The sequence below is a fragment of the Staphylococcus sp. IVB6181 genome, assembly GCF_025561445.1.
GTDB lineage: Bacteria > Bacillota > Bacilli > Staphylococcales > Staphylococcaceae > Staphylococcus > Staphylococcus simulans_B.
Genome location: NZ_CP095096.1, coordinates 1,038,088 through 1,153,430 on the forward strand (window position 1 = coordinate 1,038,088; position 115,343 = coordinate 1,153,430).

Here is a 115,343-nt window from a genome sequence, read left to right on the forward strand (position 1 = left end):
TCTGAAGTTTCTTTTGTACGTCCAAGATCAAGATTAGATTCAATACCATAATGATCTTTACGAACATATAAACCTAAAGCAACTTCTTCAAGTGCTGTGTTGCCGGCACGTTCGCCGATACCGTTAATACAGCCTTCAATACGTTTCGCACCGTTTTCAATGGCAGCCATACTGTTCGCTACAGCTAGACCTAAGTCATCATGACAGTGTGCACTGTAAATGATTTCTTTGTCAGATTTCACATTTTCAAGCAATACTTTAAAGATATTTCCAAATTCAGCAGGGTAGCTATAACCTACAGTATCAGGAATGTTAATTATTGTTGCACCTGCATCTACAGCTGTTTGGACACTTTTAATTAGGAAGTCTAAATCTGTTCGTGTCGCATCTTCGGGTGAGAATTGTACAACATCGAATAAAGATTTGCCGTAAGCAACGTTTTCAGTGATTTGCTCCAGCACTTCTTCTTGAGTCATTTTCAATTTATACTCTAAGTGGATAGGGCTAGTAGCGATAAATACGTGTAATTGCGGATATTTTGCATCTTTAGTAGCTTCGTATACAGCATCGATATCTGATTTTTTACATCTTGCTAAACCAACTACTGCTGTTTTTGTTAAGGCTCTTGAAATCGCCTGTACTGAATCAAAGCTGCCTTGACTAGATGCTGGGAATCCTGCCTCAATTACATCAACTCCCCATTTTTCTAGTTGCTTTGCGATGGTCAATCTTTCATCAAAAGAAAAACTGACGCCTGGAGTTTGTTCACCGTCTCTAAGTGTTGTATCGAAAATTTGAATATGACTCATTTTAATCAACCTCCTGATTGTGTATTATTCTTCAATAGTTTTATTTTCAACGAAAGGCATCATTTCGCGAAGTTTTTTACCAACGCCTTGGATTTGATGACCTTGAGCTTCTTTACGAAGTTTGTAGAATTCTTTGAATCCATTTTCATTGTCTTTGATGAAGTTATTAGCAAATGTACCGTTTTGGATGTCAGTTAATACAGCTTTCATGTTTTCTTTAACGTCTGGAGTGATAACACGTGGACCAGATACATAGTCACCATATTCTGCAGTGTTTGAAATTGAATAACGCATAGTTTCCATACCGCCTTCGTACATTAAGTCAGCGATCAATTTCATTTCATGTAATACTTCGAAGTATGCAAGTTCTGGTTGGTAGCCAGCTTCTACTAATGTTTCGAAACCGCTTTGGATTAAACGAGTTACACCACCGCAAAGTACTGCTTGTTCACCGAATAAGTCAGTTTCAGTTTCTTCTTTGAATGTAGTTTCGATTACACCAGCTTTAGTAGCGCCGATACCTTTTGCATAGCTTAATGCGATATCAAAAGCATTGCCAGTTGCATCTTGGCCTACACCGAATAATGCAGGAACTGAGCTGCCTTCTACGAAAGTACGTCTTACAAGGTGTCCTGGACCTTTAGGAGCTACTAAGAATACATCAACATCTTTAGGTGGTTTGATTACATCGAAGTGGATGTTGAAACCATGTGCAAATGCTAATGCGTTGCCTGCTTCTAAGTTAGGAGCGATTTCTTCTTCGTATACTTTACCTTGGATTTCGTCTGGTAATAATACCATTACTACGTCTGCTTGTTTTACAGCTTCTCCAACTGGATAAACATCGAAACCATCTTTTTTAGCTCTGTCGAAAGAATGTCCTGGGCGGATACCGATTACAACGTCATAGCCATTGTCTTTAAGGTTTTTAGCGTGTGCGTGACCTTGTGAACCATAGCCTAATACCGCGATTTTTTTACCTGCTAATGCGTCTTTTTTTACTGATTCGTCATAATAAACTGTTGTCATGATAAATTCCTCCAAATTTTTGTTTTATTTTAAATTCACAAATTTGCGAAAATTAAAATTATAATAATGCTGCTGTTCCTGTTCTTGAAACTTGATCAATCTGTTGTGATGATAGTTGTTCTAAAAATGCATCTAAAGCTTGTTGTGAACCAGAAGCTTGTAAATACGTATAACCATCTTCTTCATTCAAAACTGAAACTAGCGCATCACTGCGATTGATAATATTTTCTAACACTTTTTGGTCTACAGGTGTTGCTACTTTTACTAATAAAAGTTCTACATTGTAAAGACTTGTTGTAGTGATATCTTCTACAGATAATACATTGATTTGTTTTTCTAAATGGCGGATGAGTGATTGTGTTTCTGACTCATCATCGATTTCTGCCACAAAAGTCAAATCCGAAATGCCAGGCTTGATACTTGGTGTTACACAGAGGGTAACGATATTGAATTGACGACGTAAAAATGTGCTTGTCAATCTGTTCAATGTACCCGATTTATCGATTACTTGAGTTTTGAATGTATGTCTCATAGTACACCCTCCATTTCGTTATTGGCTTTACCGCTTGGAATCATTGGTAATACATGTTCTTTAGGTGAGATTCTTACTTCAATCAATGCAGGGCCTTTATGTGCAAATGCTGCATCTAATTGTGATTCCAATTGTTTCGGATCATCGATTAAGAATGCTTTCACGCCATAAGCTTCTGATAATTGCTGGAAGTCAGGTTGTCCATTGAATACTGAATGAGAGAAACGTTGGTTAAAGAACTTGTCTTGCCATTGTTTTACCATTCCAAGTGTTCCGTTATTGATAAGGACAATTTTAATATCTAACCCATATTCATTTAAGATAGCCATTTCTTGGTTGGTCATTTGGAAACCGCCGTCGCCTACAAAACAAACTACTGTTTTATCAGGTGCAGCAAGTTTTGCTCCGATAGCAGAAGGGATACCAAAGCCCATTGTTCCTAAACCGCCGCTTGTCACAAATTGATTATGATGTTTGAACGGATAGAATTGTGCTGCCCACATTTGATGCTGGCCAACATCTGTTGTAACAACTGCTTCGCCATTTGTGATTTTGCCGATATATTCGATAGCTTGTTGCGGTTTGATGAATAAATCAGCGTCTTCATCTGTATAAGCGAAAGGATGCTCTGTATTATTATTTACGCATTCATCCACCCAATCTTGATGGTCGTCGAAATGCTTTTTTTCTTGAAGCAATGCTTCTAATAATAATTTGCAATCTGCTACAACACCTAAGTCAGTTTTGATGATCTTATCGATTTCAGAAGCGTCGATATCTACATGAACAACTTTAGCGTTTTTGGCAAATTCTTTAGGGTTGCTTGCAAGACGGTCATCGAAGCGGCTGCCTAAGTTGATCAGCAAGTCGCAATCAGATAATGCCATGTTGCTCGCATAAGAACCGTGCATACCGCCCATGCCTAAGAATAGGGGATTGCTATATGGAATAGTGCCTAAACCGTGTAATGTTGTGACTACTGGGATTTGATGACGTTCTGCAAATTCAGTCATCAATGGACCTGATTGAGAATGTCTGACACCAGCACCTGCTAAGATAACGGGTTTCTTCGCTGATTTTAACCAATCAAGAATCGTCAATACATCTTTAGGATTCGGTGCATCTGCTAAACGATAACCTGGTAAATCAAGTTCCTCGCAAACATCTGCTTCTGTTTTCAAGATACCTACATCTTTAGGGAAGTCGATAACAACTGGACCTTTGCGTCCTGTATTTGCGATGTGGAAAGCTTGATGAACGACTTCAGGGATTTCATCCGGATGTTTAACTTGGAAGTTGTGTTTTGTGATTGGTGTTGTCATTGACAGCAAGTCAGCTTCTTGGAAAGCATCTTTACCGATACCTGGTGTTGCAACTTGTCCTGTAAACACAACTAACGGTAGTGAGTCACTGTAAGCATCCGCGATACCAGTGATAACATTTGTTGCGCCTGGACCGCTGGTAACAACGACTACGCCAGGTTTGCCAGAAATTCTGGCATAACCTTCCGCAGCGTGTACTGCACCTTGTTCATGTCGTGCTAAGATATGTCTGATTTTTCCATCATAGAAAGTATCATATAACGGTAAAACTGCACCGCCTGGATAACCGAAGATTTGTTCAGTACCTTCTTTTAATAGTGCTTCAGCGAGCAGTTCTGAACCGCTTCTCTCTGTCGACTTGGCTGTTTCATTTTTTCGTTCTGCTTGTGTGCCGGGTGCTTCATTTTGATTCTTAGTCATTTGTGGGTTAGACATAAAGCATCACTCCTCATCGATTAGATATTCTGGAACTCTCATTACGCCGCCTGTGTTTGCACTTGTAACGAGTGCTGTGTAACGTGCAAGATATCCAGATTTTACTTTTGCTTTGAATGGTTTAAGTTCTGATTTTCGTTTGTCTAATTCTTCGCTTGAAACTTCTACATCTAATGTTCTGTTTGTTAAATCGATTGTGATTTCATCGCCGTCGTTGATTAATCCGATCGGACCGCCTGATGCTGCTTCAGGTGAAATATGTCCGACAGCGATACCTCTTGTGGCACCTGAGAATCTTCCGTCAGTGATTAAGGCAACATCTTTGCCTAATCCGCGTCCTACGATAGAAGAAGTAGGGGCCAGCATCTCAGGCATTCCAGGTCCGCCTTTAGGACCTTCGTAACGGATAACAACCACATGTCCTTCGCGAACTGTATGGTTATCGATAGCTTCAACTGCTTCATCATGTGAATCGAAGCAAATCGCTTTTCCTTTGAAGACTTTGATTTCAGGGTCTACACCGCCGACTTTGATAACTGCACCGTTAGGAGCCAAGTTGCCGTATAAGATAGATAGACCGCCTTCTTTATCATAGGGTTCTTCCAATGTATGGATAACATCAGTATTTTTGATTTCTTTGCCTTCATTGTTTTCACGAAGTGTTTTGCCTGTAGCAGTGATTCTGTCCGGATGCAATGTTCCTTCTTTTTTCATTAATTCGTTGATAATCGCTGGAACACCGCCGGCTTCATGAACGTCATGCATAGAATATGAAGAACTTGGTGCAATCTTAGATAAATAAGGTGTACGTTTTGCGATTTCATTGATGCGGCTTAAATCATAGTCAATGCCAGCTTCATTCGCAATCGCAAGTGTATGAAGTACTGTATTTGTAGAACCGCCCATCGCCATATCTAATGCGAATGCATCATCTAATGCTTCTCTTGTAACGATGTCGCGCGGTTTTAAATCGTTTTTGATATTGTCTACTAATTTGAAGGCTGCTTCGCGAATCATTTCACGACGTTGGTCTGAAACAGCTAAAGCAGTACCGTTATATGGAAGGGCTAGTCCTAAAACTTCCATTAAACAGTTCATTGAGTTGGCAGTGAACATGCCTGCGCAAGAACCGCAAGTAGGGCATGCATTTTGTTCCATATCCAAGAAATCTTCCTTACTCATTGAACCGCCTTTAAATGCGCTGACAGCTTCGAACATTGAAGATAATGTTAAAGCTTTGCCTGTTGATGATAATCCGGCTTTCATCGGTCCGCCTGAACAGAAGATTGCAGGTACGTTGGTTCTGACTGCTGCCATCAACATTCCTGGTGTGATCTTGTCGCAGTTAGGAATGTAGAATACACCATCGAACCAATGGGCATTGATAACTGTTTCTGCCGCATCTGCAATGATTTCACGTGATGGTAATGAATAACGCATTCCTATATGTCCCATAGCGATACCATCATCGACGCCGATTGTATTGAATTCAAATGGAATAGCGCCAGCTTCTCTGATTGCTTCTTTAGCGATGTCTGCAAGTTCTCTAAGGTGTACATGTCCTGGAACGATATCAATGTAAGAGTTGCAAATTGCTACGAACGGTTTGTTCATATCTCTTGGGTCTTTGATTTGTCCTGTGGCATGAAGTAAACTTCTGGCTGGAGCTTGTTGGTCTCCTTTTTTGATAGTGTCGCTTCTCAATATAATTCCTCCCGTATATTCAAATAAAAAAAACGTCCCAATAATATTGGGACGTCAATGAAGTCCCATTCAATCGGAAATAGGACTTAAACATTTAGTAGTTTCAATTACTAAAGTTCGAGTCCTAGCAAATTAATAAAATGACTAAAATATTTGTTGTTGTCGGTTGTGTATTCGTATGTGTTCTGTTAGTCATTTCAATTTGCTCCTTTCGAATGGTTTTATGAATAAATTTGAATTGTCTAAAAATTTGATAAACTTAATTTACTACATGGGGAGGGCAATGTCAACAGATTTCAGAAAATTATCTAAATTAATTTTTGAAAAGGTTTTCTTTGATTACATATTTCAATTTTCATGCAATCAGTCATTTGATGCTGAAGGTATTGCTTAGCATGTTACAATATAGAAGACGAATTTTCTGCAGCATGCAGAAACATAAATAGGAGATTTGAAAATGATAAAAATCAACAACATTGATCAAATGAATCAATTTGCTGAAATTCTGACTAAGCATTTACAACCCAAAGATTTAATTCTATTAGATGGTAATTTAGGTGCAGGGAAGACAACATTAAGTCAATTTATAGGAAAGCACTTAGGTGTAAAACGTACGATTAATTCACCGACCTTCAATATTATTAAATCCTATAAAGGAACAAACATGAAGTTTCATCATATGGATTGCTATCGTTTAGAAGATTCAGAAGAAGATTTAGGATTCGATGAATATTTCGAAGACAATGCTGTCATTGTCATCGAATGGAGCGAATTTATTAAAGACTTGCTGCCGAACGCATTCTTGCGTATTCAAATCACTGCTCAAGATGCGCAGACAAGAACGCTTAATATAGAAGCAAGCGGACAACATTATGAAGCATTAAAGGAGGAAGTCGAACGTGAACTATCTGCTGCTGGATACATCCAATAAGCCTATGTCGCTTGCAATTATGCAAGATGAGACAGTTTTAGTTGAACATACTACGAATATTAAACGCAATCACTCTGTGCAGTTGATGCCTGCGATTCAAACAATTATTTCTGAAGCAGGTATGACAAAACAGGATATTGATGCCATTGTTGCCGCAAAAGGACCGGGTTCTTATACAAGCTTAAGAATCGGTGTAACGATTGCTAAAACATTAGCGTATGCACTGAACACGCAATTGTATGGTGTATCATCTCTTGCTGCTTTAGCTGCGACAATACCAAATATTCATGCAAATCAACTGATTGTTCCAGTGTTTGATGCGAGAAGAGAAGCGGTTTATACCGGCGTCTATCGTTATGAGCAAGGCAAACTTGTCACTATGCTGGAAGATCAATATATGACAATTTCTGAACTTAACAACTATCTTGAACAAAATGCATTGCCTTATGTATTTGTCGGATATGATTTAGAAAACATCCAAGACCTGCTCCACGGGAATATCTTGCATCAACTTCCAAAAGCCAGTGCTATGCATGCATTAATCGAAAATCCTGAAGACATTCATACATTCAAACCAGACTATCTGAAATTATCCGAGGCAGAACGCAATTGGTTAAAAACACAACAGGATTAGACAATTTAAATATACGATTAATGACTTTGGAAGATGTACCGCAAGTATTTGATTTAGAACGTATGTGCTTTAATGACAGCTCTTGGACGATTGATGCGTTTTATCATGAAGTAGAGAAAAATAAATTTGCACGCTACTTTGTGATGGAATACAACCAAGAAATCATCGGTTATATCGGGATGTGGGTTGTGATTGATCAAGCACAAATCACAACGGTAGCCATTACTGAAACGATGCGCGGTTACGGTTTAGGCAAATTGATTATCGAATATGCAATGAGTTATGCAAGACAAACATGCGATGTGATGAGTTTAGAAGTACGTATTGAAAATCGTCCGGCACGCCATGTCTATGAAGCCTTAGGTTTTAATTATGGCGGCAAACGCAAAAATTATTATGGAGAGGGTGAGGACGCACTCGTAATGTGGGTGGATTTATAATGGAAAAAGATACATTAATTTTAGCAATAGAATCAAGCTGTGACGAAACTAGTGCTAGTGTGATAAAAAATGGTAAAGAAATTTTAAGCAATGCAGTATTAAGCCAAATCGAAAGCCATAAACGTTTCGGCGGTGTAGTACCTGAAGTCGCAAGCAGACATCATGTCGAAGGCATCACAGGTACAATTGATGAAGCGTTAGAAACAGCACAAACAGATATGAAGGATATAGATGCTGTAGCTGTAACAGAAGGACCAGGACTTATCGGTGCATTATTAATCGGCATCAACGCCGCAAAGGCTTTAGCTTTTGCTTATGATAAGCCTTTAATCCCAGTGCATCACATTGCAGGGCATATCTATGCGAATAATTTAGAAGAACCTTTTGCGTTTCCTTTAATGGCTTTAATTGTATCAGGCGGTCATACGGAACTGGTATATATGAAAGATCATCTGAACTTTGAAGTTATCGGAGAAACTAGAGATGATGCAGTGGGTGAAGCTTATGATAAAGTTGCACGTACGATTGGTCTGCCTTATCCAGGCGGACCAAAGGTAGATCAATTAGCAGCAAAAGGCAAAGATGTTTATGACTTTCCGCGTGTATGGTTAGAACCAGACAGTTTTGATTTCAGTTTCAGCGGACTTAAAAGCGCAGTCATTAATAAGCTGCATAATCTAAAACAAAAGAATGAAACAATTGTCCCTGAAGATGTCGCAGCAAGTTTCCAAAACAGTGTCGTTGAAGTGTTGGTTGGAAAAGCAATCAAAGCGTGCGAAGCATACGAAGTTAATCAATTGATTGTCGCTGGCGGCGTCGCAAGCAACAAAGGTTTGCGACAAGCTTTAAAGACAGCATGTTCAGAACATGACATTAAGCTTTCAATTCCTAACCCTAAACTTTGTACAGATAATGCGGCTATGATCGGTGCAGCAGGCTACTATATGTATGAAGCAGGGATGAAAGCTGGTTTAGATTTAAATGGTAAAAGCAGTATAGATATTGAAGAATTTTCAGTAGAATAACAAAGAAGTGTCTTGAATCGTTTTTATTCAAGACACTTTTTTATACCATGACATAGTAATATTACAAGATAATGAACTTAAAAAACGCTTTACAAAGTTAATGGTTTGTCAATAGCGAACGTGCGTACTTATCAACAGAAAGTGAATAACTTGTGGATAATTGTGTGTAATTATGTGAATAACTGTGGATTTCGGTGTGAATTGTTGAGAAATCAGTGTCTTTTTACTTGTGGATAAAGTGGATAACTCTGTGGATAGTTGATGTAATAGGGTTTCGGGTGTGCATAATTTTGTTAAGGAATTGTAATAAAAGAGGCGCAAAAATGAGTATTCATTTGTGCACCTCTTAAACTATTATTGCTTATATCATTTTTTCTTGTAATTCTTCCCATTTTAACATCACTTGTTCGAGTTGCTGTTCGATTGTATCTTTTTCTTCAGCTAATTGTGCTGCTTTTTCTGGATCGTTAAAGACTTCAGGCTGTGTTAAAGCAGTATCGATTGCTTCTATTTGCTTTTCGAAGGATTCAATCTCTGATTCGCAGCTTTCAATTTGACGTTCCAATTGGCGCAATTCTCTTCTTTGCGCTTTTTGGTCTTCATATGAATGGTTAGTTTCGTCTTTGGCTGTTTCGACAGCTTGTTCAGCTTCTTGTTTGGCCAAAATTGCAGCTTGTTCTTCTGTTTTATCTAAGTAGTATTGATAGTCGCCGGCATAGACTGTACCGCCATCAGGCTGCATATCAAAGATTTTATTCGCAAGCTGGTTAATAAAGTAGCGATCGTGCGAAACGAAGATTAATGTTCCCTCAAAGTTTTGCAGCGCTTGTTCAAGCATTTCTTTAGAATCAATATCTAAGTGGTTGGTCGGTTCATCTAATATTAAAACGTTGTTACGTTCTAACATTAATAACGCCAACTGCAAACGTGCTTTTTCTCCGCCGGATAAGTCATTGATGATTTTTTTAACATCTTCTTGTACGAATAAGAAACGGCCTAATACCGCACGTACATCTTTTTCAGGCATCGTAGGATATTGATCCCATACATAATCTAGAATCGTTTTGTTAGATTTGAACTCTGCTTGCTTTTGATCGTAGTAACCGACGCGCAAGTTCGCACCATGGGTAATCTCTCCGCCGAGTTTTGGGAGTCTGTCCGCAACAGTTTTGATAAAGGTAGATTTGCCGATACCGTTCGGACCGATAACACCGATATGATTGCCTTTTGTGACTTCCATCGTAATAGGGGCAATGACTGGTTCTGTATAACCGATTTCTAAATTGCGGATATGGTAAACGTCATTGCCTGTATTGCGGTCGAAATCAAATTGGATGTTAGCACTGCGTGCATCGAGCATAGGTTTATCGATACGTTCGATTTTTTCTAATACTTTTCTGCGGCTTTTAGCCATACCGCTCGTTGAAGCACGCGTGATATTTTTTTCGACAATTGTTTCCAAGCGCTTGATTTCGGCTTGTTGACGTTCATATTCTTGCATACGTTTTTGATAGTACTGATCACGCTGTGTGATGAATTTACTGTAATTGCCTACATAGTGTTGAACAGCACCTAAAGCCACGTCATAAATCTGATTGACAGTTTTGTCTAAGAAGAAGCGGTCGTGACTGATAATCACAATAGCGCCTTTAAAGAAGTTCAAATAATCTTCAAGCCATTGTGTGGTTTCCATATCTAAATGGTTGGTAGGTTCGTCAAGCAGTAATAAGTCCGGTTCGCTGAGCAGCATTTGTGCAAGTGAAAGACGTGTTTTCTGTCCGCCGCTGAAGTCGTTTACAGGACGGTGAAAGTCTTCTTCATTAAAATTCAGACCATGCAGAACCGTTTTGATTTTACTTTCAAATTGATAACCCTCTAAGCGTTCAAATTGGTTGGATAACGATTCGTATTTGGCCATATGTTCTTTAAATGTGTCGGTTTCATATTCGTCCGCATGTTCAGCAAGCCATGTTGTTTCTGCTTGCATCGCTTTTTCCATTTGTTTCAAATGAGCGAAAGGTTTAGACATTTCTTCCCAAACTGAGTGGTGGGTATCGAGTGTCATTTGTTGTGTTAAATAACCGACTTTCAAATTTTTGATTTTTGATACATTGCCGCTGTCGTAGCCGTCGACACCTGCAATGATTTTCATTAATGTAGATTTGCCGGCACCGTTTCTGCCGACAATTCCGATTTTTTCATGACTCTTTACTTCAAAGTGGACATCGCTAAAGATTTCTTCACCATCGAAGGATTTTGAGACATTGTTAAGTTGCAGTAATATCATTCTTTTGTTTACGAGATGAATCTAATTAATATCTCGTAGTCCTCCTTCCTAAAAAGCGTCGCTTAGTTACTATTATAAGCGCTATAGGCATTATTTCCCAACATATCATGTCAGACATTGTTTTTGGACGTTTTGCATCGATTCGGTGTGGTTTTAAAGTAAATTTAGCAAGTAATTTTGATTTGTTTCGAAAATATGTATTCAAAACAATAATATAATCGTATAATAGTTACTATATTGCTGTAATTTGTATAGGCAAGTGTCATTAATTCTGAATACGGTAGGGAGATTTCACGAAACTGTTGATATTACAGTTATTCCTTTTTTTGATACCATGGGGTATACTTAGTTAATAAAAAACGTTTGCAGAATTTTTGTCAGATGCAATATAACAAAATAAAAACTATAAGAACACTATAATCTGCTTGATCTGCGTAAATGTTTCAACATTTGCGCAACTCCATCACTGTGCTATCAAAAATTGTACTATAAGAAGCAGTATTATTATGGTTAAATTGAAAAGTTCTAGGATAGTAGTTTGAAAGATTTGGAGGAAAACAGATTGGCAAATCAAAATAATAAAATTCCTCGCGCGACTTTGAAGCGATTACCATTATATTACCGATTCGTGAACACACTGCATATTAAGGGCATAGACCGCGTGAATTCTAAAACAATCAGCGAAGCATTAGACATTGATTCAGCTACAATCAGACGTGATTTTTCCTATTTCGGAGAACTTGGAAAAAAAGGCTATGGTTATAATGTTGAAAGCTTAATGGAATTCTTTAAAGGTGAAATCAGCGAAAGTGATGTTATAAGTATCGGCTTAGTCGGCGTGGGTAACTTAGGTAAAGCTTTGCTTTCTTATAACTTCTCAATCCATGATGATATGGTAATTACCGAAGCATTTGATATTAATCCCGATGTAATCGGCAAACAATTCGGTAAAGTAACAGTCAAAGATATGAAGGATATTAAAGGTATCTTAGATAAAGGGAATTTGGATGTAGTGATTTTAACAACTCCGGGAGAAGCCGCTCAAACTGCAGCGGATGAGCTTGTTAAAAGTAATGTGAAAGGTATTTTGAACTTTACACCTTCACGCATTGATGTTCCTGATGATGTGTCTGTTCATCATATTGATTTAGGGATTGAATTACAGTCATTGTTATTCTTTATGAATAATCTTAATCGTAAATAAAGAAAAGGAGTTTGCATGAATTATTAAATTCATCGCAAACTCCTTTTTATATTAGGCTTTTTGAACTGTGATAGTCCAAGAAGCATCGCCAAGTTGTTCGTAATTAGTTACGGGATAAGCTTTTTCAGCTGCCCAGTTTGGAATGGCTTCTGTTGCTTGAGTGCAGTCAAAGTCGATTTTTAATTCGTCTCCGACATTCAGTTCTTCCATTTTCTTTTGTGCTTCAATTAAAGGGAAAGGGCAAACCATTCCTACAGTACCTAATTCGTATACCATAATTGTATCCTCCTTGATTTATAATGCATTCGTGTGAATAGCTTATGATTGAGCAGCAGGTTGTGCTGATGATTGTGCAGAGGCTTTACGCGCCGCTTTCATCGGTTTGATGAAAATGAAGTAACTCATTAACCATGTACCTAAAATCATTGATGCTAATGCAATCCAACCTTGCCATGAAAGTGCTGCGGTTGCAACTAATCCGTTTCCGATTGAGCAGCCGCCGGCTACAGATGCACCGAAGCCCATAGCTGCACCGCCGATAACACTGTTGCGCAATGTCTTTTTATCCGGTAAACGCCAAGCAAATTCTCTTGAACCTTTTGCCGCAATATATGATCCGATAAAGATACCAAGTACTAAGAAAACGCCCCAGTCTAAGAATGATGTCTTACCAGATAAAATAAATTGTACCAAGTTAGATGAAGGTGTTGTGATACCGAGTCCGCCTTCACGTCCAGTAGAATAGCTCATAGGCCAAGCGATTAATGCAATCAGGCCTACAACAATCGCCGCAACGAAAGGATGGAATTTCTTTTCAAAGAAGAAGTGGCGTACACCTGTGAATTTTTGTTTTAATTTCGGTACTGCAATTTTAGGTTTAGGCTTGCGTAGTGTTTTCGTTACTAAATAACCTGTAATTGCGACAAGTGCAATCACCCAAATCCATGATGGAATACCTGTGCTTGTTGCCATATCTGCGTTAACATTCGTTTTAGAATTTAAACCTTCCATTACGGGTTTTAGTAAACCGACTTTAGTAATTGCTGAGAAAATCGCATAAGAAATTAATGCTAACCAGCTGCCGATTAAACCTTCGCCTGCACGGTAGTAAGTGCCTGTTGCACAACCTCCGGCAAGTACGATCCCAATACCGAAAATAAATGAACCTACAATTGTTCCGATAATAGGGAATGTGCCGTTTTCTAAAGGTTTGCCGATTATGGATGTAAATGCTAAAAGACCGATTGCTTGTACTGAAATCGCAATAAGCAAAGCATAAAACATTTTATTGTTCTTTTGAATATACATATCTCTGAATCCGCCAGCTAAGCAAAAGCGTGTACGTTGCATGACAAAACCGAGTAAAATACCCACGATTAAGCCGCTGATAATCATCCAAATCATGAATCTCCCTCTTTTCCGATAATGTTAATAAGTTTTATCCTAATACAGAATAGTATTAATTGCAAGGTGTAAATTTTCCGTAATGCTTTTTAATTTGATTTCGAACTGAAAACTGTTGTTATGTTCAATGGAATGAGATAGGTGAGGGGCTGAAAATATGCTAAAATAAAGGAAATGACGATTAACGATGTTTTAGGAGGATATGGTAGATGCAAGATTTTACAAATGAAGAAGAATTTCAACGAATTGAACAGCTCCCTGCTGAAAGAATTACTGAACTCAAAGAAAAGTTCGCACAATCACCTTATAAACAAACCTTTCATTTACAACCTCCATTTGGTTCAGCAGGCAAGCCTAATGGTCTAATCTATGACGGTAGCCAATATAACATGAGTCACGAATGGTATCCGTTTGCGATAAATAATGGTTTAAGTTACAGCTATGCTTACTTAAGTGCAGCGTTGAATCACTTTGAATCAGAACATATATTGCTGAAACCTGATAGCGCTTATGATAATGAAGGAATTAAAGGCGGCAGTGCGCTTAAATTGAATGAGCAGGTGCATTGGATTTATTCCGGCCAAAGTTCTGATGCTGCGAGAGAAGGGCAATATACACAATTGCTCGCACGAAAAAATCAAGAACAAGAGATTGTAAAGCAGACAACACCGATTGAACTAGAAGTTCCAAAAGGCTATCAAGATAGTCTGCATGATCCGAAGGTATTTGAAAAAGAAGGACATCGCTATGTATTTATCGGTGCACAGACTGATAAGCAGCAAGGAAGACTGTTAGCTTATGACGCAAATCAAATCGATAAGTGGCAATTACTTGCACCAATCTATACGAATTTATCCAATTTCGGCAAGTATTGGCATACACCCGATTATTTTGCGATAAATGGATATGATGTGCTGATGTTTACTGCTGAATCCGAAGGTCATGCTTTAAGAGCAGGTTATTTAATGGGACACTTTGATTTTAATCATTTAAAAATGAACCATGGCGACTTTAAATTATGGGATGACGGGTTTGGATTTGTATATCCTCAAACTTGTGTCGGCCAGCATGGTGAACGTATCCTTATCGGATTGCTTCAAACAGAAGGAGAGTATGAAAATATTTCAGAAATCGATCAAGTCCCATGTCTTGCTATGCCGCGACAATTGAATGTAATGAAAGGCAAAATGTATCAACAGCCGCATCCTAGCTTAAAAGCATTGAGATTCAATAAAGAATCAGCATTAGGTTATGCGAATAAATTTGCGAAACAGCTGCATCCTTACGAAGGTACAAACTTTGAATTGCATGTAGATATTTTAGAAAACGATGCGACTGAAATTTATTTTGAAGTGAAGGTTTCAAAATTCAATTCCACAAAGATTATTTATAATACGCATTCAAGATTAGTAACTTTAGATTGCAGCGAAAGCGGGGAAGTTCCGTTAAATGATGCTGAAACAAAATGTTCAGTGCAACTCAGCCAAGATTTAGAACACTTGCAGATTTTTGTAGATCAATCGAGCATTGAAGTCTTTTGCAACCATGGAGAACGTGTGATGTCATCACGTATCTTCCCGCCTGAAAATAGTACAGGTATCAGAGTAGGGACTGAATCAGGTCAAGCTTACTTGCAATTTACAAAATATGATTTGCATTCAGTATATGAAGCAAATGACAGTGAAGTTTAGAATAGAACTTTGAAGCGGGGAACATAATAAATAGTAATAACTAAAAAAGGGGCTGAAATCCATTGCGGTTTCAGCCCTTAACGTTATATTTTTTTAAGATTTCTTACAGATATATAGCAATGTTCGCCATTTTTAAAGTAGACTTCTCGATCTTTAGAAATGACTTCTTCAATGTTATTGCGATTGAGTACAAAACTGTTGTGGCAACGGAAGAACCGTTCATCTAATTGACTTAAGTCTTTCAGACTGCCGTAAAACTCAATTTGACGATTGTCTAAATGGGCAATCAGACGGTGTGATTTTGATGAGGATTCAAAGAACATCACATCATCATAATTCACATACACAGAATTGCTGCCGCGTTTAAGTTCAATAGTTTCGACACTCGATTCTTTTGAAAGCAGCTGCAAGCGTGTTAAAGCAGTTTCGATACAATCGATAATACGTGTTTTCATTTCTGAAGGGTCATCTTTAAATATGAAATCCATTGCTGCTACCTTATATACAAATGTGAGATAAGTTAATTCACTATGACTGGTAATGAATATGATACTGCCGACAGAATCATAGTTTCTCAGTTCGCTGCCCAATTTAATGCCGTTAATATCTGCATCTAATTGAATATCTAAGAAATAGCAGCAAATCTCATTAGTAGATTTCGCAAATTCTAATACTTCATAAGGATCTGCTGTAGAAAGTGCGATTTCTAAAGGTTTCTCTTCAATCATAATGTAATTTTCAATAATTTCTTCGATATGTGCACGTTGTTGCGCATCATCTTCACAGATTATAATTTTCACTTCTATTTCACATCCTCGCGACCTGTATTCATGATTTCAAGCTTTTGAATAAAGTAATGATTTTCAATCACTGTATCCAATAAAATATTGTCGGCATTATCCGCAATTTCTCGTAACGTTGATAACCCTAAACCTCTGTTCGAACCTTTTGTTGAAAAGTTCTCTTTAAAGAGTTCATGTACTTTAGGAATATCTTTTGCGCATTTATTCATTACAATAATCGTAACCGCTTCTTCATTTTTCATAAATCCTATTTGAATTAAAGGATCTTTAATTTCAGTAGAAGCCTCAATCGCATTATCTAAAATAATGCCCATGATTCTAGACAAATCAATCATATTCAATGATATTTTCGTAATTTCATCTGGTACTTCTACACTGACTCTAATATTATTTTCTTGTGCTTGAATAATCTTAGTCGTCAATAATCCTTTCAGCTCTCTGATCTGCAATCTTTCCAGACCATTGATTTTAAACGAATTCGTTTGAATATTATCCTTCAAAGGTACAATATTTTTATCAAAATATTCCTTCAAACCAGGCATATCATCATCTCTGATATATTCAGACATAGATAATAATATATTCACGTAATCATGTCTGAACTTACGCATATCGTTATTAATCTTTTCGATACGCAACGTATATTTATAGTAATTCTCTATTTCTTGTACTTGACGTTTATACTTCATTTCTCGTAATACAGTGAAGCTGATGACAATCACAAGAATGACGATAGCTAATATAAAAGCCGTATACACAAAGATGACAATTTTAAATGTACTTGTATTATCAATGCTATATGGCATAAACAAGAATAATAGAATAAATGACGCTGCTAAGAAAACAGTAACAAGTAATAAATACATCTTGTTAGTGGATAAGTACGAATGTTTTAGTTTTTTAATTAAGACTCTTACTAAAATAGAAAGCAAGATAGCCACAACTGTGAATAAAAAGATATAAATAATGTTAGTGACTAACTTATTATATTTATTAAGGAATAAAAATGAAGACATGGCAGAAAGGTTAGCTAAATAGAGAATCAGCACACTTCCTACCATTGTCAACAATGAATATAATTTTACTTTTCGATATAAATAAAGTGTTGTGAAGAGAATGACTACAAATAAGGCATATCTTCCAATTATCAAATAAAATAAACTACCACAAATATTGATAGCTAAAATTGTTAAAATTTCTTTTACGGTGTATTTAAGATTTAAGATTATTTTTGCAATCAGAAACAATAATAAACCTTGATAAACTGCTATCATGATACCATTTAATACTTCCATGTCTTTACACACTTCCTGGCATTATGTTCTATAGGTCCAATTACTCTTCTTCAAATAATTCTTGTGGAACTTCAGGTTCATCAAAATAACCTGCACATGGATACCACTTAGCCAAGTTTCCAATTTTTTCAAAGATAAAAGCAAATAATTTAAAAATAGTGTTTAAAATGTCCATTACAATACATCCTTTCTGTTTTTAGGGAAGAATATAGGCAATTGTGAACCACCTTGTAAAATGAGTCCTAACAAAATAAGTTGCTGATAGGGACTCGGTACAAAGAATGACATTGCGAACATTAACGTTGCAAGAGTGATTGCCATAATTTTCTTTTTCTTTATAAGTCGCGTGGGAATTGGTTGCTTAACTGTGGCAGCGGGTGCATATATAAATAGTGCAATTAATGCCATGACTGCCAAAATAATGATAATGCTGCTGGGAATGTTAAAGGTTACTAATCCTAACGGCAACATTACAAATAAAACAATACTTTCTATATAGCATGCAAAAGTTGATTTAGCATGCGCCCCGTGTGCGTAGTGTCGAATAATAAAATAGCTAAGATGAACAGTTAGTGTGTATAAGAAAACATGGAATAGAAGAGCAAGTCCATAAACGACAATAGTTTTGAACAGGTTATTGAAAAAGACTTCTAGACCGAGCTTTATTTTTAAATAAGCGATACGATCAAGATTATTTCTCTTTTGCAGCGCTTGCGCCCAACGATCAATTTGTCTATTAAAAGCCTTTTGCATAGCCCCACTCTCCTTATTTTCATTATACTACCAAAACGTATAATATAATGATTCATTGCCCAACTGTTCATTTTTCATTCCAAACTGTAGAAAATCTTCTAATATGGTCATTTTAACATATTTTTATAGACAGTTATGATTGAAAAAACATAAGTTAGGGATTATTCAACAATTTTTTTGGAATCGATGTTTTAATAAGGATGTATCACAGAGATGTGATAGGAAGTTGCGATAGCAAATTGCTTAGAAACAAATCGTTGTCTAAGGAATGTTGACTATCAGACTTTTACTTAAGATTGCAAAGTAATCAGTTTACGGCATCGTTAATATTCTTCGTAGAAATAACATGCTTTAAACTAACTGATCATCCAACATGAAAATGAAAGGGGGCAATCAACATGGCAGGCGATATCGTAGGTACTATCGGTGAATTCGTAAAATTAATCATCGAAACAGTTAAAAAATTCACTCAAAAATAATCCCTTATTTTTGTTGTCCTTTGAGTATAAGCACTAAATTGTTTAATCCTTTAGCAAGCATTAATGTTTGTCCTTGCATTAATGCTTGCTTCTCTCAAAATTTGTACATCGAAAATGAAGCGTTCGATGGGCGAATAATTGTAGTTAAAAAATTATCGTGAGTAGCATTTAATTTATCAAATATCGGTAAATTCACTAAAATTTTTTCATAATTAATAACATCCCCAAAAATAGATAGAAAAAATAACTGTAAACATTCCCTTAATAATAAGTTAAAACCCATGAGTTACTCCCAAACTCATGGGTTAATTTTTTTTGTCTTAATATAAGGATATTAATCATGTTGATATAAATGCGGACGACGATTATCAAAAACAGGAATATTTTTACGCTGTTGTTTGACTTCATCTAAATTAAGCTCAACAGTTAAGATTTCTTCTTGTGTTCCAGCTTCTGCTAATATTTCTCCATTAGGATTAATGACAATAGAATGACCCGCATATTCAGTACTGCCGTCTTTTTCATAGCCGCATGTGTTGCATGCTACGACAAAGATATCATTTTCGATAGCACGGCTTTGAAGCAATGTACGCCAGTGATTCAATCTTGCCATCGGCCATTCTGCGACATAGAAAAGAATATCTGCACCTTCAACAGCTGGGTGGCGTGCAATTTCAGGGAAACGCAAGTCATAGCAAATAATCTGAGATGCTTTTACTTGATCGCTTAGAGAGAAAAGATAAGGTACTTTTTCTCCGCCTGTTAAATACAGGTGCTCATCCAGCATAGGAACGAGATGGATTTTATCATATTGGTAAATCAATTCGCCTTCAGCATTAACAGTGAAAGCTGTGTTATACGTGTTGCCTTCTTTTTTATTTGAAACAGAACCTGCCACAATTGTGACTTGGTATTTTTTACATAACTGTTGAATGAAAGTAAGACTCTGCTTCAATTCATCATCTGCAAGCTGTGATAATTGTTCTAATGCGTAACTGTTGTTCCACATTTCTGGTAAGACAGCGACATCTGTATCATTTTCAAGATGCTCTGAGAATAGTGCTTCTATTTTATTTTGGTTTGCTTTTGCATTACCGTGTACTAAATTAAATTGAAATAATTGGACTTTCATAGTTCTTCCACTCCATTCTTCATAGTATTACTGTACTAGACTCTAAACAGGATTTCCAATTTTTATAATAATCTGATTATTTCGATGTGTTACAAGGATTGTTACAAAGTGTTAAATATATTAATACTTCTTTTCATTCGCACATACATATAGAATTTAAAGAAAACTTCTTATATACTTAAGTTGATTGCTATACTTCTAAAAAAGGGGGTGCTTTGAACATGAAAAAAAGATTATGGAAACATTTGACTGTCACGATTGCGACAACAGGTATACTCTTTCCCAATGCGGTCACAAAAGCTGCAGAAACGACAGCTGATACTGTGACTGAACAAACTGAACAGACAACAGACTCAACAAATACAGATCAACCAGTGCAAGATACTACACAAGCTTCACAAAATACACCGGATGAAAACACAACAGAATCTAATACACAGTCATCTGATCCAACAACTGATACAACACAACCAGAAGCTGAACAGAATACAAAGCCGACAACGGATAATACGAATACAGATGCTCAAGCACCTGACAATTCAACTTCTGGTGATACAACACAAAGTGAAACGGATGCAACACAAAATAGTCAGCCATCCGATAATACAACGCAGCCGGATTCAGAAACGAACACAGATACAAACACTGACACAAATACAGATATTCCAACGGACTCAGATACTGGCAGTTCAGACAGTAATCATACAAATGATGGCAGTACTGGCACAGATGACGGTACAAATACGGATAGCAGCGGAAATACAGATAATGGTACAACAGATAACGGTTCAACGGACGGTGTGAATACAGACAGTGGTTCTACAGATACCAGCAAGCCGTCTGGGGGCAGCTCATCTTCAGATTCAAATCAAGAAAAGCCTAAGCCTGATAAACCAGATCAAAATGTGCCGTCAGAGAATCAGCAAGGCTCAAGTTCTAACTCTGGCCAAAGCGGCGGTTCAACGATACCTCAAAAAGGGGAAGGACAACAAAAACCAGATTCTGATCATCAAGAAGAACCGACACCTGAAACACCAACCAATCCTGACGGACCTTCAGAACAGCCGGATGATTCATCTAATCATCAAGGTACACAATATCCGCAAGCACAGTATCCAACGCGCCCGAATCGACCTGACAGATCTTCGGTGAACGTTCCATCTCAAAGCAGACCAGAAGGAAATTATGATGCTGCTCAATATGCATCGATTCCGAATTACAGCAGTATGCTGAACCCGCTTCCTTGGACAAATCAAAGCGGACAAAATGAGGACAGCAGTTATTCAGATTACAACAGCATGCCGTTTGCGGCTTATGGACTGAATACCGACAGATTCGGTCATTTGATTACCGGGTCATTTAAATACAATCCGTTTATCGTGCATCAAGTAGGGACTTTAAGCGAAGATACTCGTGCTACAGTGAAAGATGTCAATGCAGTATTGAAACCGCAAAATTTCAGCAGCAACCGAAATTTAGATCACTTACAGCAAAGTACCGGTTACTTTAAATATCAATACTTCAGTCCTGCTCATGCTCAGCAATATTATGCAAATCTTGACTTGCAGATTTTAGGGCTTGTGACAAGTGACTTAGGTTCAATGCCTGACTTGAAAGAAATCAAAAAAGATAAAAAAGCACATGCGCAGCAAACGAAAAATGAAGACAAAACTGCAGACACTTCAAATCAGCAATCATCTAAAGAAAAACAAGGCAACGATGAAAAAACTGCTGATACGAAAAAGTATCCAAGAATGATGAATGCCTTACTAATTGCATTCGGAGCAGCATTTGTATGGTTTGTAATACTTATGATCATGAAGCGCAGAAAAAAAGATGATAAAGATGAAGTATAAGGATAGGACGTTATAGGTCTTATCCTTATTTCTATAGAAAAGAAAAATCACCTAACAAGCAAAGATAACTTGTTAAGTGAACAGGTTTAAAAGTGAATCAGATGAAAAATAAAAGAAACAGACTCTTGCATCTTCTTGATATCATCTGCAAAAAAGATTTGTATTGCGACGACAAAGCTGTTCATAAAAATATGAATCAATACAGGCACCGCAATTCGTTTGGTAAATACATAAAAACCAGCTAAAATGAAGCCCATACCAAAGTAAATAATAATGAAGTCAGGGTCATTATGCGCTGACGCAAACAATGCCGAACTGACTGTTCCGGCAATGATAAATCTGATGATTTTATTTCCTTTAAGGATATTAAAAATTTCACCGAATATAACTTTGCGGAAGACAAATTCTTCAAGCAATGGTCCGGCAATTGCGACCAATACTATAAATATAGGGGCTTCTTGAATAATTTTCATAATCCCTGTCGTATTCGGACTGGGTTGATCAATTTTAAATACAAATTGATTAATTAGAGAAGCAATGACTTGATAAATCAGTACAGCGACTAGTCCTAAAAGCGCCCATGGCACTACAAAACGTTTTTGGACTTTCTTTTGCAACTCTAGTTGTGTTTTGTTTTTAACTTTATAATTCATCCAAAGAATGATAAGTGCTGCGGCAATCATTAATATGACTTGTGTATATGATGTCGCAAGCATCAATTGTTTACCTTTAAAATTATCATAAACACCTGCACGGTATAATACTTGAGGACCGAACAGTGCAAGACCATATACAATTAAGGTAAGAATTGAAAACCAAAGTCGTGACATTGTCAAACGCCTCCATGTTATCTTGTTGTTATACCTATTCTAAACTAAAAGCAGGTGCGAGGAAAATAAATTCTAATTGCTTGATGTATTGACCAATTTTGATTAATATAGGAAGTGGGTTAGCACTCATGATATGAGAGTGCTAAACGAGATGAAATTGATCATAAAAATTAAATTAAAATATTTATTGCAACAATAATAGGAGGAACGACCATGCTTAAACCATTAGGAAATCGCGTAATAATTAAAAGAGTTGAAACTGAACAAACAACAAAGAGCGGTATTGTATTAACTGATAAAGCGAAAGAAAAATCTAATGAGGGTAAAGTTATCGCAGTCGGACCAGGCAGAACTTTAGATAACGGCAATGTAATTGCACCTGAAGTTAAAGAAGGCGACACTGTGGTATTTGAACAATATGCCGGCAGTGAAGTTCAAGTTGGCGATGAAAAATACCTTGTTATCAGTGAAGAAGAAATATTAGCTATCGTTCAATAATACATTAACAAACTACTCATCAATCATATAACAGGAGGCTATTATTTTATGGCTAAAGAAATCAAATTTTCTGAAGATGCACGTCAATCTATGCTTCGCGGTGTTGATCAACTTGCGAATGCAGTAAAAGTAACAATTGGACCTAAAGGCCGCAACGTGGTATTAGATAAAGAATACACTGCGCCTTTAATCACAAACGACGGGGTTACAATTGCGAAAGAAATCGAACTTGAAGACCCTTATGAAAATATGGGTGCAAAATTAGTTCAAGAAGTTGCAAATAAAACAAACGAAATCGCTGGTGACGGTACAACAACTGCAACAGTACTTGCACAAGCTATGATTCAAGAAGGCTTGAAAAACGTAACAAGCGGTGCAAATCCAGTAGGATTGCGTAAAGGTATTGATTTAGCAGTTGGAGAAGCGGTTAAAGCTTTACATGATCAATCACAAAAAGTTGAAAATAAAAATGAAATTGCGCAAGTCGGTGCCATTTCTGCAGCTGATGAAGAAATCGGCAGATATATCTCAGAAGCAATGGACAAAGTCGGCAACGACGGTGTAATCAGTATTGAAGAATCTAACGGTTTCAACACTGAATTAGAAGTCGTAGAAGGTATGCAATTTGACAGAGGTTACCAATCACCATATATGGTAACTGATTCTGAAAAAATGGAAGCGACTTTAGAACGTCCATACATTCTTGTGACTGACAAAAAAATCAGTTCATTCCAAGATATCCTTCCATTATTAGAACAAATTGTTCAATCTAATCGTCCTATTTTAATCATTGCGGATGAAGTAGAAGGCGATGCATTAACAAACATCGTATTAAACCGTATGCGCGGTACATTCACAGCAGTAGCTGTTAAAGCACCAGGTTTCGGTGACCGCCGCAAATCTATGTTAGAAGATATTTCAATCTTAACAGGTGCACAATTCATCACAGATGATTTAGGTTATGACCTTAAAGATGCGACAGTTGATATGTTAGGTACAGCGAATAAAGTAGAAGTTACTAAAGACAACACTACAATCGTTAACGGTGCCGGCGATAAAAACTCTATCGACGCACGTGTATCTCAATTGAAATCACAAATCGAAGAAACAAATTCAGACTTTGATCGTGAAAAACTTCAAGAACGTCTTGCTAAATTAACAGGCGGTGTTGCTGTAGTTAAAGTAGGCGCAGCAAGCGAAACTGAATTAAAAGAACGTAAATTACGTATCGAAGATGCTTTAAACTCTACACGTGCTGCAGTTGAAGAAGGTATTGTAGCAGGCGGAGGTACTGCTTTAGTAAACGTTTATAAACGTGTAAGCGAAATCGAAGCAGAAGGCGATGTTGAAACAGGTATCAACATTGTACTTAAAGCATTAGAAGCACCAGTTCGCCAAATCGCTGAAAACGCAGGTTTAGAAGGTTCAATTATCGTTGAAAAATTAAAACACGCTGAACCAGGTATCGGTTATAATGCAGCTACAGGCGAATGGGTCAACATGTTAGAAGCAGGTATTGTAGACCCTACGAAAGTAACACGTTCAGCATTGCAAAATGCTGCAAGTGTCGCAGCAATGTTCTTAACTACAGAAGCTGTTGTTGCTAAACTTCCAGAAGAAAATAATGATGCAGGCAATCCAGGAATGGGTATGCCGGGAATGATGTAATAGAGACTTTCTAGCATCAAATTAATTTTAATAATGATAAGGACGTTCTCTAAAGTATATTTAATACTTTGGAGAGCGTCCTTTTTTTAATGGAAATTTGTTCTAAATATGATTTTTCAAATAATCAACATCTTCTTCTCGAGTTGCCCAACTTGTCGCAAATCTTACAATTTTATGGGCATCATCATATTTTTCCCAACAAGTGAATTTTACAAATTGTGAGAGTTTATCAATAGTAGCGTTATCCATAATGAAGAATTGCTGATTGGTTGGTGAATCTAAATACAGCTGATAGCCTTTGTTCACAAATGCTTCTTTTAGTTTTAATGCCATTTTGATGGCGTGTTTACTGATATCAAGATAAAGGTGATCAGTAAACAATGCACTGAATTGAACACCGATTAAGCGGCTTTTTGCGACCAAAGCACCATGTTGTTTAATGATAGAAGTAAAGTGCCTAGGTTCATTATCACGCGTAAATACAATAGCTTCTCCGCACAATGCGCCGATTTTAGTACCGCCTATGTAAAAGACATCCGCATAGTTAGCAATATCCTCCATGGTCACATCAGATTCTTGACTGACCAAAGCATAACCTAAACGCGCACCATCGATATATAAAGGAATATTGTAAGATCTGCAGGTATTGGATAGACTTTCCAATTCTTCTTTAGAGTATAGCGTACCGTATTCAGTGGGGTAGGAGATGTAAACCATACCCGGATAAACCATGTGTTTATAATTTGAGTCTTCATAAAAATCATCGATATATGCTTTAACTTGCTGCGATGTGATTTTACCATTGTCAGAAGGTAATGTTAGTACCTTATGTCCGCTGAATTCAATCGCTCCTGATTCATGTACACTGATATGCCCTGTGTTCCCGGCTATCACCCCTTCATATTTATTCAGCATCGCATTAATGACTACTTGGTTTGTCTGCGTACCGCCGATTAAAAAATAAACTGAGGCGTTTGGAAGGCCGATTTCTTCTCTGATCTTAGCTATGGCTTCATGTGTATATTCATCATTGCCATATCCAGATTCTTGTACATAATTCGTTTCTACTAATTTTTCTAATACTTTTTCATGTGCACCTTCTAGATAGTCGTTTTCAAAAGATATCATTTTCTTTTCCTCCAATATAACTTGATGATAGGGAACTTTAAGGCTGTACTATTAAAGTAGTGCTAATATTCTGAATTTAATAGCACTGCTTCAATAGTGGGCGATTTAATGTTTTTATAATATAGCTGTTGGTTGAACGTGTCAACTATTCTCAGTATGTGACTGAATGTGTGTACTCTGTTGAAACAGCTTCAACCCCTTAACAACCAACGATTGTTGAATTTGTATCAGTTTTTCAACAATTATAAAAACAGCTTGAAAAATAACAAGAAATTATAATTGACACTACCAACTATGAAGGAATGATGTATAATAGATAATACCTATCAAAATAATAAGGATTAAAGGGGAGGAAGCTCGATGAAGAAGTATTTATTAGTTTTAACCATTATTTTAGCGGTGGTATTGAGCGGTTGCGGGAATAAACAAGAAAGCAAAGCCAAGCAAAAGAAATTTACCATTGCTTTTGGGGTTGGTACTTATGAGGAACAGTTCAGAAAAGGTATCTTGCCGATCTTGAAAAAAGAAGGCTATGATGTGACCATCAAAACATTTTCTCAAAATGACCAGGTTAATCCAGCAATGATTAAAGGGGATGTAGATGCTTCGGTATTCCAAAGCCGTGCCTATATGAACAGTATTAATGATAAGTTAGGCGGACATATGATTGTGAATAACGACGTCCCGACTGCACCACAGTCATTATGGTCTAAAAAGCATAACTCTTTGAAAGAAATAAAAGACGGACAAACGATTGCTATACCGAATGATCCGGTTAACCAAGAAAGAGCATTTCGTATTTTTGAAAAGGAAGGCTGGGTCAAAATCGATAAAGATGCTGGTACTGTCAACTTTAATCAAAAGAGTGTCAAGCCCGGCAAATATGATTTGAAATTTAAGGAACTGCATCCAGCACAAATTTTGCGTGCACTTGATGATGTGGATTGTGGTGTCGTCAACGGCAACTATATCGCGGATTCAGACCGTGTCATTGCGGATGGATTATTAGTTGAAAAGACACCTGAACAGCATAAAGTAGTATTAACAATCAATGAAGAAGATAAAGACACAGAATGGGCGAAGGCTTTGAAAAAAGCATACTATTCTAAAACATTCCAAGATTGGTATCAAAAACAGGAAAAATACAAAGGATTTATTGTTCCAAAAGAGTGGAAGTAAGCTATAAATTAATGAAAAGGAAACGAAACAATTGAAAAAAGGCATCACAATTATTTTAAGTTTAGTCTTTAAAATGATTGTGATTCATTTGCTTATAAACAAAAAATGCTAAGAAAATACCTAAAATTATTTGCAAAATAAATAAAAACGACTTCAAAATAACCATTCCTTTTTAATAAACTGTACCACAATGATAATTACTTTACAGATCTAACTTTTATTATTATAATCTAGATAAATCCTGTAAGGGTACACTCATACGAATTTTAGTTCGTGTGTGAAAACTGTAATCGACTTTCGTCGATTTTTATTCTAATTTCAAGGAATCGGCGTTGTGGCGCAGATATAAAAATTAATACTGCACGAATTAGAATCGGCGTTGTGGCGCAGATATAAAAATTAATACTGCATTTACAGAATCGACGTTGTAGCGTAGATACAAAAATTAATACTACATTCAAATCTAAATAATATTTAAGCCACTAGTTTTTTGCTAGTGGCTTGCTTTTTGGCTCTATGTCAAATTCGGTTGATGCATAAAATTTGAAATCAAATATTATAGTTACCATAAACTATGTCGCTCAGCTAGTATTGCTTTAATTCCTATGGAATTTAGTATTACTAACTGAGCATTTTTTATTTTAAGCTGCTTTAGGCAATGGAGTATGGAAGCGATGTTTTTTCTTAGCTAATAGCTTGAATTTGATTAGAATTCTATTTCTGAAGTTATAGAAATTTCTGTATCCATAAGCGATTCTTTTTAGTACTTTAATGTTGTTATTTATAGCTTCTATAGGGCCGTTTGAGCGACCAGGATGATTTAATGCATTCATAATTTCTGGTAAAAAATTTCTAAAGCTTTTAAGTACTCTTTTAAGTATGCCATCAGTATTTCTATCCTTAAGGTATTTAAGAATTTGATGAGTTAATTTATGATTTTCATTGGTCTTTATTGATGTACGAAGCGCATTTACTTTGTCATAGACATCCTTTAACTCTGGGCTTTCACCCAAAATAAAATTTATCATTGATTTTTCTGATTCTAATCCAGGGAAAAGCTTGTTATCTTTATAAAGCGTACTATTCAAGGATTCGGAAGGTTTAAGAATAAGCTTCCAATAATGTTTAAGTTTTCTATAGTATTTGCCATCCTTATGTCTTTTTTCATTCATTATCCTGATACGAACTCTATTGAGTTCTCTATTTAATGCTTGAACAAGGTGAAATCGATCTAAAATGATTTTCGCATTTGGAAATAACTGCTTAAATAAAGAAATATATGGGCTGTACATATCGGTTGTAACTGTTTCAACTCTTTTTCTTACTTCTCTATCAAACCGGATAAAATAAGCAAATAATGCACGCTTTCTACGATCAGGTAAAATATCTACGATTTGATGCGTATCACCATCACAAAATATAAAACTCATTTTACCTACTACATTTTTAACACTTTTGAATTCATCCACCATGATATGTTTGGGCAGTTCATTAAATGGACCTAACTTAACACTATTTGCAGTTTTATTAATATAACGTATTACAGAAGCAGAACTAACATTGTTATCGTAAGCAATGCCTTTGCAAGATCTATTCTCATGGCTTTGATACAGAATATGCAGTGCTAATTTATTACAGAAATTATGATGCTTTTTCACAAAATTCGTCTTTGCTACAAATGATGAATGGCATGAACGACAAAAGAACCTTTGTTTTTTAAGCTCTAAATAACTGGGACTACCTTGAATCTTCATAAGCTTTATCATCGTTTTTCTTTTACCATTCTTTACTATTCTATGGTTTTCATTTACTGCTCCGCAGTTTTCACAACAATCTGGTGTGTATGTCAAAGTGCCTTTAAATAGTAGAGTTCTTACCAAGTTAAAGTAAACTTCCTGAACATCATCAGAAAAAGTAATATTTTTCCCTTTATAATCAAGTGTTTTTGCTATACAATGTGTCATAAGCGCAATTCCTCTCTTTATTTGTGTTGGTAACTTAAATATTAGGGGGGTTGCGCCCTTTTTATGCAAAAAATTCGATTGAGAAATAACCGCTAGGTTATCTCATCAACCGAATTTATTATAGAGCCTGCTTTTTTATTAAGTTCCAATTCCCAGTTCTTTAAATTATTCACCCACCGCAAATGGTAGAGAACCTTCAATAAAGAGTAGGTGGGAAAATATTTAATCTGATGGACTTTAACCTCTTAAATCTTCAATACCTTTAGCAATAGATTCAAAGACATGAGGAGTATCTTGTTTTTCAATACAGCTGAATGCGACACGAATATCTGTTTTATTTAAAGCAATTGTGCCGATTGAGTATGCTTCAATTAAGTGTTTGCGCAATGCTTCTGCATCTACACCGCTTACTTGGATAGCCATGAAGTAACCTGAGTTGAAATCGTAAGGTCTCCAATAAGTTGCGAATTTTTCATCATAAACAACTTCTTTAGTGACTTCATAACGTTCACGCAATGTGTCGATATGGCGTTGAATATCTGCTTCAAACGCTTCTCGGTTTTCAGGCTGCAATACATATTGAACTGCACTTTGAGATGGCATAGGTCCGCTTGAAATGTTGCTGCGGATTAAGCCTTTGACTTTCGCTTCTAATACAGATTTTGTTGCTTTGTCTGTTACACCGAAAGTAATGAAACCGACACGCAAGCCCCATGCGAAGAATTCTTTTGTCGCACCGTCTAAGCGTACAGGCAAGATATTTTCAGACTCAAGTTGAGTAAGTGCTGAGAATAAAGATTGTGTGTACACATCTTCATAGAATAAACCGTAATAAGCATCATCTACGATTGTAATCACTTTTGTACCGCGATCTGCTAATTTTTTAATCGCGTCTGCAATCACTTTAACTTGATCTGCAGTAGGTGTATAACCTGTCGGGTTATTCGGGTAGTTCAATAATAAGATGACTTTATCATTTTCATAGTTTTCCAATGTTTCCACAAAGCCGTCTGTTGTATAGCGGTTATCTTTATCGAAGATGGAATAAGTTTGAATATCTGCACCATGGCGTGTATTAAAGATTAATTTATAGTTGCCCCAGTTTTGAACAGGTAATAATAATGTATCGCCAGGATTAACAAACAAATCAGCTAAGATAGATAAGCCATGTGTCAAAGCATTTGTGACAATAGGTTTTGAAATTTGTTCATCTGTTAAATCCGAGTTTTCTTTTAAAATCTTTGCTTGCCATAATTCACGCAATGTTTCTAAACCTTGCGGTGGTGCATAAGGGAAAATTTCATCTGGATCCAAATGTTGATATAGATCAAAGATAGTTTGTGAATACAGTTTTCCATTATCATCTGTAGCCATACCGATAGTTGCATTATACTTCGTTGCTTTTGCTTCTGCTGATTGAGATAAAATACCTTTAGGATAAAACATATGTTTACCTAAATCAGATAACATATCTAATATGACTGGATTGGATTGTGTAAGTTGCTCGTTTAAATCAAGCGCTAATGGATTCATAATAATTCCGCCTCACTTTTTTAAGTCTTCATACATTACTATATTATCTTGAATAGGCCTAAATAGAAAGTGGGAAAGGCAATTTTAATAAAATGATAGAAGTTTTCTAAAGTAGTGCGATAAGAAGAAGGGAAGATGAATCGATGAACAGTACACTATAATTTGTTATACTTGCTTTGTTTGGGGTGAAAACAGTGAAGCATTTAACAAAAATTTTTGTCATCATCGCAATAATTACCTTTTTAGCAGGTGTATATTTTCAAACGGCTAACGATGAAGGCGCAAGCATCAAGATGTTTTTAGCGGCGATTATGTTTATGATTTGTGCATTTATCAGTCGAAATAATGATCGCAAAAAAAGAGAACAAAATCGAAAGAAGTAACTGCACAAAATGGATGTGCAGTTCTTTTTTGACCTAAAGTATATATACTCGATATACAGTTGGAGGTATTTTTGAACTTTTTTATACGAATTTAGCAGAAATAGTGGACAAAATTGTTATATCTGTGTATAGTGTGTATATACAGTTAGGGAGGAAGTTAAATGAAAATACTGCTTAAAAATAATAGTGAATATCCGATATATGAACAAATTAAGCAGCAAATCAAAGAGAACATACTCAAAGGTTATATTTCTCCCGGTGATCACCTTCCATCTATGAGAGAACTTGCGAAAGATTTACGTGTGAGTCTTATTACTACAAAGCGTGCATATGAAGATTTAGAAAAAGATGGATTTGTGACTACTATCAGGGGAAAGGGCACTTACGTTAAAGAACAAGACAATGCGATTTTAAAAGAAAAACAATTCATAGTTATTGAGGATTTAACTAAGTCATTAGTAAAGGAAGCCAAAACAATCGGCATGCCTTTAGAAGAGCTAAATGAAATCTTAGCACTTATCTATGAGGAGGAAAATGAATGATAGAAAAAGCAATCGATGTTCAGTCACTAGATTACCGCAGAAAAAATTTCGAGCTTAACAATATTTCTTTTCATGTACCTCAAGGATTTGTGACAGGTTTCATCGGAGCGAACGGTGCAGGCAAAACCACAATTATCCGATTGATTATGAATCTGCTTCACCGTCAGTCCGGCAGTATTAAGGTGTTAGGCCAACCATTAACCCAAGAAGAAAGTGCGATTAAAGCACAGATTGGTTTTATCTACTCTGAGCTATACCTCAATCAAAAATGGAAAATTGCTAAAATCGAAAAATATATTGCGCCCATGTATGATAATTGGGATTCTGAGCTGTTTCATCATTACATAGCAAAGTTTAATCTTCCGCTCAAAAAGAAAATCAAAACATTTTCTACTGGAATGAAGATGAAACTTTCTTTTGCGATTGCATTCAGCCATCACGCTAAATTGTTTATTTTAGATGAACCCACTGCTGGTTTAGATCCTAATTCTCGTAATGAAGTATTAGAGATTATTCAAGACGAACTGATTAAAGAAGATGTTTCAGTGTTCTTTTCAACACATATTATTTCAGATATCGAAAAGATTGCAGATCATCTTGTCTATCTTAAAGACGGTGAAATCATCTTTAATGAACAAAAAGATGTATTGCTGACGGATTATCAAATCGTCAGAGGCAGCACAGAAGATTTGGATGAAGAGCTGAAAAGCTACTTTATTAATCTGAAAATCAAACAAACAGGTTTTGAAGGCTTAACTACAGAAGCGAACGCCTTCAAGGAGTTATTCGGCAACCGTGTTGAGATAACGCAGCCCTCAATAGAAGAGCTGATGGTCAATATTGAACAAGCAGGCGTCAGTTTTAATGAAGCAGGTGAGTTAAGATGAAGCGATTAGTACTTAGAAATTTAAAGCTTAGAAAATATTCAATACTGCTCTATATATTATTACTCTTGCTGTCGCCGATTTTTTACTTTTTCTATAATCCGCTGTTCGGGTCGGTACTCTATGTGATTTTAACAGCATTCATCAGTTACATCACTATTATAGAGTCAGGTCAACCTTTCTTGCTGCATGCGCAACTAGGTAAAAATGAGAGTTATTATTTTTATCACAGTCTGCCGTTTAATGCGATGCAGCAGTTGAATGCACACTATCTTACAACTTTAATAATGACACTTTTTGCTGGAGCGATTCTTTCACTGTATGAAAGAGTGCCGACAGGTGTAGTGTTAGGAGACAGTCACATTACGACCCCGATGTACTTCATAGGCGTGAACTTGTTTGGTCATGCGTTGGCATTTCCAAAGTGTTCAGAAGTGAAAAAAGATTATGTCCCATTTATTTTGTATGTCATCGGAATGAATATCATACTGCCTATCATTTATGTCATAGGTATCGGTCTATTTGTGAAATTCTGGGGTGTCGGATGGGATCATCTGCCAAGTGAAGACGATTTGGTCAATATGATATCAGTCGTAATTTTTATCATTGGAATATTGAGCTTTATATTCACATACTTATATCAATTCAAGAAAATCAAACAAACAAAGCAATTGGATTAAAGGAGGCAATGCAATGAAACTGGAACAAATAACTAAAAAGTACGGAACAAACAAAGTATTAGATGCGATCGATTTTAATTTCGGTCAAAGCCGTATTGTAGGTTTAATCGGTAAAAACGGTGTTGGTAAAACAACTTTGATGAAAGTAATGAACGGTAATATTATCAATTATCAAGGAAAGGTCAATTTAGGGCCTGAAGAACGCATAGGGTATTTAATTGAACATCCTAAACTCTATGATAATAAGTCAGGACTCTATAATCTGAAAATCTTTGCGCAAGTCCTAGGTAAAGGTTATGACAAAGCTTATGCTCAAAGCATTATTGATGCTTTTGGTATGTCGCCTTACATTAAAAAGAAAGTGAAGAAGTATTCAATGGGGATGAAGCAGAAACTAGCGATTGCAGTATCTCTGATGAATAAACCGAAATACTTAATATTAGATGAACCGACAAACGGAATGGATCCAGACGGCTCTATCGATGTATTAGAAACAATCCAAAGATTAGTGAAAGAGCTGGACATGAAGATCTTGATTTCGAGTCATAAATTAGAAGATATCGAATTGATTTGCGACCGTGCAGTATTCTTAAGAGACGGCCATTTTGTACAAGATGTCGATATGGCACATGGTACACCGACAGATACAACAGTATTGGAACTGGGTACAGCACTTTCAGACGAACAATTCAAAGCAGTGCTGGACTATTTGACGGTGCATTACAGTATTCTTCAAAGCCATAAAGAATCTGGGGAAATTTCATTGAAATCGATTAAAGATTACCAACCTTTATTAAAAGGGCTTGCAGGTTTAGATGTCTTTCCGAAATACATTGAAACACGCAAAACGTCACTGCGTGATACGTACTTCAATATTAACCAAAGAGGTGAGAACAAGTGAATCTATTTCAATTAGTCAAACATGATATTATCAGTATTCTAAGAAGTCCATTAACTTATTTAGCATTCGTGTTAACACTGCTTCCGATTATCGGTATGACAGCGTTAGTCAATCAGCAAATGAAAAAAGTAGACGGTGATGTCATCTTAGCGATGGGAAGCTGGTTCTTCTCAATTGTAGGTTTGCTCTTTGTAATTAAAACAATTACAAGAGATATCTCTCAAGGAACGATTCAACTCTACTTAAATAAAGTCAGCAGCCGTATTAAATATTTTATTGCAAAAACATTATCAATCGCATTTATCGCTGTTTTTATCACAGTAATTTTGGACGTATTAGTATTAATTATCCAAGCCGTAACAAAAGGACCGGATGTGAAAGATGAGAAGCTGATTGAGATCTTATGGTTCTACTTGGTGTTCTTATTGTTCTTTGGATTATTGCTTTTCTTAGTCGCATTAATTGTGCCGAAACCAGCATTGATTTACGCTTTAGGTATTTTCTTAGTATTGATTGTACCTTTTGCGGAACCGTTCTTGCCGATGATTCCTAAAATCGGCGATGACATTCAAAAATCATTGAAGTATATTCCATTCAGTTACCTGACAAGCAAGACGACATCAGGGAAATATACTTTCAGCAACTGGCAATGGTTCATTTCAGCAGCTTCCATCGTTATTTTCTTTATAGCGAATACATTCTATATCTCTAAAAAAGATATTTAGTCAAAAAAGAGCCGGAATGTTAGACACTTGTCTAGCTTCCGGCAATTCTTTTACGGGTTTAATAATTTGTCGATAATGGAATCATATACTTCTTTCCATAAGTTAGAGTCTGTTTTGAAGCGGTTGCTGATAACAACATGCGAATGTTGTACGGCTTCATCATAATCAGGTGCATCTTTTTCTGGTAATAATTTGCTTCTTGTCTTTTCCACAAAGACTTGTGCTGCTTTAGCACGCGGACCCCAAACGTTTTCTTGTTCGAACTTATCATTTAAAAAGATGAAAATCGGAATCGAACGAGATTTACCGTTTGTTAAGTAACGATCAATCAAATCTGTATCTTGATCTCTATGGAAGACATGAACTTCTAGATTAAGCAATTCGCTGATATGCTTGAGAATTGCAACGTTCATCATGGCATCCCCACACCAGTCTTCAGAAATCACAAGCACTTTATCATAATTTTTCTGCTTAATCTGATCAATGCGTGTATCATTTTCAGGCACTTTAAAATCTTCATAGATTTTAAGCAAGCCTTCTTTATTCTCTTTCATTTGTGAGATGTAAGTATCTAGATCTTGGCTGTCTTTATAATATGTTTCTAATTTTGCCATCGATATAACCCCCTTCGCTTATTGATAACATTATAGCAACATTTGATTCAGATTTAAAAGAAAATGTTGTGAAAATTCAAAACAATATATATTATTGTAAATGTTGTTCATAACTTTTGTATTTATCGTATTATATAAGTTGAATAGCACAGTGCAATTGCTAAAAAAAGTAGTATGATTAAAAAGAGACAATACAGAATATCAACGACATCAAAGAGGAGTGATTCTTTTGAAGTATAAATTGGTTGCTTTCACAGTATTTTCAATATTGAGTGTAATAACTTTATTGATTTCAGGGTATATAAGTAGTACAAAATCCGTCGATTTGTCGGAAATTACCATTAATGATATGAAGCCTAACCAAACATTCAATCCATCTGGTTTTAAAGAAAACCGCAATATTCAACTCGAACGTTATCGATTCTACTATAATGAAAAACATCCTGATTTCATTGTTAAAGTGAATAAACATAAAAAAGCTATTTCAGGCATGGCAGTCATTAAAGACAGCAGTATTAAAACGAATATGGATTTTCAAGTCGGCGCGTCAGTTGATGATGCGATACAAGCATTAGGCAACGGCTATCAATTGACTGAAGGCAAAAATGGTTATAAAACATTGAACTATGTAGATAAAACACATCATCTCAAACTCAAAATTTTATACCAAAATGATGAAATCAGACGAATTGAATATTTTAAATAATTGTGATGTATGAGATGGCAAGCTGGAATTATAGAAAAGGGGAGCCATCTTTTTAATATTTTTACGTTGTTGTGAAACTTTCAAAAAATAGCAGATATAATTATTTTTAAAATTATATAAATTGCAGTATAATTCAAGTAGATTTCGGAGGTGACCACTGTGAACAAAATTACATTTTTAAATGATTTAGAAAGTGAACTGAGATGGTTGCCTAGACATGAACAAGATAAAATCATGTATGAGTATGAAGATATCTTTTATGAAGGTGAAAGGGAAGGCCGTTCTGAAGTTGAAATTTTAAAAGGAATGGAAAGCCCAAAGAAAATTGCTAAAGAAATATATGCACAAAAAGCAATTAAAAATGCGGAATATGCGCCGAATGCGCAAAACGTCACAAAAGCAGTACTGGCGACGCTCGGCATAGGCATCTTAACGTTAGTGATCATTTTGATTCCATTGCTGTTTGTAGTGATGTTTATGGTGATACTGCTGTTAGCCTCGCTGGTCTTGCTGCTGTCGCCTGTGATTATGCTGAGTGCTAATATCTTAAGCGGCTTTACGCATTTTATCTTCAGCGACTTTTTATTCGCTTTTGGTTATTCAGGATTAGGCATTATATTTATCGTCTTAATCTTCAAATTAGCTGAAGTGATTTATAAATTGATATTGAAGTACTTGCGTTGGAACTTGAAATTGATTAGAGGGAGCATAAATTCATGAAGAAATTATTATTAATTGGAATGATTGTATTTATAGCCTTCTTTTCGATGGGGACGTTAGTATGGTTCGTACATGATCGCAGTAATTTACCGCAAGAAAATGTTAAAAAGACATTTCATAATGAAAGTATCCGAGATATTTCTATCAGCGGTAATCGTTCAGATATAAAGATAGTCCAAGGGAATGAGCTGAAATTAAATTATAAAGGACAGCGTCCGATTAATTACTCTGAACATAATAACATTCTGAAAATATCAGAAGACAAACAAAATGATTTTGCACCGAACATCAATCCTTTTAAGAAAACTAGGCAGAAAATGATCATCGAAGTACCGAAGAAACAATTAAATGATATTAATATTTCAACTGATATCGGCAGAATCGAAATTGATAATATTCATTCAGCAACGACAACCATTTGGAACAACGTTTCAGATGTTGCTATCAAACGTTCAACTTTAGAAGATGTTGAAATGAAATCAGACAGCAGTAATTTAACTTTTGAAGACAGCAAAATTAAAAACGGTTATTTCAAAATTAATTCCGGCAGTGTTTTAGGCAAACATGCATTAGTGAAGGAGAGCGTGTTTATTTTAGGACAAGGCAGTATTACATTTGAAAAAATGGCCAATGCTTGTGACTTAAAAGCCTCTACGAAGAGAGGGAATATCACATTATCTTATGAAAAACCGCCTCAAAACACATTGTTGAAATTAAATCCTGCAGAGGGTGAAAAGATTGTTTCGAATCCGCATTTCAAAAATGATAAAGTCGGAAACGGAGAGAATGTGTTAGAGTTTTATACCAATAAGGGCAATATCAAAATTGAATAATGAACGTTCTAAGCCATAGTGGTTTTAGAATGATTGTATTAAAGTAAAAAAACGATTTTCATCAAAAGTCAGATGAAAATCGTTTTTCTTTATTCCTTTGATATATTAAGGCATTTATTCTGAGGCAAATTGAATCTCTGTATCGATTTCGCCATGCAGTTTTGTAATATCTAATTCATCGTGGTTCAACCAGCGTTCAAAATCAATACATACAGGTGTTCCATTCTCACCTAAAGCAATCCAAGCTTTCATCTGATCTGGTTCATACATAGAAGTGTGGATAGTACCTGACCAGCTGCCAAAGAGCTTGCTGTAGATATCATATTTTGGATCATTGAAGAGTTCTAACGCTTTCATTTTATCCATATGGATATCTGTTTGTTTCAAAGTACGTGCTAAACGTTCTTTGGATTCTTTAGTGTAATTGCGGTTTTCATGCGTCAGCAATTTAAAGTGGTTGGTACATGTGCGATCGTAACGGATATCTAAGCCTCTTGGTGTGACTTCGATAATGGCGTGCTGATTATTTTTATCCATGACGATATAACTAAATGAACTGCGGTGCGGAATTTCTTTGAGCAGACGAATCGCTTCATCGGTATCTTTGCATAATTCTAAAATCAATCTGCCGATCATATAGCAGACAAATCCATCTTGCGGGTGTTTGCGATGCATAAAGTTGTAGCCCATAGCCAAGCCTGCTGAATTCAAGCCGTCCATTCTGCCTGTAATTCTTGAAGTAGGACCGATTTGTGCTAATCCTCCGTCATTGGGTTCATAGAGCAGATAACGGCCGTCATAGGTTGCAGGGTGGTAATCGTAGTTGCGGACTAAATAATTATCCCCAAGGAAGACCGTACACCCACTGTCTTTCTTATTAGGGGTGAAACGATAATGCGCAAAGTTGAATACAATTTGTCTCATCGGCAATTCTAATAACTCGCGCATGCCCATTAATTCCTCCCAAATTTGAGGGGCATAGAGATTGAATATATCGTGTGTTGCATTGATGTCTATATCAAAACGCGGCAGGCGTTTTTTCCATTCTTTTTCTCTGTTTTGCATCAGGCGTGTGGATTGCATCCATTTACCGGTTTCAACGCCTAAATCATAATGCGACCCTTTAAAAGTCATAATATCTGATTGTACCTTTTGCATATGAAATAACTCCTTAACGTATTCTTTTATAGTTTGTTACAATAATGTAATTTATTGTTAATAGACTTCAGAAATCAATCCGTATTATAATATATTTGTAGAGAAAAACCTGTTAATACGGTTTAAAAATGTCACTTGAAACGCAGAAATTTTACGTTTAGAGGTGATAGTGATGGTTCAAGATTATTATAGCAAAGCATGTGCTGCTGTATACAGATGGTGGAGGGGCGCTTGAATAATCTTACATTTCCAAGGGTTAACCATTTAGTGTTAGCCCTTTTTTTAGTATAATAGAACTTGTATATGCTTGAACATTTTTATTATAGGGTATATGTTTTAATGACCAATTTAAGTATGCTATCATAAGAGCATGCAGGCGATTATTTTTATAGAGGTGAAATCAAAATGTTAGACTTTATTAAAGGCTTTTTTAAATTCTTCTTTAGTTTAGCACTCATCGTTTCAGTAGTAGTTGGCGTGGGTGTAGCCGTATTCGCTTTCATTTTCAAAAAAGATTTTGAAGATATCGAAAGAAGAACAAAAGAAATTGTTGCTGATATTGAATCAGGCAATAATTAATGATGATGAACTAAAACACTTGCTGGGTGATAATCCAGCAAGTGTTTTTTAGGTTCGGCATAATGTAATTTGAACGATATCCAACAAAGAAAGCTGGATGTGCTGCTGTTTTAAAGTACTGCCGATGAGCAGCTGATTCAAGTAATCAATTTTTTTCGGTACCATTTCTAAAGTGCGGATCCAACCGTCTCTGAAATAACGTATTTTAATTGCACATTGTTCTTGAAAGGCAATATGAATCTGCTGATTCAATTCATTGATTTGATCCTCGGATAATATAGGACGTTCAATTTTAGTTTGGTCTACCGCATACTGATGCAATCGTTCGAATTGTTCGGGCAAGGTCGCAAAAGGGGCCCATTTTACCATGCCTCTGCCTACTGGAATATTAGAATCTAATTGGCTTCTTGGAATTTTACGATAATCTGTTTCCGTATTTTGTGCTTTCATCAAAAATCACCTGCTTAAGTAGAAGTTGATAATTCTATTATACGAACACTTGTTCGTATTTTCAAGTTAAAGTTATATTGCTCGAATAATCACATTATTTAGACTGTAGTATTATCATTTTTATTTAGAATTCCGTACAATAGTAGGTAATACGAGGAGGTAATAATATGACGAAATCAGGTTATATTGGATCTTACACTAAGAAAGATGGTAAAGGAATTTATCGTTTTGTTTTAGATGAAGCAAATGAAAAAGTATCAGAAGTTTCAACAGCTTATGAGATTGAAGCATCAACATTTATTACACGCCGCAATCAATTCTTATATGCAATTACAAAAGAAGGCGAACGCTGCGGTGTTGCGAGTTTCAGAGTAGAAAACGACGGTACATTGACACTATTGAACAAATGCTTGGATTCAGTAGAAGGTACAGGATGTTATATTTCAGTATCTAATGACGGCGGCTATTTGTTTGAAGCGGTTTATGGTGCAGGGATTATTCGTTTATATGAATTAGATGCATCGACAGGTGAAGTAGTACGCTTAATCGAAGAGTTGAAACATAAGTATCCAGTCGGCCCGCATGAACGCCAAGACCACGCACATGTACACTATGCACAAGAAACACCAGATGGTAAATTTGTAGCAGCATGCGACTTAGGTACAGATAGAATCGTCGCTTACAAATATGATGAAAATGGTTACGAGGTTGCTGCTGTTTCTGAATTTACTGCAGGATACGGACCGCGTCATATTGCATTTCACGGCAACGGCAAGTATGCGTATGTAGTGCATGAACTTTCAAATAAAGTGAGTGTCGCAAAATATGTGAACGGTCATTTCGAAGTAGTTAAAGATTATACTACCATCCCTGAAGACTTTGAAGGGGATACAAAATTAGCAGCAGTACATTTATCACATGACCAACGTTTCTTATATGTTTCGAACCGCGGCCATGACAGTATCGCTGTATATGAAGTAACAGATGATGGGGATGACTTGATTCCGGTTGAGATTGTTAAAACAGGCGGAGAATTCCCAAGAGATTTCAATATTTCAGATGATGATCAATTCATCGTATGTGCACATCAAGAAGGTAGTTCTCCAGTCACAGTGCTTAAACGTGATAAAGCAACAGGCCGTTTAACATTAACAGATGATCAGCAACAAGCTGCAGAAGGTGTTTGTGTCATTTTCGACTAATCCGCCATCAATATATTCAACCAGTCCTTTAACGGGGCTGGTTTTAATTTTGCCAAAATATAAGAAAATATTATCAAGAAAATTGGAAATATTTATGTAAACGTTTGCAAATTCTGGTTAGATATACGGAAAAATGTGATAAAATTAAAAACAAACATGTTCAGGGGTACTTTAAATTTATATGCAACTTAAATTGTATTTTAGTTTAAGGTTAAACATGTTGAAAACAAGGGGGGGATTGTTATGCATCAACAACATAACAGTGATTATCACATTCCAGGACGTCTGACATTCTTTTCAAAGCAGAAAAAGAATAAGCCGTATAATAAAGGCCAGATGATTGGATTGATTTTGGGACCATTATTATTTGCGTTGATTTTAATGTTTGTACATCCAGAAGGCTTGCCGTATCAAGGGGTATTCGTTTTAGCAAGTACCGCATGGATTGCAGTATGGTGGATCACAGAAGCGATTCCGATTCCGGCAACCAGTTTAATGCCGCTGGTATTAATGCCGATAGGGCATGTAATGGATCCGGCAGAAGTTACTTCTGAATACGGAAACGATATTATTTTCTTATTCCTGGGCGGATTCATTCTTGCGATTGCGATGGAACGTTGGAACTTACATACACGCGTTGCTTTAATTATTATTAATAGTATCGGTACAAGTACAGGCAAGATATTATTAGGCTTTATGCTCGCAACCGGCGGTTTATCAATGTTCGTCTCAAATACAGCGGCGGTCATGATTATGATACCTATCGGTTTAGCGATTATTTCAGAAGCTAAAGCCTTAAATGATGGGGAACGCAGTCAAAATAACTTGTCAAAATTCGAGAAATCATTGGTGCTCGCAATCGGTTATGCAGGTACTATCGGTGGTATGGGTACTTTAATCGGAACTCCGCCGCTGATTATATTAAAAGGCCAATATAATAGTGCCTTCGGCGAAGAAATCAGTTTTGCGAAGTGGATGATTATCGGTATACCGACGGTCATTATCTTATTATTCTTAGCTTGGATTTATTTAAGATTCATTGCCTTTAAACAAGATATGAAGCACCTTCCAGGCGGAGATGATTTAATCAAGACAAAATTAAAAGAGTTAGGCAAAATCAGCTATGAAGAAAAAGTAGTCTTTGCTGTCTTTGCGTTAGCCAGTATCTTATGGATTGTACGCGAATTTCTATTGAAACAATGGGGACCGACTTCGTTAGTAGAAGATGGGACAATCGCCATGTTCGTTTCTATTTTACTGTTTATTATTCCGACAAAAAATAACACAAAGCATAAACGAATCATTGATTGGGAAGTCGCCAAAGACTTGCCATGGGGCGTATTAATTCTCTTCGGAGGCGGTTTAGCGTTAGCCAAAGGCATTTCAGAAAGCGGCTTAGCAAAATGGCTGGGCGGACAATTAACTGCTTTAAACGGTGTCAGTCCATTGCTTATCGTTATCGTGATTACGATGTTCGTACTCTTCTTAACTGAAGTAACTTCAAACACAGCTACAGCAACTATGATTCTGCCTATTCTTGCGACATTATCTGTGGCAATCGGTGTACATCCGCTATTACTTATGGTACCCGCTGCGATGGCCGCAAACTGTGCTTATATGATGCCGGTCGGCACACCGCCGAATGCCATTGTCTTCGGTACAGGCTTGATTTCCATCAAGAAAATGGCAAGTGTCGGTTTCTGGGTCAACTTAATTAGTGCCATTCTAATCATCTTAGTAGTTTACTTCTTAATGCCGTTAGCATTAGGCATCGATGTCAGCCAACCACTTAAACCATTGAAATAATAGAAAATGCATTGATACAAAATGCATCAATCAAAAATAGACATATAAGTTAAATGAAAAAAGTCAGCCTTAATTACGTAGGGCTGACTTTTGTATGCTTTTACATATTTTCAATCTTTAAGATTTAATGAGTAACTGCTGATGATTAACATTGTGCATTTTAATTTGAGCTTTTGTGACTTGTGGCTGGTTGAAGTAAAGGCCGTTTATATCATTTAAAGTAAATGTATGTGTTGCGTCCAAATGATTTTCAGTAATGAAAACATCTTGATGCTGCGTATTGAAATAGCCGCGAATGTTAATGGCATCTTTTGTCATTGTGCCTTCGAAGCGGTTGTTGATGATATTTAAATCACGTCCGCCTTGAGCAGCAATACGTTGTCCGGTTTGCACATCAGCAGTATGTTTATCGTCTTTAGTACCTAAGAAGCGGATACCGCCAGCGCAATCTAAGAAATGGTTATCTACGATATATAAACCGTCTGCTTTAAAAGGTGTTAAAGCAAAATCTAAAGTTTGATGGAAAGTATTGCGATAAATAAAGACGTCTTGATAGAACTTGTTATGACGTGTCGCATGAGAGCCGACAGCACGATTCCAGCTGGTAAATCCTGGTGTATCAGAAGGGCCGAAATAACATTCTGATATCATAACATGACGCGTGATGGTACCGTCTCTTGTTCCGAATTTAGGGAAAGCACCTGGGACTTGAATATCTAATTGAATAGCTTCTGAAAAGCCGCGATCTCCATTGATATCAAGGAACCCTTCAAAACTGCATCTGGTAATAATTAAGTTGTCTACACCGCAGGCATCAATCGCATGTCCGCCGACAACATCTTTGAATCTAATATTATATAAGACAAGGTCGTGCGCATGACCTAGGCACATCGCAGTGTTGTTGTCAGGAATACGGCTGCCATTCATATCGAATGTACCGCCGATGATTGTAATGTTGCTGTTGCCGCTGTAATGATGATAAAAGCCGTTTCGGATACCGTTTTTCAATAAAGCATCTTTGCCTTGGCGTTTAAGTACAGTATCTTCATGCATAAACAGCGTAGTGCCTTCATAAATAGTTAAGGCGCGTTTAATATGGAATTCTCCTTTAGGAATGAAGATAATGCTTCCAGGATGTTTTTTGGCAAGATTCAACGCGTGTTGAAGTGCTTTAGTGTCTTTATGTTTATGTTTGCCTGTAAGTCCGAATTCAGTTGGATGGATGATCATGATTTTGACCTGCTTTCTTAAGATTCTTTTTGATTGAGTGAAAGGGTAGTCGCTCGATAATTTGTGTGAAGTAGGTTATTCTATTAATTAACAAGATATCACAAAATTGGGGGTAACGCATTATGGCCAATAAAGCCTTGATTGTTGTAGATTATTCATATGACTTTGTAGCACCGGACGGTAAATTAACATGCGGTGAACCAGGTCAAGCGATTGATGGATTTATCGCAGAAAGAATGCAAGCGTATGATAAAGAGGGGGACGCAGTCTTTGTCATGATGGACTTGCATTATGAAGATGACCCGTATCATCCAGAAAGTAAATTATTCCCGCCGCACAATATCGAAGGGACATCAGGAAGAGATTTATACGGTAAAGTAAAAGAAGTTTATGGGGACATTAAAGATCATGAACATGTCCATTATTTAGATAAACGCCGTTATGATTCATTCTTTGGTACACCTTTAGATAGTTTATTGCGCGAACGCGGCATCACTGAAATAGAAATTGTCGGTGTATGTACGGATATTTGTGTATTGCATACTGCAATTTCCGGTTATAATAAAGGGTATACGATTACTATTCCGACTAAAGGTGTTGCATCCTTTAATCAGGAAGGACATACTTTTGCGTTAGAACATTTTAAAAATGTCTTAGGTGCGAAGGTAGAATAACAGTTAAGAATCGTGATAAAATAGTATTAATTAGATATGAATTACAATAATTAACGACAAGGAGTGTCTCAGGACATGGAAAGTACTTACATTTTCGGGCATAAAAGTCCAGATACAGACGCAATCAACTCAGCATTAATCATGGCTGAATTCGAAAGATTAAATGGAAACGAATCAGCAAAAGCTTACCGTTTAGGTGAAGTAGGCGCTGAAACACAATATGCTTTAGATTATTTCAAAGCAGAAGCACCAGAATTATTATCTGATGACTTAACAGGTAAAGACGTTATTTTAGTCGACCATAACGAATTCCAGCAAAGTGCTGATTCAATCGAAGGCGCAACAATTCTTCACGTAGTGGATCACCACAGAATTGCGAACTTCCACACAGCAGGTCCATTATACTATCGTGCTGAACCGCTAGGCTGCACAGCAACAATTCTTTATAAAATGTTCAAAGAAAAAGACTTTGAAATCAAACCGCAAATTGCCGGTTTAATGTTATCTGCGATTATTTCAGACAGCTTATTATTCAAATCACCGACTTGCACAGAGCAAGATAAAAAAGCTGCAGAAGCATTAGCGAAAATCGCTGATGTCGATGCACAAGAATATGGTTTGGAAATGTTGAAAGCAGGTGCTTCAACAGTAAATAAATCTGCAGTTGAAATTATCAATGCGGATGCTAAATCATTCAATATGGGCGACTATACGGTACGTATCGGCCAAGTGAACACAGTTGACTTAAACGAAATTTTAGGCCGTCAAGCTGAATTGGAACAAGCCATTACTGAAACATTAAGCAATGCGGAATACGACATTTTCGTATTAGTTGCGACAGATATCTTAAACAGCGACTCAACAATCTTAGTGCTTGGTAAAGACAAAGATAAAATTGCCAAAGCATTTGGTGTGGAATTAGATAATAACACTGCATTCTTGCCAGGTGTTGTATCTCGTAAGAAACAAATTGTTCCGCCAATTACTAACGAATTATCATAAGGTTCTATAATATAATCGAATAACTCGAAATTTAAACTGGAATGGATTAAGATGATAGGAATGATAACGTTCATTTTTATCATCTCCCGTTTTCCAGTTTTTTTATTTTTTCTCACATATGTATAATATAAAAGGTATAGAAAATCATGATTACATTATAAATTTGCGAATCAGGGTAAATGAGTTATAAGCAGTTGAATGCGAAAGGAGTTTGAAGTGTATTGAAAACCATCGAAGAAAAATTCAATGATTGCCAAAGTTATTATCGTACACAAATCACTAAAGATATTAAATATCGCAGAAAACAGTTAAAGTCGCTTAAACGTGCAATCATTAAATATGAAAACCAAATTTTAGCTGCCTTGCATTTAGACTTAGGTAAAAATAAAGTGGAAGCTTATGCGACAGAAATCGGAATGGTGTTGAAAAGTATCAATACGGCACGCAAAGATATACATAAATGGGCGAAGACAAAACAAGTCAATACGCCGTTATATCTCTTTCCATCTAAAAGCTATATCAAAAAAGAACCGCTTGGGACAGTATTGATTATCGGACCTTTCAATTATCCGGTACAGCTCGTTTTCGAACCTTTAATCGGTGCAATCGCCGCAGGGAACACAGCTATTGTCAAACCTTCTGAACTGACACCGAATGTCGCTTCTGTCATCAGCAAAATCATAGAAGAGGCATTCGAGTCCGCTTATGTGACAACAGTAGAAGGCGGTGTAGAGGAGACGCAAAGCTTGTTGCAGCACCGTTTTGATTATATCTTCTTTACGGGCAGTGAACGCGTAGGCCGTATTGTCTATGAAGCCGCAAGCCGTCATTTAACACCTGTGACTTTAGAGCTTGGAGGCAAGTCTCCAGTGATAATTGATGAAACAGCGAATTTAAAAGTAGCGAGTGAACGTGTGGCTTTAGGCAAGTTTATCAATGCAGGCCAAACATGTGTCGCACCTGATTATGTACTCATCCATGAATCAGTTCAAGATGAATTTATCAAAGCATTGGAAGGTACAATCAATGAATTTTACGGCAAAGAGCCTGATAAGAGCCCTGATTACGGCCGTATTGTCAATGCACGTCATTTTGACAGACTTCAAGCACTGATTGATGACAATCAAGATCAAATTGTAATCGGCGGTCAAACACATGCACCTTCACGCTATATTGCGCCGACAATTATAAAAGATGTCCATGCGGATAACCCGACGATGCAAGAAGAAATTTTCGGACCGATTTTGCCGCTGTTGACCTATCAAACATTTGATGAAGCGGTAGAATTTATTCAAGCTCGAAAACGTCCGTTATCGCTGTATTTGTTCAGTGAAGATGAAAACAATACAGATCGCGTACTGAATGAACTTTCATTCGGAGGCGGTGCGATTAACGACACATTAATGCAGCTTGCGAATCCTAATCTGCCGTTTGGCGGTGTAGGTGCTTCAGGTTTCGGCAAATACCACGGCAAATATTCATTCTATACATTTACACATGAGAAATCGTATATTTATAAAACAACACGATTAGAATCTGGACTTGTATTTCCGCCATATAAAGGGAAATTCTCTTACATTAAAAACTTATTTAAATAAGGTACTGAACTGGTAGGGAACAGACAATAAAAAGAGTATAGCAATTCATCGTATGCAAAAAGCAGCAAGGCAAAGACGTGTATCAAAAGGTCTTTGCCTTGCTGCTTTGTTTGGATTAATCTTCGATTTGTTTCACAAATGAACCGATAATTTTAACTTGATAATCTAGCGTTTCAAGAATTTTAATGACTTTGTCCAGTTCAGAATCTAAAGAAGCATCTGCTTGAACGAAGAAGCGGTACATACCTAATTGTGTTTTTAACGGTCGTGATTCAATCCAAGATAAGTTGATATTGAAAATAGAAAATGTATTGAGAATATTTGCGAGCAAACCTGCTTTATCGTATTTCGGTGTAATCATCAGCATCGTGTCTGTGGCGTTGTCAGACAGCGTTAAACGATTCCCGATAACGAGGAAACGTGTCACATTGTGCGGAAAGTCCTCAATATTTTCTTCAATCGTTTCATACGTATGTGTTTCATTGATTCCCATGGGTGCGATTGCGCCTGTATGTGCGTCGATATAGTCTAAACTTTGAACAGTACTTTCAGAATAGCCGATACTGAATTGGTGCTGCTGGATAAAACGATTCGTCTGACTGATCGCAGGTGCGATAGAATAGACCGTTTGAATCTCTTCTGTTTTTGTGCCCGGCAAGGCATACAGACCAAAGTGAATGTTGAGATGGATTTCGCCGATAGCGTAAATATTTTGATGGGCTAAACCATCTGCGATGATATTGATGGTGCCTTCGATAGAATTTTCAATCGGGACAATCCCAACGCTGTCAGAGTCGTTTTGAACAGCTTGTACGACTTCGTACAAATTGGATTTCGGCTGATAATGGATTTGGTCTTCTGAAAGGTATTGTTTAGACGCTAAATAAGAGAACGTTCCCCTTGGACCTAAATAGTATAAATTCATGTGCATTTCCCCTTTGAAGCAAGGTGCAATTAATGGAAAGGACAGCCAGTACTTTCAGCTTTCTTCTTGTAGAAGAAGTTCGGTTCTTTCATCACATTTTTGTATCCATGATGATAGTTGGATACAAGCGTAGGTGATAATGAAGGTACGAGCCATGACCATTTGCCTGTGACCTCACGATTTGCTTGTGCTTCATTACGTTCGAAGTGTTCGAATTGTTTTGCGGCCGTCAGATGATCGACAATCGATGCACCGGCCTTTTTGAATGAATGGTAGACAGCATCGTTCAACTCTACCATCACACGATCTTTATTGAATGAAGTATTCTTAAGTGTATCAAATTCGAACGCTTCTGCAACTTTTTCTAACAAATTGTAGCGATACGTATCTGTAAAGTTGCGGACCGCAATCTCATTGACCATATACCAGCCGTTGAATGGAATCGTCGGATAAGTAATTCCGCCTATTTTCAAATCCATATTGGAAATAATCGGCACAGCATACCATTTAAGGCCGAGGTCTTTAAGTTTTGGATAGCTGCGGTGTTCAATCGGCACTTCAAAGACAAGGGATTCAGGCAGTTCATGCATCCTTGGATGCTGCTCGCCGGGCAGCTGATAAATCAAAGGAAGAACGTCGAAGTCTGTGCCTTTGCCTTCCCAGCCCATATGTTGTGCAAGCTGTGTCATAGTTCTTTCAGCCGGATCTCCTGCATTTTCATAACCTGCATAGCGAATCAGCTGATTATTATAAATAATCGGAGGATTATCATCTTCAGGTGCGAAGATTGTAATGTAAGATTGGATTTTGCCGTTGTTCGTTGCTTCGGCCAAATGCTTATGAATGGCATCGATAAATCCGTCGTTGTCTTTAACATCTCGTGCATCTTGTACAATCAGAGTTTCCCAAAATAAACGTCCGATACAGCGGTTGGAGTTGCGCCAAGCCATACGGGCACCGTAAGTAAGTTCTTCTGAAGTATGACGATAAGTCCCTGTTTGATTGATTTGATCTTGGATGTCATCCAAGCGTTGTTTGATTATTGTTTCGTCATAACCAAGTTCTCGATACATTGTGTGAATAAATTCAGTTGCTTTCTCTATTAACATTTTCTTCACCTCATCTTTATTATAGGAGTTATCAGGGAAAACCCCTAGTGAAGATACAACAGACTGCTTGAAGAAATATAAAAATCTGACAAAATTCTTACATTGGCGAAAAAAGTATTTACAAATATTATTTGTTAAATTCAAATTGGGGAAAACAAGAGAGTAGCTCTGCAGCATTTGACTATAATCCGTATTATATAAAAGGCTGCTAGAATGTGATAAACTAAACAAAAAAGGTTGATTGGGGAGAAAATTATGTATCAATTTAAAGATGACAGCTTAATGCTTCATAATGACTTATACCAAATTAACATGGCTGAAAGTTATTGGTATGATAACGTCCACGAAAGAAAGGCAGTCTTTGATTTGTATTTCCGCAAGATGCCATTTGACAGTGGTTACGCTGTGTTCAATGGATTACGCAGAATCATTCAATTTATCGAAAACTTCCAATTTACAGAAACGGATTTAGAATACTTAAAATCAATCGGATATCAAGATGATTTCATCAATTATTTGAAAGAATTGAGATTTACAGGCAGTATCCGTGCAATGGAAGAAGGCGAAGTCTGCTTTAATAATGAGCCGCTTCTCAGAGTGGAAGCACCACTGATTCAAGCACAGCTGATTGAAACAATTTTATTAAATATTGTGAACTTCCATACACTGATCGCGACAAAAGCCAGCTGTATTAAGCAAGTGGCTCCGAATGATATTTTAATGGAATTCGGAACAAGACGTGCTCAAGAAGAAGATGCGGCATTGTGGGGTGCACGTGCAGCCATTATCGGCGGCTTCAACTCTACAAGTAATGTCAGAGCCGGCAAGCTATTCGGCATTCCGGTATCAGGTACACATGCCCATGCATTTGTACAAACATACGGCGATGAATATGTAGCATTTAAAAAATATGCGGAACGTCATAAAGATTGCGTCTTCTTAGTCGATACTTTCCACACATTGAAATCAGGTGTGCCGAGTGCGATTAAAGTCGCAAAAGAGTTAGGAGATAAAATCAACTTCATCGGCATTCGTTTAGATTCAGGCGATATTGCTTACTTATCTAAAGAAGCACGCAAGATGTTGGATGAAGCGGGCTTTACAGACGCTAAAATCATTGCATCTAACGACTTGGATGAACAAACGATTATGAGCTTGAAAGCACAAGGTGCTAAAGTGGATTCATGGGGTATTGGTACGAAATTGATTACAGGCAACGATCAACCTGCTTTAGGTGCCGTATATAAATTAGTCGCGATCGAAGATGAAAACGGCAATTATCAAGACCGCATCAAATTATCGAATAATGCGGAAAAAGTAACGACGCCAGGCAAGAAAAATGTTTACCGTATTATAAATAAAGCAACAGGCAAAGCAGAAGGGGATTATATTACATTAGCGAATGAAGACCCTTATGCGGAACAACCGTTGAAATTGTTCCACCCTGTACACACATATAAAAGCAAAAAAATAAAATCGTTTGATGCGATTGATTTGCATAAAGATATTTATACAGAAGGTAAATTAGTCTATGACTTGCCTGATGAAAAGACAGCGCAAGATTTCTTGCAAACCAACCTTGAACATCTATGGGAAGAAAACAAACGTTTCTTAAACCCTCAAGAATATCCAGTCGACTTAAGCAAAGCTTGCTGGGAAAACAAACAGCAAAAAATCTTTGAAGTAGCAGAAGATGTGAAAGAAATGGAGGAACGACATGAGTAATGAATTGCAGGAGATAATCCTTAACGAAATGAAAGTCAAACAGTCTTTAGACAGTCAGCAAGAAGTGCATGAGATTGTGCAATTTATTAAACGCTATGTTCAAAGCCATAGTTTTATCCAATCTTTAGTGTTAGGAATTTCAGGCGGACAAGATTCGACTTTAGCAGGACGTTTATGCCAACTTGCGGTGGAAGCTTTGCGTTCAGAAGACAGATCAGTCAAATTCATCGCAGTGAAATTACCGTACGGTGTGCAAAAAGATGCGGATGAGGTTGAAGATGCATTGAACTTTATTCAACCGGATGAAACAGTGACAGTCAATATCAAACCTGCTGTAGATGAAAGTGTCAAAGCATTGAAAGAAGCGGGTATTGCATTGACTGATTTCCAGCGCGGCAATGAAAAAGCACGCGAACGTATGAAAGTGCAATTTGCGATTGCGGCTAACCAAAGCGGTATAGTTGTCGGTACAGATCATTCTGCAGAAAACATTACAGGCTTCTTTACGAAGTATGGCGATGGAGCTGCAGATATTGCGCCTTTATTCGGTTTGAATAAGCGTCAAGGCCGTCAATTATTAGAATATCTCGGTGCACCGAAACATCTTTATGAAAAAGTACCGACTGCTGATTTAGAAGATGATAAACCGCAATTGCCGGATGAAGAAGCTTTAGGTGTCACATATCAAGCCATCGATGATTATTTAGAAGGCAAACCGGTATCAGAAGCAGATCAAAAAGTAATAGAAAACCACTATTTGAAAAATGCACATAAGCGTGAATTAGCATATACACGCTACACTTGGCCGAAAGTTGAAAATGATTCAGAAAAAGAGTGACAAAATAGAACGCGACTGATAAAGTAGGCTAGATTTCAATAAGAAAAGAGGTATGTATTTTGTCAGTTATTTCGGCAAACCCTTGGTTGATGCTGTTAATTATTTTTATCATCAACGTCGCATACGTCACATGTTTAACCGTACGCACAATCTTAACGTTAAAAGGTTATCGTTATGTTGCGGCTGCGGTGAGTTTCCTTGAAGTACTCATCTATATTATCGGACTAGGTTTGGTTATGGCGAACTTAGATAAATTCCAAAATATAGTTGCTTATGCATTAGGCTTCTCAGTCGGTATTATCGTAGGTATGAAGATTGAGGAAAAACTTGCTTTAGGTTATTCAGTCGTCAATGTGACAACGGCTAATTACGAATTAGATCTCCCTACACAATTAAGAAATTTAGGCTATGGTGTAACACACTTCCCGGCATACGGCCGAGATGGTGAACGCTTAGTCATGCAAATCCTGACGCCAAGACGCTTTGAACTTAAATTGATGGATACCATCAAACAATTAGATGATAAAGCATTTGTGATTGCGTATGAAGCAAGAACATTGCATGGCGGGTTCTGGGTTAAAGGCGTTAGAAGTAAAAAATTGAAAGCGTATGATACAGATGAAATTTGAAGTAGAAGAAAACGAAACAATTCAAGAATGTCTAGAACGTATGAGAGCAGCGGGTTACATGCCCGTCAAACGCTTTGAAAAACCTGTTTATCGCGAAAATAAAGATGGCAGCATAGAAGTAGAACGCCAGCATATTCAATTTGTCGGCAAGAAAATTCAATAAACAAGCGAAAAGCCTGATTTGCACATGTAATGCAGATTGGGCTTTTCTCATAAAAACTTTGGAAAAGTTTATACATTTGAAAAACATTCTGTTAAACTAGAGAGTATAAGGTAAAAGTCGAACGTTTTGCAGAGTTATTGATAAAATGTACATATTTTGCAAAGCGTCCACATTAAAAATCAAACTTTAAGATAGGAGTTTATGAAATGATTGAACGTTATTCTCGTGAAGAAATGTCACAAATTTGGACAGACCAAAATCGTTATGAAGCATGGTTAGAGGTTGAAATTCTAGCGTGCGAAGCTTGGAGTGAATTAGGTTTTATCCCAAAAGAAGACGTTAAGAAAATCCGTGAAAATGCACGTGTTGATGTAGATCGCGCAAAAGAAATCGAATTAGAAACACGTCATGATGTCGTTGCATTTACACGCCAAGTCTCTGAAACTTTAGGCGAAGAACGTAAATGGGTACACTATGGATTAACTTCAACTGACGTAGTAGACACAGCGTTAAGCTACCAAATCAAACAAGCAAACGAAATTTTGGAAAAAGACATTGAACGTTTTATCGAAGTTTTAGCTGCGAAAGCTAAAAAATATAAATATACATTAATGATGGGGCGTACACATGGTGTACATGCTGAGCCGACAACTTTCGGTGTGAAAATGGCATTATGGTATCAAGAAATGATCCGCAACTTCGAACGTTTCAAAGCAGTGCGCAAAGAAATCGAAGTCGGTAAAATGAGCGGTGCAGTGGGTACATTCGCGAACATTCCGCCAGAAATCGAAGCATATGTTACAAAACATTTAGGTATTGGCTATGCACCGGTTTCAACACAAACATTGCAGCGTGATCGTCATGCTTACTACATTGCGACATTAGCTTTAATTGCGACTTCAATGGAAAAATTCGCAGTAGAAGTGCGCAACTTGCAAAAAACTGAAACACGAGAAGTAGAAGAAGCATTCGCAAAAGGCCAAAAAGGCTCTTCAGCAATGCCGCATAAACGTAATCCTATCGGTTCAGAAAATATTACAGGTATCTCACGTGTCATCCGCGGTTACATCACAACAGCATATGAAAATGTTCCTTTATGGCATGAACGTGATATTTCACATTCATCTGCTGAACGTATTATGCTTCCAGATGTTACAATCGCATTAGACTATGCATTGAATCGTTTCACAAATATCATTGACCGTTTAACTGTCTTTGAAGACAATATGATGGCTAACATCAATAAAACATTCGGTTTAATCTATTCTCAACGTGTCTTATTAACTTTAATCAATAAAGGTATGGTGCGTGAACAAGCTTATGACTTAGTTCAACCTAAAGCCATGGAATCTTGGGAAACTAAAACACCATTCAGAGAATTGCTTGAACAAGACAGCCAAATCACAGATGTATTAAGCAAAGAAGACTTAGATAAAGCCTTTGATCCTAAACATCATTTAAACCAAGTAGACACTATTTTCGAACGTGCAGGGCTTGCGGAATAATCTATTTAATTGTATTTTGTATATCAAATTAAATTCTTTTAATAAGAATACTACACTTTAACGTATTAGTAAGTTAAAATAGAGTGACAAGTATTACTAAGAACAGGAGTTGTTTGATATGCAAATTGAGAAGTTGCGCGGGAAAGCATTGGATGAATTATTCGATGCGATTTTAACCCTGGAAAATAGAGAAGAATGTTATCAGTTTTTCGATGACTTATGTACAGTAAATGAAATTCAATCATTATCTCAAAGACTCCAAGTCGCTAAAATGATTAAGCAAGGCTATACGTATGCGACGATAGAAAAAGAAACAGGTGCTTCAACAGCAACCATCTCCAGAGTAAAACGTTCATTACAATGGGGTAATGATGCTTATACAGTTGTATTAGATCGCTTAAACATTGAAACTAATGATTAATGCGCAGGAACCTATCCATCTTAAGATGCGGTAGGTTCTTTTTTCTGCATGTAAATTCTCTATGAAATCTTACGCATCCGTTTAGAACATGATAAGTAAAAATGATATAATCAAATGTATGTTTAGAAGAAGGGAAACGATGAAATGTACGACATAAAAAAGTGGCAACATGTATTTAAATTAGATCCAGCAAAATCAATAAGTGATGAAGATTTAGATAGAATCTGTATGTCTGATACAGATGCAATTGTGATTGGTGGAACTGACAATGTGACTGAAGACAATGTGATTTCATTGATGATGCGTGTCCGTCGTTATCCGCTTCCACTCGTCCTCGAAATTTCCAATTTAGAAAGCATCATGCCGGGCTTTGATTTCTACTTTGTCCCGATGGTCTTAAACAGTCCAGACGTACAATATCACAACGGATTATTACTTGAAGCCTTAAAAGATTACGGATATATGATGGACTTTGATGAAATTATGTTCCAAGGCTACATCGTGTTAAATCCAGATTCGAAAGTGGCACAAAAAACAAAAGCCAAGACAGACTTGAATGAGGAAGATATTGAAGCTTATGCGTTGATGACGGATAAAGTGTATCAATTTCCGATTATGTACATAGAATACAGCGGCACCTTCGGCAATATGGATTTGGTCCGTACTGCGAAACAAAATACAGAACAAGCACATGTATTTTACGGCGGCGGAATACAATCGCTCAGCGATGCCAAAGCTGCTGCACAAGAAGCAGATACGATTGTCGTCGGCAACCTTGTATATACAGATATCAAGCAGGCATTGAAAACAGTTAAAATAAAGGAGTTATCTTAAGATGAATGCGTTATTAGACAATATGAATACCGAACAAAGTGAAGCGGTGCGTACAACAGAAGGACCGCTGCTTATTATGGCTGGCGCAGGTTCAGGGAAAACGCGCGTTCTCACACATCGTATTGCATATCTATTAGATGAAAAGGGCGTGTCTCCTTATAATGTGCTCGCAATTACCTTTACAAACAAAGCAGCACGCGAGATGAAAGAACGTGTCGAAAAGCTTGTAGGCGAAGAAGCACAAGTGATTTGGATGTCTACTTTCCACTCAATGTGTGTCCGTATTTTAAGAAGAGATGCAGACCGTATCGGCATTGAGCGCAACTTTACAATTCTAGACCCGACAGATCAAAAGTCGGTTATTAAAGATGTATTGAAAACAGAGAATATCGACAGCAAACGTTATGACCCTAGAATGTTCTTATCAGCTATCAGCAACATGAAGAACGAATTGAAAACACCTGAAGATGCTGAAGAAGAAGCGACAGATTTTATGTCAGATATGGTAGCACGTGTTTATACAGGCTATCAGCGTCAGCTTTCACGTAATGAAGCAATGGACTTTGATGATTTAATAATGAAAACGATTAATTTGTTTGAACGTGTCCCAGATGTATTGGAATACTATCAAAATAAATTCCAATATATTCATGTGGATGAGTATCAAGATACGAACCGAGCTCAGTATACATTAGTAAAACTGCTTGCCTCTAAATTTAAAAATTTATGTGTCGTAGGGGATTCTGACCAATCTATCTATGGTTGGCGCGGCGCTGATATTCAAAATATCTTGTCATTCGAAGAAGATTATCCGAATGCGAAAACGATATTCTTAGAACAAAACTATCGTTCAACGAAAGTCATCTTGAATGCGGCTAACGAAGTCATTAAAAACAATTCAGAACGTAAACCTAAAGGGCTTTGGACAGCAAACCAAGAAGGCAAAAAAATCAATTATTACCAAGCTTCAAGCGAAAGCGACGAAGCACAATATGTCGTGAAAGAAATCATGCGTCAGCAGCGTGAAAACAATAAGAGCTATAATGATATTGCAATTCTTTACAGAACGAATGCACAATCACGTGTGTTAGAGGAAACATTCATGAAATCGAATATTCCTTACACGATGGTCGGCGGCCATAAGTTCTATGACCGTAAAGAGATCAAAGACTTATTAAGCTACTTAAGATTAGCTGCTAACAGCAATGATGATATTAGTCTGCAAAGAATTATTAATGTGCCGAAACGCGGTGTAGGGCCTTCTTCTGTAGAAAAGATTCAAAGCTACGCCAGACAAAATGATTTAAGCATGTTTGATGCATTGGCTGAAGCAGACTTTATCGGTTTAACGAAGAAAGTAACTAAAGCTGTCATTGATTTCTACACTTTGATTTCAAACTTAATCAAAGAACAAGAGTTCTTAGAAATCAGTGAAATTGTGGAAGAAATCTTAAATAAATCCGGTTATAAAACTATGCTGGAGCAAGAACAGACACTTGAAGCACGCAGCCGTTTGGAAAACATTGATGAGTTTATGTCTGTACCGGTGGATTATGAGAAAAACACACCATTAGAAGAACAATCATTAATCAACTTCTTAACAGACTTGTCGCTTGTCGCAGATATTGATGAAGCAGACATTGAAAATGGTGTGACATTGATGACAATGCACTCTGCCAAAGGTTTGGAATTCCCAGTTGTCTTCATTATGGGTATGGAAGAATCAATCTTCCCGCATATTCGTTCTATCTTAAGCGATGATGATCATGAAATGGAAGAAGAACGTCGTATTTGTTATGTGGCTATTACACGTGCAGAAGAAGAGCTGTACTTAACACATGCGGTTTCAAGAACGTTATTCGGTAAAACACAATCGAATCCTCAGTCGCGCTTCTTACGAGAAATTCCTGAAGACTTGCTTAATAAAGGAACGAAACAAGAAAGCCGTTATCAAGGCCAATCAAGCAGCAAACAACCTGCAAAACGCGGACCAAGCAGACGTACGACAAAACGTGCAGAAGTAGCATCAGGTACTTGGAAAGTCGGCGATAAAGTGATGCATAAAGCTTGGGGCGAAGGTATGGTCAGCAATGTCAACGAGAAAAACGGTACAGTTGAACTTGATATAATCTTTAAGTCAGAAGGACCGAAACGTTTGCTTGCGAACTTTGCGCCGATTGAAAAGAAGGAGGACTAAGGGATGAGTGAATTGAAAGAACGTGTGGATCAGCTGCATCGTTTATTAAATCAATATAACCACGAATATTATGTGCAGGATAATCCATCTGTGCCAGACAGCGAATATGATAAGCTGCTGCATGAATTGATTCATATAGAGGAAGAGCATCCTGAGTTTAAAACAGAAGATTCTCCAACAGTACGTGTCGGCGGAGAAGCACAAGCTACTTTCAACAAGGTTGCACATGATACGCCTATGTTGAGTTTAGGCAATGCTTTTAATGAAGAAGACTTGCGCCGCTTTGACGCACGTGTCAGAGAGGCAGTAGGGCAAGTCGAATATATGTGCGAATTGAAAATCGATGGCTTAGCAGTTTCTTTAAAATATGAAAACGGCCGCTTTGTACAGGGACTAACACGCGGAGACGGTACGGTCGGAGAGGATATTACAGCTAACTTGCGTACCATTCGTGCGATTCCTTTGAAAATCAATGAGCCGTTGACGTTTGAAGTGCGCGGCGAGGCTTTCATGCCGAAACGTTCATTTGAACATTTGAATAAAGAAAAAGAAGAAAACGGTGAACAAGCTTTTGCGAACCCGCGAAATGCGGCTGCAGGTTCGTTGCGTCAATTAGATTCTAAACTCGCAGCTAAACGCCGTTTAAGCATCTTCTTATACAGTGTGAATGATTTTACGAACTTCCATGCGAAAACACAAAGCGAAGCGTTGGATGAATTAGATGCGTTAGGCTTTAAAACCAACCAAAACCGTCAGCGTGTCGCAGATATTGAAGGTGTTTTAGATTACATTAAGCATTGGACAGAACAACGAGAGAAACTATCTTATGATATTGACGGTATAGTTATTAAAGTCAATGATATCGATGAGCAAGATGAACTGGGCTATACGCAAAAATCGCCAAGATGGGCGATTGCCTATAAATTCCCGGCTGAAGAAGTGGTCACAACCTTGCATGATATCGAGTTGAGTGTCGGACGAACAGGGGTGGTAACACCGACTGCAGTATTAGAACCTGTACGTGTTGCAGGTACAACAGTTTCTCGTGCTTCGCTGCATAATGAAGACTTGATTCATGAGAAAGATATTCGTATTGGAGACAGTGTAGTGATTAAAAAAGCAGGGGACATTATTCCTGAAGTGATTCGCAGTCTGCCTGATCGCAGACCAGAAGGCGCAGAAACTTATCATATGCCGACACATTGTCCGAGCTGCGGCCACGAATTAGTACGTTTAGACGGAGAGGTCGCTTTACGCTGTATTAATCCGAAATGTCCTGCACAGCTCGTTGAAGGTATGATTCACTTTGTATCGAGACAAGCGATGAATATCGACGGCTTAGGTACGAAGTTGATTATGCAGCTGTATGAAAATGAAATTATTAAAGATGTTGCGGATTTATATTATCTGACGAAAGAAGACTTATTGCCGCTGGAACGTATGGGTGAGAAGAAAGCAGATAACTTGCTGAATGCGATTGAAGCGTCTAAACAAAATTCTTTAGAACATTTATTATTCGGTTTAGGCATCAGACATTTAGGTGTGAAAGCCAGCCAAGTGATTGCGGAACGTTTTGAAACTATGGAACGTATCTTTGAAGTGACTGAAGATGAATTGATGGAAATTCATGATATCGGCGATAAACTTGCGACCTCATTAATCACTTATTTAAATAATGACGACATTATCGCTTTAATTGAAAAACTTCGCGCAAAAAATGTTAATATGAAGTATGAAGGTATCAAAACTTCAGAGATAGAGTCGGATTCTGAATTTAACGGATTAACGGTTGTATTAACAGGCAAATTACACAATATGACGCGTACAGAAGCTTCTAAATGGTTAGAAGCACAAGGTGCTAAAACAACCAGCAGTGTTACGAAGAATACAGACTTGGTGATTGCTGGCGGAGACGCCGGATCTAAATTGACTAAAGCTGAAAAGCTCGGGACTGAAATCTGGTCTGAAGAAGACTTTATCAAGAAGCAAAATGAAATTGACCAATAAACAATAGAGGAGATCGGGAATGAAGAAAACATGTGTATTACTCATCTCTCTCTTATTGATTCTCACGGCGTGTGGCAATAAGGATGAGCAACAAAATTCAACGAAAGAACAAGATGCAAAATCTGACTCTGGCAATGTAAAACATATTGCGACAGATAAGAATGTACAAGGTGATAACTATCGTACGCTGTTACCATTCAAAGAAAGCCAAGCAAGAGGTTTATTGCAGCAGAATATGGCAAACGGCTACAATGGCGACGACTTTGAAGATGGTTTGCTTGAACAAAGCAAAAAAGTGTTCCCAACAGATGAATACTTATATCAAGATGGACAGTTTTTAGATAAGAAAACCATTTCTGCTTACCTCGGACCTAAGTATACGAAGTCTGAAATCGATAAGATGAAAGAAGACGAAAAGAAAGATAAAAATGCGAACGAAAATCTAGGATTGAATCCATCTCATCATGGTACAAAAGATGAAGAGAAAATCGCAGAAAAATCACCAGCTTATCTTTCTAATATTTTGGAACAAGACTTTTACGGCAGCAGCGATACAAAAGGCAAGAAAATCAAAGGTATGACTATCGGACTTGCGATGAACAGCGAATATTATTATCAAAAAGAAAAAGACGGCCCGACTTACAGCAAGCAATTAGATAAAGCCAAAGTTGAAAAAGAAGGCAAAAAAATGGCGGATGAAATGTTATCGCGTTTACGCGAACATAAAGCATTGAAAAAGATTCCGATTCATTTTGCGATTTACATTCAATCCGGAGAAAGCGATATTATTCCTGGTGAATTTGTAGCTGGGGCTACAGCGGATGATGAACAAACAAGAATCAACAACTGGCAAGAAATCAAAGAGAAATCGATCTTATTGCCGTCATCTGAAGCGGCCGATTTGAATGAAAACTTGAACAACAACTTCAAACAGTTCAATGATAATCTGCAGTCTTATTTCCCTAACTTCACACAAGCAGTAGGGAAAGCAAAATTCAACGGCAAGAAACCATCGCATCTGACAATTGAAGTACCGATTGATTATTACGGCAAAGCTGAATTAACAGGTATCACACAATTCATCACACAACAAGTTGACAAATACTTCAGCAACATTGATGAATATGAAATCCATATTAAAGATGGTAATAATGCGCGTGCGTTAATTACTAAATATAAAGATGATAAAAACCCACACGTTCATATCTATAAAAATTAATACGCAATGATAAAAGGTGTCTTCGATTGAAGGCACCTTTTGTGTTAGGTAAAAAGAAAGGGCAGAAACATCTGTGTGTTCCTGCCTCATTGATCAGCTATGCAAAATTTGTTTTACTTCATCTAATTCGTTGATTGTACGTTCGCTTGGTTTGCGTGTGAATTTACTAACTGCATAAGTAACAATGACACTCACAATAAATCCTGGAATGATTTCATACATACTGAAGAATTCTGAGATGTCCGCAAGCGGTTTGATCCAAACAATCCAAATAATAACCGTTGCTGCACCGGCAATCATACCGCTGACTGCACCCGCTCTTGTTAAACCTTTCCAGTATAAAGAGAAGAGGACAAGGGGACTGAATGATGCCCCGAAACCAGCCCAAGCATTGCCGACTAAGTTTAAAATAGTATCGTTTGGCGACCAAGCAATCCATATTGCGACAATGGCTACTGCCATAACACTTAAACGGCCGACTAAGACAAATTCTTTTTCATGCTTTTCTGCGTTGGCTTTCTTGCCGCGAATCAATTTATAGAAGTCTTCAGTCAATGAACTTGAAGTCACTAATAATTGAGACGAAATTGTGCTCATAATAGCAGCAAGGATAGCTGCTAATAAGAAGCCGCCGACTAATGGATGGAATAAAATCTGGCTCATTATAATGAATAATGTTTCTGGGTCATGCAGTGTGATTTTATAGTCAGGCACAAAGGCAATACCTGTTAAACCGACTAAGCAGGCACCTGCTAAACCGACAGCCATCCATAAAATTCCGACACGGCGTGCAATTGGTAATAACTTAAATGATTTGATCGACATAAAACGAACAATGATATGGGGTTGTCCGAAATAACCTAAGCCCCAAGAGAATAATGAAATGATGCCAAGGACTGTAGTACCTCTGAATAAATCTAAGTTCGTTGGTTTCATATCTGAAATCTGGCTGAATGTATCCCAGCCGTTCAATTTCAATAATGCGACAAACGGAACCATGACCATTGCGACTAACATAATGACACCTTGGAAGAAGTCTGTAATCGAAACCGCTAAATAGCCGCCTAAAAAAGTGTAAAAAATAACGATAACAGCTACCATAATCAAGCCGTATCGATAGTTGAGACCGAATGCGGTTTCGAATAATTTACCTCCTGAAACAAATCCAGAATGCGTGTATAACGTGAAGAAGATAACGATAATCGAACCGGAAATAATTTTAATAATGTTGGAATGATCATCTAATCTGTTCTTGAAAAAGTCTGGCAAGGTGATGGCGTTGCCGGCTAGTTCTGTATAAACACGTAATCTTGGTGCGACAATAAAGTAATTTAAATATGCGCCTAATGTTAAACCGATCGTAATCCAAATTGCGGATAAACCTGTTGCATATACAGAACCAGGCAATCCCATAATCATCCAGCCGCTCATATCAGAAGCGCCGGCAGACAGTGCTGTGATGTAGGGGCCGATGTTTCGGCCTCCCAACATGTATTCGCTTAAATTTCCCGTTGACTGTTTATAGCCATAGATACCGATGATAACTAAAACAAGAAAGTATACACCAATCATGATGTATGTTTGCCAGTCAGCATCGATTTGACTACTCACTGAAGTACCTAAAATAAACATCGTGGTTTCCCCTTTTTCTCATTGATGATTCAATGTATATGCATTATTATACAACAATTCTGAAAAAAGGGAATATTTATTTTTTGCAAAATGAAAAATAAATCGTGATAACGACAGTATTTAGGATGGTTTTTGCTAAGAAAGTGTTTTCAACGCTTTAAAGCAAATATGCAGTATCTTTATAACTCAATATGCATAAAAGTCCATGAATCCTTATTTCTTTTTGATAACGAATGGAAAAAATTTGCATTTGAAGTTCAGAATGATTAAGTTAAAGGGGAGTCATTACCTGATATACGGGTATTTTGAACTAAAAAATTTAGATTTTTGACGATTTTTTTGATACAATTTTATGATGAAGTATTATTAAGGAGGCAATTCATTAATGGCTAGAGTATCACGTGAAGAAGTTGAACATATTGCAAATTTGTCTAGACTTCATATTTCACCAGAGGAAACAACTGAAATGCAAGACACATTAGAAACAATCCTAAACTTTGCCCAACAAATTGATACAGCAGATACGAGCGAGGTTGAACCTACGTATCACGTATTGGATTTACAAAATGTATTAAGAGAGGATAAAGCAATCAAAGGCATTCCTCAAGAGCTTGCACTCAAAAATGCAAAAGAAACAGAAGATGGACAATTTAAAGTGCCATCAGTTATCAGCGGGGAGGATGCGTAATGTCTATTCGTTATGAATCAGTTGAAAAGTTAAGCGAAATGATTAAGAACAAAGAAATCAAACCTTCTGAAGTTGTTAAGGATATTTATGATGCAATTGAAGAAACAGATCCTACAATCAAATCATTCTTAGCTTTAGATAAAGAAAATGCAATCAAAAAAGCAGAAGAGCTAGATGAATTGCAAGCGAAAGACCAAATGGAAGGTAAACTATTCGGTATCCCAATGGGTATCAAAGACAACATTATTACTGAAGGTCTTGAAACAACATGTGCGAGTAAAATGCTAGAAGGGTTCGTACCTATTTATGAATCAACAGTAATGAGAAAATTACATGATGAAAATGCAGTGTTGATTGGTAAATTAAACATGGACGAATTCGCAATGGGCGGTTCTACAGAAACTTCTTACTTCAAGAAAACTGTTAATCCATTTGACCACAAAGCTGTACCTGGCGGTTCATCAGGCGGTTCAGCAGCAGCTGTAGCAGCTGGTTTAGTACCATTCAGCTTAGGTTCAGATACTGGCGGTTCTATTCGTCAGCCAGCAGCTTATTGCGGTATCGTAGGTATGAAACCTACATATGGTCGTGTGTCACGTTTTGGTTTAGTTGCGTTCGCATCATCATTAGACCAAATCGGACCTTTAACACGTAATGTTAAAGACAACGCAATTGTATTAGAAACAATTGTAGGTGTAGATAAAAATGATTCAACAAGCGCACCAGTTGAAGATAATGATTTCACTTCAGAAATCGGAAAAGACATCAAAGGCATGAAAATTGCTTTACCTAAAGAATATTTAGGCGAAGGTGTTTCTGATGAAGTGAAAGCAGCGGTACGCAATGCGGTTGAAATTTTAGAAGGCGAAGGCGCAATTGTAGAAGAAGTATCATTACCGAATACAGGCTATGGTATTCCATCTTATTACGTTATCGCATCATCTGAAGCTTCTTCTAACTTATCTCGTTTCGATGGTATTCGTTACGGTTACCACTCAAAAGAAGCGAATACTCTTGAAGAATTATACAAATTATCACGCAGCGAAGGCTTCGGTAAAGAGGTAAAACGTCGTATTTTACTTGGAACATTCGCATTAAGTTCTGGTTACTACGATGCTTACTACAAAAAATCACAAAAAGTCAGAACATTAATCCGTCAAGACTTTGATAAAGTCTTCGAAGAATACGATGTAGTTGTAGGTCCTACAACCCCAACAGCTGCTTTCAACATTGGTGATGAAATTAATGATCCGTTGACAATGTATGCAAACGACTTATTAACTACTCCAGTTAACCTTGCCGGCTTACCAGGTATCTCTATACCTTGCGGACAAACTAATAACAGACCGATCGGATTACAGTTTATCGGCAAACCATTTGATGAAAAAACACTTTACCGTGTCGCTTATCAATTTGAACAACAATACAACTTACATGATGCATATCAAAATTTATAAGGAGTGTTAATGATGCATTTTGAAACAGTCATTGGACTAGAGGTCCACGTAGAACTGAAAACAGATTCTAAAATGTTCTCTCCATCACCAGCGCATTTCGGAGCAGAACCAAACACAAATACGAATGTTATCGACTTAGCATACCCTGGTGTGCTTCCAGTTGTTAACGAAAGTGCCGTTGACTGGGCTATGCGTGCTGCAATGGCATTAAACATGGAAATTGCGACGGAATCTAAATTCGATCGCAAAAACTATTTCTACCCAGATAACCCGAAAGCTTACCAAATTTCACAATTTGACCAACCTATCGGGGAACATGGTTATATCGATATCGAAGTAGACGGCGAAACAAAACGTATTGGTATTACGCGTCTTCACATGGAAGAAGATGCGGGTAAATCAACACATAAAGACGGCTATTCATTAGTAGACTTGAACCGTCAAGGTACACCGTTAATCGAAATCGTATCTGAACCAGATATCCGTTCACCTCAAGAAGCTTATGCTTACCTTGAAAAATTACGTTCTATTATCCAATATACAGGCGTATCTGACGGTAAAATGGAAGAAGGTTCACTTCGTTGTGATGCGAACATTTCATTACGTCCATACGGACAAGAAGAGTTCGGTACAAAAGCAGAGCTTAAAAACTTAAACTCATTCAACTATGTGCGTAAAGGCTTAGAATATGAAGAAAAACGCCAAGAAGAAGAATTGTTAAACGGCGGAGAAGTACTTCAAGAAACACGTCGTTTCGACGAATCTACTGGTAAAACAATCTTAATGCGTGTTAAAGAAGGATCAGACGATTACCGTTACTTCCCAGAACCAGACATCGTACCTTTATACGTTGATGAAGCTTGGAAAGAACGTGTACGTCAAACAATTCCTGAATTACCAGACGTACGTAAGAAAAAATACGTTGAAGAATTCGGTCTTCCAGCATACGATGCGCACGTATTAACACTTACAAAAGAAATGTCAGATTTCTTCGAAGAAGCAGTTGAAAAAGGCGCAGACGTTAAATTAACTTCTAACTGGTTAATGGGCGGCGTAAACGAATACTTGAACAAAAACCAAGTTGAACTTCAAGATACAAAATTAACACCAGAAAACCTTGCTGGTATGATTAAGTTGATTGAAGACGGTACAATGAGCAGTAAAATCGCTAAGAAAGTTTTCCCTGAACTTGCACAAAACGGCGGAGACGCTAAACAAATCATGGAAGACAAAGGCTTAGTACAAATCTCTGACGAATCAGTACTATTAAACTTCGTTACAGAAGCATTAGACAACAATCCTCAATCAGTAGAAGACTTCAAAAACGGTAAAGGCCGTGCAAAAGGCTTCTTAGTGGGTCAAATCATGAAAGCTTCTAAAGGACAAGCAAACCCTCAAATCGTAAACAAACTATTAGCACAAGAATTAGACAAACGCTAATACACACAAACACCAAAGACTAGTGAGCAATCGCTAGTCTTTTTTATATCATCAAACAAAAACTAAACCATACAACAATCCCATCATTTTGATTATAATAAAAGTAATACGCTAAAAATCATACATAACCAACCAAGCAACAATAAACAAACACACAAGCAAAATCATAAGGAAGTGACATAATGCATAACACACAAACTAAAAAGAATGTACCAGAACTACGCTTTCCAGAGTTTGAAGGAGAGTGGGAAGAGAAGAAGTTGGGGGAAGTAACAGAAATAAATACGGGGAAAAGTAATGTTGCTAATATTGAAAATGGTCAATATATTAATTTAGGTTCCACAGGAATAATTGGAAGAGCTAACAAATATGATTATCATGGCCAATTTATTTTAATAGCAAGAGTAGGTCATTATGCAGGAAGTCTTTATAAATTCAAAGGAAAAGTAAATATTAGTGATAATACTATTTTTATTCAAATAAGAAGTAGTAGGGTATTTTTATATTTTCAATTAGAACAATATAATTTAAGAAGATTTGTTTTTGGTTCAGGACAGCTATTAATCAAATCTTCGGAGATAAAAAAATTAAAAATAAAATTACCGTCAATTAATGAACAACAAAAAATCGGCACTTTCTTCAGCAAACTTGATCATCAAATTGAACTAGCAGAAAATAAAGTAAGCTTGCTACAAGAACAAAAGAAAGGGTATATGCAGAAGATTTTTTCTCAAGAGTTACGTTTTAAAGACGAAAATGGAAATGATTATCCAGAGTGGGAAGAGAAGAAATTGGGTGATGAAGTTAGTGTATTAAAAGGAAATAAATCTCAATATAATATTGAAGTAATGACAATATCTGCTCGAAATGGCTGGATGAGTCAAAAAGATAGATTTTCACAAGTGATTGCAGGTAAAAGTTTAGAAAAATATGTTGAGTTAAATAAGGGTGATTTATCATACAACAAAGGAAACTCTAAAGTAGCACCATTTGGAATTGTTTATCGAATACCTTATTCAAAAGCTTTAGTCCCAAATGTATATAAAAGTTTTAGAGTTTCTAACAATATTGACTCATTTTTCTTAGAAAAATATTTTCATGCCAAAAAATTAGATCGGCAATTACGTAAAAAAATAACTTCAACGGCTCGAATGGATGGTTTATTAAATATAAGTGATAAAGAATTTTTTGATTCAATGATAAATATACCTTGTAAAAATGAACAACAAAAAATCGGCGCTTTCTTCAGTAAACTTGATCAACGCATTGAATTAGCTGAACAAAAGGTAGAACAGCTTAAAGAACAAAAGAGAGGTTTGTTACAGAAGATGTTTGTTTAATGGTTTTGGTTTTGATGGATATGTTGATGTTGTGTAGGAATTTAGTGAATTGAACCATTAATACTTTTAAGTAGCGTTGAAATCATTTAAAATTGAATGTGAGTAAAAATGATGAGGGATTATTTATGAGAAAACGAGCGAGAATTATTTATAATCCGACTTCGGGTAAGGAATTGTTTAAAAGAATGCTTCCAGAAGTCTTGATTAAATTGGAACAAGCAGGATTCGAAACAAGTGCATATGCAACGCAGAAGGCTGGAGATGCGACAATCGAAGCGAAACGTGCCTTACACGAAGACTATGAAATGTTAATCGTAGCTGGCGGTGACGGTACATTAAATGAAGTAGTGAATGGTGTAGCAGAACATCCGAATCGCCCTAAAATCGGTGTAATTCCTATGGGTACTGTAAATGATTTCGGACGTGCGCTTCATTTGCCTACGGATATTTTAAGCGCGGTAGATGTGATTATCAAAGGTCATACTGTGAAAGTAGATATCGGTAAAATGAACAGTCGCTACTTTATCAACTTGGCAGCTGGGGGACGTATTACAGAAGTGTCTTATGAGACTTCCAGCAAGCTGAAAACATTTGTCGGTCCGTTTGCGTACTATATCAAAGGTATGGAAATGCTGCCGGAAATGAAAAATGTCGATGTACGTGTAGAATATGACGGTAAAGTCTTCCAAGGCGAGATTTTATTGTTCTTATTAGGTTTAACGAACTCTATGGCAGGTTTTGAGAAACTTGTACCGGATGCTAAATTAGATGACGGCTACTTCACGCTGATTATTGTTGAGAAAGCCAACTTAGCTGAATTAGGACACATCATGACATTAGCTTCAAGAGGGGAACATATCAAGCACCCTAAAGTAATTTATGAAAAAGCAAAATCAATCAATGTATCATCTTTTGAACAAATGCCTTTAAATGTGGATGGCGAGTATGGCGGACAATTACCGGCCAACTTCTTGAACTTAAAGCAGCATATTGAAGTATTTACACCTGCAAATGTCGACAATAAAGAATTAACAGAACAAGATTAGTAAGCATTGAAAAGGTTAGGACTTAGTCAAACAAGCCTGACCTTTTTTCTATGGAGGTTAAAGTGTGGAAACATTAAAGAAAAACCAAGTCTTTAAAGGACAAGTCGTTGATTTAACACATGAAGGACATGGTGTAGTTAAAATCGATCGATATCCTGTATTTGTCCCTAAAGCACTTACGGGCGAAGAAATAGAATTCAAACTGATTAAAGTTAATAAGAACTTTGCGATAGGGAAATTACTAGAAATTTTTACCGAAAGCAAAGACAGAGTAGAACCTCCATGTGTTTATTATGATAAATGCGGAGGCTGCCAGCTGCAGCACTTAGATTATCTAGCGCAATTAGAAATGAAGCGCAACCAAGTGGTGAATTTATTCCATCGCAAAGGCAAGTTTACGTCAACGCCGATCAATGAAACGATTGGTATGATGAATCCATGGAATTATCGTAATAAATCACAAATTCCTGTGGGACAAAATAGCGAGGATGCGCCGATTATGGGCTTCTATCGCCAACGCAGCCATGACATCATTGATATGGAAGAGTGCTTAATACAAGACAGCATTCAAAATCAACTTATGCGTATGATTCGTGCATTGCTTACAGAACATAATGTGTCGGTTTATGACGAGAAGCGAAAAGAAGGCTTATTGCGTCATGTGATAATCCGTGTAGGCTATACTTCACGAGAAGTAATGGTTGTCTTTGTGACGAACGGAAAGAAATTCAAACAAGCAAAAGCGATAATTAAGCAGATGGTTGAAGCAGTACCTAATATTAAAAGTGTGATTCAAAATATTAACGAAACACACTCGAATGTCATCATGGGTAAAAAATCCAAAACACTTTACGGTAAAGATGAAATTACAGATGAGCTGGATTCAGTTGAATTTGAAATCAGCGATCAATCCTTCTATCAAATCAACGCTTCTCAAACAGTTAAACTTTATAATAAAGCATTAGAGTATGCAGGATTAACGGGTGAAGAAACTGTACTCGATACGTATTGCGGTATCGGTACTATTGGTTTATATATGGCAGAAAAAGCGAAACATGTGTATGGTGTAGAAGTTGTACCAGCGGCTATTGAAGATGCGAAGAAAAATGACAAACTGAATGGCTACGATAATACTACTTTTGTATGCGGAAAAGCAGAATCCGTCATTATGGATTGGAAACAACAAGGCATTCAACCAGATGTTGTGATGGTAGATCCTCCGCGCAAAGGCTGCGATGAACAGTTCTTACGCACTTTACTAGAATTGAATCCTCAGCGGATTGTCTATATCTCTTGTAATCCATCAACCCAACAAAGAGATGCACATATTCTGGCAGAAGGTTATGAACTTAAAGAAATCACACCAGTAGATATGTTCCCGCAGACAACACATATCGAGACCGTGGCATTGTTTGAACGTAAATAAAAATAAAGACATAGTTAAAAAGCGAGATTTCTTATTGGTTATAGAAATCTCGCTTTTTAATGTGATAAAACGTTTCTTTTACTTATCATTGTGATAAAACGTTTCTTTTACTTATCATTGTGATAAAACGTTTCTTTTACTTATCATTGTGATAAAACGTTTCTTTTACTTATCATTGTGATAAAACGTTTCTTTTACTTATCATTGTGATAAAACGTTTCTTTTACTTATCATTGTGATAAAACGTTTCTTTTACTTATCATTGTGATAATACGTTTCTTTTACTTATCATTGTGATAATATTGTTCTATACATAAATAAGATAGACAACGTAAAATAAGCAGCGTTTAATACCGCTTATTTTGGTTTAGGAGGACAACTATGACTATTGAATTAAAGAACGATGAATTAACAGTGCAATTTAAAGAGTTTGGAGGGGCATTATCTTCTATCAAAGATAACGATGGCGTAGAATATCTTTGGCAAGGGGATCCTGAATATTGGAGCGGTCAAGCACCTGTATTGTTTCCGATTTGCGGAAGCTTAAGAGATGACAAAGCAATTTATCATTTAAACGGCAAACAAGATGTGACAGGTCATATACCAAGACACGGGCTTGTGAGAAAGAAAGATTTTAAATTTGAACAAGTCTCAGACAACAGTGTCGCATTTTCTATTATACCTGATGAAACAATGCTAGAGAATTATCCCTACCATTTCGAACTGAAAATTGTTTATACATTAACAGGTAAAACAATTCGTGTTGAATACCAAGTAACGAACCATGAAGATTTTCAACGTATGTCGTATAGTATCGGCGGGCACCCTGGATTTAATTGTCCGCTTGTTGAGGGAGACCAATACGAAGATTATTACTTAGAATTTGAACATGCGGAAACAACGAATGTACCAAAACCATTTCCAGAAACTGGTTTATTAGATGTATTAGACAGAACATCTTTCCTTACTGATCAAAAGACTTTAGATTTAACTTATGATTTATTTGATTATGATGCAGTGACTTTAGATCGATTACATTCACGCAGTATTGCATTACGTTCGCATAAACATGACAAAGGTGTGAGAGTAGACTTTAAAGATTTCTCTAATATCATTCTTTGGTCAACAACTAACAAAAGTCCGTTTATCGCTATAGAACCGTGGAGTGCTTTATCTACATCATTAAAAGAAAGTGATGTATTAGAAGAAAAACCGCAAGTTTCCTTTGTGGAAAGCGGACAAACAGATAAAAAATCTTTTGAGATTACTGTTTTATAAAGTTTATCAATCAACTGTAACAGTCAAAATATTGAACAAAATAAAAACGAGATTCTGTTTCGATAACAGAAATCTCGTTTTGTCTTTTTGGTAATTATTATGAAACTAGTACAAGTTGCTGAAGTTCAATAAAGAAAAAATTATATCAAAATGAGTATCCATCACACCTTAATCAGTACTTTATCTTCACTTGATTTGGAAGAAGGTGTTAATTAAAAGTTGCTTTAGTTGTCTTGAGATGAATTAGAACTTTCTCCGCCTTTTTTACCGATTTCTTGGAAATGTTCTGAGCTGTATTCTTCAGAAGTAGCTTCTCCGCCTTTGCGTCCAGCTTCTTCGTGGCTCATTTTTTGGTTAGAGTTAGATGTATTGTTTGAGTTGGATGAACTATTATTAGATTGAGCAGTCGTGCTGTTAGAACTTTCTCCGCCTTTTTTGCCGATTTCTTGGAAATGTTCTGTGCTGTATTCTTCAGAAGTAGTTTCTCCGCCTTTGCGTCCAGCTTCTTCGTGACTCATTTTTTGGTTAGAGTTAGATGTATTGTTTGAGTTGGAAGAATTATTATTAGATTGAGCAGTCGTGTTGTTAGAACTTTCTCCGCCTTTTTTACCGATTTCTTGGAAATGTTTTGAGCTGTATTCTTCAGAAGTAGTTTCTCCGCCTTTACGTCCAGCTTCTTCATGGCTCATTTTGTTTTCATTATTAGTCATAAAGCATTCTCCTTTATTTTAAGATTTAGGACTTTAAGTAAAGTGTTAACATTCAAGTCTATTTTGTTATTCCTTATTAAGAGGGTAATAAACTGGTTTAACTCCATTATTTACAAAGTTAAAAAAGAAATTATAAATAATTAATGTGATGATAAAATAAATAAGGTGTTTCGGAAAAATTGTGCTATAAGCATTTAAAATTCATGATTGGCTAATGTCATATATAATGTAGAGTGAGAGAAGATAAAAAGGGAGGTGAATGAGATGAGTGAGCGACGGATTATCCATATAGATATGGACTATTTTTATGCCCAAGTAGAGATGCGGGATAATCCTAAACTAAAAGGAAAGCCTGTGATTGTCGGCGGTAAAGCGAGCGGACGCGGGGTTGTATCCACTGCATCTTATGAAGCACGCAAGTATGGTGTTCATTCTGCTATGCCGATGGCACAAGCGCATAAATTATGTCCGGACGGTTATTATATTCAACCGCGCTTTGAAGCTTATAGAGAGACATCTAAAATCATTATGGATATCTTTAAAAGCTATACAGAAGTGGTTGAACCGATGTCGCTTGATGAAGCCTATTTGGATATCACTCATCTCGTGCGGCCTGATCTGCCTGCTTCGGTCATTGCACAATATATACGCAATGATATTTGGGAGAAAACCGGATTAACCGCTTCTGCAGGCATTTCTTACAATAAATTCCTAGCCAAACTCGCAAGCGGTATGAATAAACCAAACGGTATGATGATTATCAACTACCAAAATGTTCATGCTTTATTAATGGAATTAGATATCGGAGGTTTTCCTGGTGTAGGCAAAGCAACCAAAGAAGTCATGCATGAACACGGCATCTATACCGGTCAAGATTTATACAATAAAGATGAACGTGAATTAATCCGTGTCTTCGGTAAACGCGGTCATTCGTTATATGAGAAAGCACGCGGCAGAGGATCAAATGTGGTGAAATCACACCGCATCCGAAAATCTGTAGGCACAGAAAGAACATTCTCTACTGATGTTAATGATGACGATGAAATTTTATTAAAAGTAAGAGAATTAAGCGAGAAAACAGCCGAACGTTTAAGCAAGATACAAAAATACGGCAAGACAGTCACCGTTAAAATCAAAACACATAAATTTGAAACACTATCGCGTCAACGCAGTTTAAGAGATCCAGTACGAAATGAAGTAGATATCTATAACACAGCCTATGCACTTTACAATGAATTGAAAGATCCGGATGTGCCGATTCGCTTAATTGGTGTGACAGTAGGGAACTTAGAAAAAACGGAATATCAAAATATGTCGATTTATGATTTTATATAGGAGAAAGTAAGAAGAAAGAAGGAATTAAGCCGATTGAACAATGGTTAGGAAATGTTCAATCGGTTAACCTTTATCTGATAAGTTTTTGCCGTAGATAGCGAGCATATCAGACAAGCTGTCATAATGTTTAAGCAGTCTGAAAGTTATCATCGCACAGGCTTTCGCATCATTTAAGGCATCATGATGGCCATGGAAATCTAAATGGTAATAATCCATCATATATTTTAAACCATAGCGGTTATTATTAATGGTTCTGCGTGCAAGTTGAAGCGAACAAAAGTAGGTCATTTCAGGTGTCTTCAAACCTAAAGCTTGAATACTCGCATGCATGACAGTCATATCAAATGCGGCATTATGCGCGACAACCGGCAAACCATCTATGAACTGCATCATATAGGGCAGTACAAAGTTGAAATCCGGTGATGTTTTTACATCATCAGGCTGTATGCCATGGACATTGATATTTTGTTGAGAAAAATAGTCATGAGGATTGACTAAAGTATAGAAGGTTTCGATGATTTCATTATTCACGACTTTGACCATCCCGACAGAGCAGATATTTGTACGCTTGCCGTTTGCGGTTTCAAAGTCTAAAGCAACAAATGCATTTTCTTGTTTCAAACAGATCGACCTTTCATATATAAGATAATTAAGCAGTAAAATCTTACTGGAAAGCATAATAGGAGTCAAGCAATTGATTTTGATGTTTGACGTAGATTATTTTTATTTAAAGACTTTGTCATGTTATAATTATTCAGGTTAAAACTTAGAGGAGTGAAGCGAATGAGACAATGGACGGCGATTAACTTAGCAAAGTTAGCGCGTAAAGCCAGCAGAGCAGTCGGCAAACGCGGAACAGATTTGCCGGGTCAAGTTGCAAGAAGAATTGATAAAGATATATTACGAAATTTAGCAGAAAAAGTAGATGACGTTGTGTTTATCAGCGGTACGAATGGTAAAACAACAACATCGAATTTAATCGGACATACATTAAAAGCTAACAATATAGATATTATTCATAACAATGAAGGTGCGAATATGGCTGCTGGGATTACTTCAGCATTTATCGTACAAAGCAATCCTAATACCAAAATCGCAGTCATTGAAATAGATGAAGGCTCTATTCCTAGAGTATTAAAAGAAATGACACCGACAATGATGGTGTTTACCAACTTCTTCCGCGACCAAATGGATCGCTTCGGAGAAATTGATATTATGGTAGACAACATTGCGAAAGCCATCAGCAACAAAGGTATTAAATTACTGTTGAATGCGGATGATCCGTTTGTCAGCCGTTTGAAAATCGCAAGTGCATCAAACATCTATTACGGTATGAAAGCACATGCGCATGAATTCGAACAAAGTACAATGAATGAAAGCAAATACTGTCCGAACTGCGGCCGTTTATTAGTATATGATTATATACATTACAATCAAATCGGACATTATCATTGTAAATGCGGCTTTAAACGTGAACAGCCGAAATATGAAGTCGACAAATTTACAGTGTCGCCGTTTATCCATTTAACTATCGGCGATACAACTTTCGATATGAAAATTGCAGGGGACTTTAATGCGTATAATGCGATTGCGGCATACAGTGTGCTGCATGAACTTGGTTTAAACGATGCGTCTATCAAAAAAGGATTCGAAACGTATACGTCAGATAACGGACGTATGCAGTACTTTAAATCAGGATCTAAAGAAGCAATGATTAACTTAGCGAAGAACCCTGCAGGTATGAATGCCAGTCTTTCTATGGGAGAACAATTAGAAGGCAGAAAAGTCTATGTTATCAGCTTAAATGACCATGCGGCTGATGGGCGTGATATCTCATGGATCTATGATGCGGACTTCGAAAAGTTAAGCAATCAAGATATCGAAGCGATTATTGTGACAGGCAATCGTGCAGAAGAATTACAGCTGCGTTTTAAATTAGCTGAAGTAGATGTTCCTGTCACTGTTGAACGAGACATTTACAAAGCTACAGCGAAAACAATGGATTACACAAGCAAGACTGTCGCAATTCCGAACTATACGTCTCTAGCGCCTATGCTGGAACAATTAAATCGTTCGTTTGAAATGAGGGAACAAAGATGAATGAATTAACGTTATATCATTTTATGACAGATAAATTGAATTTATATAGCGATATCGGCAATATCATCGCACTTAAGCAGCGTGCAAAATGGCGCAATATTAAATTGAATGTTGTGGAAGTCAATGAAACAGAAGGTGTAACCTTAGACGGTTGCGATATCTTCTTTATCGGCGGCGGCAGCGACCGTGAACAAGCGCTGGCTACGAAAGAATTAAGTAAAATCAAAGGACAGCTGAAAGATGCGATTGAAGGCGGCATGCCTGGTTTGACTATTTGCGGCGGTTATCAATTCTTAGGTACTAAATATATCACTCCAGACGGTACAGAATTAGAAGGCTTAGGCATTTTAGATTTCTATACACAGTCTAAAAATGAACGTTTGACAGGCGATATCGTTATTGAAAGCGAAACATTCGGTACAATTGTCGGTTTTGAAAATCATGGCGGCAGAACGTATCATAACTTCGATACATTCGGCAAAGTCAAACATGGTTACGGCAATAATGAAGAAGATAAACGAGAAGGTATTCATTACAAAAACTTGTTAGGAACATATCTGCATGGACCGATTTTACCGAAGAATCATGAACTGACAGATTATTTATTAGAAAAAGCATGCGAAAGAAAAGGTATTCCATTTGAACCGCGTCAATTGGATAATACTGAAGAAGAAGCGGCGAAACAAGCCATTGTCGATCGTTTTGAAAAACAACATTAATCAAAGAAAAGGTCACCTTTCAAGGTTTGTGTAGTGAACCCAAAAAGTTGAACTTTTTGATTAAGCTATTTTCCTAAGGCAAGATTTCTGTATTCAACAGGAGTCTTGCCTTTTAAATTTACTTTTCTTCTTACGTTATTATAGTAATTGATATATTTGTGTATTTCTAATTCCAACTCTTCATAAGAATTAAATTCTTCTCCATAAAACATCTCTTGTTTTAATAGGCCAAAGAAATTCTCCATTGGAGAATTATCATAACAGTTCCCTTTACGCGACATACTTTGAAATATATGATTGTCTTTGAGCGCTTTTACCCAAGCTTTATGCTGGTAGTGCCAACCTTGATCAGAATGTACTGTAGTCCGATAATTTAATTCAGGTATATTTTTAATAGCCTGATTTAAAGATGACAAAGCACATTCTAAATTTGGGTGCCTACTAATAGAATAAGCGATGATTTCTTTTGAAAATACATCTAAAACAGGTGACAAATAAAGCTTTGTATTTGTATTCTTAATATTGAATTGAGTAATATCTGTTAATAATTTTTGATAAGGTCTATCTGATACAAATCTTCGATTTAGTATATTTTTAGCGACTTTTCCAGTGCTTCCTTTATAAGATTTATAGTTTCTGCTTCTATGGTTAAACTTTGTGCATAAAAGTTTATTTTCTCTTGTTATTCTTAAAACTTTCTTATGATTAACTATAATCCCCATTGCATGAAGCTCTAAGGTAATTCTACGATAACCAACACGTTCATGATTTTTTTCGATAATTTCTTTAATCAACTTCAGCAGAGGTGCATCCTTATACTCTTTTAAACCTAAATTGTTTTTCCAATAATGATAGCTGCTTTTAGCTATATTGGCTACTTTTAGAATATGATTCAGCTGATAATCTTTCTCTTTCCTTAACTCAATAATAGCTGAAACTATTTCTTTGTTTGATTTTTTCGAGCTAAGGATTGTAACTTTTTTTCGAGTTCAATTTGGATTTCCAACAATTTATTTTCATAACGTAGTCTTTCAAGTTCTTCTCTTTCAGTTTCGTTTAATGGTTGGTTAGACGATTCACTCTTCTTATTTTTCATGGCTTTGGACACACGACCTTTCGGTTTTGGTTTTAAGCCAAGAATACCATACTCATTAAATTTCTTCTGCCATTGAGCAATTAAGGAAGGGTTAGGAATATTAAATATTTTCGCAGTTTCTTTATACGATAAATGATGTTCCAATCGGTATTCTATGATTTCACATTTTTCTTCTTTTGAATATTTTCTTTTTGTCATACCAAAAGTAAGACCTTGAATACCGAAGGTATCGTACTGATAGATCCATCTTTCGATATAAGAATGATGAATATTGTACTTTTTAGCTAATGAACCATAACCAATTTGCCCGCTTTTGTATTCTTGTAATATTTTAAGTTTGAAATCTAAACTATAACTTTTATTCATAATTAAACACCCCAAAAGTTGAATTTTGTAGGTTCAACTTTTGGGGTGCAGTACATTGGAAGGTGACCTTTCTTTACGCATAACGCTCATCTAGAATACGATACGTCATTAATATTTCGTATATGATATGGCTTTTGACTTGCTGCTTCTCAAATTCATCTAAACGAATAATACTTTGTTTTAATGTTTCGGAACAATTATCTTCACGTTCGAAGCCGCCGGTTTCAATAATCTCATCAATACTTTCTGCTATTTTCAATATGGCTTGTGTTTCTTTTTCTGTAAAGGTAAACTCTGTTTTCTTAGGCAGATAAACAATATTAGATAAATGCGTAATAAAGAGACGGTCAGTATGCGCACGGTTGGATAAGCCTTTTAATTTCACCCAATCTTCTTGGTCTTTGTGGTATTCGAGCTCATCTTTTTGATAACGAATCAATGTATCTACACGTAAAATCGCTGAAAGCAGTTTTTCTAATTTTTGGTTGGTTTTAGTAGAATTGAATTTTCCGTTCACTAATTCTTTAAGACGCAAACTGTATAAGTGATACATATCTGTTTCGACTTTTTGTGCTGATTGTGCGACTTGATCGTAATAACGCGGCGGCAAGATAACTAAGTTTACCAGACCTGCAGTGACCAAACCGATTACCGCTGTTAATAGTCGTGAAAAGAAATTAAAGAAGTAATGATCGCCGATACCTGGAATCATTGCCATCGCAGTCAAGGTTGCGACCGTAATACCGTCATGCAATTTCAACTTTGCACAAATAAAGATTGTACAAGTTGCACTCATCGCATAAGCAAGTGCAGATTGATCACTGAAGATATACGTAAACAATACCGCCAGCAATGCACCGATAACGGTAGCAGGCAGTCGTTTATAGCCTTTTTTAAGTGAAGCTTTAGCAGTGGGTTCAATCGTAACGATTGCTGTGAGTGTGGCGTAGATTGGATTTAAGTTTAAAGCCATACAGAAGAAGGCGGTTAAAAAAGTGGCAAGCCCTGTTTTAATCGTCCGAGCTCCGATAATTTTGTGATACCATTTGTCCTTTGTCATTTCTTATTCCCTCGCTTGATATTCGCAACTCAGTTGAAACATACATCCATTCAACAGGCAGACATTCTTCTACCTGTGTTGTACAAATTTAGTATAACAAACATTTTTTGATATAATAAGGAAGAATGAGTATCAATTATGATAAATTCGTATTATAGTGAACTTTATAAAGCGCGTGTACGCTTAACTAATATTTTATGTATAAGGAAAGGGATCTCACATGATTGTAAAAACAGAAGAAGAACTACAAGGATTAAAAGAAATAGGCTACATCTGTGCATTAGTCAGAGATACAATGCAAGCCGCAACTAAACCAGGTGTCACTACAAAAGAATTAGATGACATCGCAAAAGATTTATTTGAAGAACATGGTGCTTTATCAGCACCTATCCATGATGAAAACTTCCCAGGACAAACATGTATCAGTGTTAACGAAGAAGTAGCACATGGTATTCCAGGAAAACGCAAAATCCGTGAAGGGGACTTAGTAAATATCGATGTCTCTGCATTGAAAAACGGCTTATATGCGGATACTGGTATTTCATTTGTAGTTGGGGAACCAAGCGATCCGATGAAACAAAAAGTATGCGAAGTGGCAGAAGAAGCATTTGATAATGCGATGAAAAAAGTAAAACCAGGCAGCAAGTTAAGCCAAATCGGCAAAGCAGTTCATGCGACTGCACGCAAAAATGATTTGAAAGTCATCCGCAACTTAACAGGCCATGGTGTCGGCAGTTCATTACATGAAGCACCGAACTATGTCTTGAACTACTTTGACCCCAAAGACAAAACATTGCTTAAAGAAGGTTTAGTCTTAGCCGTTGAACCATTCATTTCTTCAAACGCAACATTTGTGACAGAAGGTAAAAATGATTGGGCATTTGAAACAAGCGATAAAAGTTATGTGGCACAAATCGAACACACAGTGATTGTGACGAAAGACGGCCCATTGCTTACTACTAAAATCGACAAAACTGAAGCATAGTCTGCAGATAGAGATGCATTTGATGCATGTTTAGGACTAAAGTATGAAAGTAAAATGGTTCCAGAGCCTATTAAGAGGCTGCTGGAATTATTTTATAATGGAATCAATAATAAATGAGGTGGTTCCATGAATATATTGAGTCTTTACTTAGAAAATTTCTATCACAGTACAATCAGAAACAGTATTGTCAATTGCCAAGAGCATTTGAATCGAAAATTGCACTCAACACAGCAATATATCGCATACTTAAATCGTAAAAGAAAAAATATTGTTGAATATATCGAAAAACTGACAATGGAAGTTGAAAATAAATATATCGATTTAATGGATCAGTATCAGATTTCAAACATCCAACGCATGGAAAATATTGATAATGCTGAATTATCAGCGTTGATGGAAGATTTGAATGAAGCGGAATCTGACTGTGCAAAAATTGAAGCGGACCTATCACGTCAAAACAAAACACGAATTACATTAGAAAGAGAATGTGATATGATTGCACAAATGAGTTTAGTTGCATAGAAAAGGTGGCGAAACATGACAAATAAATATATTTCAACAGAAATGTTGATTATCTTTACCGCATTAATGATTATTGCCAATTTTTATTATATCTTTTTTGAAAAAATAGGCTTCCTGCTCGTTCTGTTATTAGGGACGATATTAATCTATGTCGGCTATCTGTACTTCCATAAAATCAGAGGGCTGTTAGCCTTTTGGATAGGGGTACTGATGGTCGCATTTACGCTGCTTTCAAACAAATATACGATTATTATCTTGTTTATTTTCTTAGTATTCATCATTATTCGCTATATCGTATTCAAGTTTAAGCCGATGAAAATTTTCGCAACGGACGAAGATGTGACGTCCCCGCAATTTATCAAACAGAAGTGGTTCGGCAACCAAAGAACACCTGTTTATGTGTATAAGTGGGAAGACTTGCAGATTCAGCATGGTATCGGCGATGTGCACATTGATTTAACGAAAGCCGCAAATATCAAAGAAAATAATACGATTGTGATTCGACATTTCATCGGAAGAATCCAAATTATTGTACCGATGAATTATAATATCAATCTGCATGCAGCTGCCTTTTACGGGAATGCAACGGTGAATCAAGAAACAGTAAAAATTGAAAACAATCATATCCAGTTGAAAGAAGAGACTAAAGAAGAAAACTATAATATTAATATTTATACTTCTACCTTTATCGGAGATGTTGAGGTGGTTTATAGATGAACCACTATATCAGAGCGATCGGCTCGATGCTGATACTGATTTACAGTATTTTAGCGATATTCTTTTTTATCGATAAAGTATTTGTTAATATTATTTACTTTCAAGGTATGTTTTATACGCAGATCTTCGGCATTCCGGTGTTCTTATTCTTAAATATCTTAGTGATATTAATGAGTATCATCGTAGGGTCTGTACTTGCGTATAAAGTGAATGAACAAAATGATTGGATCAAAGAACAAATCGAGCATTCGATTGAAGGGGAAGTCGTAGGAATCAACGATCAAAATATCGAGTTGTACCAAGAGACACTGGATATTTATCATACGCTTGTACCCTTGAATCAAGAATTGCATCGTTTACGTATTAAAACTCAAGATTTAACAAATGAAACGTATAATCTTAATGATGTAAAGGTAAAGAAAATTATTGAAGACGAAAGACAACGCCTCGCCAGAGAGCTGCACGACTCTGTCAGCCAGCAATTGTTTGCGGCGAGTATGATGTTGTCCGCAATTAAGGAATCACCCCTAGAACCGCCTTTAGACCAGCAAATCCCGACACTTGAAAAGATGGTCCAAGACTCGCAATTAGAAATGCGTGCTTTATTATTGCATCTGAGACCGTTAGGGTTAAAAGATCGTTCGCTCGGCGAAGGTATCAAAGACCTTGTTGTAGACTTGCAGAAGAAAGTGCCTATGAAAGTGGTCTATGACATCGAAGACTTTGAAGTTCCAAAAGGAATTGAAGATCATTTATTCAGAATTACACAAGAAGGTATTTCTAATACCTTGCGTCATGCTGAAGGTACTAAGCTGACAATTGATTTATTTAATAAAGATGATTATCTGTTATTGCGTATTCAAGATGATGGCAAAGGCTTTGACGTAGATGAAAAAATGGAAAAAAGCTACGGCTTAAAGAATATGCGAGAACGTGCGTTAGAAATCGGGGCAACACTGCATATTGTTTCATTGCCTGGTGCAGGGACAAGAATAGAAGTGAAGGCTCCATTGAATAAGGAGGAAAATGATGGCGATTAAAGTATTATTTGTCGATGACCATGAAATGGTCAGAATCGGCATTTCAAGTTATTTATCTACGCAACCTGACATTGAGGTCGTCGGTGAAGGCAAATCCGGGAAAGAAGCAATTGAAAAGGCGCATGAATTAAAGCCTGATTTGATTTTAATGGATTTATTAATGGATGATATGGACGGCGTAGAAGCAACAATGCAAATCAAGAAAGACTTGCCGCAAATCAAAGTGCTGATGCTGACAAGTTATATTGAAGATAACGAAGTCTACCGTGCATTGGATGCAGGGGTGGACAGTTATATTTTAAAAACAACAAGTGCCAGCGACATTGCAGAAGCAATCAGAAAAACACAGCGCAATGAAGCTGTCTTTGAAGCAGAAGTACTGGTTAAAATGCGTAATCGTATGAATCAGCGTGCAGAATTATATGAGCTGTTAACAGATAGAGAAATGGAAATCTTATTACTTATCGCTAAAGGTTATTCAAACCAAGAAATCGCAAGTGCCTCCCATATTACAATTAAAACGGTTAAGACACATGTAAGTAATATTTTAAGCAAGCTGGAAGTGCAAGACAGAACACAAGCTGTGATTTATGCTTTCCAACATGACTTAATTCAATAAACGAAAAGACAAGATTGAAAACTTTTGATTTTCAATCTTGTCTTTTCTTTAGTTCAAGCCGCTTTGATAGATGTGCTTGGACTGATTATTTATTTTGTTCTGCTAATTCATAACCGTCTTGAATTAAATCTAATTCACCCGTATGCGGATCGATAACTAGGCCGTGAATCGGGACGCTCTTATCAAATAGAGGGTGATGATATAACATATCGATGTTATGGCGTACGTTATCTTTAGCATCATCAAATCCTTCTAAGAAGCCGTCTACGTCGACACCTGAGTGTTTAATAATATCAAATGTTTCTTCAGTTACACCGCGTTCTTTCATCGCATCTTTAACTGTGCTGACATCTAAGCTGCCCATACCGCAGTCTTTGTGTGCCATGATAATGATTTCTTCGGCACCTAAAGCATAAATACCGACTAATAGACTTTTAATTGTTGAACCGTAGGGATGAGTAATAATTGCACCTGCGTTTTTAACAACTTTCAAGTCCCCGTTATTAAAGCCGAGCGCTTTTGTACCTAAGTCTTGCAAACGTGTATCCATACATGTAAATAGAACTGCTTTTTTATTCGGCTTTTTGCTTGTTGAATAATTCTCGAATTCTTTGTTTTCCACAAAGTCTTTATTATAAGATAAAATGCTTTCTAATAATGTCATTCGTTCCACACTTCCTGTTTCATTAAATTTGTACTTTTAGTTATATCAAGATGTGTTATAAGCATGGGGACACCTGCTATCAGATATCTGCCCAAAGACTCATTACCCAATATTATACAATAAAAAACCTAATTTTATCAAAAATCTAAGAAAAAAGAGCAAAATCACTTTGAATTATTACAAAATGATTTTGCTCTGAAATTAACTATTCTCTTTCAGCATGAGGGTTTTGAGCTTCAGAAAGTTCGAACTCTCTTTCCTCAAGTGAATCTTGATTTTTTAATGTTCTGCGCTGATTGATAATCGCGTTGATTTCAGCACCGACGATAATGATAAAGCCTGTGATGAACAGCCATAACATTAAGACGATGATACCACCGATACTGCCGTATGTTTTTGAGTAGTTCGCAAAGTTGCTGACATAGAAACCAAATCCTGCTGTACCTAAAATCCAAACTACTGAAGCAAACAGTGCACCTGGCAGTACAGATTTGAATTTGATTTTGATGTTTGGCGCAAGTGCGTACAATGTCGCAAACAGTACGAAAATAATAATAAACGGCAATAAGAATCTTAAGATACTGAATATCCATTTAACTTGGCTGTCTAAGCCTAACGGTCCGAATAATAAGTGGCCGATTTGCTGACCGAATACCGGTAAGATTAAGGCGATAATGAATACTGCGCCCATAATGACAGTAAATAGGACACTGATTAATTTTAAAACGATAGGATTTCTGCCGTCTTCAACATCATAGGCAACGTTGAAAGCGTTCATAAGTGCAGTCATACCGTTTGAAGCGGACCATAACGCTAAAATCAAACCGACAGATAAAATACTGCCGCTGGCGTTTTTCATAATATCTTCAATGATGCCCGATAATAGATCTGCTGTAGAAGCAGGGGCATTTTGAGTAATCATATTGACAATCTTATTGCGATCGATTTTAAAGAGCGGTAAAAGTGATAATAAGAATAATAGCATTGGGAAGAGCGACAACATGAAATAATAGGATAGTTGCGCTGCTAATCCCGCAGCATCATCTTTACCGATACGATAGATTAAAAATGATAAAAAGTTCGAATCTTTCGTATATTTAGCTGGTTTATTGTTTCTAGCCACAAAGAAAGTTTGATTAGATTTCTTTGGTGATTTCGACTGGAATTCTTGCGGTGCTACATAGTAATTATTATCTTCGTGCGTGATACCAGCAGACTTTTCTTTGACTTTTTGAAAAAGACTTTCGTTTTTTTCATGTTTGTCGTGGTCTGTTGATTTAGACATAATGTGTACTCCTTTATTACTTGATTAAATTGTATTTGAATTGAAAAAAGGGGGATAACACTAAGCGGACAAAGCCGCTCAGCTTACCCCTTTGTAATCAATTCCTGCAGCTTAAACAATTAGTTTAAGTGTTTGTCGTTTTGTTTACGTTGCTGCAACGTATTTTTAGCATCTTTAAGTGCGCGTTCTAATTCTGGGTTATTACGGCGGATTTCTTCAATCGCGTCTTTCCAGTACATGATTTCTTCTTTAATTAAGTTGAATTTTGAAGGTCCTCTGTTTGAAGATTTGCCTTCTTTCAAGTTTTTAAAGCTGTTTTGTAATGAAGTACGCGTATTTTTGTCAGCAAGTGTGATAGCTCCGCCGACTAATGCGCCTAATAAGATACCTGGTACTAATTTGTTATTCATAATTCATCTACCCCTCTTTTAGATTTGAGTCTTTAAGAATGTAATCAATTAAATTATCACATGATGATTGTATCATATCGAAGACACCCTCAAAGTTATTTGTATAGTAAGGATCAGGTACATCTTGTTCTTCCATGTCGCTGAACTCAAGCAACTTGAACAATTTGCCTTTTAAATTCGGATTGATGTGCTGGATATTCTCCACGTTGCTTTGATCCATCGCAATAATGTAATCAAAGTCATCAGTGGGTTCAAACAACTCGCTGATCATTCCGTCAAAAGGAATATTGTGTTCAGTTAAGATACGTTGTGTACCTTCATGCGGCGATTGTCCTAAGTTCCAACTGCCTGTTCCGCGTGATTCGACTTCGATACCATCGATGCCGCGATCTTTAAGGCGTTGTTTCATAATCGCTTCAGCCATTGGAGAACGGCAAATGTTGCCTAAACAAACAAATGCTACTGTAGTCATATTCTACCTCCATTTTGTTTCTCAGTTGGATAAATAAAGCGTATCATTAAAACAGATACAAGATGAACCTAACGTTCCATAGATAATATTTACCCGAACTCAGATGAAATAACCTACATATCATTATCTTATCGGTTTTTGTTCAACTTCTAAAGTCTTAAATAACATAACTTGATAAAAGTTTTCATGAATTGTACAGTTTGATAATATAAACGTATAAAGAGGTGAGTAAAAATGGCATCAAATAATAAAGACAAGATTGTTGAAATCAGAGAAAAGTTGAATGTGGTTAACGTTAACCTGATAGATCCTGATAAATTTGAAGATGCAGATGAAGACAAAATTGAAGAGATTCACAGCTTTGTAACTTCAAAAGATAATTTTTCACCGAGCGAAGTTACAGCCATCGCATCTGAACTAGGCGAATTACGACAATCATAAGATTAAACAACAGTCAGAATAAGGAGGAACTTTGTTATGTCGCAACTACAAGAAAAATTAAAACAATATGCACAATTGATAGTGGATGTTGGAATGAATGTTCAAGAAGGGCAACCTGTGTTTATCCGTTCATCAGTGGATGCATTGGATTTAACACATGATATTGTAGAGGCTGCTTATCAGCGCGGCGCATCTGATGTGCGTGTAAAATATGCGGATGATACACTATCACGTCTTAAATTCGAATATGAACCTGTTGAATACTTTGAACAAAATACATTAAAAGATTATGATGTTGCTGAACGTATGGATTATGTCGAAAGAGGAGCTGCAAACTTAGCCTTAATCAGCAGTGATCCGGATTTATTAAGTAATGCGGATAGTGATAAAAAAGCAGCCTTCAGCAAAACGTATTCTAAAGGTTTCAAAGGTTACATGGAAGCGAGTCAGAATAACGATTTCCCTTGGTGTGTTGTCGTTTATCCGAATAAAGCATGGGCACAACGAGTTTATCCGGAATTAAGCGAAAATGAAGCGTATGAAAAATTCATTGATGAATTATTAGATATCGTACGTGTAGACGGCAATGATCCGGTTGAAAACTGGAATAAACATGTCGACAACTTAAGCAAACATGCGAAATATCTGCAAGATAAACATTATTCAGCATTGCATTATATTTCTGAAGGTACAGACTTAACAATCGGCTTGCCGAACAATCATTTATGGCAAGATGCGACAAGCTTTACAAATAAAGGTCAAGAATTTATCGCAAACATTCCGACAGAAGAAGTCTTTACAGCACCAGACCGCAACCGTGTTGACGGTCATGTAACTAACAAACTTCCGCTTAGCCATAATGGTACTTTGATTGACGGCTTTACACTTACATTCAAAGAAGGAAAAGTTGTTGATTTCAAAGCAGAAAAAGGGGAAGATGTATTACGCAGCTTGCTTGAAACAGACGAAGGTTCTAAATATTTAGGCGAAGTTGCACTTGTCCCGGATGATTCGCCGATTTCAAATCGCAACCGTGTCTTCTACAATACATTGTTAGATGAAAATGCTTCATGCCACATTGCACTCGGTGCAGGTTATCCGTTTACGATTATCGACGGAACAACTATGTCACGCGAACAATTGGCAGAAGAAGGTTTGAACGATGCATTTATTCATGTTGACTTCATGATCGGCAGTGCAGATTTAACTATTTACGGTATTACACAAGACGGTGAAGAAGAAATCGTCTTTAAAGATGGCAACTGGGCATATTAAGTAAAAACAAAAATATATAAAGACAAAGGAGATCAATTGTGGAACAAAGAGAAAGTAGACCAATGTCAGCGTCAAAAAGTGTAAAGGATCGCCAAGTTTATCCGCAAGATACCAATCATCATCATACGATGTTCGGCGGCTTGCTGATGGCAAACATTGATGAAATTGCAGCAATTTGCGCAATGAAGCACAGTAGTTCTCCAGTAGTGACAGCTTCTACGGATTCAGTCGACTTTTTACTGCCGATTCGAAACGGAGATGTTATCTCATATGAAGCGATGGTTTCTTATGCAGGATCAAGCTCTATGGAAGTATGTGTGCAAATCATTTTAGAAGATGTGATGAATGACAAGAAATATATGGCAGCACTCAGTTTCTTAACATTTGTCGCATTAGATGAGGATGGCAAACCGACACAAGTGCCGGATGTTTATCCAGAAAATGAAATTCAAGAATGGTTCCACAGCACAGCACCTGCACGTGTGAAACGCAGAAAAGAACGCAGACAAGAAAGTAAAGATACTTTAGCTTTCTTAACGCAAACAAGACATATTGAATAATAAATAAAGAAAACCGGCGCCTTTAAAGTCTGAAACTAGACAATAAAGGTACCGGTTTATTTTAATAGCTGTTAAAGGTTATTGTGCAAAGATTATTTTATAATTGATAACCTTCAGCTTTGAATTTCTGATGCATTTTCTTTTCGTTTTTACGAAAATCTGTATCAGGATAATACATATTTTTTACAAGCAAGTTAGGGCCTAAACAATGCACAGGACTGCAGTGGCAATTTAAACTTTGTGCTAAGTCAGAAGCCAGCCACTTATCAAATACATCGGTTAAACGATCTGTTTTGATATTTGAAATAGAACCAGTCTCATCACCGAAGTCTGTCACAATGACATCTCCTGTGAAGACATTGACATTTAATCGGCTGCGGCCGTCAGGATCGTTGCGCAATGTCACATTTTTGGCTGAATGCAGCTGATTGAATAACTGTTTGTCGTCTTCATCTAACATACATGGATAAATCGGCAAGGTACCAAATAACATCCATACTGATTCATCGCGTATTTCTAATAGATAACGGATGGTATCTTTGATTTCTTGCAGACTTAATACGTTTAATTCGCTCGCAAAGTCAGAAGGGTACATCGGATGTATTTCATGTCTGCTGCATTTCATGTCGTTGACTACTTCGCGATGGATTTTTCCAAGGTAAGGTTTAGTGTTTTGATTCAGCATTGTCTCAGCTGATACAAACATCCCTTGTTCAGATAATGTACGTGCATTATCAATCATTTGTTCGTAAAGTTTCAATTTCGCTTTAAGCGGCGGTTGTTTTTCCATAGCGCCGAAACCGACGTTCGCAAATTCATCTGTAGTGCCCCAGTTATGTGAAATATGCATCACATCTATGTATTCAGCAATATCTAAATAACGATCTTGAGGCAGCGTCAAATTGGAATTCATTTGCGTATAAATACCGCGCTGATCTGCATATTTAAGCAACGGTTTAACGACATTTCGAATCGACCTTTTAGAAAACATCGGTTCACCGCCGGTAATAGACAATGTACGCAAGTTTGGAATTTCGTCTAAGCGGCGAAAAATCAAGTCCATCGGCAATGGGTCAGGGTCTCTGGTTTGCAGCGTGTAACCTACAGCACAGTGACTGCAGCGCATATTGCATAAGTTTGTCGTTGTAAACTCGATATTGCTTAATGCCAAGCTGCCGAATGCTTCGACATCGTTATATGCCTCCCATGGATCATTTTGAATTGTAATCGGCTTTTTCGTTTGAGTAGTTGGGCCAATCATTAGTTTTGCCTTCTTTCTATTGAATGTATTTCCTATTAAAAAAGGGGTAATGTGAAGTGGAAGTACTCATTCACAAAACATTTTAGTCATTTCATATTATTAATACTCTAGTGAATTTTGTCAATTGCATGTTAAGATATTATTATATTTTTAAAAAAGGAGATTACCATGAATATGAGTGAAAATGATTTAATCAGCAACGTCAAAACAAGATTATCTGAATTTGTAGAGGAAATCGATCATGTAGATCCTGATAAAGTAAGCGTTGAAGATGTAGATGAGTGGATTGGTTTATTAGACCAATTAGAAGAAAAAGTAAAATTGTATCAACGCGAAAAATAAAGCCTATTGCGGTGCTATGTTTAAACTTTGCTGCTTTCGTCTATACTATAAATATAATCGATGAAAACAAAAATGATAAATATATTATTGTTAATTAGAGAAAGGTGATTAAATAATGACACAACCCGTAGCAATTATTTTAGGTAACGACTTTGAAGATATTGAATTAACAAGTCCAAAAGAAGCTATCGAAGAAGCAGGCTACAAAACAGTTATTGTCGGATCTGAAGAAGGCGAAGAACTTGTAGGTAAACATGGTACTAAAGCAAAAGCAAATGTCGGCATTGCAGAAGCTGACCCAAGCGACTATTCAGGTCTATTAATCCCTGGCGGTTTCTCACCAGACCATCTTCGCGGAGATGTAGAAGGCAGATTCGGTACATTTGCTAAAGCATTTATCAAAGAAGACGACCCAATCTTTGCGATTTGCCACGGTCCTCAAGTATTAATCGATACTGACGACTTAAACGGCCGTACGCTAACTGCAGTATTAAACGTACGCAAAGACTTGGACAACGCTGGCGCAACTGTTAAAGATGAATCAGTTGTAATTGATAAAAACATAGTAACAAGCCGTACGCCTGATGATTTAGATGACTTCAACAAAGCAATTGTTGACACTTTAAAGAAAAATGATGAGTAATAAATAAATTTTTGCCGGGGCAGTTGAAGCTGCCTCGGTTTTTTACATATATTGCCTTATTTTTGGCTACTACTCAAGACCGATTTTGATTAAAATCGTATAATTCTTATTTCATATCAAGCGTTTCTCAATTATAATATGTGTGAATTACAAAAAATATGATTGAGGAGATCTGTGTATGAAACGAAGCGAAAGGCTGTCTAGATCTAATCACGATTCTAGAAATAGCACACAGAATACACCCCATTATAATACTTATTATCAACCCGTAGGCACACCGCCGAGGAAGAGAAAAAGCAAAGGGTTATTTTTAAAAATTTTATTAGGACTGATTATCATCATTGCGCTGTTTTTAGGTGCGATGTATGTATTATCTTCTCGTGCAAATGTTGAAGATTTAAAAACAATTGAAAATAAATCCACATTCGTACCGATTAATGATATGCCTGAATACACCAAAGGTGCATTTATCGCAATGGAAGATGAGCGCTTTTATGATCATGGCGCATTTGATGTCAAAGGTATTTTCAGAGCCTTGTTTACGACACTCAGCGATCAATCGGTACAAGGCGGCAGTACCATCAGCCAGCAAGTTGTTAAAAATTATTATTATGGAAATGAACAAAGTTTCACCAGAAAGGTCAAAGAAATTTTAGTAGCCAGCCGTATGGAACAGACTTATTCGAAAGAAGAAATATTGAGTTTTTACGTCAATAATATTTATTTCGGCGATAACCAATATACGGTTGAAAGTGCCGCGAACCATTATTTCGGTACAACGACAGTTAAGAACAGTCAACACATGCCGACCATTTCTGTACTGCAAAGTGCAATTTTAGCAAGTAAAATCAATGCACCGAGCGTATATGATGTCAACAACATGTCGCAAAACTATATCAACCGAGTCAAAATCAATTTAGAGAAAATGAAGCAGCAAGGCTACATCAACGATGAACAATATAAAATAGCACTCGCACAATTAGGTGTCTGAATTTAGGCAACCGGATAACATCATCCGGATTGCCTTTTTTAATATGAAATGAAGTTTTGTTAGGACAAGTGAAGATTTCATTTTCTTTGTTATACAAGGGGTATAACGCTATAAATGTGACCGCATTTGTTTTACAATAAAGGACGAATACTTTTAACAACGTACAGAAATGAGGTGAGACAATGCCTAAGATTACTATGATTGAAGTTCAAAAGAAAAATAAAGAACGCTTCAACTTATTTTTAGATGGTGCCTTTGAAATGGGTATTGATATGGATACTTTGGTACATTTTAATTTGAAAAAAGGTGATGTCCTCACCGCTGAAGATATGATGCATATTCAAAAATATGAACATTACCGTTTAGGTCTGCATCACGCTGTCGCTTATCTGTCTTACCGCAAAAGAACAGAACAAGAAGTTGTGCAGCATTTGGAAAAACATGAAATCAATGAAACAGCTATTGCAGAAGTCATTGCCTATTGTCATAAAGAAGGCTATATCGACCATGAAGATTATGCGGAAAGCTTGAAAAACACTATGATTCGCACCACAGACAAAGGCCCTGAAATTTATAAGCAAAAACTATATAAAGCCGGCATTGAAAAAGCATTGATTGAAGATTACGGGGAACGTTACGAACAAGAACAGCCGCTTGAGGATGTTATTGCGCTTGCGGATAAGCTGATGCATCAGAAAAAAGGGCCGATGAAACGCCGTTCAGATAAAGTGAAACAATCACTGCTTCAAAAGGGCTATTCATTCGAGATTGTCAATGAAGCGATGCAAGCATTGGATTTCGAACCAGATGCGGATGAAGTCGATACATTGCTTCAAAAGGAATTAGAAAAAGTATATCGAAAGAACGAACGCAAATACAGCGGACAGCAGCTTGTTATGAAAACGACAGAAGCACTTCTCAGAAAAGGCTATGAGTATGATACAATTAAAGATAAATTAAGAGAAAGCGGGATTAGTGATGACTGAGAAAAGTTTAAGCGATATGACAAAAAGCGAAATTTTAAATGAAATACAAAAGTATAAAGAAAAGATGCGTAAAGCAGAAATGAATGGAATCTTAAATGAGTATGATGTTTACCGTACAAAAGTCATCATAGCTGAAAGTTATTTAGTAGATAAAGATAAAATTGAATTCGGTAAAATTTATGAATTGAATGACGGTACCAAACGTTATATGCGTGTAGATCGTTTTAAAGGTGTCTTTGCTTGGGGGAAAATCCTGCACAGCGGGCAAAGCGAACAAGGCATCCCAGTCGCATTATTAAAACTTTAGAAGGATGTAGGTTAAATGGCGAGTTCAATTGTATTAAAATTACTGAATATCACACACTATTATCGAAAAAAGAATAGAAAAAAATGGTATCTCCCATATGGTTATGATGCTGAAGATATTGAGTTGAACAATGTCTCTCTGCACCTTTATCAAGGAGAGTCGCTTGGAATTATCGGAGAACCGGGCGCTTCAAAAACGTTAATCGGCAGAATTTTAGCAGGTGAAGTCAAACCGGATAAGGGGCGTATCAAACGTAATGGCAGTTTATATTTCGGGGACATTGAAGATAAACATCTGCACGAAGAAACGGTCTCAGCCTTTGTTCAAAATGCAGTCGAATTATTTACATACTCTGTGAACGAACATAAAGTGGAACAAATATTGCGTTATGCAGATTTGTTTGAATTAAAAGATAAAGTTGTTTATCAATTAACCGATCAGCAATATGCCCAGCTTATCGTCAGCTTGGCACGCACTTCAAAAGCAGACATCATCATTTTCAACCACGTTTTGCATTATTTAGACGAAGCCTTTTTGAAAAAAGCCTCTAAGTTATCGCAAGACTACATAGATGATGAAAAGACCATGATTACAATCGATGATAACCTGAATGTGATTCAAACGATATGCAACTATGCAGTGTGGATTTCTCATGGCCAATTACGTATGGAAGGACCGTTGAGCAGAGTCTTGCCTGCGTTTAAAGAACATGAGCGTGATCGTCAATCGTTAAAAACAGAAGAAGAAAAAGCACATTTTGATGTGGATTGGAAAAAGAAACGTACGCGCATTCCGGAAATGACTTATAACTTTAAGCGTGTAGAGCGGTATAAACATGCAAAACCGACACCTTTCTTAGCGCGTGTAATTGGATGGAGTATTGTCTTATTAGTCGGCTTCGTGTTCATGGCTGTGCTGTTATTCAATAATTTAGGTATTGTCCATTTTGCACAGAACACAGAACAAAGCAAATTGCAATCGAATCAAAAAGGTGTCTTCAACGAAACTTTAACGTACGGCTTAGTGACCAAAAATAATTTGGAAGTCAAAGGGGAAGGCAATACAAAGCTCAACTTGCCGAAATATGCGTTTGTGACAATCATTGGAGAAAATGATAATAACTATAAAATTGTCGTCGATGACAAAGAATATGTAACAGGCAAAAATAAACTGTATCATTTCAATCCGGCAGCGCTTTATGAACGCCACAGCAAATCGACATTAGAAGATTATATGAAAGACAGTTATATCAACTATGTGGATTTCTATAACAGCCATATCGGCCAATCACATAAGAAAGCAGTTAAAAGTTTAGTACCTGAAAAGGATCAGCGTTTTGTCGCACCTGTCACGCAGCAGCCGGTGGATTTATTGTTTAATGATTCCGATCATTTAACTGGATTTGTATTCCCGATTGTTGAAAAAGACAAATTGAAAGATAAATTCGGAATTCAAGGCGATTACTGGGTAACGAAATCAGGTAAAGGCTACTTCATTGCGGACATGAAAGATAATAAATGGATTTATATAGAATTGTAGGTGAGACGAAATGTTAGATAAAATCATAAATTTTTACTATAGCTTGCCTCAAATGCTGAGACATTTAAGCGGCAGTTTGAAGCGGAATTGGAAATGGTTTGTCATTCCGCTGGGCTGTTCTATAATTTTATTGCTTCTGATGCTTCTGATGTTGAAGCTTAATAATTCGACAGAAGAAACACAAGCCGTATGGTATTACCGCTATATTGGTTTCATTACATTATCTTGGACACTTGTCACATTGTACTTTAATACAATGCGCTACCGCAGAGATTATTATGAGTATAAGAACTTTGATTATGTGACATCGTTTAAAAGTATTATCTATACTGTCATCTTCTCAATCGGTTTATTGCTTTCAATTGCGCTTGTCGTACTTGTAAAACCTGTGAATTTAGACAGTTCATTTTGGGCCATCGGTTTCTACTGGGTAATGTGGATGTTGTTTGTTATCTTGGTTTCTCAAGTGTTAGGATTAATCCGTATGATCAGCAACTACAAAGTATTTGATATAACAATGTATGTTTGTTTTGCAGTGATGTTCTTTATCGTGCCGATTATCTTTATTCCGAATGAACATAAGACATGGTGGATGCATATTCTTATGCTGAATCCGTTGTTTTACTTAGTTTCTGGTATTGAAGAAGCGGTGATTATCGGTATTAACAGTTTAGGCAATATACCTTATCACTTTTTCTTTATTGTCTGGTTAGGTATTTGGAGTCTGTTGCTATATATTTTAAGACCGCATATTGCTTATGAAAAATTCAGAATGACAACGCATCGTTCGATTCATTTGAAAAATACAGCAGAACCTGACAAAGTAAAAGAAAATAATTTCGATCATTAAGAGATTGAATATAAAAACGAGAATGAAAATGTCGTTTGAACATTTTCATTCTCGTTATTTTCTTTAGTGTGCATAAAGTTTTTTCATTAATTTCTGTTCGCTGAAGACCCAGCCCGTATAAGAATGTGTAATCTCTAGGTTTTTATCTAAATGTACAATGGCCACAAAGGAATAGTGGTCTTTATTGAGATAGCGTAAGTCGATAAAACGGACTTCTTGGATATTATCGCTTAGTTGGCGCGTATCCCATCTGTAAATAGATGAAAAGTTTAGAAAGGCTTTGACATTCGGATCATTGCGCAGTACACGCATTAATGATTCTTCTGGGAAAGGCTGGCGTTTTACTTTGTCCGCAAAGACTACGTTTGTTCCGTAACTGCGGCCCACATAGTCATGTGTTTCTGTTTGTACAGCGACACGCCATTCCATAAATTTCATAGTAGGTGCCACAAACACTTTGACGAGATGTGCTTTATCTTGACTGCTGACCATACGCAATACACGTTTTTTGATAGACGCTCGGAAGATAAAGCGTACAATGTAATAAATCACCAAGATGATAAAGATTGGAATATACACTAAAAATGCATTAAATCCTAATGCCCAGAATACAATACCGAGACACCATAAGATAAAGATGTATGGGTCGAATGTATTGATGACACTTAATTGTATCCACTTGTTTGAAAACGGCCGCAATGCTTGTGTGCCGTATGAGTTGAATATATCAACAAACACATGCAGGAAGACCGCAAGTTGTGCCCACAGCCAAATATGCAGCGGATTAATATGGCTGAAGAATGTGAAGACCAGCAAGGTAATCAAAATCGGCCATAAAATTGTGAAAGGGATTGAATGTGTTATCCCTCTATGATTAGATATATAAGCAGCGTTATTTTTCAATTTTAATACAGTATCACTGTCAGGAATCAATGAACCGGCGATTAAAGTCGTCGCTGCTGCACCGAATTGATCTGACAGGGCAGGGTCATGCATCGCTAATGCTGTTAGGCCGATACCCATGACAATATGTGTTCCTGTATCCATAATAGTTCACTCATTTCAAATATTCTTACATATAGTATAAAACATATTACGTAATAACAAAATAAATCCAACTGAAATATATGAGTTAAAAGCAAATAAAAAGGAGCGTCTAAAAGATATGCTGGACCAGAATTCATTTAAAAAAGACTTGCTTTCATGGTTTGATGAAAACCAAAGAGCTATGCCATGGCGCGAAACTACGAATCCTTATTATATTTGGATCAGCGAAGTCATGCTGCAGCAGACACAAGTGAAAACAGTCATTGATTATTATCATCGCTTTACAGAGCGGTTCCCGACAGTAGCGGATTTAAGCGAGGCCCATCAAGACGAAGTATTGAAGTATTGGGAAGGTCTCGGTTATTACAGCCGTGCACGCAACTTCCATCATGCTATCCAAGAAGTACAAACGAAATATAACGGCCAAGTCCCGAGCAATCCTGATTTATTTAAGCAGCTTAAAGGTGTCGGACCGTATACACAAGCTGCTGTGATGAGTATTGCTTTCGACTTGCCGCTGCCGACAGTAGACGGCAATGTCTTTCGTGTATGGTCGCGCTTGAATAATGACTTCAGTGATACAACTAAACAGTCAGTAAGAAAGAAATTCGAGGACGAATTGCGTCCGTATGTAGCGACACAAGCAGGACAATTCAACCAAGCCATGATGGAATTAGGTGCTTTAATCTGTACGCCTAAATCACCGCTTTGTTTATTATGTCCGGTGCAATCGCATTGTGAAGCACTAGAAAAAGGTACGGTTGATGACTTGCCGGTGAAAACAAAGAAAGTCAAAAAGAAAACGATTCATCAAAATTGTTATGTCATTAAAAATAAACAAGGCGAATTATTAATCGAACAGCGGACAGAAAAGCTGCTGAATGGTATGTGGGAATTTCCGATGTATGAAGCAGCGCATAGTGAAGAAGATGTTTATGATTTATTAAAACAAGATGTTTCAATCAGTGAAGCACCGATTTTTAAATTGAAGCATCAGTTTACACACTTAACATGGGATATTAAAGTATTCAGTGTAGATGACACGATTGATGCGGATCAAGTTGAATTAGCAGAGAACTTCACATGGATGAAGTTAGAAGATAGAGATCAATTCAATTTTCCAGCGTCCATGCACAAAGTATTAGATGCGTTAGAAACTAAGTAGTCTTTTCTGAGATTAAAATAGCGTTATGTTATAATTGAGAATGTGAAAAAAAGCCAGGAGGAGGTGTGGAACATGGTAAAAGAGTCCATACCGAAAGAAGGAGAACGTATTAAAATTCAAAGTTACAAGCACGATGGCAACATTCATAGAGTTTGGTCCGAAACAACTATTTTAAAAGGGACAGACCATGTTGTGATTGGAGGCAATGACCACACACTTGTGACTGAAAGCGATGGCCGTACATGGATTACGAGAGAACCTGCGATTGTTTATTTTCATTCGGAGTATTGGTTCAATGTAATCTGTATGTTCAGAGAAGATGGTATTTATTATTATTGCAACCTCTCTTCACCGTTTGTGTGTGATGTTGAGGCATTGAAATATATTGATTATGATTTGGATATTAAAGTCTATCCGAACGGCAAATATCATTTGCTGGATGAAGATGAGTATCAGCAGCATATGCAGCAAATGAATTATCCGAAAGATATTGATGCGATTTTACGCAGAAATGTTGATATTTTACAGCAATGGATTGAACAAAAGAAAGGACCGTTTGCGCCTGACTTTATTAAAGTCTGGAGAGATCGGTATAAAAAATTAAGACAAGGCTAGTCAATAAAGCAGATTGCTTTATTACAGCTTGTGCTTTTAATTATAATAGCTATGGTATGAATAATAAGGGTTGTACGAGGCGCGGACATTGCTTCAAAAAATGTCTCGCCTCGTTGATTTATTTGTTTTCATAAAAGAAGAGAAAGGGAGGAGCTGCCTCAATGATACGCAGGTATATACAGTTTGTTAAACCGTATAAATGGCGGATAGCTGCAACCATCATTATCGGTATCATTAAATTCGGTATCCCTATGCTGATTCCATTATTAATCAAATATGTGATTGATGATGTCATTAACAATCCGAATATGAATGTCAGTGATAAGCTGAGTCATCTAGGAATTGCAATCGGGATAGCCTTCTTTATATTTGCTGTCATTCGTCCGCCTATTGAATACATGCGGCAATATTTAGCGCAATGGACGAGTAACAAAATATTATACGATATTCGTAAGCGGCTTTACGATCATTTACAAGCTTTAAGTGCACGATTTTATGCCAACAATAAAGCAGGGGAAGTTATTTCTCGTGTGATTAACGATGTTGAGCAGACCAAAGACTTTATTTTAACGGGTTTGATGAACATATGGCTAGACTGTGTGACGATTATTATCGCATTGTCTATTATGTTCTTCTTAGATGTTAAATTAACACTCGCTGCCATGGTCATTTTCCCGTTCTACATTTTAACGGTTTATTATTTCTTCGGCAGACTGCGCGGATTAACGCGTCAAAGATCACAAGCTTTAGCTGAAGTACAAGGTTTCTTGCATGAGCGTGTGCAAGGGATTTCTGTCATCAAAAGTTTTGCGATTGAAGAAAACGAAGCAAAGAACTTCGATAAGAAAAACAGCAACTTCTTGCAACGTGCGTTTAAACATACACGTTGGAACGCGTATTCGTTTGCGGCTATTAATACAGTGACTGACTTAGGCCCTATCATTGTTATAGGTGTCGGCGGTTACTTAGCAGTAACAGGTTCTATCACTGTCGGTACTTTAGCAGCCTTTGTCGGTTATTTAGAACAGCTTTTCGGACCTTTACGCCGTTTAGTTTCATCATTTACAACACTGACACAAAGTTTTGCGTCTATGGACCGTGTGTTCAATTTATTAGATGAAAAATATGATGTGAAAGATGAAGCATATGCCAAACCGTTAAATATTACAGAAGGCAATATTTCATTGAACCATGTCTCATTCAGATATAATCCGCATGCACCTAAAGTGCTGGATGATATTAATCTTGATGTACATCATGGCGAAACGGTTGCCTTTGTCGGCATGTCAGGCGGAGGAAAGTCAACGCTCATCAATTTAATCCCTCGCTTCTATGATGCGACTGAAGGTACGATAGCGATAGATGGGCATAATGTAAAAGACTTTATGTTATCTAGTTTAAGAGATCAAATCGGCCTTGTTCAGCAAGACAACATTTTATTCTCAGATACTATCAGAGAAAATATTCTCTTAGGAAAACCTGGTGCTAGTGAAGAAGAAGTGGTCGAAGCTGCTAAACTTGCAAATGCACATGAATTCATCATGAGCTTGCCAGAGGGTTATGAAACAGAAGTAGGAGAACGCGGTGTGAAATTATCAGGCGGACAAAAACAACGTATTTCCTTAGCACGTATCTTCTTAAATAACCCGCCGATTATTATTCTTGATGAAGCAACAAGTGCATTGGACTTAGAAAGTGAAGCTATTATACAAGAAGCGCTTGCGCACTTAAGCGAAAACAGAACAACATTGATTGTGGCGCACCGTTTATCTACTATTACACATGCGGATAAGATTGTAGTAGTTGAAAACGGACAAATTATCGAAACAGGTACACACCAAGAATTATTAGCAAAACAAGGTGCCTATCATCATCTATATACAATTCAAGATTTATACTAAGAAAGAGCAGAAGCTGTCTCCTTATGAGACAACTTCTGCTCTATTTTTATAAGTCTAAATCTTCATCATCGATTTCAATGTTTGAATCATCTTGGTGATATTCAAAATAACTCATTACTAAACGATCTAAATGCTCTAAATCATAGCTGAACTCTTCAATAGCTGAGATAATCTGCATGACATTTGAAATAGAGTATTCAGATGTGCCGGGATGCTCATGCAATTCATTTTTAAATGCATCCAAGAGTTCGATTTTTTGCGGTATATCAATGGGTGCTTGGAAATTCTCAAAGTCATATCTTGCTTTTTGCGCAATGCTGAACATAATCTGATCATAAGAATTCATTAAATCATCAAGCTCAAATTTAATTTGAAGTTTAAGTTTATCGCTCATGTTGTGCAAGTCGTTTTGGAAGCGGTGCATGCGACGCAAAACATCGTATGCACTTTTTGTCGTCAGGACAACTTGCTTAAAGACAATCTTCTTTCTGTTTAGTTCAAATGCATTCTTTTTTAAGAAAGTACGCTCTTCTTTATAATAATCAAAGAGCTGCTGCAAGTTATTCAAACGTTTCTTAATGCTTTTAGTATCTTCTTTTACATGGTAAAACTCAGTCGTATCATTAATTACTAATTTAATCCAAATGAAGATGTCAGATGCGACATTCATTGAATTATAGTAGAGCTTTGTTTCATATTTCGGCGGGAAGAAAGCAACGTTGACAATAAACGCACTTGAAACACCGATCATTACTAATACGAAACGATAAAACGCAGAAGCATAGAAATTACCAGTCTCTCCGCCTTGCCCCATAATAATCAGAGCTGTAACGGTAGCCAGTGTAGCCACGTGCTGGAGCTTTAATTGGAAGAGCAAAGCAATCAGCACGATAACTGTGGCGCCCATAATAATGATAGTATCACCGAAGATACTAACCATGGAGACGGATAGAAATGCACCGATTAAGTTACCTTGAAACTGTTCTTTGATTGTTTTGTATGAGCGGAATACGCTCGGCTGCATTGCAACAACTGCCCCGATTCCTGCAACTGTAGGAATACCCGCACTTTTAGGCAAAAATGACGCAATTAACATTGCCAGGATAATAGCAATACCAGTTTTAAAAATTCTTGCACCTAATTTCAAATTGTTGTGCTCCTTTATTCCTGTTTATGCACATTCATTCTCAGTTTTAATGGCAACTGAAAACAAATCGTATAATAAAGTTATACATTGAATTTGAATGATTTTCAAGTTTATTTCATTTGAGAGAAAGCATAATCAGCAGCACGTAATGTTTCTTCGATATCTTCATCTGTATGCTCAGTTGTTAAGAACCATGCTTCGAATTTAGATGGAGCTAAATTAATACCTTGGTTCAGCATAAGTTTGAAGAATTTAGCGAATGCATCACCGTCTGAGTTTTCAGCTTGTTCGTAATGTGTGACTTTCTCGTCAGTAAAGTACATAGTTAATGAACCATAGACTCTATTGATAGTAGCTGTAATGCCATGTTTTTTAATCAATTCATTTAAACCATCTTCGAGTTTTTTGCCGAGACGATTCAATTCTTCGTACACACCATCTTGTTCTAACACTTCTAATAATGCAATGCCGGCTTTCATTGATAATGGGTTGCCTGCCATTGTACCCGCTTGATATGCAGGTCCGAGCGGTGCGACTTGTTCCATAATATCTTGACGTCCGCCGTAACCGCCGATTGGCAATCCGCCGCCGACAATCTTACCGAAGGCAGTTAAGTCAGGATAGACATTTAATAAGTCTTGCGCTGCCCCGTAATGGAAACGAAATGCAGTAATGACTTCATCATAGACAACTAAACCGCCGTATTGATGAGTGATTTCATTGACTTCTTCTAGGAAACCGGGAAGCGGTTCAACCATACCGAAGTTGCCGATAATCGGTTCTACTAATACTGCTGCGATTTGATCGCCCCAATGTTCCATTGCTTCTTTATATGCTTCGATGTCATTGAAAGGTACAGTAATAACTTCTTGCGCTACACTTTTTGGTACGCCTGCTGAATCAGGAGAGCCTAATTGTGAAGGGCCGCTGCCTGCTGCAACAAGTACTAAATCTGAGTGCCCATGATATGAACCAGCAAATTTAATGATTTTATCACGGTTTGTATACGCACGTGCAACACGAATTGTAGTCATCACTGCTTCAGTACCTGAATTGACGAAACGCATTTTTTCAAGTGAAGGAATGGCTTCGCGTAATTTCTTAGCAAACTCAATTTCCAATTCAGTCGGCGTACCGAAGAGTACACCTTTCGCTGCTTGCTCTTGAATGGCTTTAGTGATGTGCGGATGTGCATGACCTGTAATAATCGGGCCGTATGCTTGCAGATAGTCGATATAACGATTGCCATCTACGTCGAATAAATATTGACCTTTACCTTCTTTCATTACTACCGGTGCACCGCCGCCAACTGCTTTAAATGAGCGGGAAGGGGAGTTGACACCGCCTAGGATATATTCATCTGACAAACTTTGAAGTCGTTCGCTTTCAGTAAAATTCATTATTTATCAACCTCTTTTAATTTAATAATTCCGCTTACTATCGTATCATATAATTAACTATAAGAAGAAAAAGGTGAGCATATGTTGAAAAAAGGAGACAAATTCCCTGAATTTGCATTAGAAAATCAAGACGGAGAAGTAATTACTAACGAAACAATCAAAGGAAGAAAAGCAATTCTTTACTTTTATCCTAGAGATAATACACCAGGATGCACAACAGAAGCTTGCGATTTCCGAGACAACATGGCAATGTTCAATGATTTAGATATTGCTGTCTATGGAATAAGCGGAGATTCTAAGAAAAAACACCAAAACTTTATCGCAAAACATGATTTAAACTTCGATTTATTAGTAGACGAAGATTATAAATTATCAGAAGCAACAGGCGTCTACCAATTGAAGAAAAGTTTTGGTAAAGAATCAATGGGCATTGTAAGAACTACTTTTATCGTTGACGAAGAAGGGGTTATCGACCATGTCATCGAGAAAGTAAAAGTTAAAGAACAAATGGATCAACTAAAAGAAATATTGGGGTGAAGCATGTGAAGGTTCTTTCATTAAATAGATTAAAAGACTCAGAGCAGTTATTGGAAGAAACTTTTCCAGAAACAGAATTCGTATTTCGTAAGAATGTAGATGAAATCAGCGAAGAGGATAAAAAAGATGCGGATATTGTGATCGGATACAGCGGCAAAGCTGATCAAGCTTTCTTCGAAGGTATGCCGAATCTTAAATTTATTGCATGGTATGCTGCGGGTGTGAACAATCTGCCGCTTGAATATCTTGCAGAGCGAGATGTTTTATTAACCAATGCATCAGGTATCCACGCAAAACAAATGAGTCAATTTGCGTTTGCATATATTCTAGACGATTATAAGCAAATGAGAGTTTCAAGACACAATCAAGATAATAAAGTGTATGATTCTAAAGTAACAGGCAGACGATTAGATGGAGATACTATCCTTATATTAGGTACAGGTAATATTCCAAAAGAAATTGCTAAACTTGCAAATGCGTTTGAAATGAAAGTGATCGGTATCAATACTACTGGTCATGAAGTAGATGGATTTGATGAAACCTATCCATTAAATGCATTAAATGAGGTATTGCCTAAAGCGGATATTATTATTAACGTTTTGCCTGAAACTGAAGATACGTACCATTTATTGAAATCAGAACAATTCGATGCAATGAAAGAAAGTGCATTGTTCATTAACATCGGAAGAGGAACGATTGCTTCCGAAGAAACGATTATTAATGCTTTAAAAGAAGACAAAATCAGACATGCTTATCTAGATGTTTTTGAAAAAGAACCTTTATCAGAGGATAGTCCTTTATATGAACTGGATAATGTGAGTATTACAGCACATATCACAGGCAATGGTAAAGAAAATTTCAATGAAGCATCGCAAATATTCATTAGGAATTTCAAACATTTTCTCAACAATGGAGATGTAGTTGAGAATAAGGTTGATTTATCTAAAGGATATTGATTAAATTAAGTGCAAACATTGACATTTCAGTGCTTCAACCGTTATATTAATATTAAGTAATAATAATTATTAAGTAGAAAGACGGTGGATTAGATGAGTGCAGAAATGGAAACTATTGAGCATCAATTAGAGGACTCTATTGCATCTTTAAGAAATGCCGGAATCAGAATTACACCGCAAAGACAAGCCATTCTAAGATTTTTGATTTCCAGTGAAACTCATCCAACAGCAGATGAAATTTATCAGGCACTGTCACCAGATTTTCCAAACATAAGTGTTGCTACGATATATAATAACTTGCGAGTGTTTAAGAAAACAGGGATTGTCAATGAATTGACTTATGGAGATGCATCCAGTCGCTTTGATTTTAATACGCATAATCACTATCACGTAATCTGCGAAAATTGCGGAAAGATCGTTGATTTTCATTATCCTCAATTACATGAAGTCGAACAGTTAGCACAACATGTAACGGGATTTAAAGTTTCTCATCACAGAATGGAAATTTACGGATTATGCCCAGAATGCCAAGAAAAAGAAGAATAAGAAATTATTACAAGGTTAACTGACCGAATGCGGAATGCATTTGGTCTTTTTTCTATATATGGGGATTTCAGCTGATCAGTAAAAAGTATATGCTGCACTTCATATTACAAGAATATGAAGTGGTGTTTACATGGGAATAATAAAAATATGTTCGAGGAAGCGGTACAATACTAGTATTACTACACACAAAGGGTGAGAGGGCATTAGGTCTATTTACACTTATACGGCAATAGTTGCTGTTGGTTGCAATCGTACGCACATTAAGTAATTTTATACAAATTTTATTAAAGAATTTTATTGACTCTTAACAGAAGACTTGATATGATGAATAGGTCGTTGAAACGGCGCAGTAAATTTAACATTGAGAAGTAAAAGTTTGAATTAAAAACTTTAACAAAGTGTAAATTTTACTATTGAAAATCAACAAAGAACATTATAGAATAGTTATTGTTGAAAAAACGAAGCCAAACATCCTTAAAAAATAATTTTAAAAAGTGCTTGACTTCAAAAATGAAAAGCGGTATAATTAATTATTGTAACGCGAAAAAATGAACATTGAAAACTGAATGATAATATGTCAACGTTAATTCCAAATTAACAAACGTTTTAAACGTTTTATAACAAATAGTTTTTATGAGCTAGTCAAACATCATAAACTTTTATGGAGAGTTTGATCCTGGCTCAGGATGAACGCTGGCGGCGTGCCTAATACATGCAAGTCGAGCGAACAGACGAGGAGCTTGCTCCTCTGACGTTAGCGGCGGACGGGTGAGTAACACGTGGGTAACCTACCTATAAGACTGGAATAACTCCGGGAAACCGGGGCTAATGCCGGATAATACATGAAACCGCATGGTTTCATGATGAAAGACGGTCTTGCTGTCACTTATAGATGGACCCGCGGCGTATTAGCTAGTTGGTAAGGTAACGGCTTACCAAGGCAACGATACGTAGCCGACCTGAGAGGGTGATCGGCCACACTGGAACTGAGACACGGTCCAGACTCCTACGGGAGGCAGCAGTAGGGAATCTTCCGCAATGGGCGAAAGCCTGACGGAGCAACGCCGCGTGAGTGATGAAGGTCTTCGGATCGTAAAACTCTGTTATTAGGGAAGAACAAGGATGTAAGTAACTGTGCATCCCTTGACGGTACCTAATCAGAAAGCCACGGCTAACTACGTGCCAGCAGCCGCGGTAATACGTAGGTGGCAAGCGTTATCCGGAATTATTGGGCGTAAAGCGCGCGTAGGCGGTTTCTTAAGTCTGATGTGAAAGCCCACGGCTCAACCGTGGAGGGTCATTGGAAACTGGGAAACTTGAGTGCAGAAGAGGAAAGTGGAATTCCATGTGTAGCGGTGAAATGCGCAGAGATATGGAGGAACACCAGTGGCGAAGGCGACTTTCTGGTCTGCAACTGACGCTGATGTGCGAAAGCGTGGGTATCAAACAGGATTAGATACCCTGGTAGTCCACGCCGTAAACGATGAGTGCTAAGTGTTAGGGGGTTTCCGCCCCTTAGTGCTGCAGCTAACGCATTAAGCACTCCGCCTGGGGAGTACGGCCGCAAGGCTGAAACTCAAAGGAATTGACGGGGACCCGCACAAGCGGTGGAGCATGTGGTTTAATTCGAAGCAACGCGAAGAACCTTACCAAATCTTGACATCCTTTGACAACTCTGGAGACAGAGCCTTCCCCTTCGGGGGGACAAAGTGACAGGTGGTGCATGGTTGTCGTCAGCTCGTGTCGTGAGATGTTGGGTTAAGTCCCGCAACGAGCGCAACCCTTAAGCTTAGTTGCCAGCATTAAGTTGGGCACTCTAAGTTGACTGCCGGTGACAAACCGGAGGAAGGTGGGGATGACGTCAAATCATCATGCCCCTTATGATTTGGGCTACACACGTGCTACAATGGACGGTACAAAGGGCAGCGAACCCGCGAGGTCAAGCAAATCCCATAAAGCCGTTTTCAGTTCGGATTGTAGTCTGCAACTCGACTACATGAAGCTGGAATCGCTAGTAATCGTAGATCAGCATGCTACGGTGAATACGTTCCCGGGTCTTGTACACACCGCCCGTCACACCACGAGAGTTTGTAACACCCGAAGCCGGTGGAGTAACCTTTTAGGAACTAGCCGTCGAAGGTGGGACAAATGATTGGGGTGAAGTCGTAACAAGGTAGCCGTATCGGAAGGTGCGGCTGGATCACCTCCTTTCTAAGGATATATTCGGAACAGTTTCGTTAGAAACTGAAATAGGAATAACGTGACATATTGTATTCAGTTTTGAATGTTTATCATTCAATTTTAAATGGGCCTATAGCTCAGCTGGTTAGAGCGCACGCCTGATAAGCGTGAGGTCGGTGGTTCGAGTCCACTTAGGCCCACCATTTAAAATTTATATTGGGGGCTTAGCTCAGCTGGGAGAGCGCCTGCTTTGCACGCAGGAGGTCAGCGGTTCGATCCCGCTAGTCTCCACCATATATATTGTACATTGAAAACTAGATAAGTAAGTAAAAATAGATTTTACCAAGCAAAACCGAGTGAATTAGAGTTTTAAAAGCTTTATTCATTTAAATGAATCGCTAGTAATCAATTGCCGATGGCAAACGATTACTCACAATATTAATAACGTGATTAAGTTATTAAGGGCGCACGGTGGATGCCTTGGCACTAGAAGCCGAAGAAGGACGTTACTAACGACGATATGCTTTGGGTAGCTGTAAGTAAGCGTTGATCCAGAGATTTCCGAATGGGGAAACCCAGCACAAGTTATGTTGTGTTATCGACATGTGAATACATAGCATGTCAGAAGGCAGACGCGGAGAACTGAAACATCTTAGTACCCGCAGGAAGAGAAAGAAAAATCGATTCCCTGAGTAGCGGCGAGCGAAACGGGAAGAGCCCAAACCTATGAGCTTGCTCATTGGGGTTGTAGGACACTCTATACGGAGTTACAAAGGAATAAATTAGACGAATCGTACTGGAAAGTTGAACCAGAGAAGGTAAGAGTCCTGTAGTCGAAAGTTTATTCTCTCTTGAGTGGATCCTGAGTACGACGGAGCACGTGAAATTCCGTCGGAATCCGGGAGGACCATCTCCCAAGGCTAAATACTCTCTAGTGACCGATAGTGAACCAGTACCGTGAGGGAAAGGTGAAAAGTACCCCGGAAGGGGAGTGAAAAAGAACTTGAAACCGTGTGCTTACAAGTAGTCAGAGCCCGTTAATGGGTGATGGCGTGCCTTTTGTAGAATGAACCGGCGAGTTACGATCTGATGCAAGGTTAAGCAGCAAATGTGGAGCCGCAGCGAAAGCGAGTCTGAATAGGGCGTTGAGTATTTGGTCGTAGACCCGAAACCAGGTGATCTACCCTTGGTCAGGTTGAAGTTCAGGTAACACTGAATGGAGGACCGAACCGACTTACGTTGAAAAGTGAGCGGATGAACTGAGGGTAGCGGAGAAATTCCAATCGAACCTGGAGATAGCTGGTTCTCTCCGAAATAGCTTTAGGGCTAGCCTCAAGTGATGATTGTTGGAGGTAGAGCACTGTTTGGACGAGGGGCCCCTCTCGGGTTACCGAATTCAGACAAACTCCGAATGCCAATCAATTTAACTTGGGAGTCAGAACGTGGGTGATAAGGTCCATGTTCGAAAGGGAAACAGCCCAGACCACCAGCTAAGGTCCCAAAATATATGTTAAGTGGCAAAGGATGTGGTATTGCCCAGACAACTAGGATGTTGGCTTAGAAGCAGCCATCATTTAAAGAGTGCGTAATAGCTCACTAGTCGAGTGACACTGCGCCGAAAATGTACCGGGGCTAAACATATTACCGAAGCTGTGGATTGTCCGTAGGACAATGGTAGGAGAGCGTTCTAAGGGCGTCGAAGCATGATCGCAAGGACATGTGGAGCGCTTAGAAGTGAGAATGCCGGTGTGAGTAGCGAAAGATGGGTGAGAATCCCATCCACCGATTGACTAAGGTTTCCAGAGGAAGGCTCGTCCGCTCTGGGTTAGTCGGGTCCTAAGCCGAGGCCGACAGGCGTAGGCGATGGATAACAGGTTGATATTCCTGTACCACCATTTATCGTTTTAAGCGATGGGGGGACACAGTAGGATAGGCGAAGCGTGCTGTTGGAGTGCACGTCCAAGCAGTGAGACTGAATGGTAGGCAAATCCGCCATTCTCAAGGTTGAGCTGTGATGGGGAGAGGAAAACATGTTTTCCTCGAGTCGTTGATTTCACACTGTCGAGAAAAGCCTCTAGCTAGATAACTGGTGCCCGTACCGCAAACCGACACAGGTAGTCAAGATGAGAATTCTAAGGTGAGCGAGAGAACTCTCGTTAAGGAACTCGGCAAAATGACCCCGTAACTTCGGGAGAAGGGGTGCTCTTTAGGGTTCACGCTCTGAAGAGCCGCAGTGAATAGGCCCAAGCGACTGTTTATCAAAAACACAGGTCTCTGCTAAACCGTAAGGTGATGTATAGGGGCTGACGCCTGCCCGGTGCTGGAAGGTTAAGAGGAGTGGTTAGCTTCTGCGAAGCTACGAATCGAAGCCCCAGTAAACGGCGGCCGTAACTATAACGGTCCTAAGGTAGCGAAATTCCTTGTCGGGTAAGTTCCGACCCGCACGAAAGGCGTAACGATTTGGGCACTGTCTCAACGAGAGACTCGGTGAAATCATAGTACCTGTGAAGATGCAGGTTACCCGCGACAGGACGGAAAGACCCCGTGGAGCTTTACTGTAGCCTGATATTGAAATTCGGCACAGCTTGTACAGGATAGGTAGGAGCCTTAGAAGCGTGAGCGCCAGCTTACGCCGAGGCGCTGGTGGGATACTACCCTAGCTGTGTTGGATTTCTAACCCGCGCCATTGATCATGGCGGGAGACAGTGTCAGGCGGGCAGTTTGACTGGGGCGGTCGCCTCCTAAAGTGTAACGGAGGCGCTCAAAGGTTCCCTCAGAATGGTTGGAAATCATTCATAGAGTGTAAAGGCATAAGGGAGCTTGACTGCGAGACCTACAAGTCGAGCAGGGTCGAAAGACGGACTTAGTGATCCGGTGGTTCCGCATGGAAGGGCCATCGCTCAACGGATAAAAGCTACCCCGGGGATAACAGGCTTATCTCCCCCAAGAGTTCACATCGACGGGGAGGTTTGGCACCTCGATGTCGGCTCATCGCATCCTGGGGCTGTAGTCGGTCCCAAGGGTTGGGCTGTTCGCCCATTAAAGCGGTACGCGAGCTGGGTTCAGAACGTCGTGAGACAGTTCGGTCCCTATCCGTCGTGGGCGTAGGAAATTTGAGAGGAGCTGTCCTTAGTACGAGAGGACCGGGATGGACATACCTCTGGTGTACCAGTTGTCGTGCCAACGGCATAGCTGGGTAGCTATGTATGGACGGGATAAGTGCTGAAAGCATCTAAGCATGAAGCCCCCCTCAAGATGAGATTTCCCAACTTCGGTTATAAGATCCCTCAAAGATGATGAGGTTAATAGGTTCGGGGTGGAAGCATAGCGATATGTGGAGCTGACGAATACTAATCGATCGAAGACTTAATCAAATTTCAAGTTTTGATTGGTTGAATTGAAATTTACTTACTATCTAGTTTTGAATGTATAATACATTCCATTGTCTGGCGACAATGGCAAAGAGGTCACACCTGTTCCCATGCCGAACACAGAAGTTAAGCTCTTTAGCGCCGATGGTAGTCGGACTTACGTTCCGCAAGAGTAGGACGTTGCCAGGCAATGTATTAAAATGGAGAATTAGCTCAGCTGGGAGAGCATCTGCCTTACAAGCAGAGGGTCGGCGGTTCGAACCCGTCATTCTCCACCATTTAAATAGCCGGCCTAGCTCAACTGGTAGAGCAACTGACTTGTAATCAGTAGGTTGGGGGTTCAAGTCCTCTGGCCGGCACCATCTCAGAGCCATTAGCTCAGTTGGTAGAGCATCTGACTTTTAATCAGAGGGTCAGAGGTTCGAATCCTCTATGGCTCACCATTTAAACGCGGGTGTGGCGGAATTGGCAGACGCACTAGACTTAGGATCTAGCGCCTTACGGCGTGGGGGTTCGACTCCCTTCACCCGCATATAAGCAGAAGTAGTTCAGCGGTAGAATACAACCTTGCCAAGGTTGGGGTCGCGGGTTCGAATCCCGTCTTCTGCTCCATTTTTTTGCCGGGGTGGCGGAACTGGCAGACGCACAGGACTTAAAATCCTGCGATAAGTGATTATCGTACCGGTTCGATTCCGGTCCTCGGCACCAATTAAATAATGCGCCCGTAGCTCAACTGGATAGAGCGTTTGACTACGGATCAAGAGGTTATGGGTTCGACTCCTATCGGGCGCGCTTTATTTCTGCGGGAAGTAGCTCAGCTTGGTAGAGCACTTGGTTTGGGACCAAGGGGTCGTAGGTTCGAATCCTGTCTTCCCGATAACCTTAGAAATTAATATGGGGGCTTAGCTCAGCTGGGAGAGCGCCTGCTTTGCACGCAGGAGGTCAGCGGTTCGATCCCGCTAGTCTCCACCATATATTTCATTACAACATAACAAACTTTACAATGGCGGTGTAGCTCAGCTGGCTAGAGCGTACGGTTCATACCCGTGAGGTCGGGGGTTCGATCCCCTCCACCGCCACTAATTATTAGGTTGTAAAATTATTTAGGACCTTTAGCTCAGTTGGTTAGAGCTAACGGCTCATAACCGTTCGGTCGCAGGTTCGAGTCCTGCAAGGTCCATATAATTTTTTGGAGGAATACCCAAGTCTGGCTGAAGGGATCGGTCTTGAAAACCGACAGGGGCTTAACGGCTCGCGGGGGTTCGAATCCCTCTTCCTCCGCCATTTATAAAATAACATTATCGCGGGATGGAGCAGTTCGGTAGCTCGTCGGGCTCATAACCCGAAGGTCGGTGGTTCAAATCCGCCTCCCGCAATTTTATTATGTTGGTCCCGTAGTGTAGCGGTTAACACGCCTGCCTGTCACGCAGGAGATCGCGGGTTCGATTCCCGTCGGGACCGCCATTCATTAATTTAATTATGGTTCAGTAGCTCAGTTGGTAGAGCAATGGATTGAAGCTCCATGTGTCGGCAGTTCGACTCTGTCCTGAACCATTTTTGCCGGCCTAGCTCAACTGGTAGAGCAACTGACTTGTAATCAGTAGGTTGGGGGTTCAAGTCCTCTGGCCGGCACCATCTCAGGAGGGGTAGCGAAGTGGCTAAACGCGGCGGACTGTAAATCCGCTCCTTCGGGTTCGGCAGTTCGAATCTGCCCCCCTCCACCATCTATTTTTAATAGGGGCATAGTTCAACGGTAGAATAGAGGTCTCCAAAACCTTTGATGTGGGTTCGATTCCTACTGCCCCTGCCATGGCGACTGTGGTGAAGTGGTTAACACATCGGATTGTGGTTCCGACATTCGTGGGTTCGATTCCCATCAGTCGCCCTTTATTATTAATGGGCTATAGCCAAGCGGTAAGGCAACGGACTTTGACTCCGTCACTCACTGGTTCGAATCCAGTTAGCCCAGTTTGCTTTTGGCGGCATAGCCAAGTGGTAAGGCCAAGGTCTGCAAAACCTTTATTCACCGGTTCAAATCCGGTTGCCGCCTCCATGAATTATTATGCGGGAGTAGTTCAACTCTTAGAACACATTCCTTCCCGGAATGAGATATAGGTGTAAATCCTATCTTCCGCTCCATATATTATTTTATGCGGGAATAGTTCAACTCTTAGAACACGTTCCTTCCCGGAACGAGGTATAGGTGTAAATCCTATTTTCCGCTCCATTTTTAATTTACGCGGGAGTAGTTCAACTCTTAGAACACGTTCCTTCCCGGAACGAGGTATAGGTGCAAATCCTATCTTCCGCTCCATATATTTTATACATGCGGGAGTAGTTCAACTCTTAGAACACATTCCTTCCCGGAATGAGATATGGGTGTAAATCCTATCTTCCGCTCCATATTATGCCGGTGTGGCGGAATTGGCAGACGCGCGGGACTCAAAATCCCGTTCCAGTCAATGGAGTGCCGGTTCGATCCCGGCCACCGGTATTTCTGTGACATCATAACCTACCAATAAACTTTAGAAACCGCATAATGACGCGGTTTCTTTTTTTAATGATTCCATAAAATACCATAAGGTTTTAAAATTTTGGACACGTTTTGGACACGTTTTTGGACACACTTTTTCTATAACGCTCTTAGTAAACTTATAGTTTTATCTTCATCTTTCTCTCTAACTTCTTCGAGAAGATGGCCATATTTATTGAGTGTCATACTAATATCGGAATGGCCAAGTCTTTTAGAAATATAATATATATTGATGTTTTGGGATATTAAATAAGATGCATGGGTATGTCTGAAGGCATGACTTGTTATATTTCTTTTTATTTTCAATGTTGAGCATGCTTGTTTAATAGACTTGTTTATTGACTCATTAGTGATGAGTTTACCGTTATGAGTAAATAAATAGCCCTCTGAGCTGCTAGGGTGATTATTTGCAAATGTAATTAACAGATCTATACATTCTTTGGCAACTTTTACGGTTCTTTTTGCGTGTTTATTCTTGTTACCATCAAGAAAAATGGTGTTAGTAACTTCGTTTATATGCTTTCTCTTTAGGTATATACAATCGCTAAAACGGCCTCCTGTTTCTATCATTAGTAATATTAAATATGTTGACGCAGCAAAGTAATGACGACGATTTAAATAATAATTTTTGATACATTTAAGTTCTTTTAAATTTAGGTATTTGTCGGTTTATTTTTTTATTGGTTCTTTAGAGGATCTCACTTGGATTCCTACAGTAAAATCTTTAATGATTACTCCATCATATATTGCATATTCAACTATTTTTTTACACAACGAGTTTATTCTGCCCAGTTGATCTTGTGATAATCTATCCTTATAGTAAGTTAGAAAGTTTTGATATTGTGTACGCGTAATTTTATTCATTTGTTTACCTTTAAAATATTTTTCGATTCGGCTAATTGTTCTTTTATTGTCATTATAAGTCTTTGATGAAATATAAGGTTTTTTGTAAGTCTCTATCCATTTTGATGCATAAGACTCAAAAGAAATATTACTTTCAATATCAATACCTTTTGTTATCTCGTTATAACGTTTTACACCTGCTTGTTCGGCTTCTTTCTTGGTTCGAAATCCTTGCTTTCTATAGCGCTTTGTATCTATTCTGAAATCGTATTGCCACTTTCCGTTTCTTTTAATTATATTCATTACAATACCTCCTAAAAAAGTATAAAAATAATAAGGGTACGGTGGTGTACCCTATATCCAATTAGATTAGTTAAAATATTCAAAAAGAGTTATAAAGTTATTTAAGAAATGAATAATTATAGCAACTTCTAATCTTTTAGTAATAAGATAAGATATACCAACAATAAGACCAAAATAAAAATAAGGGATATAGTCTATAAAAGTATTTCCTTCATGTAATAACGCGAAAATAATACTTGAAATAATTAATCCTATAAATAAATGTCCTCTAAAAACTACACGGAGTAAAAATCCTCTTAAAATAATTTCTTCTACAATAGCAGGAATAAGTGCGATACTAATTATTAGAAGTATAAAAGGTGTTCCTGAGAATTCATGAACAATTAATGTGTCGTTAGGCGATAATCCAGGTTTAAAATATTCAAATATTTCATCGAAAGAGTACAATAGAATGAAACCTAGTATAGTAATTAATATATCTTTTTTGTTTATTTTTTTAAATTGCAACAAATTAAATTTTAATCTATTAGTAGCCCACACTCCTATTATAATTATAATAATTGCAATGATTGCAAATATATAGTTTTTTGTAACGTAATCACTTAATGCGAATGCATTATAAAAGATATAAGAGAGAAATAAAGCTTTTAATACAGCCTTCCAGTAGACATCATTGTTGACTAAGTGGTTATCTTCAAATAATAATTTTAGTTTTTTCATAAGCAATCTCCTTAGATGTTTTAGTGTTTATATTTAAATTATATTAATAATTACTGTGTTGGCAAGAACATTTTATAAATAACGAAATAAGATGAGATATTTTATGTTTGAAATATGTCTATTTGCCCCTTTTCAAATCATCTAGGGATATTGGCGCTCCATTATATTAACCTCAAATATATCTATCTCTGCTACTCTTCAATTTTATTCTCACAAGATTAACTTTCCAATTTTTAAATTCCATTTCTTACCTCCTTCGCCCCAGAGTGGAGGGGGTATAAAAATAGGGCAAGTGAATGCCCTGTTATTTACTCATATTGTCAACGCCATATCTTGCTTCTTCTGGAGTGAATTTATCTCCTGCATCAGATTTTAATTGATCATAAATTGCATCGTCAGACATGTTCATGTTCATTGTTTCAGCATAGTTTTCCGCTGATTTAACAGCGTTTTCTTTATAGTCGGCTTTTAAGTAGTCTATCGCATATTGTGCATCTTCAGCAGAGAACTTATCACCTGCCTCAGATGTCAATTGGTCATAAATACCTTGTTTAGACATGTGCAAAGTGTCCGAATAATTTTTAGCAGAGTTTAGTGCGGCTGTTTGTTCTCTTGTAGCGTTCGCATCTTTTTTGACTTCCGCACTATCTTTATTCAATTCTTTATCTACGCTATTGACCATTGTAGCTGAGCATGCGCTGAAAATTATTCCCATTAAAATTACAAAAATTAAACAACCTCCACAACCCCATAACCATTTCTTTTTAGATTTAGATGATTGTTCTTTTTTGTACTGCTCAAATTGCTGTTGTTGTCTTTCTAAAAGTTCCTCGTTTGTTAATTCTTTTCTTTCCGACATTGTTACTCTCCTTCATTTAAATTTTTATATTTAAAAACCTGCAATGGCTCAAAACGTATAAGATAGCCATTGTGGCAGGTTGATAAACCGAATTTGTTTTTGTAATGTTGTAACACTGTATGTACGTATTCTTCGCTTAATTGAACATATTCAGCAAATTCATGTAAGCTACTTACTCCGTATTTGTATGCGTCTATAATCTTGTTTAAAGATATAGAATTTTCATAACCATGTCTTCGTGCGTAATTTTCAAATTTACGATTATTGAAAGTTGATTGATCAAGTATGTTACCATGCGTAAATCTATGATGACCTAATTCTTCAAAAAGGTTTTCTAATTTCTCAGCATCACTAAGCTTTTTGACTATAAGAATTAAATCATCTGAATAAAAACCTTTATAGCCATCAGGTAAATGAACGTGGTCTTTAATTTCTACATAATCAATTTCCATTAATAAATCTTCATAACGTGACAATAAAACCAATCCCTTTATTTATCTTCGTTTTTAAATCTTTCTACTAAACTCATGATGTAATCTATATCTTCTTGCTTTAACTCGCCTTCAAGGTGTGCGGCAAGAGTAGTAGGTTCTTTTGTTCTCTTTTCTTTAGGAAAGAAATCATCAATACTACAATTTAAAATATGAGAAAGCTCGAAAAGTGTATCTTGATTTGCTTTTCTAAGACCTTTTTCATATCTGCTTACAGCTTGTCTACTAACATTTAATTTGTCAGCTAAATCTTGTTGAGTTAAACCTCGTTTCTCTCTATAAACCTTTATCTGATTGCCTAC

At 37.4% G+C, this 115,343-nt stretch carries 110 protein-coding genes, 28 tRNA genes and 3 rRNA genes (2 of these 141 only partly in view); 98 read left to right on the forward strand and 43 right to left on the reverse strand.

Annotated elements, in window-relative coordinates:
- The 5 genes in view from MUA90_RS04850 to ilvD are tightly spaced (at most 58 nt apart) and all read right to left on the reverse strand, a layout consistent with a single transcriptional unit that may run on beyond the window.
- Positions 1-809: the 5' portion of a 2-isopropylmalate synthase gene (locus MUA90_RS04850; RefSeq protein ID WP_105994196.1), read on the reverse strand. 724 nt of this gene lie to the left of the window's left edge; only the first 809 of its 1,533 coding nucleotides appear in the window; the start codon lies at positions 807-809; its stop codon lies off the left edge, out of view.
- Positions 810-833: 24 nt separating this feature from the next.
- Positions 834-1,838 (reverse strand): ketol-acid reductoisomerase, encoded by a 1,005-nt coding sequence (ilvC, locus tag MUA90_RS04855; RefSeq protein WP_105994197.1) that lies wholly within the window; start codon positions 1,836-1,838, stop codon positions 834-836.
- Between the two features lie 58 nt (positions 1,839-1,896).
- A complete protein-coding gene (gene ilvN / locus MUA90_RS04860) occupies positions 1,897-2,370 on the reverse strand; it encodes an acetolactate synthase small subunit (protein ID WP_262588543.1) in 474 nt (157 codons plus the stop codon).
- Positions 2,367-4,127 (reverse strand): biosynthetic-type acetolactate synthase large subunit, encoded by a 1,761-nt coding sequence (gene ilvB / locus MUA90_RS04865; protein ID WP_262588544.1) that lies wholly within the window; start codon positions 4,125-4,127, stop codon positions 2,367-2,369. Before ilvB ends, ilvN begins: the two co-directional genes overlap by 4 nt.
- Before the next feature lie 6 nt (positions 4,128-4,133).
- The gene (gene ilvD / locus MUA90_RS04870; RefSeq protein ID WP_262588545.1) at positions 4,134-5,831 is read right to left on the reverse strand and encodes a dihydroxy-acid dehydratase; all 1,698 of its coding nucleotides are present in this window, start codon (positions 5,829-5,831) and stop codon (positions 4,134-4,136) included.
- Positions 5,832-6,288: 457 nt separating this feature from the next.
- On the opposite strand from ilvD, the gene tsaE reads away from it, so the two are divergent.
- Genes tsaE through tsaD form a run of 4 tightly spaced genes read left to right on the forward strand, consistent with a single transcriptional unit; the run spans position 6,289 to position 8,861 of the window.
- A complete protein-coding gene (tsaE, locus tag MUA90_RS04875) occupies positions 6,289-6,762 on the forward strand; it encodes a tRNA (adenosine(37)-N6)-threonylcarbamoyltransferase complex ATPase subunit type 1 TsaE (protein WP_262588546.1) in 474 nt (157 codons plus the stop codon).
- On the forward strand, positions 6,731-7,396 hold the full coding sequence (gene tsaB, locus MUA90_RS04880; protein WP_262588547.1) for a tRNA (adenosine(37)-N6)-threonylcarbamoyltransferase complex dimerization subunit type 1 TsaB: 666 nt from the start codon (positions 6,731-6,733) through the stop codon (positions 7,394-7,396). Before tsaE ends, tsaB begins: the two co-directional genes overlap by 32 nt.
- The gene (rimI, locus tag MUA90_RS04885) at positions 7,372-7,836 is read left to right on the forward strand and encodes a ribosomal protein S18-alanine N-acetyltransferase (protein WP_398577370.1); all 465 of its coding nucleotides are present in this window, start codon (positions 7,372-7,374) and stop codon (positions 7,834-7,836) included. The genes tsaB and rimI overlap by 25 nt, the downstream gene beginning before the upstream one ends.
- The gene (tsaD, locus tag MUA90_RS04890) at positions 7,836-8,861 is read left to right on the forward strand and encodes a tRNA (adenosine(37)-N6)-threonylcarbamoyltransferase complex transferase subunit TsaD (protein WP_262588548.1); all 1,026 of its coding nucleotides are present in this window, start codon (positions 7,836-7,838) and stop codon (positions 8,859-8,861) included. Before rimI ends, tsaD begins: the two co-directional genes overlap by 1 nt.
- A gap of 361 nt (positions 8,862-9,222) precedes the next feature.
- On the opposite strand, the gene MUA90_RS04895 is transcribed toward tsaD, so the two are convergent.
- On the reverse strand, positions 9,223-11,148 hold the full coding sequence (locus MUA90_RS04895) for an ABC-F family ATP-binding cassette domain-containing protein (RefSeq protein WP_262588549.1): 1,926 nt from the start codon (positions 11,146-11,148) through the stop codon (positions 9,223-9,225).
- Between the two features lie 562 nt (positions 11,149-11,710).
- Between MUA90_RS04895 and MUA90_RS04900 the strand changes: the two genes are divergently transcribed.
- Positions 11,711-12,352, forward strand: coding sequence for a redox-sensing transcriptional repressor Rex (locus tag MUA90_RS04900; RefSeq protein WP_262588550.1), 642 nt, complete (start codon positions 11,711-11,713; stop codon positions 12,350-12,352).
- Positions 12,353-12,403: 51 nt separating this feature from the next.
- Here the strand turns inward: MUA90_RS04900 and MUA90_RS04905 are convergent, their stop codons facing one another.
- The gene (locus MUA90_RS04905) at positions 12,404-12,628 is read right to left on the reverse strand and encodes a sulfurtransferase TusA family protein (RefSeq protein WP_105994206.1); all 225 of its coding nucleotides are present in this window, start codon (positions 12,626-12,628) and stop codon (positions 12,404-12,406) included.
- A 42-nt stretch (positions 12,629-12,670) separates the two neighbouring features.
- Entirely contained in the window at positions 12,671-13,756 is a 1,086-nt protein-coding gene (locus MUA90_RS04910; protein WP_262588551.1) for a YeeE/YedE family protein, read from the reverse strand.
- A 209-nt stretch (positions 13,757-13,965) separates the two neighbouring features.
- On the opposite strand from MUA90_RS04910, the gene MUA90_RS04915 reads away from it, so the two are divergent.
- Positions 13,966-15,447, forward strand: coding sequence for a GH32 C-terminal domain-containing protein (locus MUA90_RS04915; RefSeq protein ID WP_262588552.1), 1,482 nt, complete (start codon positions 13,966-13,968; stop codon positions 15,445-15,447).
- An 83-nt stretch (positions 15,448-15,530) separates the two neighbouring features.
- On the opposite strand, the gene agrA is transcribed toward MUA90_RS04915, so the two are convergent.
- The 4 genes from agrA to MUA90_RS04935 are packed head-to-tail and all read right to left on the reverse strand — an operon-like array spanning position 15,531 to position 18,298.
- Entirely contained in the window at positions 15,531-16,247 is a 717-nt protein-coding gene (agrA, locus tag MUA90_RS04920; RefSeq protein WP_105994209.1) for a quorum-sensing response regulator AgrA, read from the reverse strand.
- A gap of 2 nt (positions 16,248-16,249) precedes the next feature.
- Positions 16,250-17,545 carry a quorum-sensing sensor histidine kinase AgrC gene (gene agrC, locus MUA90_RS04925; RefSeq protein ID WP_262588553.1) on the reverse strand — a complete coding sequence of 432 codons (1,296 nt, stop codon included), beginning with the start codon at positions 17,543-17,545 and terminating at the stop codon, positions 16,250-16,252.
- A 40-nt stretch (positions 17,546-17,585) separates the two neighbouring features.
- Complete coding sequence (agrD, locus tag MUA90_RS04930; RefSeq protein ID WP_262588554.1) at positions 17,586-17,720, reverse strand: cyclic lactone autoinducer peptide AgrD; 135 nt, start codon at positions 17,718-17,720, stop codon at positions 17,586-17,588.
- Positions 17,720-18,298, reverse strand: a complete 579-nt coding sequence (locus MUA90_RS04935) for an accessory gene regulator AgrB (protein WP_105994212.1) — start codon at positions 18,296-18,298, stop codon at positions 17,720-17,722. The genes agrD and MUA90_RS04935 overlap by 1 nt, the downstream gene beginning before the upstream one ends.
- A gap of 398 nt (positions 18,299-18,696) precedes the next feature.
- Between MUA90_RS04935 and MUA90_RS14060 the strand changes: the two genes are divergently transcribed.
- Positions 18,697-18,777, forward strand: coding sequence for a delta-lysin family phenol-soluble modulin (locus MUA90_RS14060; RefSeq protein ID WP_105994213.1), 81 nt, complete (start codon positions 18,697-18,699; stop codon positions 18,775-18,777).
- A gap of 334 nt (positions 18,778-19,111) precedes the next feature.
- Here MUA90_RS14060 and MUA90_RS04940 read toward each other — a convergent pair whose 3' ends face one another.
- Positions 19,112-19,909, reverse strand: coding sequence for a carbon-nitrogen family hydrolase (locus tag MUA90_RS04940; RefSeq protein ID WP_262588555.1), 798 nt, complete (start codon positions 19,907-19,909; stop codon positions 19,112-19,114).
- 221 nt (positions 19,910-20,130) lie between these two features.
- Here MUA90_RS04940 and MUA90_RS04945 point away from each other — a divergent pair, with 221 nt between their 5' ends.
- Positions 20,131-21,765 (forward strand): SdrH family protein, encoded by a 1,635-nt coding sequence (locus MUA90_RS04945; RefSeq protein WP_262588556.1) that lies wholly within the window; start codon positions 20,131-20,133, stop codon positions 21,763-21,765.
- An 86-nt stretch (positions 21,766-21,851) separates the two neighbouring features.
- Here MUA90_RS04945 and mroQ read toward each other — a convergent pair whose 3' ends face one another.
- Positions 21,852-22,595: an intramembrane glutamic endopeptidase MroQ gene (mroQ, locus tag MUA90_RS04950; protein WP_262588557.1), complete on the reverse strand. Its 744-nt coding sequence runs from the start codon at positions 22,593-22,595 to the stop codon at positions 21,852-21,854.
- A gap of 213 nt (positions 22,596-22,808) precedes the next feature.
- On the opposite strand from mroQ, the gene groES reads away from it, so the two are divergent.
- Together groES and groL are read left to right on the forward strand one after the other, a co-directional pair.
- On the forward strand, positions 22,809-23,093 hold the full coding sequence (gene groES / locus MUA90_RS04955) for a co-chaperone GroES (protein ID WP_262588558.1): 285 nt from the start codon (positions 22,809-22,811) through the stop codon (positions 23,091-23,093).
- 48 nt (positions 23,094-23,141) lie between these two features.
- A complete protein-coding gene (groL, locus tag MUA90_RS04960) occupies positions 23,142-24,761 on the forward strand; it encodes a chaperonin GroEL (RefSeq protein ID WP_105994218.1) in 1,620 nt (539 codons plus the stop codon).
- Positions 24,762-24,863: 102 nt separating this feature from the next.
- Here groL and MUA90_RS04965 read toward each other — a convergent pair whose 3' ends face one another.
- Positions 24,864-25,889 carry a threonine aldolase family protein gene (locus tag MUA90_RS04965; RefSeq protein ID WP_262588559.1) on the reverse strand — a complete coding sequence of 342 codons (1,026 nt, stop codon included), beginning with the start codon at positions 25,887-25,889 and terminating at the stop codon, positions 24,864-24,866.
- A 360-nt stretch (positions 25,890-26,249) separates the two neighbouring features.
- Here MUA90_RS04965 and MUA90_RS04970 point away from each other — a divergent pair, with 360 nt between their 5' ends.
- Positions 26,250-27,068 carry a MetQ/NlpA family ABC transporter substrate-binding protein gene (locus MUA90_RS04970; RefSeq protein ID WP_262588560.1) on the forward strand — a complete coding sequence of 273 codons (819 nt, stop codon included), beginning with the start codon at positions 26,250-26,252 and terminating at the stop codon, positions 27,066-27,068.
- Positions 27,069-27,709: 641 nt separating this feature from the next.
- Here the strand turns inward: MUA90_RS04970 and MUA90_RS04975 are convergent.
- Positions 27,710-29,032 (reverse strand): ISL3 family transposase, encoded by a 1,323-nt coding sequence (locus MUA90_RS04975; protein ID WP_262588561.1) that lies wholly within the window; start codon positions 29,030-29,032, stop codon positions 27,710-27,712.
- Between the two features lie 237 nt (positions 29,033-29,269).
- The gene (locus tag MUA90_RS04980) at positions 29,270-30,565 is read right to left on the reverse strand and encodes an aminotransferase class I/II-fold pyridoxal phosphate-dependent enzyme (RefSeq protein ID WP_262588562.1); all 1,296 of its coding nucleotides are present in this window, start codon (positions 30,563-30,565) and stop codon (positions 29,270-29,272) included.
- Between the two features lie 194 nt (positions 30,566-30,759).
- On the opposite strand from MUA90_RS04980, the gene MUA90_RS04985 reads away from it, so the two are divergent.
- The 6 genes from MUA90_RS04985 (at position 30,760) to pmtD (ending at position 34,680) form a co-directional block, all read left to right on the forward strand.
- On the forward strand, positions 30,760-30,948 hold the full coding sequence (locus tag MUA90_RS04985; RefSeq protein WP_262588563.1) for an SE1626 family protein: 189 nt from the start codon (positions 30,760-30,762) through the stop codon (positions 30,946-30,948).
- Positions 30,949-31,109: 161 nt separating this feature from the next.
- The gene (pmtR, locus tag MUA90_RS04990) at positions 31,110-31,490 is read left to right on the forward strand and encodes a PSM export ABC transporter transcriptional regulator PmtR (protein ID WP_002481711.1); all 381 of its coding nucleotides are present in this window, start codon (positions 31,110-31,112) and stop codon (positions 31,488-31,490) included.
- Positions 31,487-32,377, forward strand: coding sequence for a phenol-soluble modulin export ABC transporter ATP-binding protein PmtA (pmtA, locus tag MUA90_RS04995; RefSeq protein ID WP_262588564.1), 891 nt, complete (start codon positions 31,487-31,489; stop codon positions 32,375-32,377). The genes pmtR and pmtA overlap by 4 nt, the downstream gene beginning before the upstream one ends.
- The gene (gene pmtB, locus MUA90_RS05000) at positions 32,374-33,054 is read left to right on the forward strand and encodes a phenol-soluble modulin export ABC transporter permease subunit PmtB (RefSeq protein ID WP_262588565.1); all 681 of its coding nucleotides are present in this window, start codon (positions 32,374-32,376) and stop codon (positions 33,052-33,054) included. Before pmtA ends, pmtB begins: the two co-directional genes overlap by 4 nt.
- A gap of 13 nt (positions 33,055-33,067) precedes the next feature.
- Complete coding sequence (gene pmtC, locus MUA90_RS05005) at positions 33,068-33,955, forward strand: phenol-soluble modulin export ABC transporter ATP-binding protein PmtC (protein WP_262588566.1); 888 nt, start codon at positions 33,068-33,070, stop codon at positions 33,953-33,955.
- Complete coding sequence (gene pmtD, locus MUA90_RS05010) at positions 33,952-34,680, forward strand: phenol-soluble modulin export ABC transporter permease subunit PmtD (protein ID WP_105994226.1); 729 nt, start codon at positions 33,952-33,954, stop codon at positions 34,678-34,680. The genes pmtC and pmtD overlap by 4 nt, the downstream gene beginning before the upstream one ends.
- Before the next feature lie 50 nt (positions 34,681-34,730).
- Here pmtD and MUA90_RS05015 read toward each other — a convergent pair whose 3' ends face one another.
- Complete coding sequence (locus MUA90_RS05015) at positions 34,731-35,294, reverse strand: thioredoxin family protein (protein WP_114603000.1); 564 nt, start codon at positions 35,292-35,294, stop codon at positions 34,731-34,733.
- 220 nt (positions 35,295-35,514) lie between these two features.
- Here MUA90_RS05015 and MUA90_RS05020 point away from each other — a divergent pair, with 220 nt between their 5' ends.
- From MUA90_RS05020 to MUA90_RS05030, 3 genes are all read left to right on the forward strand, one after another.
- Complete coding sequence (locus MUA90_RS05020; protein WP_262588567.1) at positions 35,515-36,000, forward strand: hypothetical protein; 486 nt, start codon at positions 35,515-35,517, stop codon at positions 35,998-36,000.
- A gap of 159 nt (positions 36,001-36,159) precedes the next feature.
- Positions 36,160-36,720 carry an HAAS signaling domain-containing protein gene (locus tag MUA90_RS05025; RefSeq protein ID WP_114603002.1) on the forward strand — a complete coding sequence of 187 codons (561 nt, stop codon included), beginning with the start codon at positions 36,160-36,162 and terminating at the stop codon, positions 36,718-36,720.
- A complete protein-coding gene (locus MUA90_RS05030) occupies positions 36,717-37,553 on the forward strand; it encodes a DUF4097 domain-containing protein (RefSeq protein WP_262588568.1) in 837 nt (278 codons plus the stop codon). Before MUA90_RS05025 ends, MUA90_RS05030 begins: the two co-directional genes overlap by 4 nt.
- A 114-nt stretch (positions 37,554-37,667) precedes the next feature.
- On the opposite strand, the gene MUA90_RS05035 is transcribed toward MUA90_RS05030, so the two are convergent.
- A complete protein-coding gene (locus tag MUA90_RS05035) occupies positions 37,668-38,711 on the reverse strand; it encodes a C45 family autoproteolytic acyltransferase/hydrolase (RefSeq protein ID WP_262588569.1) in 1,044 nt (347 codons plus the stop codon).
- A gap of 405 nt (positions 38,712-39,116) precedes the next feature.
- Between MUA90_RS05035 and MUA90_RS05040 the strand changes: the two genes are divergently transcribed.
- A complete protein-coding gene (locus MUA90_RS05040; protein ID WP_162912127.1) occupies positions 39,117-39,290 on the forward strand; it encodes a hypothetical protein in 174 nt (57 codons plus the stop codon).
- A 48-nt stretch (positions 39,291-39,338) separates the two neighbouring features.
- On the opposite strand, the gene MUA90_RS05045 is transcribed toward MUA90_RS05040, so the two are convergent.
- The gene (locus tag MUA90_RS05045) at positions 39,339-39,740 is read right to left on the reverse strand and encodes a YolD-like family protein (protein ID WP_262588570.1); all 402 of its coding nucleotides are present in this window, start codon (positions 39,738-39,740) and stop codon (positions 39,339-39,341) included.
- Positions 39,741-39,907: 167 nt separating this feature from the next.
- On the opposite strand from MUA90_RS05045, the gene MUA90_RS05050 reads away from it, so the two are divergent.
- A complete protein-coding gene (locus MUA90_RS05050; RefSeq protein ID WP_262588571.1) occupies positions 39,908-40,942 on the forward strand; it encodes a 6-phosphogluconolactonase in 1,035 nt (344 codons plus the stop codon).
- A gap of 243 nt (positions 40,943-41,185) precedes the next feature.
- Positions 41,186-42,748: an SLC13 family permease gene (locus MUA90_RS05055; RefSeq protein ID WP_262588572.1), complete on the forward strand. Its 1,563-nt coding sequence runs from the start codon at positions 41,186-41,188 to the stop codon at positions 42,746-42,748.
- Positions 42,749-42,865: 117 nt separating this feature from the next.
- On the opposite strand, the gene MUA90_RS05060 is transcribed toward MUA90_RS05055, so the two are convergent.
- Complete coding sequence (locus MUA90_RS05060; RefSeq protein WP_262588573.1) at positions 42,866-43,978, reverse strand: glycosyl hydrolase family 28-related protein; 1,113 nt, start codon at positions 43,976-43,978, stop codon at positions 42,866-42,868.
- A gap of 122 nt (positions 43,979-44,100) precedes the next feature.
- Here MUA90_RS05060 and MUA90_RS05065 point away from each other — a divergent pair, with 122 nt between their 5' ends.
- The 3 genes from MUA90_RS05065 to MUA90_RS05075 all read left to right on the forward strand — a co-directional run bounded on the left by MUA90_RS05065 (position 44,101) and on the right by MUA90_RS05075 (position 47,252).
- Positions 44,101-44,652, forward strand: a complete 552-nt coding sequence (locus MUA90_RS05065) for a cysteine hydrolase family protein (RefSeq protein ID WP_262588574.1) — start codon at positions 44,101-44,103, stop codon at positions 44,650-44,652.
- A gap of 75 nt (positions 44,653-44,727) precedes the next feature.
- Positions 44,728-45,654 (forward strand): manganese-dependent inorganic pyrophosphatase, encoded by a 927-nt coding sequence (locus MUA90_RS05070; RefSeq protein ID WP_114603010.1) that lies wholly within the window; start codon positions 44,728-44,730, stop codon positions 45,652-45,654.
- A gap of 221 nt (positions 45,655-45,875) precedes the next feature.
- Complete coding sequence (locus MUA90_RS05075) at positions 45,876-47,252, forward strand: aldehyde dehydrogenase (RefSeq protein ID WP_262588575.1); 1,377 nt, start codon at positions 45,876-45,878, stop codon at positions 47,250-47,252.
- Positions 47,253-47,367: 115 nt separating this feature from the next.
- Here MUA90_RS05075 and MUA90_RS05080 read toward each other — a convergent pair whose 3' ends face one another.
- Together MUA90_RS05080 and MUA90_RS05085 are read right to left on the reverse strand one after the other, a co-directional pair.
- Entirely contained in the window at positions 47,368-48,177 is an 810-nt protein-coding gene (locus MUA90_RS05080) for a prephenate dehydratase (RefSeq protein ID WP_262588576.1), read from the reverse strand.
- Between the two features lie 29 nt (positions 48,178-48,206).
- On the reverse strand, positions 48,207-49,286 hold the full coding sequence (locus tag MUA90_RS05085) for a nitric oxide synthase oxygenase (RefSeq protein WP_262588577.1): 1,080 nt from the start codon (positions 49,284-49,286) through the stop codon (positions 48,207-48,209).
- A 255-nt stretch (positions 49,287-49,541) separates the two neighbouring features.
- Here MUA90_RS05085 and MUA90_RS05090 point away from each other — a divergent pair, with 255 nt between their 5' ends.
- The 10 genes from MUA90_RS05090 (at position 49,542) to MUA90_RS05135 (ending at position 60,824) form a co-directional block, all read left to right on the forward strand.
- The gene (locus tag MUA90_RS05090) at positions 49,542-51,011 is read left to right on the forward strand and encodes a nicotinate phosphoribosyltransferase (protein WP_262588578.1); all 1,470 of its coding nucleotides are present in this window, start codon (positions 49,542-49,544) and stop codon (positions 51,009-51,011) included.
- A complete protein-coding gene (gene nadE, locus MUA90_RS05095) occupies positions 51,004-51,849 on the forward strand; it encodes an NAD(+) synthase (protein WP_262588579.1) in 846 nt (281 codons plus the stop codon). Before MUA90_RS05090 ends, nadE begins: the two co-directional genes overlap by 8 nt.
- Before the next feature lie 89 nt (positions 51,850-51,938).
- Entirely contained in the window at positions 51,939-52,478 is a 540-nt protein-coding gene (locus MUA90_RS05100) for a DUF2179 domain-containing protein (protein WP_398577381.1), read from the forward strand.
- Positions 52,468-52,641 carry an NETI motif-containing protein gene (locus tag MUA90_RS05105; RefSeq protein WP_114603016.1) on the forward strand — a complete coding sequence of 58 codons (174 nt, stop codon included), beginning with the start codon at positions 52,468-52,470 and terminating at the stop codon, positions 52,639-52,641. The genes MUA90_RS05100 and MUA90_RS05105 overlap by 11 nt, the downstream gene beginning before the upstream one ends.
- 206 nt (positions 52,642-52,847) lie before the next feature.
- On the forward strand, positions 52,848-54,146 hold the full coding sequence (gene purB / locus MUA90_RS05110) for an adenylosuccinate lyase (RefSeq protein ID WP_262588581.1): 1,299 nt from the start codon (positions 52,848-52,850) through the stop codon (positions 54,144-54,146).
- A gap of 118 nt (positions 54,147-54,264) precedes the next feature.
- Positions 54,265-54,567 (forward strand): YerC/YecD family TrpR-related protein, encoded by a 303-nt coding sequence (locus MUA90_RS05115; protein WP_105994246.1) that lies wholly within the window; start codon positions 54,265-54,267, stop codon positions 54,565-54,567.
- A gap of 144 nt (positions 54,568-54,711) precedes the next feature.
- Positions 54,712-55,401 carry a heptaprenylglyceryl phosphate synthase gene (locus MUA90_RS05120; RefSeq protein WP_262588582.1) on the forward strand — a complete coding sequence of 230 codons (690 nt, stop codon included), beginning with the start codon at positions 54,712-54,714 and terminating at the stop codon, positions 55,399-55,401.
- A gap of 1 nt (position 55,402) precedes the next feature.
- The gene (gene pcrA, locus MUA90_RS05125) at positions 55,403-57,598 is read left to right on the forward strand and encodes a DNA helicase PcrA (RefSeq protein WP_262588583.1); all 2,196 of its coding nucleotides are present in this window, start codon (positions 55,403-55,405) and stop codon (positions 57,596-57,598) included.
- Between the two features lie 3 nt (positions 57,599-57,601).
- Positions 57,602-59,605, forward strand: coding sequence for an NAD-dependent DNA ligase LigA (gene ligA / locus MUA90_RS05130; RefSeq protein ID WP_262588584.1), 2,004 nt, complete (start codon positions 57,602-57,604; stop codon positions 59,603-59,605).
- A 19-nt stretch (positions 59,606-59,624) separates the two neighbouring features.
- A complete protein-coding gene (locus tag MUA90_RS05135) occupies positions 59,625-60,824 on the forward strand; it encodes a CamS family sex pheromone protein (RefSeq protein WP_262588585.1) in 1,200 nt (399 codons plus the stop codon).
- A 93-nt stretch (positions 60,825-60,917) separates the two neighbouring features.
- Here the strand turns inward: MUA90_RS05135 and putP are convergent, their stop codons facing one another.
- Complete coding sequence (putP, locus tag MUA90_RS05140) at positions 60,918-62,456, reverse strand: sodium/proline symporter PutP (protein WP_262588586.1); 1,539 nt, start codon at positions 62,454-62,456, stop codon at positions 60,918-60,920.
- Between the two features lie 385 nt (positions 62,457-62,841).
- Between putP and gatC the strand changes: the two genes are divergently transcribed.
- The 7 genes from gatC (at position 62,842) to MUA90_RS05175 (ending at position 71,131) form a co-directional block, all read left to right on the forward strand.
- On the forward strand, positions 62,842-63,144 hold the full coding sequence (gene gatC / locus MUA90_RS05145) for an Asp-tRNA(Asn)/Glu-tRNA(Gln) amidotransferase subunit GatC (RefSeq protein ID WP_114603023.1): 303 nt from the start codon (positions 62,842-62,844) through the stop codon (positions 63,142-63,144).
- A complete protein-coding gene (gatA, locus tag MUA90_RS05150) occupies positions 63,144-64,601 on the forward strand; it encodes an Asp-tRNA(Asn)/Glu-tRNA(Gln) amidotransferase subunit GatA (RefSeq protein ID WP_105994253.1) in 1,458 nt (485 codons plus the stop codon). The genes gatC and gatA overlap by 1 nt, the downstream gene beginning before the upstream one ends.
- 12 nt (positions 64,602-64,613) lie before the next feature.
- The gene (gene gatB / locus MUA90_RS05155) at positions 64,614-66,041 is read left to right on the forward strand and encodes an Asp-tRNA(Asn)/Glu-tRNA(Gln) amidotransferase subunit GatB (RefSeq protein ID WP_262588587.1); all 1,428 of its coding nucleotides are present in this window, start codon (positions 64,614-64,616) and stop codon (positions 66,039-66,041) included.
- Positions 66,042-66,223: 182 nt separating this feature from the next.
- On the forward strand, positions 66,224-67,381 hold the full coding sequence (locus MUA90_RS05160) for a restriction endonuclease subunit S (protein ID WP_262588588.1): 1,158 nt from the start codon (positions 66,224-66,226) through the stop codon (positions 67,379-67,381).
- Positions 67,382-67,506: 125 nt separating this feature from the next.
- Complete coding sequence (locus MUA90_RS05165; protein WP_114603025.1) at positions 67,507-68,427, forward strand: diacylglycerol kinase; 921 nt, start codon at positions 67,507-67,509, stop codon at positions 68,425-68,427.
- Between the two features lie 64 nt (positions 68,428-68,491).
- Entirely contained in the window at positions 68,492-69,853 is a 1,362-nt protein-coding gene (gene rlmD / locus MUA90_RS05170) for a 23S rRNA (uracil(1939)-C(5))-methyltransferase RlmD (protein WP_262588589.1), read from the forward strand.
- 381 nt (positions 69,854-70,234) lie between these two features.
- Positions 70,235-71,131, forward strand: coding sequence for an aldose 1-epimerase family protein (locus MUA90_RS05175; protein WP_262588590.1), 897 nt, complete (start codon positions 70,235-70,237; stop codon positions 71,129-71,131).
- 224 nt (positions 71,132-71,355) lie between these two features.
- Here the strand turns inward: MUA90_RS05175 and MUA90_RS05180 are convergent, their stop codons facing one another.
- Positions 71,356-71,841, reverse strand: a complete 486-nt coding sequence (locus MUA90_RS05180) for a hypothetical protein (protein WP_262588591.1) — start codon at positions 71,839-71,841, stop codon at positions 71,356-71,358.
- Positions 71,842-72,105: 264 nt separating this feature from the next.
- Here MUA90_RS05180 and dinB point away from each other — a divergent pair, with 264 nt between their 5' ends.
- Entirely contained in the window at positions 72,106-73,176 is a 1,071-nt protein-coding gene (gene dinB, locus MUA90_RS05185) for a DNA polymerase IV (protein ID WP_262588592.1), read from the forward strand.
- A gap of 63 nt (positions 73,177-73,239) precedes the next feature.
- On the opposite strand, the gene MUA90_RS05190 is transcribed toward dinB, so the two are convergent.
- A complete protein-coding gene (locus tag MUA90_RS05190; protein ID WP_262588593.1) occupies positions 73,240-73,797 on the reverse strand; it encodes a 3'-5' exonuclease in 558 nt (185 codons plus the stop codon).
- Positions 73,798-73,959: 162 nt separating this feature from the next.
- On the opposite strand from MUA90_RS05190, the gene MUA90_RS05195 reads away from it, so the two are divergent.
- Positions 73,960-75,276, forward strand: coding sequence for a lipid II isoglutaminyl synthase subunit MurT (locus MUA90_RS05195; RefSeq protein ID WP_262588594.1), 1,317 nt, complete (start codon positions 73,960-73,962; stop codon positions 75,274-75,276).
- On the forward strand, positions 75,273-75,995 hold the full coding sequence (locus tag MUA90_RS05200) for a lipid II isoglutaminyl synthase subunit GatD (RefSeq protein WP_262588595.1): 723 nt from the start codon (positions 75,273-75,275) through the stop codon (positions 75,993-75,995). Before MUA90_RS05195 ends, MUA90_RS05200 begins: the two co-directional genes overlap by 4 nt.
- 65 nt (positions 75,996-76,060) lie before the next feature.
- Here the strand turns inward: MUA90_RS05200 and MUA90_RS05205 are convergent, their stop codons facing one another.
- The 3 genes from MUA90_RS05205 to MUA90_RS05215 form a co-directional block, all read right to left on the reverse strand.
- Complete coding sequence (locus MUA90_RS05205; protein WP_316959807.1) at positions 76,061-76,966, reverse strand: IS3 family transposase; 906 nt, start codon at positions 76,964-76,966, stop codon at positions 76,061-76,063.
- Positions 76,933-77,457, reverse strand: coding sequence for a transposase (locus tag MUA90_RS05210; RefSeq protein WP_262587362.1), 525 nt, complete (start codon positions 77,455-77,457; stop codon positions 76,933-76,935). Before MUA90_RS05210 ends, MUA90_RS05205 begins: the two co-directional genes overlap by 34 nt.
- Before the next feature lie 73 nt (positions 77,458-77,530).
- Entirely contained in the window at positions 77,531-78,517 is a 987-nt protein-coding gene (locus tag MUA90_RS05215) for an FUSC family protein (protein ID WP_262588596.1), read from the reverse strand.
- Between the two features lie 220 nt (positions 78,518-78,737).
- On the opposite strand from MUA90_RS05215, the gene map reads away from it, so the two are divergent.
- The 5 genes from map (at position 78,738) to MUA90_RS05240 (ending at position 82,400) form a co-directional block, all read left to right on the forward strand.
- Complete coding sequence (gene map, locus MUA90_RS05220) at positions 78,738-79,502, forward strand: type I methionyl aminopeptidase (RefSeq protein ID WP_232167989.1); 765 nt, start codon at positions 78,738-78,740, stop codon at positions 79,500-79,502.
- A 126-nt stretch (positions 79,503-79,628) separates the two neighbouring features.
- On the forward strand, positions 79,629-80,024 hold the full coding sequence (locus tag MUA90_RS05225; protein ID WP_114603035.1) for a hypothetical protein: 396 nt from the start codon (positions 79,629-79,631) through the stop codon (positions 80,022-80,024).
- A 15-nt stretch (positions 80,025-80,039) separates the two neighbouring features.
- Positions 80,040-80,741: a cell wall-active antibiotics response protein VraT gene (gene liaF, locus MUA90_RS05230; RefSeq protein WP_262588597.1), complete on the forward strand. Its 702-nt coding sequence runs from the start codon at positions 80,040-80,042 to the stop codon at positions 80,739-80,741.
- Entirely contained in the window at positions 80,738-81,781 is a 1,044-nt protein-coding gene (locus MUA90_RS05235; RefSeq protein WP_114603037.1) for a sensor histidine kinase VraS, read from the forward strand. Before liaF ends, MUA90_RS05235 begins: the two co-directional genes overlap by 4 nt.
- Positions 81,771-82,400 carry a response regulator transcription factor VraR gene (locus MUA90_RS05240; RefSeq protein ID WP_105994268.1) on the forward strand — a complete coding sequence of 210 codons (630 nt, stop codon included), beginning with the start codon at positions 81,771-81,773 and terminating at the stop codon, positions 82,398-82,400. Before MUA90_RS05235 ends, MUA90_RS05240 begins: the two co-directional genes overlap by 11 nt.
- 85 nt (positions 82,401-82,485) lie before the next feature.
- Here the strand turns inward: MUA90_RS05240 and MUA90_RS05245 are convergent, their stop codons facing one another.
- The 4 genes from MUA90_RS05245 to MUA90_RS05260 all read right to left on the reverse strand — a co-directional run bounded on the left by MUA90_RS05245 (position 82,486) and on the right by MUA90_RS05260 (position 85,231).
- Positions 82,486-83,064, reverse strand: a complete 579-nt coding sequence (locus tag MUA90_RS05245; RefSeq protein ID WP_114603038.1) for a beta-class carbonic anhydrase — start codon at positions 83,062-83,064, stop codon at positions 82,486-82,488.
- 205 nt (positions 83,065-83,269) lie between these two features.
- On the reverse strand, positions 83,270-84,349 hold the full coding sequence (locus MUA90_RS05250) for a YihY/virulence factor BrkB family protein (protein WP_262588598.1): 1,080 nt from the start codon (positions 84,347-84,349) through the stop codon (positions 83,270-83,272).
- 119 nt (positions 84,350-84,468) lie between these two features.
- The gene (locus tag MUA90_RS05255; RefSeq protein ID WP_114603040.1) at positions 84,469-84,759 is read right to left on the reverse strand and encodes a YtxH domain-containing protein; all 291 of its coding nucleotides are present in this window, start codon (positions 84,757-84,759) and stop codon (positions 84,469-84,471) included.
- Positions 84,760-84,766: 7 nt separating this feature from the next.
- Positions 84,767-85,231 carry a low molecular weight protein-tyrosine-phosphatase gene (locus tag MUA90_RS05260; protein WP_105994272.1) on the reverse strand — a complete coding sequence of 155 codons (465 nt, stop codon included), beginning with the start codon at positions 85,229-85,231 and terminating at the stop codon, positions 84,767-84,769.
- Between the two features lie 234 nt (positions 85,232-85,465).
- Here MUA90_RS05260 and MUA90_RS05265 point away from each other — a divergent pair, with 234 nt between their 5' ends.
- From MUA90_RS05265 to MUA90_RS05275, 3 genes are all read left to right on the forward strand, one after another.
- Complete coding sequence (locus MUA90_RS05265; protein ID WP_105994273.1) at positions 85,466-85,672, forward strand: DUF1128 family protein; 207 nt, start codon at positions 85,466-85,468, stop codon at positions 85,670-85,672.
- Positions 85,673-85,708: 36 nt separating this feature from the next.
- The gene (locus MUA90_RS05270) at positions 85,709-86,947 is read left to right on the forward strand and encodes an aminopeptidase (protein WP_262588599.1); all 1,239 of its coding nucleotides are present in this window, start codon (positions 85,709-85,711) and stop codon (positions 86,945-86,947) included.
- 62 nt (positions 86,948-87,009) lie between these two features.
- On the forward strand, positions 87,010-87,507 hold the full coding sequence (locus MUA90_RS05275; RefSeq protein ID WP_114603056.1) for an acyl-CoA thioesterase: 498 nt from the start codon (positions 87,010-87,012) through the stop codon (positions 87,505-87,507).
- A gap of 97 nt (positions 87,508-87,604) precedes the next feature.
- Here the strand turns inward: MUA90_RS05275 and yfkAB are convergent, their stop codons facing one another.
- Positions 87,605-88,768 carry a radical SAM/CxCxxxxC motif protein YfkAB gene (yfkAB, locus tag MUA90_RS05280; protein ID WP_262588600.1) on the reverse strand — a complete coding sequence of 388 codons (1,164 nt, stop codon included), beginning with the start codon at positions 88,766-88,768 and terminating at the stop codon, positions 87,605-87,607.
- Between the two features lie 174 nt (positions 88,769-88,942).
- Between yfkAB and MUA90_RS05285 the strand changes: the two genes are divergently transcribed.
- The 7 genes from MUA90_RS05285 (at position 88,943) to MUA90_RS05315 (ending at position 94,426) form a co-directional block, all read left to right on the forward strand.
- Positions 88,943-89,110 carry an SE1561 family protein gene (locus MUA90_RS05285; protein WP_162912128.1) on the forward strand — a complete coding sequence of 56 codons (168 nt, stop codon included), beginning with the start codon at positions 88,943-88,945 and terminating at the stop codon, positions 89,108-89,110.
- 115 nt (positions 89,111-89,225) lie between these two features.
- Entirely contained in the window at positions 89,226-89,753 is a 528-nt protein-coding gene (locus tag MUA90_RS05290; RefSeq protein WP_262588601.1) for a type 1 glutamine amidotransferase domain-containing protein, read from the forward strand.
- 178 nt (positions 89,754-89,931) lie between these two features.
- Complete coding sequence (gene sgtB / locus MUA90_RS05295; RefSeq protein ID WP_262588602.1) at positions 89,932-90,744, forward strand: monofunctional peptidoglycan glycosyltransferase SgtB; 813 nt, start codon at positions 89,932-89,934, stop codon at positions 90,742-90,744.
- Between the two features lie 182 nt (positions 90,745-90,926).
- Positions 90,927-91,730, forward strand: coding sequence for a recombination regulator RecX (recX, locus tag MUA90_RS05300; RefSeq protein ID WP_114603044.1), 804 nt, complete (start codon positions 90,927-90,929; stop codon positions 91,728-91,730).
- Positions 91,723-92,037, forward strand: coding sequence for a YfhH family protein (locus tag MUA90_RS05305; RefSeq protein ID WP_114603045.1), 315 nt, complete (start codon positions 91,723-91,725; stop codon positions 92,035-92,037). Before recX ends, MUA90_RS05305 begins: the two co-directional genes overlap by 8 nt.
- A 15-nt stretch (positions 92,038-92,052) precedes the next feature.
- A complete protein-coding gene (locus tag MUA90_RS05310) occupies positions 92,053-93,576 on the forward strand; it encodes an ATP-binding cassette domain-containing protein (RefSeq protein ID WP_262588603.1) in 1,524 nt (507 codons plus the stop codon).
- A gap of 10 nt (positions 93,577-93,586) precedes the next feature.
- Positions 93,587-94,426, forward strand: coding sequence for a hypothetical protein (locus MUA90_RS05315; protein ID WP_262588604.1), 840 nt, complete (start codon positions 93,587-93,589; stop codon positions 94,424-94,426).
- 63 nt (positions 94,427-94,489) lie between these two features.
- Here the strand turns inward: MUA90_RS05315 and MUA90_RS05320 are convergent, their stop codons facing one another.
- Positions 94,490-95,473: a metal-dependent hydrolase gene (locus tag MUA90_RS05320; protein ID WP_105994281.1), complete on the reverse strand. Its 984-nt coding sequence runs from the start codon at positions 95,471-95,473 to the stop codon at positions 94,490-94,492.
- Positions 95,474-95,591: 118 nt separating this feature from the next.
- On the opposite strand from MUA90_RS05320, the gene mutY reads away from it, so the two are divergent.
- The 3 genes from mutY to MUA90_RS05335 all read left to right on the forward strand — a co-directional run bounded on the left by mutY (position 95,592) and on the right by MUA90_RS05335 (position 99,154).
- Positions 95,592-96,638: an A/G-specific adenine glycosylase gene (mutY, locus tag MUA90_RS05325; protein WP_262588605.1), complete on the forward strand. Its 1,047-nt coding sequence runs from the start codon at positions 95,592-95,594 to the stop codon at positions 96,636-96,638.
- Positions 96,639-96,710: 72 nt separating this feature from the next.
- A complete protein-coding gene (locus MUA90_RS05330) occupies positions 96,711-97,253 on the forward strand; it encodes a nucleoside tri-diphosphate phosphatase (RefSeq protein ID WP_262588606.1) in 543 nt (180 codons plus the stop codon).
- A 161-nt stretch (positions 97,254-97,414) separates the two neighbouring features.
- On the forward strand, positions 97,415-99,154 hold the full coding sequence (locus tag MUA90_RS05335) for an ABC transporter ATP-binding protein (RefSeq protein WP_262588607.1): 1,740 nt from the start codon (positions 97,415-97,417) through the stop codon (positions 99,152-99,154).
- 46 nt (positions 99,155-99,200) lie between these two features.
- Here the strand turns inward: MUA90_RS05335 and MUA90_RS05340 are convergent, their stop codons facing one another.
- Positions 99,201-100,301: an FUSC family protein gene (locus MUA90_RS05340; protein ID WP_262588608.1), complete on the reverse strand. Its 1,101-nt coding sequence runs from the start codon at positions 100,299-100,301 to the stop codon at positions 99,201-99,203.
- 110 nt (positions 100,302-100,411) lie between these two features.
- Positions 100,412-101,701, reverse strand: a complete 1,290-nt coding sequence (locus MUA90_RS05345; RefSeq protein WP_114603051.1) for a glutamate-1-semialdehyde 2,1-aminomutase — start codon at positions 101,699-101,701, stop codon at positions 100,412-100,414.
- Positions 101,702-101,782: 81 nt separating this feature from the next.
- Here MUA90_RS05345 and bcp point away from each other — a divergent pair, with 81 nt between their 5' ends.
- From bcp to MUA90_RS05515, 34 genes are all read left to right on the forward strand, one after another.
- Positions 101,783-102,238, forward strand: coding sequence for a thioredoxin-dependent thiol peroxidase (bcp, locus tag MUA90_RS05350; protein ID WP_105994287.1), 456 nt, complete (start codon positions 101,783-101,785; stop codon positions 102,236-102,238).
- A 5-nt stretch (positions 102,239-102,243) separates the two neighbouring features.
- Positions 102,244-103,194, forward strand: coding sequence for a phosphoglycerate dehydrogenase (locus tag MUA90_RS05355; RefSeq protein ID WP_262588609.1), 951 nt, complete (start codon positions 102,244-102,246; stop codon positions 103,192-103,194).
- 93 nt (positions 103,195-103,287) lie between these two features.
- Positions 103,288-103,740: a peroxide-responsive transcriptional repressor PerR gene (perR, locus tag MUA90_RS05360; protein ID WP_114603054.1), complete on the forward strand. Its 453-nt coding sequence runs from the start codon at positions 103,288-103,290 to the stop codon at positions 103,738-103,740.
- A 658-nt stretch (positions 103,741-104,398) separates the two neighbouring features.
- Positions 104,399-105,951: ribosomal RNA gene (locus tag MUA90_RS05365) — 16S ribosomal RNA — on the forward strand.
- A gap of 96 nt (positions 105,952-106,047) precedes the next feature.
- Positions 106,048-106,124, forward strand: a tRNA-Ile gene (locus MUA90_RS05370).
- A 15-nt stretch (positions 106,125-106,139) separates the two neighbouring features.
- Positions 106,140-106,215: transfer RNA gene (locus tag MUA90_RS05375), tRNA-Ala, on the forward strand.
- 154 nt (positions 106,216-106,369) lie between these two features.
- Positions 106,370-109,295, forward strand: a 23S ribosomal RNA gene (locus MUA90_RS05380).
- Between the two features lie 71 nt (positions 109,296-109,366).
- A 5S ribosomal RNA gene (rrf, locus tag MUA90_RS05385) occupies positions 109,367-109,481 on the forward strand.
- Together the 16S, 23S and 5S rRNA genes with 28 tRNA genes alongside form the textbook arrangement of a ribosomal RNA operon.
- A gap of 13 nt (positions 109,482-109,494) precedes the next feature.
- A tRNA-Val gene (locus MUA90_RS05390) sits at positions 109,495-109,570 on the forward strand.
- An 8-nt stretch (positions 109,571-109,578) separates the two neighbouring features.
- A tRNA-Thr gene (locus tag MUA90_RS05395) sits at positions 109,579-109,654 on the forward strand.
- A 5-nt stretch (positions 109,655-109,659) separates the two neighbouring features.
- A tRNA-Lys gene (locus MUA90_RS05400) sits at positions 109,660-109,735 on the forward strand.
- 7 nt (positions 109,736-109,742) lie between these two features.
- A tRNA-Leu gene (locus MUA90_RS05405) sits at positions 109,743-109,824 on the forward strand.
- A gap of 5 nt (positions 109,825-109,829) precedes the next feature.
- Positions 109,830-109,904, forward strand: a tRNA-Gly gene (locus MUA90_RS05410).
- Between the two features lie 7 nt (positions 109,905-109,911).
- Positions 109,912-110,000, forward strand: a tRNA-Leu gene (locus MUA90_RS05415).
- Positions 110,001-110,010: 10 nt separating this feature from the next.
- Positions 110,011-110,084: transfer RNA gene (locus MUA90_RS05420), tRNA-Arg, on the forward strand.
- A gap of 11 nt (positions 110,085-110,095) precedes the next feature.
- Positions 110,096-110,169 (forward strand) — tRNA-Pro (locus MUA90_RS05425).
- A 19-nt stretch (positions 110,170-110,188) separates the two neighbouring features.
- Positions 110,189-110,264: transfer RNA gene (locus tag MUA90_RS05430), tRNA-Ala, on the forward strand.
- A gap of 33 nt (positions 110,265-110,297) precedes the next feature.
- A tRNA-Met gene (locus MUA90_RS05435) sits at positions 110,298-110,371 on the forward strand.
- A gap of 27 nt (positions 110,372-110,398) precedes the next feature.
- A tRNA-Ile gene (locus tag MUA90_RS05440) sits at positions 110,399-110,472 on the forward strand.
- A gap of 11 nt (positions 110,473-110,483) precedes the next feature.
- A tRNA-Ser gene (locus tag MUA90_RS05445) sits at positions 110,484-110,576 on the forward strand.
- Positions 110,577-110,594: 18 nt separating this feature from the next.
- Positions 110,595-110,668, forward strand: a tRNA-Met gene (locus MUA90_RS05450).
- Positions 110,669-110,680: 12 nt separating this feature from the next.
- Positions 110,681-110,756, forward strand: a tRNA-Asp gene (locus MUA90_RS05455).
- A 17-nt stretch (positions 110,757-110,773) separates the two neighbouring features.
- Positions 110,774-110,846: transfer RNA gene (locus MUA90_RS05460), tRNA-Phe, on the forward strand.
- 5 nt (positions 110,847-110,851) lie between these two features.
- Positions 110,852-110,927: transfer RNA gene (locus MUA90_RS05465), tRNA-Thr, on the forward strand.
- Between the two features lie 5 nt (positions 110,928-110,932).
- Positions 110,933-111,016: transfer RNA gene (locus tag MUA90_RS05470), tRNA-Tyr, on the forward strand.
- A gap of 12 nt (positions 111,017-111,028) precedes the next feature.
- Positions 111,029-111,102: transfer RNA gene (locus MUA90_RS05475), tRNA-Trp, on the forward strand.
- Between the two features lie 2 nt (positions 111,103-111,104).
- Positions 111,105-111,177 (forward strand) — tRNA-His (locus MUA90_RS05480).
- A 12-nt stretch (positions 111,178-111,189) separates the two neighbouring features.
- Positions 111,190-111,261, forward strand: a tRNA-Gln gene (locus MUA90_RS05485).
- 9 nt (positions 111,262-111,270) lie between these two features.
- Positions 111,271-111,345 (forward strand) — tRNA-Cys (locus tag MUA90_RS05490).
- Positions 111,346-111,356: 11 nt separating this feature from the next.
- Positions 111,357-111,431 (forward strand) — tRNA-Gly (locus MUA90_RS05495).
- 13 nt (positions 111,432-111,444) lie between these two features.
- A tRNA-Gly gene (locus MUA90_RS05500) sits at positions 111,445-111,519 on the forward strand.
- Between the two features lie 12 nt (positions 111,520-111,531).
- Positions 111,532-111,606: transfer RNA gene (locus tag MUA90_RS05505), tRNA-Gly, on the forward strand.
- A 14-nt stretch (positions 111,607-111,620) separates the two neighbouring features.
- Positions 111,621-111,695: transfer RNA gene (locus MUA90_RS05510), tRNA-Gly, on the forward strand.
- Positions 111,696-111,701: 6 nt separating this feature from the next.
- Positions 111,702-111,786 (forward strand) — tRNA-Leu (locus tag MUA90_RS05515).
- A 138-nt stretch (positions 111,787-111,924) separates the two neighbouring features.
- On the opposite strand, the gene MUA90_RS05520 is transcribed toward MUA90_RS05515, so the two are convergent.
- The 6 genes from MUA90_RS05520 to MUA90_RS05545 all read right to left on the reverse strand — a co-directional run.
- The gene (locus MUA90_RS05520) at positions 111,925-112,458 is read right to left on the reverse strand and encodes a tyrosine-type recombinase/integrase (RefSeq protein ID WP_316959808.1); all 534 of its coding nucleotides are present in this window, start codon (positions 112,456-112,458) and stop codon (positions 111,925-111,927) included.
- Positions 112,459-112,494: 36 nt separating this feature from the next.
- A complete protein-coding gene (locus MUA90_RS05525) occupies positions 112,495-112,971 on the reverse strand; it encodes a tyrosine-type recombinase/integrase (protein ID WP_262588610.1) in 477 nt (158 codons plus the stop codon).
- 66 nt (positions 112,972-113,037) lie between these two features.
- A complete protein-coding gene (locus MUA90_RS05530) occupies positions 113,038-113,691 on the reverse strand; it encodes a CPBP family intramembrane glutamic endopeptidase (RefSeq protein WP_262588611.1) in 654 nt (217 codons plus the stop codon).
- A 304-nt stretch (positions 113,692-113,995) separates the two neighbouring features.
- Positions 113,996-114,550: an Ltp family lipoprotein gene (locus tag MUA90_RS05535; RefSeq protein ID WP_262588612.1), complete on the reverse strand. Its 555-nt coding sequence runs from the start codon at positions 114,548-114,550 to the stop codon at positions 113,996-113,998.
- Between the two features lie 2 nt (positions 114,551-114,552).
- The gene (locus MUA90_RS05540) at positions 114,553-115,026 is read right to left on the reverse strand and encodes an ImmA/IrrE family metallo-endopeptidase (protein WP_262588613.1); all 474 of its coding nucleotides are present in this window, start codon (positions 115,024-115,026) and stop codon (positions 114,553-114,555) included.
- Positions 115,027-115,040: 14 nt separating this feature from the next.
- Positions 115,041-115,343: the 3' portion of a helix-turn-helix transcriptional regulator gene (locus MUA90_RS05545; protein WP_262588614.1), read on the reverse strand. It continues 27 nt past the right edge of the window; the window shows 303 of its 330 coding nt (coding positions 28-330); its start codon lies off the right edge, out of view; its stop codon occupies positions 115,041-115,043.

Bases quoted from the DNA above. Each gene is read 5' to 3' on its own strand.
- ilvC (WP_105994197.1), bottom strand. From the start codon at position 1,838: ATGACAACAGTTTATTATGACGAATCAGTAAAAAAAGACGCATTAGCA.
- ilvN (WP_262588543.1), bottom strand. From the start codon at position 2,370: ATGAGACATACATTCAAAACTCAAGTAATCGATAAATCGGGTACATTG.
- ilvB (WP_262588544.1), bottom strand. From the start codon at position 4,127: ATGTCTAACCCACAAATGACTAAGAATCAAAATGAAGCACCCGGCACA.
- tsaE (WP_262588546.1), top strand. From the start codon at position 6,289: ATGATAAAAATCAACAACATTGATCAAATGAATCAATTTGCTGAAATT.
- tsaD (WP_262588548.1), top strand. From the start codon at position 7,836: ATGGAAAAAGATACATTAATTTTAGCAATAGAATCAAGCTGTGACGAA.
- MUA90_RS04895 (WP_262588549.1), bottom strand. From the start codon at position 11,148: ATGATATTACTGCAACTTAACAATGTCTCAAAATCCTTCGATGGTGAA.
- MUA90_RS04905 (WP_105994206.1), bottom strand. From the start codon at position 12,628: ATGGTATACGAATTAGGTACTGTAGGAATGGTTTGCCCTTTCCCTTTA.
- MUA90_RS04910 (WP_262588551.1), bottom strand. From the start codon at position 13,756: ATGATTTGGATGATTATCAGCGGCTTAATCGTGGGTATTTTACTCGGT.
- MUA90_RS04915 (WP_262588552.1), top strand. From the start codon at position 13,966: ATGCAAGATTTTACAAATGAAGAAGAATTTCAACGAATTGAACAGCTC.
- agrC (WP_262588553.1), bottom strand. From the start codon at position 17,545: ATGGAAGTATTAAATGGTATCATGATAGCAGTTTATCAAGGTTTATTA.
- agrD (WP_262588554.1), bottom strand. From the start codon at position 17,720: ATGGACATTTTAAACACTATTTTTAAATTATTTGCTTTTATCTTTGAA.
- MUA90_RS04935 (WP_105994212.1), bottom strand. From the start codon at position 18,298: ATGCAAAAGGCTTTTAATAGACAAATTGATCGTTGGGCGCAAGCGCTG.
- MUA90_RS14060 (WP_105994213.1), top strand. From the start codon at position 18,697: ATGGCAGGCGATATCGTAGGTACTATCGGTGAATTCGTAAAATTAATC.
- MUA90_RS04940 (WP_262588555.1), bottom strand. From the start codon at position 19,909: ATGAAAGTCCAATTATTTCAATTTAATTTAGTACACGGTAATGCAAAA.
- MUA90_RS04945 (WP_262588556.1), top strand. From the start codon at position 20,131: ATGAAAAAAAGATTATGGAAACATTTGACTGTCACGATTGCGACAACA.
- mroQ (WP_262588557.1), bottom strand. From the start codon at position 22,595: ATGTCACGACTTTGGTTTTCAATTCTTACCTTAATTGTATATGGTCTT.
- groES (WP_262588558.1), top strand. From the start codon at position 22,809: ATGCTTAAACCATTAGGAAATCGCGTAATAATTAAAAGAGTTGAAACT.
- groL (WP_105994218.1), top strand. From the start codon at position 23,142: ATGGCTAAAGAAATCAAATTTTCTGAAGATGCACGTCAATCTATGCTT.
- MUA90_RS04965 (WP_262588559.1), bottom strand. From the start codon at position 25,889: ATGATATCTTTTGAAAACGACTATCTAGAAGGTGCACATGAAAAAGTA.
- MUA90_RS04970 (WP_262588560.1), top strand. From the start codon at position 26,250: ATGAAGAAGTATTTATTAGTTTTAACCATTATTTTAGCGGTGGTATTG.
- MUA90_RS04975 (WP_262588561.1), bottom strand. From the start codon at position 29,032: ATGACACATTGTATAGCAAAAACACTTGATTATAAAGGGAAAAATATT.
- MUA90_RS04980 (WP_262588562.1), bottom strand. From the start codon at position 30,565: ATGAATCCATTAGCGCTTGATTTAAACGAGCAACTTACACAATCCAAT.
- pmtR (WP_002481711.1), top strand. From the start codon at position 31,110: ATGAAAATACTGCTTAAAAATAATAGTGAATATCCGATATATGAACAA.
- pmtA (WP_262588564.1), top strand. From the start codon at position 31,487: ATGATAGAAAAAGCAATCGATGTTCAGTCACTAGATTACCGCAGAAAA.
- pmtB (WP_262588565.1), top strand. From the start codon at position 32,374: ATGAAGCGATTAGTACTTAGAAATTTAAAGCTTAGAAAATATTCAATA.
- pmtC (WP_262588566.1), top strand. From the start codon at position 33,068: ATGAAACTGGAACAAATAACTAAAAAGTACGGAACAAACAAAGTATTA.
- MUA90_RS05015 (WP_114603000.1), bottom strand. From the start codon at position 35,294: ATGGCAAAATTAGAAACATATTATAAAGACAGCCAAGATCTAGATACT.
- MUA90_RS05030 (WP_262588568.1), top strand. From the start codon at position 36,717: ATGAAGAAATTATTATTAATTGGAATGATTGTATTTATAGCCTTCTTT.
- MUA90_RS05035 (WP_262588569.1), bottom strand. From the start codon at position 38,711: ATGCAAAAGGTACAATCAGATATTATGACTTTTAAAGGGTCGCATTAT.
- MUA90_RS05040 (WP_162912127.1), top strand. From the start codon at position 39,117: ATGTTAGACTTTATTAAAGGCTTTTTTAAATTCTTCTTTAGTTTAGCA.
- MUA90_RS05045 (WP_262588570.1), bottom strand. From the start codon at position 39,740: ATGAAAGCACAAAATACGGAAACAGATTATCGTAAAATTCCAAGAAGC.
- MUA90_RS05050 (WP_262588571.1), top strand. From the start codon at position 39,908: ATGACGAAATCAGGTTATATTGGATCTTACACTAAGAAAGATGGTAAA.
- MUA90_RS05055 (WP_262588572.1), top strand. From the start codon at position 41,186: ATGCATCAACAACATAACAGTGATTATCACATTCCAGGACGTCTGACA.
- MUA90_RS05060 (WP_262588573.1), bottom strand. From the start codon at position 43,978: ATGATCATCCATCCAACTGAATTCGGACTTACAGGCAAACATAAACAT.
- MUA90_RS05065 (WP_262588574.1), top strand. From the start codon at position 44,101: ATGGCCAATAAAGCCTTGATTGTTGTAGATTATTCATATGACTTTGTA.
- MUA90_RS05070 (WP_114603010.1), top strand. From the start codon at position 44,728: ATGGAAAGTACTTACATTTTCGGGCATAAAAGTCCAGATACAGACGCA.
- MUA90_RS05080 (WP_262588576.1), bottom strand. From the start codon at position 48,177: ATGAATTTATACTATTTAGGTCCAAGGGGAACGTTCTCTTATTTAGCG.
- MUA90_RS05085 (WP_262588577.1), bottom strand. From the start codon at position 49,286: ATGTTAATAGAGAAAGCAACTGAATTTATTCACACAATGTATCGAGAA.
- MUA90_RS05090 (WP_262588578.1), top strand. From the start codon at position 49,542: ATGTATCAATTTAAAGATGACAGCTTAATGCTTCATAATGACTTATAC.
- nadE (WP_262588579.1), top strand. From the start codon at position 51,004: ATGAGTAATGAATTGCAGGAGATAATCCTTAACGAAATGAAAGTCAAA.
- MUA90_RS05100 (WP_398577381.1), top strand. From the start codon at position 51,939: ATGCTGTTAATTATTTTTATCATCAACGTCGCATACGTCACATGTTTA.
- MUA90_RS05105 (WP_114603016.1), top strand. From the start codon at position 52,468: ATGAAATTTGAAGTAGAAGAAAACGAAACAATTCAAGAATGTCTAGAA.
- purB (WP_262588581.1), top strand. From the start codon at position 52,848: ATGATTGAACGTTATTCTCGTGAAGAAATGTCACAAATTTGGACAGAC.
- MUA90_RS05115 (WP_105994246.1), top strand. From the start codon at position 54,265: ATGCAAATTGAGAAGTTGCGCGGGAAAGCATTGGATGAATTATTCGAT.
- MUA90_RS05120 (WP_262588582.1), top strand. From the start codon at position 54,712: ATGTACGACATAAAAAAGTGGCAACATGTATTTAAATTAGATCCAGCA.
- pcrA (WP_262588583.1), top strand. From the start codon at position 55,403: ATGAATGCGTTATTAGACAATATGAATACCGAACAAAGTGAAGCGGTG.
- ligA (WP_262588584.1), top strand. From the start codon at position 57,602: ATGAGTGAATTGAAAGAACGTGTGGATCAGCTGCATCGTTTATTAAAT.
- MUA90_RS05135 (WP_262588585.1), top strand. From the start codon at position 59,625: ATGAAGAAAACATGTGTATTACTCATCTCTCTCTTATTGATTCTCACG.
- putP (WP_262588586.1), bottom strand. From the start codon at position 62,456: ATGTTTATTTTAGGTACTTCAGTGAGTAGTCAAATCGATGCTGACTGG.
- gatC (WP_114603023.1), top strand. From the start codon at position 62,842: ATGGCTAGAGTATCACGTGAAGAAGTTGAACATATTGCAAATTTGTCT.
- gatA (WP_105994253.1), top strand. From the start codon at position 63,144: ATGTCTATTCGTTATGAATCAGTTGAAAAGTTAAGCGAAATGATTAAG.
- gatB (WP_262588587.1), top strand. From the start codon at position 64,614: ATGCATTTTGAAACAGTCATTGGACTAGAGGTCCACGTAGAACTGAAA.
- MUA90_RS05160 (WP_262588588.1), top strand. From the start codon at position 66,224: ATGCATAACACACAAACTAAAAAGAATGTACCAGAACTACGCTTTCCA.
- MUA90_RS05165 (WP_114603025.1), top strand. From the start codon at position 67,507: ATGAGAAAACGAGCGAGAATTATTTATAATCCGACTTCGGGTAAGGAA.
- MUA90_RS05175 (WP_262588590.1), top strand. From the start codon at position 70,235: ATGACTATTGAATTAAAGAACGATGAATTAACAGTGCAATTTAAAGAG.
- MUA90_RS05180 (WP_262588591.1), bottom strand. From the start codon at position 71,841: ATGACTAATAATGAAAACAAAATGAGCCATGAAGAAGCTGGACGTAAA.
- dinB (WP_262588592.1), top strand. From the start codon at position 72,106: ATGAGTGAGCGACGGATTATCCATATAGATATGGACTATTTTTATGCC.
- MUA90_RS05195 (WP_262588594.1), top strand. From the start codon at position 73,960: ATGAGACAATGGACGGCGATTAACTTAGCAAAGTTAGCGCGTAAAGCC.
- MUA90_RS05200 (WP_262588595.1), top strand. From the start codon at position 75,273: ATGAATGAATTAACGTTATATCATTTTATGACAGATAAATTGAATTTA.
- MUA90_RS05210 (WP_262587362.1), bottom strand. From the start codon at position 77,457: ATGAATAAAAGTTATAGTTTAGATTTCAAACTTAAAATATTACAAGAA.
- MUA90_RS05215 (WP_262588596.1), bottom strand. From the start codon at position 78,517: ATGACAAAGGACAAATGGTATCACAAAATTATCGGAGCTCGGACGATT.
- map (WP_232167989.1), top strand. From the start codon at position 78,738: ATGATTGTAAAAACAGAAGAAGAACTACAAGGATTAAAAGAAATAGGC.
- MUA90_RS05225 (WP_114603035.1), top strand. From the start codon at position 79,629: ATGAATATATTGAGTCTTTACTTAGAAAATTTCTATCACAGTACAATC.
- liaF (WP_262588597.1), top strand. From the start codon at position 80,040: ATGACAAATAAATATATTTCAACAGAAATGTTGATTATCTTTACCGCA.
- MUA90_RS05235 (WP_114603037.1), top strand. From the start codon at position 80,738: ATGAACCACTATATCAGAGCGATCGGCTCGATGCTGATACTGATTTAC.
- MUA90_RS05240 (WP_105994268.1), top strand. From the start codon at position 81,771: ATGGCGATTAAAGTATTATTTGTCGATGACCATGAAATGGTCAGAATC.
- MUA90_RS05245 (WP_114603038.1), bottom strand. From the start codon at position 83,064: ATGACATTATTAGAAAGCATTTTATCTTATAATAAAGACTTTGTGGAA.
- MUA90_RS05250 (WP_262588598.1), bottom strand. From the start codon at position 84,349: ATGTCTAAATCAACAGACCACGACAAACATGAAAAAAACGAAAGTCTT.
- MUA90_RS05255 (WP_114603040.1), bottom strand. From the start codon at position 84,759: ATGAATAACAAATTAGTACCAGGTATCTTATTAGGCGCATTAGTCGGC.
- MUA90_RS05260 (WP_105994272.1), bottom strand. From the start codon at position 85,231: ATGACTACAGTAGCATTTGTTTGTTTAGGCAACATTTGCCGTTCTCCA.
- MUA90_RS05265 (WP_105994273.1), top strand. From the start codon at position 85,466: ATGGCATCAAATAATAAAGACAAGATTGTTGAAATCAGAGAAAAGTTG.
- MUA90_RS05270 (WP_262588599.1), top strand. From the start codon at position 85,709: ATGTCGCAACTACAAGAAAAATTAAAACAATATGCACAATTGATAGTG.
- MUA90_RS05275 (WP_114603056.1), top strand. From the start codon at position 87,010: ATGTCAGCGTCAAAAAGTGTAAAGGATCGCCAAGTTTATCCGCAAGAT.
- yfkAB (WP_262588600.1), bottom strand. From the start codon at position 88,768: ATGATTGGCCCAACTACTCAAACGAAAAAGCCGATTACAATTCAAAAT.
- MUA90_RS05285 (WP_162912128.1), top strand. From the start codon at position 88,943: ATGAGTGAAAATGATTTAATCAGCAACGTCAAAACAAGATTATCTGAA.
- MUA90_RS05290 (WP_262588601.1), top strand. From the start codon at position 89,226: ATGACACAACCCGTAGCAATTATTTTAGGTAACGACTTTGAAGATATT.
- sgtB (WP_262588602.1), top strand. From the start codon at position 89,932: ATGAAACGAAGCGAAAGGCTGTCTAGATCTAATCACGATTCTAGAAAT.
- recX (WP_114603044.1), top strand. From the start codon at position 90,927: ATGCCTAAGATTACTATGATTGAAGTTCAAAAGAAAAATAAAGAACGC.
- MUA90_RS05305 (WP_114603045.1), top strand. From the start codon at position 91,723: ATGACTGAGAAAAGTTTAAGCGATATGACAAAAAGCGAAATTTTAAAT.
- MUA90_RS05310 (WP_262588603.1), top strand. From the start codon at position 92,053: ATGGCGAGTTCAATTGTATTAAAATTACTGAATATCACACACTATTAT.
- MUA90_RS05315 (WP_262588604.1), top strand. From the start codon at position 93,587: ATGTTAGATAAAATCATAAATTTTTACTATAGCTTGCCTCAAATGCTG.
- MUA90_RS05320 (WP_105994281.1), bottom strand. From the start codon at position 95,473: ATGGATACAGGAACACATATTGTCATGGGTATCGGCCTAACAGCATTA.
- mutY (WP_262588605.1), top strand. From the start codon at position 95,592: ATGCTGGACCAGAATTCATTTAAAAAAGACTTGCTTTCATGGTTTGAT.
- MUA90_RS05330 (WP_262588606.1), top strand. From the start codon at position 96,711: ATGGTAAAAGAGTCCATACCGAAAGAAGGAGAACGTATTAAAATTCAA.
- MUA90_RS05335 (WP_262588607.1), top strand. From the start codon at position 97,415: ATGATACGCAGGTATATACAGTTTGTTAAACCGTATAAATGGCGGATA.
- MUA90_RS05345 (WP_114603051.1), bottom strand. From the start codon at position 101,701: ATGAATTTTACTGAAAGCGAACGACTTCAAAGTTTGTCAGATGAATAT.
- bcp (WP_105994287.1), top strand. From the start codon at position 101,783: ATGTTGAAAAAAGGAGACAAATTCCCTGAATTTGCATTAGAAAATCAA.
- perR (WP_114603054.1), top strand. From the start codon at position 103,288: ATGAGTGCAGAAATGGAAACTATTGAGCATCAATTAGAGGACTCTATT.
- MUA90_RS05525 (WP_262588610.1), bottom strand. From the start codon at position 112,971: ATGAATATAATTAAAAGAAACGGAAAGTGGCAATACGATTTCAGAATA.
- MUA90_RS05530 (WP_262588611.1), bottom strand. From the start codon at position 113,691: ATGAAAAAACTAAAATTATTATTTGAAGATAACCACTTAGTCAACAAT.
- MUA90_RS05535 (WP_262588612.1), bottom strand. From the start codon at position 114,550: ATGTCGGAAAGAAAAGAATTAACAAACGAGGAACTTTTAGAAAGACAA.